Here is a 115343-nt window from a genome sequence, read left to right on the forward strand (position 1 = left end):
GAGGGGAAAACACCGGCCGCGACCGCATGATCCCGAACATCAAGGGCTCAGGTCACGAACCTACCGCCGCATGTCGCGAGTTAACCAGCAGGGTCCCCAGGGCAGCACTGTCCCGGCTTCGTCGGCGATGCGAGCGTCGATGCCGAACACCGTGCGCCCCGCCGACGTACGCAGGTGCGCCTGCTCCTCCTCCGAGCGCGTCCGCTCGTCGCGCCGCAGGGTGCTGACCGGCCCGCTCGCGGAGGTCTCGGTCATCCCCCAGGCGTTCGTGAGCGGAACGCCCGTCGTACGCCGGTAGCCTTCGCTGAGCGCCGTCGGCACCGGGGCGCCCCCGGTCATCACGACCCGCAGCGACGAGGCGTCCCGGCCGGACAGATGGGGCAGCGCCGCGGTCCAGATGGTCGGCACCCCGGCGGTGACGCTCACCTTCTCCTCGACGATCAGGTCGGCCAGCGCCGGACCCGACAGGTCGGCGCCCGGCAGCACGAGCGCGGCGCCCGCGGCGAGCGGGGCGTGGACGAGCCCCCAGGTGTTGGCGTGGAACATGGGGACGACGGGCATCACCACGTCGTCCGCACCGATCCCGATCGAGTCCCGCATCATCAGGGACATCTGCTGGAGGAAGATCGACCGGTGGCTGTACACCACGGCCTTCGGGTTTCCGGTGGTCCCGCTGGTGTAGCACACCGCCGCCGCGTGCCGTTCGTCCACCATGGACAATTCTCCGGCGGGCGCCGGGTCCAGCAACGCGTCGTACGCGTGCACGTCGATCCAGCCCAGGTCACCGATCCCCGGGTCGCCCGGGTGGGGCTCGTCTCCGTCGAAGAGCACGAGGTGCTTGACGCTGGAGGCCGTCGTCAGCGCCGGGACCAGGCGAGGCAGCAGGGCACGGTCGGCGAAGACGACCTCGTCCGATGAGTGGTTCATCAGGTACGCGAGCTCGTCGGCCCCGAGCCGCGGGTTGAGCGCGTGGATCACCCGGCCCGAGCACGGCGCCGCGTAGTACACCTCAAGGTGGCGGGCGGTGTTCGAGCCGAACGTCGCCACCCTCCCCCCGGCGCTGACCCCCAGGGCGTCCAGCACCGAGACGACGCGACGGACCCGGCCGGCCCAGTCCGCGTAGCTGATCCGCTCCCTCGCCTGCCCGACGGCCGTGGTGATCGTCTTGCGTCCGTGGTGCCGTTCCGCGCGCTCGAGGATGGTGACGACGCTGAGCGGCTGTTCCGACATCGTTGTTCTCATGGACCGCCTCCGGCTCACTGTTCGCCGCCGACACTATCCCAAGTGTCAACACATTGGAAGAGATCGCTCGGATACTGCCTGGTATATGGCGAGAAACGACTAGGGATACCGCCATCCGTCTCCTCAAAGAGTTGACACTTGCCTCGCGGCGAGACTAGCTTCTGTGAGGTGAAATTTGGAGTTGTCTCGTATACGACCGACTACACGATCAGCCCGGTGGAGCTCGGCAAGGAGATCATGAGCCGCGGCCTGCAGGCCCTGTTCGTGCCCGAGCACAGCCACATTCCGGTGAAGCGGGAGACTCCGTGGGGCGGGCTCTCGCATGCGGACCAGGCCGCCACCGACGACCCGATGTTCGTGCCGGACTGGTACGAGAACGCGCTCGACCCGTTCATCAGCCTGGCCGCGGCGGCCACGGCCTCACCCGGGCTCGTGGTCGGCACCGGGGTGGCGCTGGCGTCGCAGCGACACGCCATCAGCTTCGCGAAAGCCGTGTCCACCCTGGAGGCGGTGATCGGCCCCAACCGGTTCATCTGCGGCGTGGCGGCGGGGTGGAACGTCGAGGAGATGCGCAATCACGGCGTCGGCGCCAAGCAGCGATGGCTCGCGATGCGCGAGACGATCGAGGCGGCCATCCAGATCTGGACCCACGACGAGGCCGAGTACCACGGCAAAGTGGTGGACTTCGACCCGATCCGCAGCTTCCCCAAGCCCGCGACCCGGCCTTATCCGCCGGTGCTGTTCGGCGGACACTCACAGGCCGCGCTCGACCGCGTCGTCGCGATCGGCGACGGCTGGATTCCGGTGGCAGGCCGAGGAGCCCGCCCCACCATCGACGACATCGAAGCCGGAATCAAGTTCCTCGCGAGGAAGTCCGAAGAGGTCGGCCGCACCTTCATCGTCAACGTCCTCGATGTACGCGTCGACCTGGCCACCATCGAGCGTTACCGGGACATGGGCGTCGAGCGGTTCCTGTTCGGCGGTCCCCCGGTGCCCAGGGACGAGGTGCTCCGCAACCTCGACACCTGGGCCGAGGTCGTAGCACGCCTCGGTTCTTGACCGCTACGACGCCGCGTTAACGCACGAAATTAACGCCACAATCAACGCTACGAAGCCAAGCTCGGGGCGACCGCGATCTCCGCGTTCGCCCCGAGCTCTTTTCATCGGGCTCTTTGTCGTCGGGCTCTTTGTCGTCGGGCCCTATTCGTCAGGAGGCCGGGCGCGAGCCCCCGTCGGCCTGCACGGTCACCGGGACGGACTGAGCGGCCTCGGGCAGCTCGGGCCGCCGGGTCCGGGTCACCGCCAGCACCGCGAGGGCGGCCGCCACCGCCGGGGCGGCGAACAGCACCAGCAGGTTGCCCGCGGTCCACTGCCGGTCGAGCAGCATGCCGGCCAGGAGCGGCGCGAGGATGGCCCCGATCCGGCCGGCGCCGATCGCCCAGCCCACCGCGGTCGCTCGGACCAGCGCCGGGTAGAGGTCCGGGACGATCGCGTAGATCCCGGCCATCGAGGCGTTGAGGCACAGGCCCAGCAGGATGGCCACCATGAGCACGCCGCTGAGGTTCCCGAAGACCACGTTCATCAGCAGCAACGAACCGGCGGCCCCGAACAGCACCACGGTGGTGAGCAGTCTGGTGGTGAGCTTGAGCGCGAACGCGGCGAACAGAAGCGTCGCGATGATGCCGCCGACGTTGAGCAGGATGCCGGACTGCGCGGCCTGCCCCGCGGAGGCACCGCTGGACTGCAGCAGCTTGGGGGTCCAGGAGTTGGCGAAGAAGTACACCGCCTGGGTGCAGAAATAGGCGATCCAGATGAGCAGCGTCTTCGTGATCACCCGGCGGCCGAGCACGGCGGCCCGGATGTTCCCGGCGGACTCGCGGGCGGTCGTTTCGGCGGGCAGCTCGGAAAGCTCCGGCTGTCGGATCCGCGCCAGCAGCCGGTTCGCCTCGGCCAGCGCGTTGCGGGGGCGGCGGGCGAGCAGGAACGCGATCGACTCCGGCAGGCTCGTGACCACGGCCGCGATGCCCGCGAGCGTCAAGACCGCGCCGACGACGAACGGCGAGCGCCAGCCGTATTCGGTGAGCAGATACGCCGAGGCCGCCCCGCCGATCACGCCGCCGAACGAGGGCCCCGCGGCGTACAACGCGATGACCGTCCCTCGGCGCCGCTGCGGCGTGTACTCCGCGAGGATCACGGGCAGGCCCGCGGAGACGCCTCCGACGCCGAGGCCGGTCAGCAGCCGCGCGACGAGCAGGACGCCGTAGGCCGGCGCCGCCACCGCCAGAGCCATCCCGACTCCGCAGAGCACGAGACACCAGATCACGAAGGGCCGCCTGCCCACGCGGTCGGCGAGCGGCGCCAGGAAGAAGGCTCCGATCGCCATGCCCACCGGTGTGGCGCTCAGCAGCGTCCCGAGCTGCGAGCCGGTGAGGCCCCACTCCGTGGTCACACCCGCCGCCGAGAGGGCCATGACGAAGACGTCGAAGCCTTCCACCGCGTTGAGCACGCAGCACAGACCGACGATGAACACCTGCCGTCTCGAGAACGGCGACCGATCGATGGATTCCTGGATCGACATTCTGCGTCTCGCCTCCTTTGGTCGTGACGCCCGGCGACCCCATGCTGAGTGGCCGGCATGGTCGAACACTGATCGCCCCCAAGAGGAAGTTACTACACTTAGACCTTTGTAACCAGATGCTTTGTAGACACTTTTGGTAGGCAGGCGTGAGTAACGTGCATCAAACGGCAGCGAGTGCGACATCAAGGTCGCTCATCTGTTGACACTCTGTACGACGCCAGCGAGAGTAGGGCGTCGGTCCAGCCCTAACGGCACCGGCATCGCGGGCCGTCCGCAAGTTACGGCCTTAAGTGTTGACAATACTTGCGGACACGCTCGCCGTGTCAGCCTCGGCCAGAGCGGCTACGGCCTCGTACGTGACCTGCTCACCGGAGATGACGCGCCAAAACTTCCGACCGCCAAGTGTCTACACATGACTGGCATCGGTCGCCGTGATCGCAGTACCGTGTTCCCTGTGACACCTACCGAACCAGAGCCCGAGCGCTTCGATGTCGCGATCATCGGCACGGGCTCCGGCAACTCCCTGCTGACCCCCGACTACGACCGCCTGAAGGTCGCGATCATCGAACGCGACGTTTTCGGCGGCACCTGCCTGAATCGGGGCTGCATCCCGACGAAGATGTTCGTGTACGCGGCGGACGTGGCCGAAAGCGTCCGGCACGCGTCGCGGTACGGCGTGGACGCGCTGCTCGACGCCGTGCGCTGGAACGACATCGTCGAGCGGGTCTTCGGGCGCGTCGCCCCCATCGCGGCCGGCGGCGAGGACTACCGCAGGAGCCTGGACAACGTCACGGTGTTCACCGGGGAAGCCCGGTTCACCGGCGAACGCACGCTCGGGATCCGTGCCGCGGACGGCTCCTCGCGCCAGATCGTCGCCGACGACATCGTGCTCGCGGCCGGGGCCTCCCCCAACATCCCGCCGATCCCCGGCCTGGCGGAGGTCCCGTACCACACCAGCGACACCATCCTGCGGATCCGCGAGCTGCCACGGTCGCTCATCGTGCTCGGCGGCGGGTTCATCGCGGCGGAGATGGCGCACACCTTCGGCAGCTTCGGCGTCGACGTCACGATCATCACGCGCGGCACGCTGCTGACGCGCGAGGACGAGGACATCAGCCGCGAATTCACGCGGCAGTACAGCGAAAGGTTCACCACATACCTGAACGCCGAAGTCCTCCAAGCGGCTGTCGGCGGCGACGGCTCGATCAGGATCGACGCACGCGTCGCCGGCGAGCGGATCTCCGTTTCCGCACAGGCGCTTCTGGTCGCGACCGGGCGCACCCCGGCCAGCGCGGCCCTCAACCTCGACGTGGCGGGCGTCGAGGTCGACGCGGCGGGCTACGTCGTGACCGACAAGTTCCTGCGTACGACCGCCCCCGGTGTCTGGGCCCTCGGCGACATCACCAACCCCGCGCAACTCAAGCACACCGCCAACGCCGAGGCCCGGATCGTGGCGCACAACCTCGTCCACCCGGGCGACCTGCGGGCGATCGACCTGTGGCCGGTGCCGCACGCGGTGTTCGCCGGCCCTCAGATCGCCTCGGTCGGGCTCACCGAACAGGAGTTGCGCCGCGCGGGAACGCGCCCCTACGTGACCGCCACGCAGTACTACCGCGACGTCGCGTACGGCTGGGCCATGGAGGACACCCGGAACTTCTGCAAGCTCATCGCGGACGCGGAAACCCGGATGCTGCTCGGGGCCCACATCATCGGGCCGTACGCGAGCATGCTGATCCAGCAGCTCATCCAGGGCATGCGGTTCGGCCAGACCGTGGACGAGATGGCCCGCGGGATGCTCTACATCCACCCGGCGCTGAGCGAACTCGTCGAGAACGCGCTGCTCAAGCTCTGAGCCGGGACCGGCCCGCTCCGCCCCCTCGACCGCGGCGGAGCGGGCCGTGGCACGGCCGGTCAGACCGTGAAGGCGAGGTTGTCCAGCACCTTCGTGCCGAGGGCCTGGTCCCCCTCGATCGTGACCTGGGGCTTGGCCACGCGCGGATCGATCCTGCCCCCCACCAGGCGCATGAACAGCGCCGAGGACAGCCGCAGCGTGACCGTCGCCGGCCCGTCGAGCGCCTCCTTGACCTTCGCGCGGCCTTCGACGGCGACGTGGATCCGCTCGGTCACCGGGCCGTCGAGCGCGATCGTGACCGAGGACCCGTCCGGCGCGCCCGCCTGCTTGCCGATGACGAACCCGAGCGCGGCCTTCACCTCCTCCAGGCACTCCTCGGCGACGGGGCCGCCCTCACCGCCCGGCCTGCCGATCGCGTGCCGGATGTCCTGCTCGTGCATCCAGCAGTCGAAGATCCGGATCCGCATGAACCCGCTGTAGGGGCGCTCCCCGCCCGGCGTCCAGCCCACGGCCTCGAACTCCTCGTCGGACATTGCGCGCAGGAACGCGGAGCGGCGAGCGGTGACCGCGCGGAACTCGGCGAGGAGCTCCTCGTGGGTGAGCGGCCGCAGGGCGTCGACCCAGGCCTCGTTGGTCTGGCCGATCACGTTACGCACGTGCGACTTGACGCCTTCGCCGAGCGTCGTGGCGGCCACGCGTTGCCGGATGGACTCCGGGCCCTGCTCCAGCATCCGCTCGGTGCCGATGATGTGCGCGAGCGTGTCGTGCACGTCCCAGCCGGGGAGCACGGGGGTGTCCCACTCACTGGCCGGCAGCGGAGTGAGCAGCCGGTCGAGGTCCGCCCACACGGTGCCGAGCAAATCGGCCATTTCCAGGCGCCTGCTGCTCATCAGTCCTCCTTCTTGCTGTTCTTCGGGTCGTGGACGCCGAAGTCGATGACCTTGCCCCGGTTGATGCTCACCCAGTCCCTGGCCTCCAGGTAGGGGCGGATGGTGGTGGCGATGTACTCGTCGTCGTCCTTGGTCTTCGGGCGCTGTGTCTCGTAGAGGTGGGGGAACTCCAGCCAGGCCGTGAAGGCGTACCAGAGGCGCAGTGCCGCCGCGCCGGTCGGCGGATCCATCACGACCGGCCCGAAGAGCAACTGGTCGCCGAAGAACATCGACGGGACGCCGAAACCGCCGGCGTCGAGCACCCGCTGGTGGTCGGCCTTGATCTCGTCGTGGGTGGTCGGGTCGGCGATCGCCTTGTCGACCACGTCCGCGTCGACGCCGATCCGGGTGAGCAGGTGACGGGCGACCTCCGGGTCGTGGGGCCGGCGACCGTCCACGTGCAGCGCCCAGCCCGCGGTCTCGAACCACTTGTCCACCAGGGACATGTCGATCCGCCGCAGGTAGGCCCCGATGCGCATCATCGACCACCCGTAGGACCACTCGCGCTCCCACGGGTGCTTCTTACCCTCGACGCGGTTGACCTCTTCGAGGCTGAAGAAGCGCCAGTTGATGGTCAGGCCGATCTGCGCACGGACGTTGCGCAGCCATCGCGCGGTCTGGAACGCGAAGGGACACAGCACGTCCATGTGGAAGTCGACCGTCGTCGGCGCCTTGCTCACGAGCTCGGCCATCGCGGCCGTCGCGAGGTCGGTGGGGGTCTCTATCGTGGGGGTCTCAGTTGTGGGGGTCTCAGTTGTGGGGGTCTCTGTGGCTGTGCCGGTCATGCTGCCGCTCCCCTCTTGGCTTCTCCGGCTGTGGCCGATGCTTCGCGGACGCACGTGTTCGTCAGCGTTCCGATGGATTCGACGGACGTGACCACCACGTCCTGCGCTTGGAGCGCCACGGGAGGTTTGCGGGCGTGGCCGACCCCGCTGGGCGTGCCGCCCAGGATCAGGTCCCCGGGCTTGAGCGTGAGGATGTGGCTCAGGTACGACACGACCGCGGCGGGCGAGAACACCATGTCCGAGGTCCGGCCCGACTGCATCACCTCGCCGTTGACGGTGCAGGTGACGGCCAGGTCGTCCGCGTGGTCGACCTCGTCGGGGGTGACGAGCGCGGGGCCGAGCGGGTTCGTGCCCTCGAACGTCTTGCCCTGCAGCCACTGCATGGTGCGGAACTGTACGTCGCGGGCGGTGATGTCGTTCGTGACGGTGTACCCGGCGATCGCGTTTCGTGCCTCCGCCTCCGAGCCGCGCCTGATCTCGGTGCCGATGACGTAGGCGAGCTCGGCTTCCCAGTCCATCGCCTGCGACATCGCGGGCAGGGTGATGTCGTCGTGGGGGCCGATCAGCGATTCGGCGTACTTCGCGAACAGCGTCGGGTAGTCGGGTGGCTCGACCCCCATCTCCGCCAGATGCGCCCGGTAGTTGGCGCCCACGCAGATGATCTTGCCTGGTGTCGTGACGACCGGAGCGAGATCGAGGCCGTTCGCGTCCAGCTCGCCTGTGATGGCGACGTCGCCTCCCCGCGCCCGGAGCCTGATCAGCGTGCCGACATCGGGGGCGTCGAAGAGCTTCACCGCGCCGTCAACGAGTTCGGCGGCCGACGTGGACCCGTCAGGCCGCCTCACAGTCACAAATCGCATGCCTTCGTCCGTTCCGTAAGGCCGCCTGGGCCGCTGACGTACGCGCGGCTTGCTCGGCGGATGGAGTGGAGCCTTGCGGCGAGGTGCATCGGCTAACGCTCCACTTTGGCTTCACCGTATCACGAAGTGTCAACACTTCTGCGGACCGGATCGGATCTTAGGCGGGAAAAGAGCAAGATGAGCGGCCCAAATGACGACAGTAGCGGCCACTCAGGGAGCCACATGGTCCGCGAATTGTCTTACTGGGCTCGCGATGTGTTAGCATCTAGCGGCTGGCGTACCGGCGCGCTGTCGTGAGGACGGCGCTGAAGGGCGTAGCCTCCGAACGGAAAAATGACTGCCGCCAAGCGAGATCGGAGGCCCGACTTGGCCGAAGACCGGTTCCCGCGCTCTGGCGTCACCCAGCAGGCGGCGGACTCGGCTTCTCCCGAGGACGAGCCGACGGACAGCGGGCGTGACGCGAGCACGGTCGCGTACCTCAAGATTCGCAAGGACATCCTCGCCGGCCGCGCGGCGCCCGGCAGCTACCTGAACCAGGTCCACATCGCTCGCGAGCTCGCGATCAGCCGCGGCCCGCTGCGTGAGGCGCTGCGCCGGCTCGAGAACGAGGGCCTCGTGATCTCGGAGAAGAACCGCCGCAGCCGCGTGGCGGAGCTGTCCGCGTCCGACGCCGAGCAGCTCTACGCGCTGCGGTGCGTGAACGAGAGGCTCGCGATCGAGCTCAGCGTTCCGCTGCTGACCGAGGACGACCTGCGGGAGATGGCGGAGGCGTTCGCGGCCATGCAGGCCTCCGACAAGACGGACGAAGACGCCTGGGAAGCGGCGCACGAACGGTTCCACGAACTCGCCCTCGCCCGCGCGCCCGGCCGGATCTACGGGGTGGTGCACGAGCTGCGGGAACACGCCGGACGGTACATCAGGCTTCTGCACATGCGGGGCGTGGGGCACCCGATCGCGCTCCAGGAGCACGAGCAGCTGCTCACCGCGTGCCAGGAAGCCGACGCCGGGCGTGCCGCGCAGATCGTGACGAGCCATTTGGCGCGCACGGCGTTCGGGGTGCTCACCATCGTCGATCCGCTCTACGAACCGGCTGCGCTGAGACAGCTCATGCGCCGGGTGCTGGGCGGCCCGATGGCCTCCGCCTCGGCGAGCTGACCCCGGTTAGCTGACGCCGGTGATCTGACGCTCAGATCAGCGCCGACGTGGCGCCGCCGTCGACGACGATGGTGGCGCCGCTGATGAACGACGCGTCGTCGGCGGAGAGCATGAGTACGGCCGCGGCGACCTCTTCCGGCGTGCCCATTCGCCGCATTCCCGCCATGTGGGTGCGGACCCACTCGTCGCGCATCTCGGCGAACCGTGCCTCGTCGTTCACGGCATCGAAAGCCTTGCGGACCATGGGGGTGTCGATGGTGCCCGGGTTGACCACGTTGACTCGGATGCCCCTCGTCCCGTAGTCGAGGGTCGCCGCACGGGCCAGGCCGTTCAGCGCGAGCTTGCTGGCCGAGTACGCGGCCGTCCTGGGTCGTGACCCGTGCTGGATGATCGACCCGGTCAGCACGATCGACCCGCCACGGTCGAGCAGATGGGGAATCTGGTACTTCATGCTGAGGAACACGCCACGGGTGTTGACGGCGAAGATGTGGTCCCAGTCCTCGACGGGCATCTCGTGAATGGTGGCGTAGCCATTGGCTCCGGCGTTGTTGTGGGTGATGTGCAGTTCGCCGAGGTAATCGACGGCCTGCTCGGTGGCGGTGCGTACCGACTCCGCGTCGCGCACGTCGACCGGGAAGAAGGCGGCCGATCCGCCGGCTGCGCGAATGATGGCGACGGTCTCCTCGCCGCCTGCCGGGTCGATGTCCAGACAGGCGACACGCGCCCCTTCACGCGCGAACGCCACGGCGCTGGCCCGCCCGATTCCCGACGCGGACCCGGACACGATGACGGCCTTGTTCTGAAATCGGTCAGCACTCATGAACGGCTCCCTGCTTGTCGGCTTTCTGTGGAGCTGGTCACCATTTGAGGGACAGCCCGCCATCGACGACGAGGTCGATTCCGGTGACGTACCTGGATTCATCGCTGGCGAGGTACACCGCGGCCCAGGCCACGTCCCAGCCCTCACCCCCGATTCCCATCGGCACGAGCGCGGCGCGTTTGGCCCACATGTCCTCCACGTTCGCGCTGTCCACACCGGAGAACCCGCGTCCCGCTCGACCATCGGGGTCTGCATTGCGCCGGGCGAGATGGCGTTGATCCGCACCCGCTCGCGCGCGTACTCGACGGCGGAGGTGCGGGTGAGGTGCAGCAAGGCGGCCTTCGACGCGTAGTACGCGGCGTAGGACACGCCGAGCCAGCGGGTCCCGGCGACCGAGGCGATGTTGATGATCGACCCGCCGCCGCGGGAGGCCATGTGCGGAATGGTGTGCTTCATGGCCAGCAGCGCCGCTTTGAGGTTGACGTCCATTACGCGGTCCCAGGTCGACAGCTCGATGTCGACGACTCCGCCGACTTCCGCGATCCCGACGTTGTTGTCGAGGATGTCGATCTGCCCCCACTGCTCCAGACAGGCGGCCACCATGTCGCGTGACTGGCGCTCGTCGGTCGCGTCGGCGGCGTACGCGTGGGCACGTCCGCCCTCATCGGTGATGATTTTGGCCGTCTCCTCCGCCGCCGCCGCATCGCGATCGACGCAGAACACGGCGGCGCCCTCGCGGGCGAACGTCACCGCGGTCGCCTTGCCGTTCCCCCACCCCGGGCCGACCGAGCCCGCTCCTACGACGAGCGCGATCTTGCCCGCCAGACGGCCGGCCACCTGACGGTCGTGTTCGGACGACGTTCGGGTCATGGAAGCACCTGCTCTCTGTGGCCTCTCTGCGGCTTGGCCTGGCTGCTGTCACAGCCTGAAACCAACCAGGAGAAATGTCAACACTTTGTGACGGCGAAGTTGCCCGCTCGGTGCAGAGTTCGCACATCATGCCAGTACACTGCGATTAAGTGTCAACACAAGGGGCGGCCATGACTTCACACTTCCCGACCTTCCTCGACGAACTCGAAGCGAGGACCCGGATCCACGACACCTTGCTGCGCTTCTGCAGGGGCATCGACCGGAAGGACTGGGAGCTGCTGCTGTCCTCGTTCCACGAGGACGCCGTGGACGATCACGGCTGGGTGTCCGGCAACCCGCGGCGCGACCTGGTGCCGGGACTTCAGGCTCGGCACGAAACCGTCGAGCACTCCGCGCACGTGCTGACCAACGTCGCCTGCACCTTCCTCTCGCCGACGGAGGCCAGGGTCGAGTCCTACGTGACCGTCGCCCAGCGCGAGCGCCCCGACTCGGCGGGACAGGTGCGGCGGACGCAGGCCCTGGTGCGTTACATCGACCTGTTCCAGCGCCGCGACGACGGCGACTGGCTGATCGCGGACCGGACGCTCGTGTACGGGGACATGATCGTCACCTCCTCGACCGACCGGTTCGATCCGCCGGCCACCTTCACCGTGCAACGCCGCGACGGCAACGATCCGCTGGAGCAGGCGGAAGCGGCGCGGCCTCGCTAGTGTCAACAGTTATTTAGGATCAGAACGGCATCTGCCGACAGAAGGTCCGGCGAAGCATTGACAGCGCGCAAACCAGACATATAGCTTCGCCTCTGCCGCCGGCGCCGCACATCGGGCCCGGCGCGCCCCCTCGCGAAAGGTCTCCAAATGCGATTCCTCGCTGCTCACGGCGGCTGCCACGGAGCATGGGCCTGGGACTTCGTCAAGCCCGAATTGGCAAAACTGGGCCATGAGCTCGTGGCGGTAGAGCTCCCTGGTCACGGCACCCGGCGCGACGAAGTGGCGACACTTGATGGTTACCGCGACGCCGTCCTAGAGCTTCTGCAGCCGGGCGACGTGCTCGTCGGGCATTCGTCCGGGAGCGTGGTCGCCACCATCGCCGCGAACGAGCGGCCCGACCTCGTCGCGCACATCTGCTTCGTGGCCGGCATTCTCCCGGTCGAGGGAATGCCCCTCCCCTACGAAACAACCTCGACGACCCTCGGGGGCAGCTCGGACTCGCCCGTTGACGACGAATCGCCGCTGGACACCTACATCAAGATGACCGAAGGCAACGAGGCGTTCTACTTCGAGCGCCAGGGCGCGGTCATGGCCTTCTACAACGACTGCTCCGACGAGCTCATCGACTGGGCCTACTCCAAGCTCGTCCCGGAACCGTTCGCTCCCTTGACCGTTCCGGTCTTCGTCCCGAACTTCTGGAAGCAGGCCGACCTCTCTCGTAGCTTCATCATGGGCTCACGGGACACAACCTGCTTCCCGGCGCTCGCGCGCCTGCAGGCCAAGCGTCTGGGCGTCGTCCCGCTGGAAATCGACACAGGGCACTCGCCGTGGCTGAGCAGGCCGACCGAGTTCGCCGCCCTGCTGGTCGAGGCGACGAAGACCAAGCCGGTCGGACCGCTCATCCCCACCTCCCTCCATGTCACGCAGGAGGTCACGCAGGAAGCTACGCAGGAACACGCGGGCTGACGGAGTGCAAATCACGCGCCCGGATGAGCACGAGTGAGATCACCACGGCGGCGAGGGCGCCGGCGGCGGCGATCAGGCAGGTGGTGGTGAGCGCTTCGGTGAAGACGGTTTCGGCTGTCGCGCGGAGTTGAGTGGGGACCAGGTCGAAGCGGCCGCCCGCGACGGCCGCCGCCACCGGGTCGGGGAGTTCGGCGTCGATGCGGGCGGTGAAGACCGCGCCGAAGACGGCGACGCCGGTGGCGGTGCCGAGGGGCAGGAACGTGTTCGACAGGCCGGACGCCATGCCCGCCCGTTCCTTGGGCACGACGTCGAGCGTCACGCCGAGGAGTGGAGGGAAGGCGAGCGCGCCGCCGACGCCGAGGAGCACGAAGCCGGGCAGCGCCACGGTCCAGGCGCTGTCGGGGCCGATCCTGAACAGCGCCAGGAAGGCGGCCGTGATCAGCAGGAAGCCCGCCGCCATCAGGCGGGAGGCCGGGATGCGTTGTCCCAGTCGTCCGGCGAGCGGGGCGACGATCAGGATCGGCAGCGTCAGCGCCAGCAGGCGCACGCCGGTCTCCAGCGGCGTGTGGCCGAGCATGCCCTGCAGCCAGAGGATCAGGTACGGCAGGATGCCGAAGCTGGTGATCCGCGCCATGAAGGTCAGCAGTACGGCCCCGCTGAACGACGGGATGCCGAACAGTCGCACGTCCAGCACGGCGTGGGGGATGCGGCGCTCGACGAGAACGAAGACGCCCAGCAGGACGACCCCGGCCACCAGCGTGGCGAGCACCCACGGCGAGCCCCAGCCGTCGTCCGGGCCGGCGATCAGCGCGTAGTTGAGCGTGAACAGCATGACGGTGGCGAGCAGCGCGCCCGTCACGTCGATCCGGCCCGCGGGGGCCTCGCGGGCGGGCTCGCGCAGCCCCAGCAGCGTTCCGGCGATCAGGAGGACGCCGATGGGGATGTTGATGTAGAAGATCCAACGCCAGCCGAGGCCGTCGACGAGCGCGCCGCCGACGAGCGGGCCGAGACCGGCGGCGGCTCCGCCGACGGCGGAGAAGGCGCCGATCGCGCCCTTGCGGGCGGGTCCCGGCGGGTACGCGCCCGCGATCAAGGCCATCGAGGTGCCCATGACCAGCGCGCCGCCGGCGCCCTGAAGCACGCGGAAGACGGCGAGCGAGGCGGGGTTCCAGGCGAATCCGCAGGCGGCCGAGGCGGCGGTGAACAGCGCCACCCCGGCCAGGAAGATGGACCGCCGTCCGACGCGGTCGGAGATGGATCCGGCGGTGAGCAGCAGCGCCGCGAAGGCGAGGGTGTAGCCGTTGATGACCCACTGGAGCCCGTCGAGCCCGGCTCCCAGTTCCGTGGCCATCTTGGGCAGGGCCACGTTGACGATCGTGATGTCCAGGGTGAGCAGGACCGCCGGTCGAGGGCCGCGCCGGGCAGGTAGGACAGGTGGCCGAGGACGAACCACCACAGGGTCGCGTACACCTCGATGCCGTATTCGTCGGTGTGGCCGAGTTCGGCGAAGCGGTCGAGCACCCAGGTGAACAGCGCCCCGGCGCGCGGGGCGAACAGCTCGCCTTGGCGCAGGATCTCCACGACCCACGCGTGCTGCGACAGGTAGGCGTCGAGCATGATGAAGGCCTCGGTGACGCGCTCCTGGGGGGTGCCCTCCTCGCCGGGCAGCGGCGGCAGCCCGGCGGCGACGTCGTCGAGCAGGGCGAGGATCAGCTCACGCTTGTCCTTGACGTGCCGGTACAGGGCCATCGGGGCGGCCCCGAGCTCCGCCGCGACGCGCCGGATCGTCAAACCGGCGACGCCTTCGGTCTCGGCCACGCGACGCCCGGCCGCCACGACCTTGCTCCGGGTCAGGAACTGCCGGCGTCCCCCGGACTGCGCTTGCGTGGCCATGCCCCCAACCATAGGCCCACCGTCGTACGGCCCGGATCCGTCGGTCGCGATCGGTGGCCGCCGTCCCGGGCTTCGGCGGCGGCGCCGAGGCGCTTCCGGCGGCCCGGGTCATGCGGGCCACCGGAAGCGCCGTCGCCGTGCTCCGCCGATCAGCCGGCCACGGTGTCCACCCAGGTGGTCGAGGAGGAGCGGTAGCCGTTCACCCGGGCGTCAACCTGGGCGGGGCTCACCACCTCGTTCTTGGTGTGGTAGAACCAGTCGACCTGCTCGACGTACGACCGCTGGGCCGAGCTGCCGAGCAGGCCGTCGTTGATGAACCACAGGTTGAAGTTCACCGACATGGGCGTCTCGGGGTAGTAGATGCCGCCGTGCTCGGCGAAGAGCGCGCCGTCGATGTAGTAGCGGACGGTGCCGCCCGACACCTGCATGACCAGGGTGTGCCAGCCGTCGTAGCTGGTCACGGTCTCGGTGTGGGTGTTGACGGCGAGCCAGGGGTCGTTGCGGTACGTCTCCCAGGTGGTCGTGTACATGATCGGGCCCTGGGCGCCCCAGCCGCCGTTCGGCAGGTACTCGAAGTCGAGCTCGCCGTAGTCGGGGTCGAGGTCGAAGGCGAGCGGGGTGATCGTGAAGAACGTCTGCACCACGTTGTCGCCGTCGGGTCCGGAGGCCGGGGCGTCGGAGAACTTCACCCGTGCCGCGTAGGTGCCCTCGAAGAACTTGCGCTGGTGGTACAGCTCGGCCTGCTGGGTGCCGCTCGCCGTGCCGTCGGTGACCGCGCGCAGTTGCATCGCCTTGTTGGCGCCGCTGATCGTCGGGAAGGTGACGTTGCCCTTGGGCCAGGACGCGCCGGGGACGCCGGGGCCGCCGACGTACGAGCGGACCGTCCAGTTGTGGGCGGTGATCGCCGGGTCGTTGGAGTCGGTGTAGGAGAAGTCGTCGAAGACGACGCCGTCACCGCCCGGTGTGGTCGGGGTGACCGTCGGGGTGGCGGTGGGCGTCTCGGTGGGATCGCCGCCCGTCGGCGCGGTGCCCCAGACCAGCGTCCCGTTGCGGTAGACGGTCACCTTGGTCCAGTCCCCATAGGAGGTACGGTCCGGCGCGAACGAGTAGTCGTCGCTCTGGTTGATCCTCTGCCAGTCGGCGCGGTAGAAGCGGAGCTGCAGGTCACCGGTCTGCGCCCCCGGTGCGAGGCTCCCCGAGGTGAACCCCACCTCCAGATAGCGGTCCGCGGTGGACGTACCGGGCGAGATCGTGCCGAACGTGCCGGTGACGGTGCTGCAGGACACCACGGCCCAGGAGCAGGCGAAGCGGTACTGCTGCGTCGGCGAGTCCGCCTTGAAGTAGTAGCGGATCTTCACCTCGTTCAGCGGCACCGCGCCGGAGGAGTCGTTGAGCAGGTTGAACCAGGGCTCCACCTGGTCGGCGGTCGCCCCGGTGGCGCTGGTGCGGTACTGCAGGCGCAGCGACTGCTGGGCGCTGGCGGGCACGGCGATCGCGCCGATCGCGCCGATCACGGCCAGGACCAGGGCGCACGCCAGTACGGCCGGCCGACCGTGGTGCGGCCCTACCCTGGGCCGTCGCCGGGGGCGGTGTGGGGGTGTGGGCAGGGAGGTGAGCCAGGGCCATCGTCGAGTGGACATGACGAACTCCGTTCTCCGCGTGTCGGCACCTGGGGGGAGCCGACGAAGTGGGGGGTGGTGAAAGGCGGGTGCGGGGACGGGGGCGTCCCCGGGTGTTATGTCGTTGCCGGGCCCGGCGATTACAGGACTGGTGTCATGGGTTCGTCAGGGGTGTCATCAGGGGATCAGGGCGCCGACGCGGACGCCCTGGGCGGCGAGGCGGGCCAGGTGGGGGTCGAGGCGGCGCAGGAAGTCGGCGTAGTCGCCGGAGGAGCCCCAGGCGACCTCGGCGAAGGCGCACAGCCGGGGGAAGGCCATGTACTCCACCTGTTCGGGGGTGGGCATGTACTCGGTCCAGAGCTGGCATTGGACGCCGAGCACGCCCGGCGCGGGGGCGAAGCCGTACGCGTCGGCGAGGGTGAGCACGCCCGCCTGGGCCGGGGGCTGGCCGGGGGCGTCGGAGGGGTAGTAGTCGAAGAACGTCCGGGTGTGCGGGGTGAGCACGACCTCGACGCCGTCGCGGATCTCGCTTTCCTCGCGCCACAGCATGACCGCCGTGCCCGGAATGGGGTCTCGGTCGGGTTCGTCCCAGCAGATGAGCTTGCGGCCGTGCGCCGCGAGATGCTCGGCCATGCGGCCGATGAACCAGCCGCAGGCGGCCTCGGGTCCGGTGAGGCCGAGTTCGCGCAGCCGCTCCCGCGCCCGGGGGCTGGCCGCCCATTCGGCGGGCGGGCACTCGTCGCCGCCGACGTGGACGTACCGGCTCGGGAACAGCTCGACGACCTCGTCGAGCACCTCCTGGCAGAACCGGATCGTGGACTCCTCCAGGTTGTACACGTGCTCGCTGATCCCCCACCGCGTCCACACCTCAAGCCGCCGCTCGGGATGGTTGCCGAGGTGCGGGTACGCGGCGATGGCGGCCTGGGCGTGGCCGGGCATCTCGATCTCGGGGACGACCGTGACGAATCGCTCCGCCGCGTACGCGACGATGTCCCGGATGTCCTGCCGGGTGTAGTAGCCGCCGCGTCTGCCGCCGACCTCGGTGAGCCGGGGGTGCCGCTTGATCTCCAGCCGCCAGCCCTGGTCGTCGGTGAGATGCAGGTGCAGGACGTTGAGCTTGTGCGCGGCGAGCAGGTCGATCAGCCGCAGCACGAACGACTTCGGCATGAAGTGCCGCGCGACGTCGAGCAGCACGCCGCGCCAGGCGTGGCGGGGGCGGTCCACGATCGTCCCGTACGGCACGGCCGACCCGAACTGGCCCAGCGTCTGCCGCCCGTAGAACCGCCCGGCCGGGCCTCCCGCGGTCAGCTCGATGCCGGACGGCGACACCTGTAGCCGGTATCCCTCCTCTCCGAGGGCGGGGTCGTCCGGCGCGAGCCGTACCGAATCGGGGCGGTCAGGGTGGTACGCGATGGAGCCTGCGGAGACGTCGAACTGGCGTGGCCGAGGAATGATCACGTGTTATCCCTTCACGGCGCCGGCGATCATGCCGGAGGTGACGCGGCGTTGCAGGACGAGGAAGACGAGCAGCACCGGGAGCATGAAGAGCGTGGCGGCGGCCATCGTGGCGCCCCAGTCGGTGCCGAAGACGTTGCCGAAGGAGGAGAGCCAGACCGGGAGCGTGCGGTCGTCCTGGCTCTTGATGATGAGCGCGTTGGCGAAGGCGAACTCGTTCCAGGCGGTGATGAACCCGAACAGGGAGGTGGCCATGAGCCCCGGCGCGAGCAGCGGGAACACCACGCGCCGGAACGCCGCGGCGCGGGTGCAGCCGTCCATCAGGGCCGCCTCTTCGAGTTCGGGCGGGATGGCGGCGATGAATCCGCGCAGCGTGATGATGGTGAACGGCAGGGTGATCATGAAGTAGATGAGCGTGAGCATCGACAGCCGGTCGAGCATGCCGGTGTCGCGGGCGATGATGAACATCGCGACCAGCAGCGCCTCCCAGGGGGCCATCTGGGCGATGAACACCATGAGGATGAACGCCCGCCTGCCCCGCCAGCGCATCCGGGCCACGGCGAACGCGGCCAGCAGCGCCACGACGAGCGCGAGCAGCACCGCGCCCAGGGTGACGGCGAGGCTGTTGCGCCAGAAGAGCCGGAAGCCGTCGGCGCTCATCGCGGTGGCGAAGTGGTCGAGGGTGGGGTGGGCCGGCCAGAAGCCGGGCGTTTCGGACTGGATCTCGGTGGTGGGTTTGAATGCGGTGATCACCATCCAGTAGACGGGGAACACGGACACCGCCAGCACGACGAGCGCGGCCAGGTTGAGCGCGATCCGGCGCAGGCGGGCCGCCGGGCCGAGGCGGGCGGACGCGCGGGGGCTCGCCGGGCGGTTGAGGCGGGCGGCCGGGCCGAGGTTGGTGGGCGGTACGGTCACGGCTGTTCTCCTTCGTAGGCGAACATGCGCCGCAGGTGGGCGACGAGGACGACGAGGAGGATCAGCACGGTGAGCGTGGCGATCGCCGAGCCGAGGTCGTACCGGTGCAGGGATTGGGCGACCTGGAAGGCGTACACGGGCAGGGTGGTGGTCGCCCCGTCCGGCCCGCCCCGGCTGACCGCCCAGATCTGGGCGAAGCACTTGAAGACCCAGATGACCTCCAGCGAGGTGATCAGGCCGAACAGCGGGCGCAGGATCGGGAAGGTCACCTCGCGGAAGACCTGCGTGGGCGAGGCGCCGTCGATGCGGGCTGATTCGCGTAGTTCGCCGGGGATGGTGGTCAGGCCGGCGTACAGGGTGAGCGCGGCGAACGGCACCGACTGCCACACCACGAGCATGACGAGGATGGCGAAGGTGGCGTCGCCGTCGGCGAACCAGGGGTAGTCGCGGTAGGACTCGAAGCCGAGCCGTACGAGCAGCCAGTTGACCACGCCGAACCGGGATTGGAACAGCCACTGGAAGACGGTGGTGGCCGCGATGACCGGCGTCGCCCAGGTGAGCACGAGCCCGAGCATCACGGCCAGCCGCATGCGCCGCCCCAGCCGCTCGATCATGAGCGCGACCAGCGTCGAGATCACCATGATCAGCACGACGTTGATCGCCGTCCACAGGAAGGTGCGGCGCACCACCTCCCAGAACTCGGCGTCCGTCACCACCTGCCGGTAGTTCTCCAGCCCCGCGAACTCGGCGCCGCCCCTGATCAGCTCGCCCAGCCTGAAGTGCTGGAAGGAGATCACCACGCTGCGCAGCACCGGGTAGAGCAGCAGGTAGCAGGCCCCGATCACGGTGGGGGCGACCAGCAGGTACGGCCAGGCCCCCGCGAGCCGGGGGCGTCTGCGGGCCGCCAGGGCGGCGGGCGGCACGGGGTCGCCGCGCCGCGCCCGTGGAGGCCGGCTGGCCGGAGGGGAGGTGACGGACACGATGCTCCTTTTGACGGCTCCTTCTGGGATCGAACCGCCTGTCCGTGAGCGCCCTGCCTCTCGCGGCGGGGCGAGGCGGGTCATTGTCAGGAGGCGGTGTTGAGGATCTCGGTGATGGTGGCGGAGGCCTTGCGCGCCTCGGCGGCGGGGTCGCCGCCGGTGAGGGCCTTGGTCATGTAGTCCTTGATGACGTTCCTGGCCTCGACGGCGGCCCAGTTGGGCGAGTTGGGGGTGGCGTGGCCGACGGCGGCTCCGGCGGCCATGGCGGTGAAGCCCTCGTTGTTCTGGACGGCGCCGGCGAAGGAGACGCGGTTGGGGACGTAGCTCATCTCCTTGGCCATGTCGGTCTGGAACTGCTCCCCGGCGAGCGCCTTGACCACCTCGTAGGCGGCGTCCTGGTTCCGCGACGCCTCCGGGATGATCAGGTCCGAGCCGCCGGTGAAGACCGCGCCCGGTTTGTCGGCGGTCTTGCCGGGGATCGGGAAGAAGCCGATCTTGTCCTTCAGGTCCGGGTTGGCTGTGACGATCGCGGTGGCGTTGCCCGGGGTCGCGATGATCTGCGCGACGTCGCCCTTGGCGAACACGTCGGCCTGCGGCGGGTTGGCCTCGTCGGAGTCCTTGGGGCCCTTGCCGAGGGCCTGGAGCCTGCGGTAGAAGTCCATCCCGGCCAGGGCCTGCGGGGTGTCGAGCACGCCCTTCCAGCGCCCGCCCTCGTTGACGGCGAGGTCGCCGCCCTCGTCCCAGATGAAGCCGGACAGCGTGTACCAGTTCTGGCCGGGCAGGTAGATGCCCTGGTCGCCGCCCTTGTTGAGCTTGGCGGTGGCGGCGAGCCACTCGTCGCGGGTCTTCGGCGGGGTGACGCCGGCCTTCTCGAACAGCTCCTTGTTGTAGATGACCACGCGGTTCGCCGCGTACCAGGGGATGCCGTACTGCCTGCCGTCGATCTTGCCGGGTTCGGCGAGGCCGGGGAGCCAGTCGGCGCCGCCGAGGTCGGCGACCTTGTCGGTGAGGTCCTTGACGCCGCCGCTGGCCGCGTACTCGGCGACCTGGGTGTTGCCCACCTCGATCACGTCGGGGGCGTCGTTGCTGGCCAGGGCGCTGGTGACCTTCTGGCCGATGCCGTTCCACTCCTGGATCTGGATGTCGAGCGTGACGCCCGGGTGGGCGCGCTCGTAGTCGGTGCGGAACCGCTGGACGATCGCGTCGGAGAGGCTGTCCTTCATGAACCAGACGGTCAGCTTCGCCGGGCTCTGCCCGGAGCCCGAGGTGCCGGACGGGCCGGAGGCGTCCGGCGAGGAGCCGCAGGCGGCCAGGACGGCCAGCGCCAGCGCCGCGGCGGCGGCCCGCCATACGCCGCGCCGTACATCACCGGAACCGAGGGGGAACTGCTGCCTAGGGTGACGTCGTCTCACGGGCCCTCCCGGTGGACCACTGGTAAGAAATTGGTAAGTCTCTTCCCCGATGTCCTCCACAGTGGTCTTAACCAGTAAGCTCGTCAAGACCCTTTACGAACCGGAAACAGCCAAATTTGGCCACCACGTCGGCGACGGACCGCGACCGACTGGTAAGTAGCTGGTAAGGTCGAGGATGTGACGCCGAACCTGCGGACCGGGCTGAAACGCGATCGCGTGCGGGACTTCCTCCTCGACCTCGTCTCCGACAAGAAGCCGGGCGAGGCGATCCCCTCCGAACGCGACCTGTGCGCCGAGCTCGGCGTCTCCCGCCCCACCCTGCGCGCCGCCATCGACGACCTCGTCCGCTCCGGCCTGCTCGTCCGCGAACACGGCCGCGGCACCTTCACCGGCCCGCACCGCATCACCCAGGCCCTGTCCGCCACCACCCGCAACTCGTTCTACGTCCCCCCGGCCGAGGGCTTCTGGCTCAGCCAGGTCCTGGAGTTCGGCCCGATGCCGGCCGGCGCCCGCCTCGCCCGCCGCCTCCAGCTCTCCCCCGCCGACCCCGTCCTGCGCGTCGTACGGCTCCGCGTCGTCGACGACGAGCCCATGGCCATCGAGCGTATCCACCTCCCCCACGCCCTCGTCACCGACCTGGCCCCCGCCGACATGGAGTCCGGCTCCTTCTACCACCTGCTGCGCGCCCGCTTCGCCGTCGACGTACGCACCGCCGTGCAGACGATCGAGCCCACCGTCACCGACGAGACCGAGTCCGACCTCCTGCACGTCCCGCTGCACGCCCCCGCCCTCCTCATCGAGCGCACCACGCGCGACGCGACCGGCCGCATCGTCGAGTTCACCCGCTCCATCTACCGGGGCGACCGCTACCGCATCACCTCAGAACTCCACTTCGACGCCGACTCCGGCTGACCGCCCTTTACACCTCGCCGGAGTCCGCGAGCCGGAGGACGGCGCGGGTCACGTGGTGGACCGGGATGTCGATCATGCAGGCGGGGGCGGTTGGGGAGAGCGGGCATTGGGCGCTCCACCAGCAGGGTTGTTCGGTGATCGCGGTGGGGCGGCGGTGTGGGCAGTCCGGGAGGCCCTGCAGGTCGGTGCCGGTGGAGTCGGCGATGCCGTAGCGGAGGGCGGAGGTGGGGCCGAAGAGGCCGATTGTGGGGACGCCCACGGCGGCGGCGAGGCGTAGGGGGCCGGTATCGCCGCCAACGGCAATTCCGGATATTTCTCCTATGGCGGCCAGGAGGGCGGCGAGTTGGCGGAGTGTGCCGCGCGGTAGCGGGGTGACCGGTGCGCCGGGGACGGGGTCGGTGGCCAGCAGGAGGTGGCCCAGGCGGGACAAGGTCTGGGCGAGCAGCCGCCAGCGGGAGAGCGGCCAGTGCTTGACGGGCATTCCGGCCTGCGGGATGAGGACGATCGGGGGGCGGGTGGTGCGAGTCGCGAGGTGGGGGGCGAGCCGGCGACGGGCGCGGGCCAGTTCTGCCGGATGCAGGTGCAGCCGGGGGCGGGTGGTGAGATCGCCGGGGGCGATGAGGCCCTCAGCGTGGAGAATGCGCAGATAGCGGGTCCCGACGAGTTCATCGGGGGGCGGATTGCGCCACAAGTCGGTGACGCACCGGGCGCCCGAGGCGTTGAGCAGGTCCGGGATGCCGTCGTACCGGGTTGTGGTGATGGCCAGGTCAGGGCGCCGCTCGGCGAGCGCCAGCGCCACAGCCTCGCGCTCTGCTCCGGGGCGGCCGTGCGGCGGGGTGCGGATCTCGGTCACGGCGGGGTCGCCGCGGACGAGTTCGGCCCCCGGCTCGTGGGTGAGTACCCGGATCCGAGCGCCCGGATTGTTGCGGGCCAGTCCGTGCACCACGGGCAACACCATGATCAGATCGCCGATCCCGCCAAGAAGATCGACGATAAGGATGTCTCGGTACGACGCGGACCTCACGCCGACCGCCCGGTCCGCCCCGGCGTGCGGCCGATCAGGCGGTCGTAGAGGGCGCGGTGGGCGGCGGCCACGCGTGACCAGGAGTGGCGGGCGGCCAAGGCGCGACCGGCGGCGGCCATGCGGTGGCGGAGGGCGGGGTCGGCGGCGAGTCGCTCGACCGTGCGGGCGATGGCTTCGGCGTCGCGGCGGGCGGGGATGGTGGCCACGCAGTCAGGGCGGTCGGGGCGGTCTGGGCCGTCAGGGCGATCGGTGCAGCCGGAGCGGTCGGGGCCGTCGGGGATGGTGCGGTGGTCGGGGGCGTCCGGGGTGGTGATCGCGGTGGGGAGGCCGTGAGCGAGGGTGGTGAGCAGGGCGCCGCTCTTGGCGGTGACGCCGGCGGTGTAGGGCAGGACGGCTAGGTCGGCGGCGTGCAGCATCCGGGAGGCGGCCGGGGCGGGGAGGTAACCGGTGAAGGTCACCGCGTCGGCTACGCCGTACCGGATGGCGAGATCGTCGAGTTCGGCGCGGAAGGCGCGTGCCTGCGGCTCCGGGAGGGCCTGGGAGGTGAAGCCGCCGATCACGAGCAGACGCGTGCCCGGGCGGGTGACGCGTAGCTTGGCCAGTGCCTCCAGGAGGTAACGGACCCCCTTGACGGGGTGGACGAAGCCGAAGAAGGCCAGCAGAAGGTCGTCGGGGGCGACCCCGAGGCGTTCCCGGAGGATTCGCCGCTGTTTCGGGGAACGGCCGTGGTCGGTCACATTGGGTGCCAGCGGCACCTCGTACGCGTGTCGGCGCATGCGGGTTTCGACCTGCCGCGCGTGCTCCGGGTTGGTGACGATGACCGCGCTGCCCGACGGGACCAGCCGTCCCGTCTCCCGATCCCATGTCCCCGCACGCTCCAGCCGCCGCCACAGCGCGTCCGGGATCCAGGAAGGTGCCGACCACCATCCGTACTCGTGCAATGTGACCACGAGCGGCACAGGTGAGGGCAGCAGCAGCGGCAGGAGACCCGGCATTGCCGAGAACCGGAATGCTGACGGCGCGAAGTGCACGTGCACCAGATCCGGTCGCATCCGCCGGACGTCCAGCGCCGCCCGGAGTGTGGCGGACAGCCATCGCGACGCGGGCGGCCCGCCGCCGGGGCGCATCGGCACGGTCGTGGCCTCCACCCCCACGCCGCCCAGCGCCTGGACGAGCCGCTCGACGTAGTCTCCGACCCCGTCGAGTTCGGGCCCGCCGGGTCCGCACACCATGGATATGCGGATCGGGCGAGCATCGGCCGACGCTTCCCGCACCCTCTGCGCCATATGTCCCATTTGCAGCTGGTTCCCGCCCCGCATCAGGGAAAACTCCGTGGCCATAACGCCGGTGCCGGGCCGCCCGGCAGGGTCGGCGCCTAAACGACCAACCGGCCCGGATGCGGCGGTCATCCGGGCCGGTCGTCACCTGTCCCCACGGCACCTGTCCCCACGTCGCGCGGCCACACCGATCGCGCGGCCACATCGATCAGGTCACTCGAAGTCGTCGGGGTTCAATTCCTTCTGGCGATTGAAGGCGTGTTCGTCCATCAACCGGCTCTCGCCCGCGTCCGACCTGGGAGTGGCTCCCGGGGTGGCACCGGCGGGACGCCGGGACGCCTCCTCCTCGGTGGAGGTCGGCGGCGTGCCCGCGGCCTCCTCGCCGCCGCGCTCGACCGGCCTCTCATGCGGTTGTTTCGTCATGCCCGTCTCCTCACCTGCAGCCGTCCCCCGAACCGGGAGGCAGACCCGACCAAAGCCGACATTTCAGCCCTTCGCCAGCCGCCTACCCCTGCCACCAGGCGCTACACGCCAGGGCCGAACGGGGGAACCGCTCAGCCGGACGGGACGAGGTCGGCGATGGGGACGCGGCGGAAGGTGATCGTTTCGTAGGGGCCGAAGTCTCCGGTTTCGAAGAGCAGGCCGACGGTGGCGGCGTCAAGGGGGAGCAGGTCGGAGTAGGCGGCGGGCAGGCCGGAGACGGTGTGCACGGGCGTCCAGGTGACGCCGCCGTCGAGGCTGGCGCGGATCGTCATCAGCGCGCGGGCGGCGGGGTCGGCGGGGCCGGAGTACAGCAGGACCTCCGGATCGTCCCACTGCAGCACGCTGCCCTCCACCACGGGGCCGACCAGCCCGGCCTGCGGGCGGAACGGCGGTTTGATCGTCTCGCCGCCGTCGGCGGAGTAGGCGTCGGCGCGGGTGCCCGGCGCGGTGGAGTCGGTACGCGTGTTGAAGTAGATCCGGCCGTCGGGCAGTTCGGCCGCGGTGGTCTCGTTGGCGTTGACGTAATCGTTCGGATTGTCGTCGACGTACCCGATGCGCCACGTCTCGCCGCCGTCGTCGCTCAGCAGGCTGTGGCCGCCGTTGTATTTGCCCTCGGTGCCGTCGTCGCCGCCCTTCGGCGGGATCGAGTGGTTGCCGGGCACCACGATGCGCCCCGCGTGCGGGCCGCGCCGCACCTGTACGGCATGGCCGGGCGCGGTGGCGTACCACCGCCATTCCGGCCGCTTGACCTGCGAGGTGATCTCCCGGGGTTTCGACCAGGTGACCCCGTCGTCGTCGCTGAACTGCACGTACACGCGCCGCCCCGCCGACGCCGGCACCTGCCCCCGGCGGATCGCGGCCTCCGTCGCTGAGGCCGCGTTGTGCGTGGTGACCAGGACGATCTGCCCGTCCGACGTCACGACCGGCGCCGGGTTCCCCGCCGTACCGTCGCCGGAGGCCCGGGTCACCACCTGCGTTTTCTCCCAGGTGAGCCCCCCGTCGGTGGAGCGTTTGAGCACCACGTCGATGTGGCCGTGATCGCGGGCCGAGTCGTGCCGCCCCTCGGCGAAGGCGAGCACGGTGCCCGCTCGGGTCACGACTCCGGCGGGGATGCGGAAGGTGTGATAGCCGTCCTCTCCCGCGCGGTACGGCACTGTGGTGGGGTAGCGGCCGGCCCCGTTCGCCATCGGCTCCTCCTCGCGTGCGGTCCCCCCGATCTTGGCCAATCACCCCCACCCCTGCGGGTGACCACAGCGGAACCATTCGGTGAACGCTCGGAAAGCCTTCGCCCTCATCCGGCCTCATCCGGCCTCATCCGGCGCGGACATCGTTCAGTCCGGCCCGCGAAACCCTCCGGGCCGGACTGAACGGGACATACAACCTCGCGCTATCTCCTCGGGCTCCGTACGGCCGCCAGCGCCGCCAGTCCCAGGAGGGTGATGAGGACGCCGACCACCACGTTGCTCCAGATCGAGCCCGTGGTGGACTGGTCGCCCCGGATCACCCAGGGCGCGATGATCGTCCAGATTCCCAGGACGGGCAGCACCCAGGCAAGCCCGTGCGTACGGCCGAAGGCCGAGTGGAAGCCGAGGGCGAGCGCCGCGACGACGAGACCAGTCACCAGGTTGTTGATGGTGATCCCCTGCCGGTCGGTGAATCCGACGATCCATGGCGAGAGCGCCAGATAGAGGCCGCTGAGCAGGGTCAGGCCCTCGGCCACCTGCATGGTTGGCTGCGATGCCGCGAGGTCGTACCGTTCCCGCATCTCGACGATGTCGGGATGCTGTCTCATCGACGTGCCGCCGGTAGGGCCACCGGAACGAGCCATCGATAACACCCCCTTGGTGATGTCGACGGGAAGGGTTTCTCCGCCTAGCTGCGTCCCTGCCCGCTGCCGACGCATCGACACCCATGCCGGTCGATCGCGGCGTGGAATCCACGGCACGGCACGGCGGGGCATGGGCAGGGCAAGGGGCAGGGCATGGGCATGGCAAGGGCAAGACAGCGCAACGGTACGGCTCGCGCCCCCTCCCGCCGGGCGCGAGCCGTACCGGGTCATGGGCGGCGTCGCGTCCGGCGAGCCGCCCGCGCGGGCGTCAGGCCTGCTTGCCCATGGCCTTGCGGATGACGTCGCGGATCCGGTCCATCATCGCGGCGGGCGTGCCCAGCAGGACGTTCTTGGTGGCCGATTCCACGCCCGGGTGCGGATGGGTCGGCGCCATCGCCTCGGCGGCCTTGACCCCGGCGGCCATCGAGCGCCGCTCGGCCTCGCTGGTCCGGGCGCGCAGCTGGAGGAACTCGTAGCGCTCCTCGGCCCGCGCGTGCTCCATCACGTCGAAGCGCAGCCGCTCCAGGTTGGCCATGAAGTTCGGGTCGTCGACGCCGGCCTGGTCCATGTGCTGGAGCAGCTCCTTGGCCTTGTTCTCCTCCTCCAGCCGGTCGTCCACCACCTCGACGCCGCCGGGCAGGACACGCCGGGCGTACGGGTGGACGATCTCCTCCTCGGCCGTCTCGTGGACGGCGAGCAGCCGTACCAGCCGCTGGAAGGCCTCGCGGCGCTCGTCCCCCGAGCTCCTCTCCACCTCGTCGAACATGTCCCTGATCAGGGCGTGCTGGCGCTGGAGGAGGTCGATGACGTCGTTCTCGCCCATCGTCTCCGGCATCGTCCGGGTGGTTCCCATGTGTGTTCTCCCTTCGAGCAGGAGATGAGTACCCCTGTCTCCGGGCTGAAACGTCCCGCGCGGATCCGCTCCCGCGTCCGAGCCGAAGACATCGCCGATCGCCGCATCCGGGCGGCTCCCGGTGGCAACGCGCCGTCACGCCCGTTCCGCGCCGGGCCGGCGCCTATGCCGGTACGGTCGCCGAGGTCGGCGTCAGCCGTTCATCTTGATCGCGAGGCTGACGAGCGCGAGCAGGAGGTCCAGGTCGGTGGTGGTCTCCACCCGCATCGTCACCCAGCCGGCGTCGGTGAGGGAGGCGAGCAAGCCCGAGTCGAGCAGGAAATGCGAAAGGCGCTCGATCACGGGCTGAGTGAGGTGGACCATGCAGAGGCCGTCGTCCACCAGCCGCACGACCGGGGTGCCGTTCGCGGCGAACATCACCTCGTTCTCGCCGACGTACGCCAACGCCACGCCGGGCCATTCACGCAACTGCGCGATGGCTCGCTCGACGTAGAGCGCTCTAGGGTCCCGGGCCACGCTCAGGGATGCCGCCACACCCCCATGGTTAACGTCCACCCACGGTTCTGACGACTACCGTTCTCCAACCGTTATCCGGTCAAAACGCTCCCGCGACCCCCGCCACACGTCATGAGCGCGATGAGGACGGCGAAGGCGGCACGGTCGCCAGGCTCCACACCCGCACGGTCTCGTCCCGGCTGCCGGTGACGGCGACCGGCGTTCCGTCCAGTTCGCCGGTCGCGACCGCCCACACGTGGTCGCCGTGACCGGACAGCGGCGGGCCGAGCCGCTCGCCGGTACGCAGGTCCCACACCCGGACGGCGGCGCCCTCGCCGCCGCTGACCGCGATCGGCACGCCGCCGTCGTCGCCGACCGCCACCGACCACACCGGGCCGGGGTGCCCGCGGAGCGGTTCGCCGCGTTGCCGCCCCGTGGCCAGGTCCCACACCCGGACCGTGCGGTCCTCGCCGCCGGTGACCGCGACGGCCCTGCCGTCGATCCGGCCGAGCGCGACCGAACGCACCCAGCCGTCATGGCCGGTGAGCGGGTCACCGATCTGCCTGCGGGTGCGCAGGTCCCACACCCGCGCGGTCCCGTCGTCGCCGGTGGTCACGGCGACCGGGACGCCGTTCAGTTCGCCGACGGCCACCGCCCACACGCGGCCCCGGTGTCCGGTGAAGGGGTCCCCGATCTGCCTGCGGGTGCGCAGGTCCCACACGCGCGCGGTGCCGTCGGCGCCGGCGGTGACGGCGATCGGCGTACCGTCGAGCCGGCCGAGCGCGACGCCTTTGACGTCCGCGTCGTGCCCGGTGAGGGGGGCGCCGTCCTGTTCACCCGTACGGGGGTTCCAGACGCGGAGGCTGTCGTCGTCGCTCACGGTCACGACGACCGGTTCCCCGTCGACCTCGCCGAAGGCCACCGACCGCACCCACGCCGTGTGTCCGGTGAGCGGGCGCCCGAGCTGCCGTCCCGCCCGGAGGTCCCACACGCGGGCGGTCTCGTCGTCGGAGCCGGTGACCGCGATGGGCGTGCCGTCGAGCCGGCCGAGCGCCACGGAACGCACGTCGTTGCCGTGCTCGGTGAGCGGCGGGTACACGAGGGAGCCGAACGGAACCGGGTCCGGCGTGCCGCTGGACCTGACGAAGGTGCCCACCCCCGGCCCCGCGGGCTCGTTCCGCGGCCACAGGGGGACGGCCAGCGCCACCGCCGCGACCAGGGCCACCCCGATCGCGGCGACCGCGCGCCCCGCGATCCTGCGGCGTACGGGGGAAGCCAGCGGAGCCGTCTCGTCCCGCGACGCGGGTGATCCGTGCTCTTCCGGCGGCACGGGTCCCGGCGGCACGGGGGCGGGGTGCGGCTGGGCCGGCAGGTGGACGGGTGGGAGGGCGACCGGCGGGAGGTGGACGGCGTCGCCGGTGAGGGTGACGAGGAGTTCGGCGGCGGTGGGGCGGACGGCCGGGTCCTTGGCCAGGCAGGCGGACACCACGGCGAGGATCTCGGCGGGGACGCCGGTGAGGTCGGGCTCCCGGTGCACGATGGCGTGCAGCAGGGCCGGGACGGTCTCGGCGCGGAAGGCGCGGTGGCCGGTGGCGGCGAAGATCATCGTGCCCGCCCAGGCGAAGACGTCGGCGGGCTGGCCGCCGACGCCGGTGAACTGCTCCGGGGCCATGTACGCGGGCGTGCCGACCCGGCCGGTCAGGGTGCCGCTGTGATCGAGCGAGCGGGACAGGCCGAAGTCGATCACCACGGGTCCTTCGGGCCCGAGGATCACGTTGCTCGGCTTGAAGTCGCGGTGCACCACACCGGCGCGGTGGATCGCGGCGAGGGCGCTCGCCGTCGCCACCGCCAGGCGCTCCAGCGCCCCGCCGGTGCGCGGGCCCTGCTGCCGCACGACGCGGTCGAGCGACACGCCGGGCACGTACTCGCTGACGATGTAGGGCCGCTCGCCGTACATGCCCACGTCCAGCACCCGCGCCGTACAGAACGGGGCCACCCGGCGCACCACCTCGGACTCGCGCAGGAAGCGGCGGCGGGCGTCCGCGTCGCCGGTCAACTGGGCGTGCAGCACCTTGACGGCGACGTCACGGCCGTCGGGCGCCCGGGCGAGATAGACCATTCCCTGGCCGCCCTCGCCCAGCACCCTGATCAGCCGGTAGTCACCTATCCGCGCCGACTCACCCGGGTCAGGCAGGTGAGAACTCGACAACGCTCGCCCCTTCGCCCTGGGCCGAAGCCGCGCGGGGCGCTTCCCCAGGCACGGCCCCATCCGACGGTAACCGCCTGTTCCGCCGGACCCACGGGAGCGCACGCACTGTTCACGCAGACTTCACTCCCGCGACCGGCCCCACGGGCGGTCAGGCCGCGCCCGCCCCGGCGCACTCGAGGCCCGCTTCCTGCAGAATCCGGCGGATGTGCGCCAGGGCCGAGGGGTCGTCCACGGGCAGCTTCGGCTTGCGCGGGAAGCCGCCGCGCTCGCCGAGGGCGTTCATGGCCGCCTTCAGGGTGGCCTGCATGCCGCCGAAGGCCCAGTTGTAGCCGTCGTGGCGGTCCCCGGCGAGGCCGTCCATGAGCTTCTCGAAACGGCGCGCGATCGCGTGCGCGCGGTCGAGGTCGCCCTTCCAGACCGCTTCGAAGAAGCCGGGCATGTCGGCGCCGAGCAGCATGCCGCTGCCGAAGTGGCCGTCGCCGCCGAAGCCGCTGGTGATCAGGGCGACGCCGACGCGGTTGAGCATGTTGCCGAAGACGCGCAGGGTGCCGCCGACGGCCTCGATGGTCTGGATGAACTCCCACATGCTCGGCACGCTCTGCTTGACCGCGACCACCGTGGGGATCTCGGCGAGGCGGACGATCTCCGCCAGGTCGATGTGGTGCCCGTTGTCCTGCGGGAAGTTGTACAGCCACGCGGGAAGGTCCGCCGCGCCGAACACCTCCCGGTAGTAGCTCTCCAGTTCCCGGAAGGTGGGGCGGGCCAGCGGCGGCGGGGCGGCCATCACCGAGGTCGCGCCGATGCGGGCGGCGTGCTCGGCGAGGGCGGCGGCGTCGTCGACGCGCGAGCAGGTGACGCCGACCACGGTGGGGACGCGCCCGGCGACGGTCTGCACGGCGATCTCGGCCACCCTGCGGCGCTCGTCGAGGGTCTGGCTGAACCACTCGCCCGTGCTGCCGTTCACGCAGACGCCGTGCACCCCCTGCTCGACCGCGCGGTCGATGACGGCCCGCAGCGCGTCCTCGTCCAGCTCGCCCGCGGCGGTGAAGGGCGTGATCGCGGCTGTCCAGTAGCCCGCCCACGCGACGTCGTTCCTGTCCATCTAGGCAGTCCTCCTTGTGAGTACGCCCACGCCGGGGCCCTCCGGGCGTCGGTCGACGGTGATGCGGCCGGACTGCAGGACCGCGTGTACGGCCCGCTCGTCCTGGAGCACGCCGAGGTCCTCGGCGGGCGAGCCGTCCACGACGAGCAGGTCGGCCACGTACCCCTCCCGGACCTGGCCGAGGTCGTCGCCGCGGCCGATGAGCCGGGCGTTGACGGCCGTGGCGGCGCGGATGGCGGCGAGCGGCCCCATCACCCGCGCCTGGAGCTCCAGGGCCAGGGCGCGGTGCGGCTGGTGCCGTCCGAGCACGTCGGAGCCGCAGCCGATGCGGACCCCGGCGTCCATCGCGATGCGCAGCGACGTGTACGCCGAGGCGAGCACCGTGTCGATCTGCCCGACCTGGACGGGGGTCATGCCCATGTCGAGGCCGTCGCGGGACAGCAGCTCGAACGTGGCGATCGTCGGCACCAGGAAGGTCCCCCGGGCGGCCATCAGCGCCGCGGACTCCTCGTCGAGCAGGTTTCCGTGCTCGATCGACCGCACTCCCGCCTCGACGGCGTTGGCGATCGCGTCCGGGTTGTACGCGTGGGCGAGCACGTGCCGGCCTCGCGCCCGCGCCTCGTACACGATCGCGGCGAGCTCCTCGCGGGTGAACTGGGTGTCGGTCACGTCGTCGCCGTGCGAGGCGCAGCCGCCGCTCGCCATCACCTTGATCTGGTCGGCCCCGGCGCGCAGCACCTCCCGCGCCGCCCAGCGGACCCGGTCGACGCCGTCGGCGACGACGCCCGTCCACACCAGCCCGTCGAACATCACGGCCGGCTCCCGCACGTGCCCCCGGCGCAGGTCCGAGTGCCCGCCGGTCTGGCTGAGCGGACCGTTGGAGACCAGCAGCCGGGGCCCCGGCGCCAGGCCGTCCTCGATCGCGATCCGGAAACCGGCGTCGGTGTATCCGGCGTCGCGGATGGTCGTGTAGCCGTGCCCGAGGGTGGACTCGATCTGCCGGAACACGGCCGCCGCGAACCGGGCCCGCGGGCCGTCCAGCAGCCGGTCGAGGTAGTCTACGGCGGCCATGTGGCCGTGGGCGTCGATCAAACCGGGCATGACGGTGCGGCCGGCGCAGTCGATGACGTGCGCGTCGCCGGGCACGACGGCTCCGGTACCGACCCCGGTGATGACCCCGTCGGCGACGCGGATCCACGAGCCGGGGACGGGATCCCGCCCCGTCCCGTCGATCACGGTGGCGTCGATCAGGTAGGTGACGTTCATGATTCTCCAGCCGAACCGGGACGCGTGGCCGCAGCGGATGCCCGCCGCGCGTCGCCTTCGGCCGGGCCCCCTTCGAGATATTCCGATGGTCCGTGGTCGTGGGGCAGGTCGCCGCCCAGGTAGAGCGCGCCCAGCCGGGGGTCGTCGAGCAGCCGCGAGGCGGGGCCTTCGAGCGCGACCCGCCCGGCCTCCAGGACGTAGCAGCGGTCGGAGACGGCGAGGGCGAGCCGGGCGTTCTGCTCGACGACGAGCACGCCGATGCCGCCCTCCTTCAGCCTCGCGACGATCTCGAACACCTGGTTCGCCGCCAGCGGCGACAGCGCCGCCGACGGCTCGTCGAGCAGCAGTACGGCCGGGCGGCGCACCAGGGCCATCGCGAGCGCGAGCAACTGGCGTTCGCCACCGGACAGCAGCGCGGCCGACCGGCCGGACATCTCGGCGAGCTGCGGGAAGTCGCCGAGCAGTTCGCCGACGCGCCGCTCGGCCGTCGCCCGCGACCACTGCCGGGGCGTCATGACCAGGAGGTTCTCCCGTACGGACAGGCTCGGGAAGGTGTTGCGCACCTGGGGGACGTAGCCGAGCGCGGCCCGGCCGCCGTCCGGGGCGCCGCCGGAGGGCACGGGGACGCCGCCGAGCCGTACCTCGCCGCCGGTCCAGGGCAGCAGGCCCATGACGACCTTGAGGCAGGTCGACTTCCCGGCGCCGTTCGGGCCGATGAGGCAGACCATCTCGCCGTCGGCGACCGACAGCGACACGCCGTCGAGCACGCGGGCGTCGCCGTAGCCGGCGACGACGCCGGCCATCTCCAGCGCGGTCACGCGTCTCCTCCCAGGTAGGCCGCGAGGACGCGGGGGTCCCGCCTGACCTCGGCGGGCTCGCCGTGCACGAGCTCGCGGCCCTGGGCCAGCACGTACACGTGGTCGCAGTTGTTCATGACGAACTCCATGTTGTGCTCGATGACGCCGACGGCGACGCCGCGGTCGGCGATGTCCCGCATCCTGGCCGCGATCGTCCTGGTGAGGGCCGGGTGCACGCCCGCCATGGGCTCGTCGAGCAGCAGCACGCGGGGGTCGCGCATGAGCGCCCGGCCGATCTCCAGGAGTTTGCGCTGCCCGCCGGACAGGGCGTCGGAGCGCTGGTCGAGCACCGGGGCGAGCCCCATGAACTCGGCCGTCTCGACGGCCCTCGCGATCAGTTCCCGGGTCTCCGCGGCGTGCGCGCGCCGCCGGAACGCCAGCGCCAGCGAGCGCGGCGCGGACGGGTGGGAGCCGGCGACGACCAGGTTCTCCAGGGTCGTGAGCCGGTTGAACATGCGCGGCGTCTGGAAGGTCCGGGCGATTCCGGCGCGTGCCGCCCCGTGCGGGGTGATTCTCGGCACCTCGCGCCCGTCGACGAGGACGGTGCCGCAGTCGCGGCGGACGAAGCCGGTGACGCAGTCGAACAGGGTGCTTTTGCCCGCCCCGTTGGGGCCGATGACGCCGGTGAGGCGGCCCGGCGGGAGCGTCAGCGTGACGTCGCGGAGCACGTGGAGGCCGCCGAAGCCGACGGAGATGTTGCGTGCCTCAAGCATCGCTGATCGGCACCCCCTTGACGACGGGATCCGGTGTCCGGCTTTTCGCGTCCGCCCGCAGGCGGTGTCGGGGCCGCAGCGGCAGCAGGCCCTCCGGGCGCACCCGCATCGTGACGATGAGGATGAGCCCGATGACGATCCAGCGCAGCGAGGCGAGCTGCGTCTCGGTGAACACGGTGATCCCGAAGTCGCCGAGGAATCGGGTGGCCTCGAAGACGGCGGCGATCGCGGCGGCGCCGAGCCAGGCGCCGGCGTGGCTCGCCCCGCCGATGATGATCCCGGCCCAGATGTAGAACGTCACCCGGGGGTCGAACTGCTCGGCGGTGACGAACCCGATCCAGTGCGCGTAGAACGCCCCGGCGAGGGCGGCGAGCACCGACCCCCAGACGAGCACGAGCGTCTTGTACGCGGCGACGCCGCGCCCGAGCATGGCCGAGGCGGGCTCGTCCTCCCGGATCGCCGCGAGGTTGAGGCCGAGCAGCCCGCCGGTGGCGACCCGTACCAGCGCGTACGTCAGGACGAGCAGGCACGCCGCGAGCACCACCCACACGGCCGAGAACGCGTCCGGCTCCAGTTCGCCGAACGGCCGGGGCACGCCCACGATGCCGCTCGGCCCGCCGGTGACCTCCAGGTTCTGCAGCAGCACCCGCAGCGCCTCGGCGAACGCGATCGTGACGATCGCCAGGTAGTGCGAGGTGAGCCTGGCCGCCACCCAGCCGAGCGGCAGCGCGGCCAGGCCGCCGAGCACGGCGGCGAGCGGGATCGCCAGGGCCAGGCTCACGCCGTTGACGGTCAGCAGGGCGGTGCCGTACGCGCCGACGCCGAAGAACGCCACATGCCCGAAGTTGATCACGCCGGTGCGGCCGACCTGGAGGTTGAGCGACAGGCCGAGCGCGCCGTACAGCAGGGCGATCGTGGCGATCGCGGGCAGGTAGGTGGTCATACGCGCACCGCCCTGCCGAGCAGGCCCTGCGGCCGGACGAGCAGCAGGAGGGTGATCACCACGAAGGCGAAGGCGGGGCGGTAGACCGCCGGGAACGCCAGGGTGAAGACCTCCATGCCGACGCCGACGAGCACGCCGCCGAGCATCGCCCCGGCGAAGTTCCCGGAGCCCCCGAGGCCCCCGAGAATGGCCGCCGCGAACGACGGCAGCAGCAGGTTCCAGCCCATCAGCGGCGTGAGCTGCGCCTTGACGCCGTAGCAGATCCCGGCGATCGCGGCGGCCAGCCCGGCGAGCCCCCAGGTGAGCGCGAGCACGCGGTTCTCCGAGACGCGGGCGACGCGCGCCAGCGACCGGTCGTCGGACAACGCCCGCATCTCGCGGCCGAGCCGGGTGCGGCCGATGACGACGGCGATGACGGCCACCGTGGCGAGGGCGACCAGGCTCGTGTACGCGGCGGCCCTGCTCAGGTGCAGGCCGGCGACGGTGAACTCGCCGGTGACGCCGGAGGAGAAGGTGCGCAGCGAGTTCCCCCAGATGAAGGCGATCGTGTAGTCGAGCACGAACTCCAGCCCGACGGTCACGATGAGCAGCGTCATCAGGGGCGCGGCCCGGAACGGCCGCACCACGACGAGGTAGGCGAGCATCCCGAGGACGAACGAGGTGATCAGTCCGGCGGCGACGGCGACGTACCAGACGCCGGTGACCGCGCCGAAGGCGTAGGTGGCGTACGCGCCGGCGGCGACCAGGCCGCCCTGGCTGACGTTGGGGAAGCGCTGTACGGCGTAGACGAGCGAGATGCCCAGCGCCGTCAGGCCGATCAGCAGGCCGTCGGTGACGCCGTTGAGCAGTGCTTGGAGCAAGGCAGGGACCTCCCTGGAAGGAGCGGGCGAGGGCGGGCCGCTACGCGGTCAGGGCAACTCGAACTTCTTGACCAGCGCGATCTCGCCGCCCTTGACCTGATAGATGCCGTAGCCGGAGAGCTGGTCGCCCTTGGCGTCGAACTCCAGGTCGCTGGAGGCGCCCTGGTAGTCGATGTCGCCGCCGCCGCGCAGCGCCGCGACGCCGTCGGCGTAGCTGCCGACCCGCGTGCCGGGGGCCGTGGTGACCTTCGCCATCGCCGCGGTGAGCTCGGCGCCCTTGGTGCAGTTGCACGCCGTCATCGCGAGCGCGACGCTGATCGCCGAGTCATAGGCGTAGAAGGCGAAGGTGTCGCTGGCGAGCAGCGTCCTGCCGGTGGTGCCCTTGAACGTCGTGCGCAGGCGCTCGAACGCGGGGGTCTCGACGTTGGGGGCGGCGTCGACCGAGTAGAGGCCCTCGGCGACGTCGGCGCCGACCGCGTCGAACAGGCCCTGGTTGACCGACCAGCCGACCGACAGCCAGGTGCCCTTGTCCGGCGAGTTGCGGGCGTCCTTCAGCATCGCGGAGAGCTCGGGGGTGTAGCCGACGTTGACGATGACGTCGGCCTTGCGGTCGATCGCGCGCCGTACCTCGCCGGTGTAGGAGCTCTGGCCGGCCGGGTAGGTGATCGCGTCGACGACCTTGCCGCCGGACTTCTCGAACGCCTCGCGGAAGCTTTTGATGATGGTCAGGCCGCTCGGGTCGTTGCGCGACATCGTCACGACCGTGCGCCAGCCCTGCTCGCGGACGGCCTGGGCGATCGCGGCGCCGGTGTACTTGCCCGGCGGGTAGAAGCGCCAGACCAGGTCTTGGTCCTGCAGGTCGGTGACGCCGGCGGCTCCGGCGGCCGTGGTGAGCAGGGTGCCGCTCTGGATCACCATGGGGGCGATCGCGAGGGTCTCCGCGCTCGACCACACGCCCATGATCGCGGCGGACCGGTTGACGTTGATCAGCTTCTGTACGGCGCGCGTCGCGGCGTCCGGGTCGGTCTGGGAGTCCGCCACGTGCAGCAGGAACGGACGGCCCATCGGCGGGTTCTCGTTGATCTCCTCGACGGCGATCTTCAGTGCGGCCTCGATGTCGGGGCCGTACACCGCGCCGCCGCCGGACAGCGGGACGAGCGCGCCGACGTCGATGCCCTGCGCCGAGCCGCCGGAGCCGCCGCCGGAGCCGCAGGCGGCGGCCACCATGACCGCGCAGGACAGGGCCAGCAGCCTCATCGAGGTCATCGCGGTGCGGATCTTCTCGGTGCCCTTCATCGTTTCCTCCCGCCCGGCTCGTCTCGCCGGCCGCGTCTGAGCCGGGGAATCGCGAGCAGTACGTACTCAGTGGATCTTGGTTGGACGGCGTCGTCAGGTACCCCGATGAGCCCGATGAGAGGTGGTCTGGCCTGTCGCTTAGTGCCGTTATTTCGGGCTTGTCGTGACAGTAGCCGAGGGCTAGAGCGTGAAGAATGCGGGAATGCCGGGGTTCGATGCCCGGAAGGCTATCGATCTGGTCAACGGTCGGCGGGGGATGCCAAGCGGCGCAGCAGGTGGGCCAGGTCGTCGCGGGCGGTGTTGCGCTCGCCGCGCCGGGAGGCCATCAGGATGCTCGACCTGGCCGGGTTGCCGCGCAGCCGTACGAACGCGACGCCGTCGCGCGGGAGTTTGGCGATCTCGCTCGACACCAGGGCCACGCCCTCGCCGGAGGCGACCAGGGCGAGCACCATCAGCGTGCTCTGCACCAGGCGCTGCACCGCGGGCGTGAACCCCGCCGTCGCGCAGCCGCTGAGCATCGCGTTGATCATCCCCTGCCCGATCTTGCCCTCGTACGCGATGAACGGCTCGGCCGCCAGCTCGGCGAGGTCGATCTCCCGCTCGCCCGCGAGCCGATGGCGGATGGGCAGGGCGGCGACGAACACGTCCGTGCACACATGCTCGAAGTCGAGCCAGGGATCGACGTTCGCGGGGGCGCGCAGCAGGCCGCAGTCGATGTCGCCGTTGTGCAGCGCCTCGATCTGGTCCCGCGTGTCCATTTGGAACAGGTCCAGCTCCAGCCGCGCGTGCAGCAGCGCGAACTGGCCGAGCACCCGATGCAGCAACTCGACGGCGAGCGGCTCCACGTACCCGAGGGCGAGCCGCCCGCGCACGCCGCCCGCGGTCGCCTTCGCCAGTTCCTTCGCCCGCTCCAGCCGGGCGACCACGATGTCGATCTCGGCCAGAAACGCCTCCCCCGCCGGGGTCAGCTTCATGTTGCGCGAGTTCCGGCTGAGCAACCGGACGCCGAGGGCCTCCTCCAGCGCCTGAATGTGGCGGGTGAGCGGCGGCTGGGTGGTGTGCAGCCGGGCGGCGGCCCGCCCGAAGTGCAACTCGGTCGCCACGGCCTGGAAGACCCGCAACTGCTGAAGGGTTGGATCCTTAGCCATCCGGGCATTGGACCCGTTAATGACGGTATCCGTCAATCCTGGCACCGGTGAGACAGTGAGCACATGGTCGTCGCCGACGCGGTACACGCACTTCGCGGGGCCCTGGACCCGCCCGGCGTGCTGCTCCCCCCACAAGATCTGTCGAAATACGAGATAAGTCCCAACAACATGAAGGGCCGCGCCGCCGCAGTCATCCGGCCACGCACGGTGGAGGACGTCCGCCAGGTGCTGCGGATCTGCCGCGAGCACCGCGTGCGCCTCGTCCCGCAGGGCGCCAACTCGGGCCTGGTCGGCAGCGGCCTGCCGGACCCGGACGGCACCCAGGCGGTGCTGTCCACCGAGCGCATGCGCGACTGGTTCGACCTGGACACCGGCGGCCGCACGCTCACCGCGTCCGCGGGCTGGACGCTCGACGAGATCAACGCCCGGCTCGCCCCGGCGCGGCTCCGGCTGCCGATCGAGGTCGGGTCGAGCCCGTCGGTCGGCGGCATGGTCTCGACGAACACGGCCGGGTCCAACGTGCTGCGCCACGGCGACGTACGGCGCCGCCTCCTCGGCGTCCAGGCCGTCACCGCCGACGACGACCTCACCGTGATCGACACGCTGGCCCCGCTGCGCAAACGCAACGAGGGCCTCGACGTCACCCAGCTCTTCGTCGGCACCGAGGGACGGTACGGCGTCGTCACCGCGGCCAGTTTCGAGCTGGCGGCCCTGCCGCAGGCGGTGGCGACCGCGTGGCTCGCCGTACCGGATCCCGAGCGGCTGCCGGCCGTGCTGCGCGAGTTCGAGCACCGGGCCGGGGAGTGGCTGACGTCGTTCGAGCTCGTCTCCGCCTCGGCCGTGCGCCTGCTGGAGGCGAACCACGCCGACCTGCTGCCCCGGGTGCCGCCCGGCGACGGCGACAAGGTCCTGGTGGAGATCGGCTCGGCCGACGACTCCGCCGACCGCATCCTGCAGGCGGCGATCGAGACGCTCGCCGACCGGGGCGACGTCGCCGACGCCGTGATCGGGCCGCCGGACCGGCTGTGGGAGATCCGCCACACGATCCCGCTCATCACCGAACGCATGGATCCGGTGACGAGCTTCGACATCTCCGCCCCGCGCAGCGCCCTGACGGCGATGCGCGGCGAGCTGACCTCGCGCCTGGCCCGGCTCTGGCCCGAGATCACGCCCGTCGAGCTGGGCCACTACGGCGACGGCGGCCTCCACCTGATCCTGCCGCTGCCCGCCGCCGTCGCGGCCGCCCCCGAGACGGTCGCGGCGATCCGCCGCCTCGTCTTCGACACCGTCGTGCACGACTTCGGCGGCAGCTTCTCGGCCGAGCACGGCATCGGCCCGAAGAACGCCGACGCCTACGCCCGCTACGTCCCGGCCCCCGTCCGCCACCTCGCCGACGTCCTCGCACGCCACTTCGACCCCCGCGACATCCTCGGCTGGCGCACCCCCTGACCGACCGCCCCCCTGAGGAGGCTCCCGACGGCCGACATCGAACTGTCGGAGGTCCGTCGCCTTCCCCGCGCCGAAACCGCGGGCCGAGGACGTCGTGGCGTCCAGCCGCTGGGACGAACCTGCGACATCGCCGGGACGGGGCCCGTACCCGGCTCGGCGATCGTCGCGGGCGCCCCTTGACCGCCCGGCGCCGCCGCTCAGCCGCGGGGGCGCTCCCACAACCACTCGGCGCCGAGCCGGGTGACCGACGGGCATCCCATCAGGCACATGGTCCGGATGATCTGGGCTCGCAGCAGTTCGAGCATGTGAACGGCCCCGGCTTCGCCCGCGACGGCCAGCCCCCAGACGATCGGCCGGCCAAGCAGCACCGCCTTCGCCCCGAGTGCCAGCGCCTTCACCACGTCGCCGCCGCGGCGGACCCCGCCGTCGAGCAGGATCTCCGCGGCGCCGCCGACCGCGGCCACGACCTCGGGCAGCGCGTCGATCGCGGCCGGTACGCCGTCGAGCTGCCGGCCGCCGTGGTTCGACACCACGACGGCGTCCGCCCCGAGGTCGACGGCCTGCCGGGCGTCGTCGCCGGCCAGGACGCCCTTGACGACGAGCGCGCCGTTCCAGACCTTCCTGACCAGTGCGACGTCGTGCCAGGTGGGTGAGAACGACTCGGCCCCGCTGCGCGCCATCTCGGTGAGCGACATCGCCCTGCCGTCACTGCCGAAGGGGGCCGTGTTGGGCAGTTCGAACGGCATGCCGTCACGCCAGAACCGGAATGCCCAGCCGGGTCGGCGGGCCATCTGCGGCCCGAGGCGAAGGGCGTTTCTCACGTTGATCCTCAGGTCGTATCCGAACCCGTTGCGGAAATCCCGCTCCCGGTTTCCGGCGATGTTGGTGTCGATCGTCATCACCAACGCGTGATAGCCCGCGTCCCGGGCCCGTTCCACGAGCCCCTCCATTCCGGCCCGATTGGAGAACTTGTACAGCTGGAACCAGCGAGGCCCTTCGGCCGACGCGGCGACCTCCTCAAGGGAGTAGCCGCCCCCGGACGGCACGACCGGCGCCACCCCCGCTCGCGCCGCCGCACGCGCGATCGCGAGGTCACCGTCCGGATGAACCAGCCGCATGCCTCCGCATGGGGCGGTCAGGACGGGCATGGACAGCGCGGTGCCGAGGACCTCTGTGCTCAGCTCCGGCACGGGCACCCATTCCCCCGTCCGGGGACGCAGCCGGAGTTCGCCGAAACGCTCCACGTTGTCGCGCATGGTCAGCTCATCGTCCGCGCCGCCGTCGATGTAGTCGAAAAGCAGGCGAGGCAGGACCTTCCATGCGCGACGGCGGGCGTCCGCGTAATTGAGAACTCCGGCGAGACGACGCTGCTGCCGGATCTTCGTGACGTACACATGAACCTCGGAGCGTCAAATGGCGAGGCGGAACAGGGCGATCCTAGGCTCGTCACGACGCGGCACCATTGTCGTTCGGGCATCGATCGATACCGACGGGCTGGACGGGCCCGATCCGGCGCGATTGCGACGAACCCGCGACATCGCGCGGACCCGGCCGGCGATGGTCTCGGTCAGCCGCTGCTGCGTCGCGGCCACCAGCGCGTTGCTCGCCGGGCCCGCGCCGGACCAGGACGCCGTGGCGGCGCCGAGCACGGCCACCAGCACGAACGCGGCCGGCAGCCGGGCGCGCGCTACCGCGCCGCGACCTCCCAGCCCTGCCGGTCGATCGTGTCGCGTACGCGGTCGACGCGCACGCAGTGGTTCTCCCTGATGTCGATCAGGGCGGCCGCCGGAACGTGGACCCGGCGGCCGTCCTCGTAGACCCTGCCGACGACGACCTTGGTGTCGCCGTCGTCGATGACTCCCTCGACCTCGGCCCAGCCGGTGAAATCACTGGTGCACAGGTCCATGCCCGGCCGGAGCGCGGCCAGGAATTCGGTGTCCGACGTGAACGTCTGGACGCCGGGCTTCGGCTCGACGGAGATCGGCTTCGCCCTCTCACACATCTGGACTCCCCTTCGCCGGAGGCCCAAGACGGGACCCGCCATGGGCCAGATCTACGCTAGTAGTCACAATGAGACTACAGCGCCACCCCCGACCCCCCGAGGACCCCCATGAGCATCCTGAAACCAACCGGCCGGGGCGGCGCTGAAGGGCTGCCGCCCCCGGCTGAGGCGGCCTCCGACGACACCGCGATCGACGCACCGTCCGGGCTCGGCCACCTGCGCAAGAGGCCGGGTCGGCTGATCCTCCTCGGCCTCGCCCTCGCCCTTGTCGCGATCGTTTTCTTCTCTTTTCCCTTGGGGCCGTTCTCGGTGGACACCGGCGACGTGCTACGGATTCTGGTGAGCAAGATCACAGGTACGGCGAGCGGCGCCTCGGCGGTCGAGGAGACGGTCGTCGCCCAGGTCCGCTTCCCCCGGATCGCCGGAGCGGTACTCGTCGGCGCCGGGCTCGCGATGGCCGGCGCGGGCTACCAGAGCATGTTCCGCAATCCGCTGGTGTCGCCCGCCATCCTCGGCGTTTCCGCGGGAGCGGGATTCGGCGCCGCTCTCGGCCTCCTCCTGCGGCTTCCGTGGGCGGTGGTCCAGCTCATGGCGTTCGCCCACGGCATCATGGCCGCGCTGCTGGCGATCACGATCGCCCGGCTCCTGGGCCGCAACTCGACGGTCGTGCTCGTGCTGGCCGGAATCGTGGTGTCGACGCTGTTCCAGGCGTTCATCTCGATCACCCAGTTCGTGGCCAACCCGGAGGACACGCTGCCGGCCATCACCTTCTGGCTGATGGGCGGGCTCGGACGGATCCAGATCGGCGACCTGCCGCTGCCGTCGATCATCATGGTCGCGTGCATGGCGCTCCTTTACCTGGTGCGCTGGCCGGTCACCGTGCTGGCCGCGGGCGATGAGGAGGCCGACACCCTCGGCGTGAACCGCGCCCTGGTCTGGACGGTGGTCATCGCCGCCTCCACCCTGATGACCGCCACCGCGGTCAGTCTGGCCGGCATCGTCGGCTGGGTCGGGCTGGTGGTGCCGCATCTGGCCCGCTTCGTCATCGGCCCCTCGTTCGACCGGCTGCTGCCCGCGGCCGCGCTGATCGGGGCGGGTTTCCTGGTCCTCGTCGACGACGTGGCCCGCACGGCGTCGGCCATGGAACTCCCGCTCGGGGTGCTGACCGCGGTGATCGGGGCACCGTTCTTCGTCGTCCTGCTGGCGCGAGCCCGAAAGCAGTGGCTGTGAGCGCGCCGGCGATCGAGGTCCGTGGGCTGGGCTACGCCCACCCGGGCCGCGACCACCGGTTGGTCGACGTGACGGTGGACGTCGGCGAGGGTGAGGTGGTCTGCCTGCTCGGCCCGAACGGCGCCGGCAAGACGACGCTGCTGCGCTGCCTGCTCGGCCTGCTGAAGCCCACGGCGGGCGAGGTCCGGATCGGTGGCGCCGACTTGGCGGGGCTCACGGCCCGTGAACGCGCCCGCCACGTCGCGTACGTCCCGCAGACCACGGCCACCGTGTTCCCGTTCACCGCGCTCGACATCGCGGTGATGGGCCGGACCCCCACCTGCGGATGTCCCGGACGCCGGGTCCCAAGGACCGGCGCCTCGCCTGGGAGGTCCTCGACGATCTCGGCATCGGCCACCTGGCCGACCACTCCTTCGCCTCCCTCTCCGGCGGCGAGAGGGCGCTGACGCTGATCGCCCGGGCTCTCGTCCAAGAGGCCCGGATCCTGGTGCTCGACGAGCCCACCGCCGCGCTCGACCTCGGCAACGCCGTCCGAGTGCTCGGCGTAGTCGCCGAAATGTCCCGGCGCGGGCACACGGTGCTGATGACCACTCACCAGCCGGACCACGCGCTGCGTGGCGCACACCGTGCCGTACTGCTCTGCGACGGCAGGGTCGTCGCCAACGGCAAACCGGCCGAGGTCCTCACCGCTGCCACGCTCAGCGACGTCTACGGCACGCCCATCCAGATCGCGTCGGTCGTCATGCCCGGTCGCCGCGAACCCGTCCTGGCCTGCGTCCCCGAGGTCGGGAACCTCCTTGCCACGCCCCGCGAACCGGCGGAGCCGACCCATCCCCACCACCCGTCCTCCTAAGGAAGACATGCGCATGAGAAAGAAGACAGCCGCATGAGATCGTTCCGTCGCGTCCTCGCCATCGTGGCGGCGGTCGTACTCGTCACCTCCGGCTGTGGCTCGTCCGGCGACGCGACGCCGGCCGCCGAATCGGCCGGCTCCTCCGCGACGCACACCATCACCGACATGGCCGGCCGCAGCGTCAAGCTGCCCACCACGATCGACCGCGTGGTCACCCTCGGCTCGGTTCCGGTGATCAACAGCTTCCTCTTCGCCCTCGGCGAGGGCAAACTCATCGTCAACGGGCTGCCGCCCTTCGCCCGCAACCCCCGGTGGAAGTACCAGTACGTGTTCAACCCGGCCATCGAGCGACAACCGCAGACCCAGACCGCCGACGGCGCGCCCGACATCGAAAGGATCCTGGGGCTCAAGCCCGACGTCGTCCTCGCGATGAGCCCCGACGTCATCAAACCGCTCGACCAGGTCGGGGTGCCCGCGGTCGTGCTCAAATGGCAGAACGCGGAGGACGTCAAGGCCGTCGTCGGCCTGCTGGGCAAGGTGCTCGGGCAGGAGGAGCGCGCGAACGCCTACGCGGCCTACTTCGACAAGGCCCTGGCCCGGGTCGGCGATGTGGTCAAAGCGATTCCGGAGTCCGACCGCCGCACCGCCCTCTACCTGGACCCCGAGGCCATGAGCCGGCCGCACGTCATCGCCGAGTGGTACATCGCCCAGGCCGGCGGGCTCAGCGTCACCCGCGAGGAGACCAGCCAGGAAACCCTGAAGCTGAACATCGAGCAGATCCTCGCCTGGAACCCCGAAGTGATCTTCGTCGACAGTCCCGCCGGCCGTGATCACGTACTGGCCGACCCGCGGTTCGCCAACGTGGCGGCGGTCAAGGACAAGCAGGTGTTCTCGATCCCGATCGCCGCGCACACCTGGGGAAACCGGACCAGCGAACAGCCGCTCACCGTGATGTGGGTGGCGACGAAGCTCTACCCCAAGCAGTTCGCCGACTTCGACCTGAACGCCGAGGTCCACGACTTCTACGCGAACATCTACCGGATCGACCTCGACGACAGCCAGGTCAAGGAAATCGTGGCGGGCCTGTGATGAGCCAGGATGCACGGCTCGGCTTCGGGATCGGTCTGGCCGGGTGCCAGGCCGGTCTCGAGGCCCTGCCCCTCGAAGAGGCGATGCGCACGCTCGCCCGGGCCGAAGCGGCCGGCCTCGACGGGGTCTGGGTGAATGAGGAGCACCTCGCCGGGCGGATGACCGGCCGAGTCTGCTGGGCGACCCTTCCGTTCCTCTCCTACGTGGCCGGTCGGATCCCGCGAATCAGGCTCGGCTCGGCCGCGCTGCTCCTCCCGCTGCACCATCCGTTGCGGCTGGCCGAGGAGATCGGCAGCCTCTGCGAGTTCGCGCCCGGACGGGTGTGCGTCGGCATCGCACCGAACCGGCCAGGGCCGTACGCGGAGGCGTTCGGCGCCCGCACCGCCGACCGGGCCCGCGACTTCGACGACTGTCTCGACGCGCTCGTCCGGCTGCTCAAGGGGGACACGATCGACATCACCACCGAGCACCACCGCGGGCTTGCCGCGAGCTCCATGGTGTCCCCGCGAATCGGGCCCGCCTTCTACCGGGCCGCTTACTCGCCGGGCTCGCTCACGGCCGCGGCCGAGGCCGGAATGCCGCTGATCCAGCACTACATCCAGTCACCGCAGTCGCTTCTGGCCGGCCGAGAGGTGTACCGAAAGGCCGCCGGCGACGCGGCCGCCGACCTTCTCGCCCGATCCCCCGTACACCGCTTCGTCGTCATCGGCCCGACCGACCACGACGCCCAGCGACAGGCCGACGACCAGGCGAGCCGCCTCACCGAACGACTCCGTGCCTTCGGCATCGACAAGCGCGGCTTCATCACCGAGACCAAGTCCCTGGATCCCGCCCGATTCGCCCGCGAGACCGCGATCGCCGGCTCACCCGACACGGTCCTGCGCCGCCTGGCCGACCTCGCGGCGTCCACGGGCACCACGACCTTCAACCTCAACCTCGGCTGGATGGGCGCCGCCACCGCCGATCAGATCCGCACATCGGCGAACCTACTGATCGAGGAGGTACTGCCGTCGTTGTAGGCGTCCGACTCAGCCGCCGGGGTTCCAGGGCTGGGCGTACCCGATCCGGACGCAGGAACCCGTCACCGCATCGCCGGTACCGCCCGGCCAGCCACCCGGTCATCGCCTCGATCTTGGTGAAGGTCGAGGCGATTGCTGAACGCCCTCCGACGCAGATCCTTTCAGCAACACAGAAGCGCCGATCGCCCCTGATCGCCGTCCCCTTCTGGCGACGCTGTACACGGACCGAACCCGCTCGGCATTCTCGGCCATCTCATCCAACCTAGGCTGTTGTGAAAATTCGCGACATCGAGAAACAAGGTGTCTTTTTAGGACTCAACGGGCAAATCGCACCAGCCACCTCCATGCGGTAATCGCCGAATCACAGAAACGGCTTACTCCGTCCCTGCATGCGAGTACGGTAGGGCGTTCTGAAGCAACTACGAAAGAGCATGGAGAATGCCCGAACTCGACTACATGGTCCTCGCCGACTACGTACGGACCGACAACGGCAACCTGCACATCATGGGTGCTGGCATCGACACCATCATCGCCGCCAAACTCCCCGCTGCCCGCAACGTCGGCATCGCCCTGCGACTGACCTTCGACAGCACGGAGAGACCCGGCATCGACCATCGCATTGAATTGATCTTCCAGAGCTCGGACCAGGTCCTTGCCAAGGTCCGCGGCGAATTGAAGACCCCTCCAAAACCTGACGATGTGCCCGTACATTGGAAAACCGGTGTCGTGACCGCACTGCAGATTGGGCTGCCTTTGCCCCAATACGGGGACTACTCCATCGAACTCACCCTCGACGACAAGCACCTCAAGTCCATCGACCTCCGCGTCGTGCCACCTGTCACCGGTTCCTGATCATGCCGAAGCCACGACTGACACAGCATGTCAGAGACCGGATGCGACAGCGCGGCATCTCTGAAGAGGAGATCTGGGCGGCACTCGCCCGGCGCCGAGGTAATCCGCAGGCGACGGCCAGTGGAAGCATCTGGGTCTATGGGTATGTCCCTGGGGGCCGCATACTGAAGGTATTGCTTACCGCCGATGAGACCACGATCATCACCGCCGCCTGGCCAGGGGAGTAGGAAGCCGCTATGAGACTTGACTACGATCTGGATGCCAACGCCCTGTACATCCGCCTCACGGAGATGCCAGTGGCAACGACCGACACCATCGACGATGAGACACTCGTCGACGTCGACGAAACCGGCGCACCCGTCGGCATCGAGATCCTCGGCATCTGCGGGGTGGACGTAGGCGGAGCCCTGCGCGCCGTCCTCGAGCGATATGAGTTCTCGGCCGAGGATGAGCTTCAGTTGCGTGCGCTGTTTCCGGCGGCCACCATCGGCATGCGGCAAGTGAAGATCGAATCGCGGACACCCGCGCCGCTTACCGCCACCCCAGCCTGAATATCACGAAGCTACGGGTCGGTCCCACCATGGGCACAACAGCACCCCGTCGGGGTCGGTGAGAAGGTCGTCGTAGCCGGGGACAGGGGTGGCTCCGGCGTCACGAAGTCGTACTGCGATCTCCCTGGCGCCGTTTTCCGTGTCGTACGCCTCGGCACCGAGGCCGATCGTGCGCAGGCCGACTCGGGGGGTGTCGGGGGTCCAGGGGTTGGGGGTGGTGGGGGCGGTGAAGGTGAAGATTTCCAGTACGGCAGCGCCGGCGCGTAGGTAGTGGATGCGAAGGCCGCGGGGGTCGGTGGGCTGGACGAGGGTGCCGATGAGGCGGTAGCCGAGGCGGTCGCGGTAGAAGGCGAGGGCGCGGTCGAGGTCGGCGACGGTGATCGCGACGTGGTCGAAGGATGGGCCGGCGTCGGGGGCGCGGCGGGCGGCGGCGAGGCGTTCCTGGTCGGCGAGGTCGGGGGAGGCGACGGTGGTGTAGGTGAGGGCGCTGTCGATGATTTCGAGGTTGGCGCCGTCGGGGTCGGGGAAGAAGGCGATCCAGACGTCGCCGGTGACCTTGAGCGGGCCGAGGGTGAACTCGATGCCGGCGTCGGCGAGGCGTTGTGCGTAGGCGGGTACGTTACCGACCTTGAAGCCGACGTGGCGGATGCCGCGTTGCAGGTCGTCGGCGTCCCAGCCCGCCAGGTCGCCGTCGGGGCGCTCGACCAGCCGGAGCGCGGCCGGGCCGGCGTCGAGCCAGGCCACGCCGGGGGGCGTCGGGCCTGGGGGGTCCTGGGCCGGGAGCAAACCGAGCATTCCGCGGTAAAAGTCCAGGGAGGCCGACAGGTTGCGGCAGCCGAGTTCGGCGTATGTGATGCCCAATGGGCACCTCCCAGGGGTTGGGTCGGGTCGGGCGTACGGGGTCGGGAGGCGGATGGTCGGCGTGCCCGCCCCACTGAGATCATCCCTGGGGTTGGCGCACCCGTCATAGGCTCGCCGGGCCGGATCCGGATTTCGACCTGTTTTTCGTCCGGTGGCAGGTCGCCTTTTACGGCGGCCGACAGGTCGCCCGTTTTGCCGGTCGGCGTGCCGTACGGAGGTAAGCGGGGTCGGCCGTGTTGTGGATGGCGTGCGATAGTTGGGCGTTTGCTCTGGTCTGTGACATGGCATAGCAGGTAAAACTTGGCCAGTCGGGAGGGCTGGGGCATGGGATCTCGGGTGGCGGGGTCGGCGCGGTCGGCGTACGGCGGGGCCGTTGTCGCGGCCGGGGTCGGAATGCTGGCCGTCGGGCTGTGGGTCGGGGGCGGCAGGCCGCGAACGGCGATCCCGGGGTTGCCTTCGCCTGGGCCGGTCACGTTGTGGGGGCTGCCGCTGGTGCGGCTCGTCCTGGACGTGTGCGCGGTGATGACCGTGGGGATCCTGGTCACCGCCACCGTGCTGACCATGGGGCGGGATGAGGGGGCGCGGGCGAGGATCACGCGGGGGGCGCGGTGGTGGGCGGCGGCGTGGGCGTTGAGCGCGGCGCTGAACTTCGTGCTGACGCTGTCGGACTTCCTCGGGTTGCCGGTGCAGGAGGCGCTGGCGTCCGAGACGCTGGTCTCGTTCGCCTTCCAGATTCCGCAGGGGCGCGCGTTCCTGCTGGTGGGCGTGCTGGCGGCGGTGGTCGCCGTGGCGTGTGCCGGTCTTGGCCGGGTGCCGTTCGCGGGGTCGATCAGGGTGGTGCTGTCGGCGGTCGCGGTGTTCGCGACGCTGCCGCCCGCGTACGTGGGCCACTCGGCCACGGCCGCCGACCACAATCTCGCCGTCTCCAGCCTCCTGCTGCACATCGCGGCCGTCGCCGTCTGGACGGGCGGCTTGGCCGGTCTGCTGCTCTGCCTGCGCGGATCTCCCGACCTGGGTGAGGCGGTCGGCCGCTTCAGCGCGCTGGCGCTGGGGTGTTTTGTGGCGGTTGGGGTGTCGGGTCTGTACAACGCGTGGATCCGGCTCGGCGCACTGTCCGCGCTGTGGGAATCCCCGTACGGCCTGCTGGTACTGGGCAAACTGGTCGCGCTGGTCGCGCTGGGCTGTTTCGGCGCATGGCATCGCCGCCGTACGATCGCGGCTCTGAACGGCACGCCGATCAGGTCGGCCGTCGACTCCGGGCTCATGTCGCCGCCCGCGCCGGACTCCACGGTGGAAGACATGCCAGGCGCCGCCTCGGATCTCGCGTCGCCGCCCGCGCCGGACTTTACGGTGGATGACACGCCAGGCGCCGCCTCGGATCTCGCGTCGGACGCCGCGAGGAGCCTCGTGCGATCGGAGGCGGCGAAGCGGCGTCCGTTCCTTCGGCTGGCCGCCGGGGAGGTCGTGGTCATGGCGGCCACGATCGGGCTGGCCGTGGCCCTGTCGCGTACGCCGCCGCCCGATACCGAGGTGGTGTACGGGCAGGAGGGGCTGCTCGGGTATGCGGTGCCGCCGATCGACGCCGTGAACCTGCTCACCCAGACGCGGCTGGATCCGCTGCTGCTGCTCCCGCTGGCCTGGGCCGCGCTCGCCTACCTGCTGGGTGTGCGGCGGCTGTCCCGCGCCGGGCGGCGCTGGCCGGTCGGGCGGACCGCGCTCTGGCTGGGCGGGCTGCTCGTGCTGGCGTACGCGCTGGCCGGTGGGGTCGCCGCGTACGCGCCCGCGATGTTCTCCGTCACGGCCGCGCAGTACGCGCTGGCCGGGATCGTGGCTCCGGCGTTGCTGGTGTTCGGCGCGCCGCTCACGCTGGTGTTGGCGGCGACGGCTCCCGGCTCGCCGTTCGGAGCGTTGCCTCGCGTGATCGAAAATGGCCCGGTCGCCCGCGCCGTGGCGCATCCGGCGGCGGCGTTCGCCGTGCACGCCGTGCCGTACTTGCTGCTGTACCCGTTCGGGCTGTTCGGGGTCGTGCAGCCCGAGCACGGGTGGCGGCTGGCGACGTTGGTCGTGCTCGTCGGCACCGGCGTGGTCTTCTTCGCCGTCGTCGCGGGCGTCGATCCGATGCCGCGCCCCGTCCCGCTGCCCACACGGCTACGGCTGCTCGGCACGGCAATCGCATTGCACGCCACGCTCGCCCTTTATGTCATGGCCGGCCCCGCCCTGTCGGCTTCCTGGTACGGCAACCTCGCCTTGGAGTGGGCACCCGTACGCGGCCTGGACCAGGTGCTCGGCGCGATGGTGGGCCTCGCCGGAACCACGGCGACGCTGGTGGCCCTGATCGTGACCCTGCTCGTCTGGCGGTTGACGGCGCGGCGCCGTCTGCGGCGGCCGTCCTCGCGGGTGCCGGTCAGCAGGTGAGCGTCCGTTTTCCAGGGGCGGGCCACAGAACGACGTCGGTGCCGCCGACCATGACGCGTCCGTTATCGGCGAAGGCGTCGTAGTCCGGCGGGCCGGACAGGGATCGGCGAATGTCGCGGGCATGCTTCCGCACGAGGACGACGGCACTCGTAGGCGGCGGCGAGGAGACGGCCAGAGGGCCGAGCGCGACGGCGTACCGGCACCTCTGAAATGCAGGATGCGGAGCGGCCCGGTCGCGCCGAGGACACCGACCGGGTTCCACATTCCCGAGAGGTGGATCTTGCCTTCGCTATAACGTCTGTGTTATGACTTGGGGAGAGGTGGAACTGGAACCAGAGGTCGAGGAGTGGTTCGACACGCTCGATCAGGACGACCAGGAAACGGCGGCGTTCTATGTCGATTTGCTGGCCGAGCGCGGTGTGCTACTCGACGACCCCTATACCCGTCAGCTCTGTGGCAAGCTACGCGAGCTGCGGTTCCACCTCCATCGGGAGGCGGTACGCATCACCTACTGGATCGCCCCAGGAAGGCGGATCATTCTGCTGACGGTGTTTCGCAAACAGCGGATGCGCGAGTCTGCCGAGATCGCGCGTGCGCGGCGGGCCATGCAGCGGTGCATAGCTGAGGTCCATACAGCAGATGAGGAGTGAGCGATATGGGAGAGCGTAGGACCTGGGCCGACAAGAGGGCAGAGATCATGAGCCGTCCCGGCGCGGGAGCGGCGTATGAGGCGGCCAGGATTCGATTCGAACTAGGCGAGGCGGTACGGCTGAGACGAGAACAACTGGGGTTGACCCAGACGGAGTTGGCCGAGCGCGCGGGGTTGAAGCAACCGGCAGTGGCGAGATTCGAGGCGGGGGGAACGATGCCCACCATCCCTATGCTGGAACGGCTCGCGGAGGCTCTGGAGATGCGACTGAGTGTCCAATTCCAGCCACTACGGGACGCGAGCTGATTTCCCCGAAGCCGGGTCCGGCCGCCGACACCGTAACCCGCGCCCACTGGTGGTGGAGGCCAGGGTGGAGGCCGGGCCGTAGCCTCTACACCTGGCACTTTCTCATGGACGGCCAGTCGGCTCTGCACGAATTCACCCGCCGCGTCCACGCCGACCTGCACACGGTGCCGGTGCTGGACCCGATCCCACCGCAATGGCTGCACCTGACCACCCAGGACGTCGGCTTCACCGACGAGATCGGACAGCAGGACCTGGAGACCGTCGGCGCCGCCGTCTCTCGCCGTGTGGCGGGTCTGGGCCCGATTCACGTGCGGTTCGGCCCCTTGGCCGTGGACGCCGAAGGCATCAGCCTGACGGCCCGGCCGGTCCCCGAACTGACCGCCGTCCGCGCGGCCATCCGCGACGTGATCGCCGAAGTTCGGGGAGCCGACCGGGTGCCGGGCGCGGCCGACGGATGGTGGGCGCACGTCTCGCTGGCCTACGCCAACGCCGACGGCGTCTCACAGGCGCCCATCCGCGACATCGTCAACCGGCACCAGGGCCTCGTGCCCGCCACGTTCACCCGCGTATCGCTGATCGAGCTGAATCGGGACGAGGGCATGTACCAGTGGCGGACGGTCATTGCCGCACCCCTGACCGGCTGAGTTCCCTCTCCTATTCCGTTGCCGCCACCACCGAGATGCACGATGCGGAGCGGGCCGGTCGCCGCCCGCTGTTTACTGATCTATAAGGTTAGCCTAGCCTTAGCTTGACCGATGGGACGAGAGGTGGGCAGCGGATGCGGGTGACGGCGATCGTCGGGCTCGCGAACGGCGCGGACGAGGCGGACGAAGCGACCACCGGCCTGCGTCTGGTCGACGTCGAGCAGGCTGTCACAGACGCCTTTGTGGCCGCCAACGCCGTTGACGTTTTGGGCCGTAAGGCCGCCACCATGATGCGGGCGACGACCCGATGACGTTGCTGCGTCCCCGATCCGCGCCTGCGGAGCGCCCTGCCGGGGGCGGAGTCGCGGCGACCAACGCACGCAGGGCGGCCGGGCTGCTGGCGGGCGTCGGGGTGTTGGCCGTGGTGTGCCTGCTCAGCATCGCGGTCGGCACCAAGAACATTTCTCCCGCGACGGTCTGGGACGCCTTTTTTCACTTCGGCGGCACCGAAGATCACACCATCGTGCGCGATCTGCGGGTGCCCCGCACGGTGCTCGGCCTGCTCACCGGCGTGGCGCTCGGCGTGTCCGGCGCGATCATCCAGGCGGTGACGCGCAACCCGCTGGCCGACACGCAGATCCTCGGCATCAACTCCGGCGCGGCCCTCATGGTGGTCTTCGCCATCGGCGTGCTCGGCCTCACCGGCATCTGGTCGTACGTATGGTTCGCCTTCGCCGGGGGCGCCGCCGCGATGGTCCTGGTGTACGCGCTGGGGTCGGCGGGCCGCGGCGGCGCGACGCCGATCCGGCTCACGCTCGCGGGGGTGGCGCTGGGCGCGGTGATGGAGGGCCTGTCCTCGGCGATTCGCCTGCTGCGCCCACGCGCCTTCGACTACCTGCGGTTTTGGGACGCGGGCACGCTCGCCGCACGTCCCTTGCCGATCGCGGCGGCGATCGCGCCGTTCGTCGTGGCCGGGTTGGTGCTCGCGCTGGTCGTCGCCCGCTCACTGAACAGCATCGCTCTCGGCGACGACTTCGCCCGCTCGCTCGGCACGAACGTCGCCCGTACCCGCGTCCTCTCGGTGATCTCGGTGACGCTGCTGGCTGGAGCGGCGACGGCCGCCGCCGGGCCGATCGGCTTCGTCGGTCTGATGGTGCCGCACGCGGTCCGCTGGATCACCGGTCCCGACCAGCGCTGGATCCTCGCCTACACGGTGGTTGGCGGGCCCGTGCTCATGCTCACCGCCGACGTGCTCGGCCGTCTGGTCATCCGGCCGGGAGAGCTTCGGGTGGGGATCGTCACCGCGTTCGTGGGCGCGCCGGTCCTGATCTGGCTGGTCCGCCGCGCTCGGGCGGCGGCGCCATGAGCGGCCGGAAGCGACCCACGACCGGTCCCGGCGACGGCGCTCTCGGCAGTGCCCGCGACGGCGCTCTCGGCGGCGCCCGCGACGGGGTCCTCGACAGGGCTCTGGACGGTGCAGCCGGCGGCACCCGGACGGACGCCGGCACCGGCCGCCGGGAAGGCCAGGGCATCATCGGTGTGACGGACGCCAACGGCACGACGCCCCCTAAACCGGGCGACGGCCGGGCGCGCGGGATCGATTTCGGCCGCCGGATCCTGCTCGTACGGCCCGCCCGCTGGTTGTCGCTGCGCCTCGGCCTGCGTACGACCGTTGTCTGCGGCCTGCTCACCCTGGCCGCGCTCGCGGCGGCCGTGCTCGGACTGAGCACGGGCGAGTTCACGGTCCCGCCCGGCGAGGTGATCGCCGTGCTGACCGGTCAGGGGACCGGCCCGGCCCGGCTGGTGGTGTTCGAGTGGCGGCTCCCCCGCGCGTTGCTGGCCCTGTTCATCGGTGCCGCGCTGGGCCTGAGCGGCGCGATCTTCCAGTCGCTGACCCGCAACCCGCTCGGCAGCCCGGACGTCATCGGCTTCAGCACCGGGGCGTACACGGGGGTGCTCGCCACGATGGTGCTGGTGGGCCGCGGCTACTACGAGACGGCCGGAGGCGCCCTGGTCGGTGGCCTGATCACCGCGATCGTGGTCTACGCGCTGGCGTACCGGCGGGGCGTCCAGGGCTTCCGGCTGATCATCGTCGGCATCGCGATCAGCGCGGTCCTCGCCTCGGTGAACCAGTGGTTCATCATCAAGGTCAACCTGCAGACGGCCGTGGCGGCGGCGCTGTGGGGGCAGGGCAGCCTCAACGACCTGGGCTGGGACCAGGTGCCGCCGGTGACGGTCGCGGTCGCGCTGCTGTGCGTGCCGCTGCTGGCGCTCGGCCCGCGCCTGCCGCTGCTGGAGATGGGCGACGACGCGGCGGCGGCGCTGGGCGTCCGGGTGGAGCGCACCCGGCAGGTCTACCTCGTCGTCGGCGTCGCGCTGGTCGGGGTGGCGACCGCCGCCGCGGGTCCGATCTCGTTCGTGGCGCTCGCCGCGCCGCAGCTCGCCCAGCGTCTCACCCGTACGGCCGGGACCACGCTGACCGCCTCGGCGCTCATGGGCGCGCTGCTCCTGGCCGCGAGCGACTGGGTCGCCCGCTGGGCCTTCGCGCCGAACGAGCTGCCCGTCGGCGTGGTCACGGTCTCGCTGGGCGGCGCGTACTTCGCCTGGTTGCTGTTCCGGCAGGCCCGGCGCGAATGAGGTAATAAGGGTGCCCTAATTTTGGTAAGGCTTGCCTAAGTTATGCTGAGCCTGCCAAGTTGCCGATGAAGGAGGCGTAGTGTCCAGCAATCCCTTCGACGACGAGAACGGCACGTTCTACGTTCTGGTGAACGATGAGGAGCAGCACTCCCTGTGGCCGACCTTCAAGCAGGTGCCCCAGGGCTGGCGCGTGGTCTTCGGCGAGGACGGCCGGACCGGCCGGCAGGACTGCTTGGACTACATCGACAAGAACTGGAGCGACCTGCGCCCGAGAAGCCTGCGCGAGCGCATGGCGGAGGCCGCACGGTCCGTGCCGGCGAGCTGAGAAGCGGCCGGCGTGACCGCGAGTACGGCGGCGCCGCCGCGCTGGACGGGCGGCCGTGTGCTCAGGCGCACGGTCACCCGCAACGCGCGGCGGCTGAGCATGGGAACCGGGCTCATCTCGCTGCACCAGGTGTGCGAGTCCCTCGTTCCGATCTTCATCGGCGTCATCATCGACCAGGCGATCGAACCGGGCGACCCGTACGCGCTGGCCCTGTGGATCGCCGGGCTCGCCCTGCTGTTCACGACGCTGACCATGATGTACCGGTTCGGCGCCCGGCACCTCATGCGCGCCATCGCCGAGGAGGCGCACCTGCTGCGCCTTGAGGTGGCGGGCAAGGCCGCCGACCCGCGCGGCATGCGCACCGACCTGCGTACCGGCGACCTGCTGACGATCGGCGGCAGCGACGCCGACAACACCTCCTACCTGCTCGACTACGTGCCCCGGATCGCGGGCGCGGTGACCGCGACCACAGTGAGCGCCGTCGCGCTGATCGTGATCGACGTGCCGCTCGGGCTGGTCGTGCTCGTCGGCACGCCGCTGGTGCTGCTCGCGCTCCAGCTCGGTACGCCGGGGATCACCAAGCGGGTGGCCGAGCAGCAGGAATTCGCCGGGAAGGCCACCTCGCTCGCCACCGACCTGGTCAGCGGCATGCGCCCGCTGCGCGGCATCGGCGCCGAGGACGCCGCCGCCCGCCGCTACCACGCGGTCAGCCGCGAATCCATGCTCGCCATGATCCGCGCCGCCCGGGCCCAGGGCACGTACCTGGCCGCGGGCACGGCCGGCGGCGCCCTGCTCGCGTGCGGCATCGCGATCCTGGCCGGATGGTTCGCGCTGAACGGCCGCATCTCCATCGGCGAGTTCATCACCGTCATCGGGTTGGCGCAGTTCCTGATGGAGCCGATGGGCCTGCTCGCCATCGTGCCGAGCTGGATCGCCGAGGCACGCGCGTCGGCCGACCGCGTCGCCGCCGTCATCTCCGCCGACCCCCTCCTCCCCGAGGGCACCGAGACACCCGACACCCCGGGCGGACAGGCTCCCCGCCTGGTCCTGCGTTCAGTGCGGTACGGCACGCTCGACGGCGTCGACCTCACCGCGAACCCGGGCGAGTTCGTCGGCATCGTCGCCCACCGCGCCTCCGACGGCGAGGCCCTCGTCAGGATCCTCTCCGGCCAGGTGGCCCCCGACGACTACACCGGCGAGGTCCTCGTCGGCGACGCCGCCCTGCGCCGCGCCCACCACGCCCGCCTCCGCGAGACGCTCCTAGTCGAGCCCCACCACACCGATCTCTTCTCCGGCACGATCAGGGCCAACATCGTCGCGGGCCTGCCGGAGGGCCACGACAAGCCGGACGCCTGGGAGAGCCTAACGGACGGCCTGGGCGGCGGCCCGGCCCGCCGGGCGGGCCACGCGATCGGTGCCGAAACCGGCGGGAACGGCAAGCTGGACCTAATCGACAGTGCGGGCGGCGCGTCCACAAGCCGAAACGGACACGGGGGCGACGCGAGGCCGGGCACCGCCGACGCGAGCGGCGACACGCATCTGGCGGACGTTCTCGCCGCGTCGGCGGCCGACCAGGTCCTGTCCGCGCACCCGGAGGGAATCGAGCACGTGATAGCCGAGCGTGGCGCGGGGCTCTCCGGCGGGCAGCGACAGCGCGTCGCGCTGGCCCGCGCGCTGCTGGCCCGCCCCCCGATCCTCGTCCTCCACGACCCGACCACGGCCGTGGACTCCGTGACCGAGCACACGATCGCCAGAGGCATCCGCGCGCTGCGGCACACCGCCGGCGTCGGCGACGCGCCGTACACGACCGTGGTGGTGACGAGCAGCCCCGCGATGCTGGCGCTGGCGGAACGCGTCATCGTCCTGGACGGCGGTCGCGTGATCGCCGAAGGGCGGCACGACGAACTGGTCGCCACCAATGAGGATTACCAACAGGCGGTGCTGCGATGACCCCTGAGAGGACCCCTGAGAGGACCACTGACTCCGACGCCGACGTACGGGACGAGCACGGCGAGGGGGCCGGGCGGAACGGGCGTGCCGTGCCAGGGGGCGGCGGCCCGGACTCCGGACGTGCCGATCGCGCCGAGGGCCGCGGCGGCGAGGTGTTGCCGATCGCCGACGCGCGGTCGACGTGGGCGTGGCTCTGGGCGGAGTTGCGGACTCGGTGGGCCGAGGTGGTGGTCGCGCTGCTCGTGGGCGTGCTCGGCGCGGCGGCGTCGGTGGTGCCCGTGTACGCGCTCGGCGTCCTCGTCGACCGGATACGCGAGCAGGCCCCCGTGTCGGCGCTCGTGGAGATCGCGGTCGTGATCGTCGTGTCGGCCGTGGTGGGCGGCGTCGCCACGGGCGCCGCGTCCTACCTGGTCGGCAGGCTGGGCGCGCGCATCCTCGCCGCGCTGCGGGAGCGTACGGTGGCCCGTGCCCTGCGCCTGCCCGTCACGACGCTGGAGTGGACCGGCAAGGGCGACCTGCTGTCCCGGGTGGGCTCCGACGCCGCCGCGATCGGCAAGGCGGTCTCCGACGTGATCCCCACGATGATCGCGTCGGTGCTGCTGGGCGCGCTGAGCATCGCGGCGATGGCCGGGATCGACTGGCGGCTGGGCCTGGCGGGCGCGGTCGCGGTGCCGCTGTACGCCATCGCCCTGCGCTGGTATCTGCCCCGCGCCGCGCCCGAGTACGCCCGGCAGCGGCGGGCGATCGCCGAGTCCTCGCAGCGGGTGGTGGAGACCGTGCAGGGCCTGCGCACGGTACGGGCCTACCGTCTGGAGGAGCGCCGCCTGCGGGAGATCGGCGTCTCCTCGGGCCGGGCACGGGACATCTCGGTCTCGGTGTTCGTGCTGTTCACCCGCTTCGTCGGCCGGGTGAACCGGGCGGAGTTCTTCGGCCTGGCCGCGATCCTGACGGCCGGGTTCCTGCTGGTACGCAGCGGATCGGTGACCGTCGGCCAGACGGCCGCGGCGGCGGTCCTGTTCCACCGCCTGTTCAACCCGATCGGCATGCTGCTGTTCACCTTCGACGACGTGCAGGCCGCGGGCGCGAGCCTGGCCCGCCTGGTCGGGATCATCACGCTTCCCCTGGACGACGCGCCGGACTCCGCGGACCGCCCGAAGGACGCCTCACTCGAACTGCGAGACGTCCGCTTCAGCTACGACGGGACGACCGAGGTGGTGCGCGGCGTGAGCATCCGCATCGACCCCGGCACCCGGGTCGCTTTAGTGGGCTCGACGGGCGCGGGCAAGACCACGCTCGCGGCGATCGCGGCCGGGGTCCTGTCCCCCGGCTCGGGCACGGCGCTCGTCGGCGGCGTCCCGACGTCCCGGCTGTCCGCGAAGGCGCTGCGCGCCCATATCGCGATCATCACCCAGGAGACCCACGTGTTCGCGGGCCCGCTCGTGGAGGACCTGCGGCTGGCACGCCCGGACGCGTCCGAGGAGCGGATCGCCGAGGCGCTCGCGACGGTCGGAGCCGACGCCTGGGTACGGGACCTGCCCGACGGCCTCACCACGGTCATCGGCGAGGGCGGCCACGAGCTCACCGCCGCCCAGGCGCAGCAACTCGCCCTGGCCCGCCTGGTCCTGGTGGATCCGCCGATCGCCATCCTCGACGAGGCGACTGCCGAGGCGGGCAGCCTCGGCGCCCGCACGCTGGAGCGGTCCGCCGCCGCGGCGACCCGTGGACGGACAACGCTGGTCGTCGCCCACCGGCTGACCCAGGCGGCCTCCGCCGACCGGATCATCGTCCTGGAGCACGGCCGCATCGTCGAGGAGGGCCCGCACCACGAACTCGTCGCCGCCGGAGGCCGGTACGCCGAGCTGTGGCGCTCCTGGGAGGGCCACCCCACTTCCACAGAAAATAAGGTTAGGCTAACCTAATTAACAGGTGACGGCGGATCCGAGCACCATCCGCCGCCACCTCACTTTCGCGCGCCGTGAGACGTCGGCGTGAGCCTGCCCCTCGTCTTCTCGATTGGCGGAGATGATGACTTCACGGTTCGAGGACGCCCCCATGCCGGAAATCGCCGAGCGGCTGGAGATGTTGCGGCGGTGGAACAACGCGACCACTCCCGCGACGGTCGGCACCGTCGTGGAGATGTTCACCGCGCAGGTGGAGCGCAGCCCCGAGGCGCTCGCGCTGGTCGCCTCCGGCGTCCGGCTGACCTATGCCGAGCTGGGGCGGCGCGTCTACCAGCTCGCCCACCATCTGCTGGGGCGGGGGCTGAGGGCCGAGGAGGTCGTCGCCGTATCCACGCCGCGTTCGGCGGAGATGGTGATCGCGGTGCTCGCAATCATGGTCGCGGGCGGGGCGTTCGTGCCGGTCGATGTGGCGTGGCCGGAGTTGCGGCGGCGTCGGGTGCGTGCCGAGGCGGAGGCGCGGCTGGTCGTCGCCGCGCCGGGCGCGGAGCCGGGGCTCGGCGAGGACGAGCCGGTGGAGGTGAGCCTCGACGCGTGGCGGTACGGCGACGAGCCCGCCGGGCCGCCTCGGGTGACCGTGGAGCCGGGGCGGCTCGCGTACGTGATGTTCACCTCCGGGTCCACCGGCACGCCGAAGGGGGCGATGATTCGCCATGAGGCGATCGGCGAGCGGCTGCGGTGGCAGGTTGAGCACATCCTCGGCTTTGGTCCGGGGGACGCGTCGCTGTTCAAGGCGCCGCTGTCGTTCGACATCTCGGTGAACGAGATCCTGTTGCCGCTCGTCTCCGGCGGGTACGTGGTGGTGGCCGAGCCGGGCGGCGAGCGCGACCCCCAGTACCTGCTTGACCTCATCGCCACCGAGAAGGTCACCTTCGCCTATCTGGTGTCGTCGATGCTCGACATGCTGCTGGAGATGTCGCGGGGCACGACGCTGATGTCCGGGCTCAAACACCTGTGGTGCGGCGGCGAGGTGCTCACTCCCGAGCTGTTCGACCGCTTCCGCGCCCACCTGCCGCACACCACCCTCTATCACGGGTACGGCCCGGCCGAGGCGACGATCGGCGTCTCGCACGTCATCTACCGCGACAGCGCCGAACGCATCGCGACCTCCATCGGCCGCCCGAACCCGCACACCCAGCTTTACGTCCTGGACGACCGGCTCGACCCGCTGCCCGTCGGCGCGGTCGGCGAGCTGTACGCGGCCGGGTTCCTGCTCGGCCGCGGCTACGTCAACGCGCCCGCGCTGACCGCGTCCCGCTTCGTGGCCAACCCGTTCGACGGCGGCGGCACCCGGATGTACCGGACCGGCGACCTCGCCCGCTGGTGCGCCGACGGCACGCTGGAGTTCGTCGGCCGCGCCGACCACCAGGTGAAGATCCGCGGCATGCGACTGGAGCTTGAGGAGGTGGAGGCGGCCCTCGCCGCCCATCCCCGGGTCCGCCAGGCCGTCGTCGTCGTACGGGAGAGCCCCTCGGCCGCCCGGCACCTGGCCGGGTACGTGACCGCGCACGACGACCCCGCCGCCGGGGACGACCTCACGGCCGACGAGCTGCGCCGCTGGTGTGCCGAACGGCTGCCCGAGTACATGGTGCCCGCCGTTGTCATGGTCCTGCCCGCGTTCCCGCTCACGCCCAACGGCAAGGTGGACCGCCGCGCCCTCCCCGACCCCGGCGAGGGCGGCAGGGCGCGCTCACGCGAGCCGCGCACCGCGGTCGAACGCGTCCTCTGCGACATCTTCGCCGAGGTCCTCGGGGTGCCGGAGGTCGGGGCGGAGGACGACTTCTTCGTGCTGGGCGGCGACAGCATCGTGGCGATCGCCGTGGTCCGCCAGGCCCGCCGCGCCGGTCTCACCGTACGGCCCCGCGACCTGCTGGCCCGCCGTACCCCGGCCGCCCTCGCCCCCGCCGTCACCCCGATGACCGCCGAAGCGGACGGCGCGGCCCCCGACGCGGCCGGGCCGCTGCCTGCCACGCCGATCACCGAGTGGCTGCAGGACGTCGGCCCGGCCATGGACGGGTTCATGCAGTCGATGACGGTGCGCACGCCGCCGGAGCTCACCGCCGAGTCGCTTGAGAAGGTCATCGACGCGGTGCTCGCCACCCACGACGTGCTGCGTACCCGCGCCGAGGGGACGCCGCGCTGGACGTTGGCCGTCCAGCCGGCGGGCACGCCCGCCGCCGCACAGGTGATCACGCGGGTGGACGTGACCGGCCACGACGCTACGGCGCTGCGGGCGGCGATCGAGCGGGAGACGACGGCGGCCACCCGGCGGCTCGACCCGGCGGCCGGGCGGATGATCGACGTGGTCTGGCTGGACGCCGGGCCGCGGGCGCAGGGGCGGCTCGTGGTGGTGCTCCACCACGTGATCGTCGACGGCGTCTCGCTGCGGGTCCTGCTGGAGGACCTCGCCCTGGCCTGGGACGCGGTCCGCGACGGCCGCGAGGTCGCCCTGCCGCCGGTGCCGACCTCGTTCCGCCGCTGGGCGGAGCTGCTGCGCGACCACACCCGCGCGGGCGGGTTCGCCGACGACGAGGACCACTGGCGCGAGGTCGCCTCGGCGCCGGATCCGATGCTGGGCGACCGGCCGCTCGACCCGGCCCGCGACGTGGTGGCCGCGGAGGAGTCGCTGCGGGTCGAGCTGCCCGCCGACGTGTCGGCCCGGCTGCTCGGCCCGGTGCCCGCGGCCGTCCACGGCGGCGTCAACGACGTCCTCGCCGCCGCCACGGCCCTCGCCCTGATCCGGTGGCGGGCCGAGCGCGTGCCCGGCGCGGGGTCGGCGGTCCTGCTGGAGATGGAGGGCCACGGCCGCGAGGAGGAGGCGTTCGGCGAGGGCGCGGACGTCGATCTGTCGCGCACGTTCGGCTGGTTCACCACGCTGTTCCCGGTGGTGCTCGACCCCGGGCCGGTGGACTGGGACGAGATCGTCGCGGGCGGGCCCGCGCTCGGCGTGGCCGTCAAGGCCGTCAAGGAACGGCTCCGCCGGGTGCCCCGGAACGGCCTGAGCTACGGCGCCCTGCGCTACCTGGGCGAACGGCCCCGCCCCGACCTCGCCGTCGCCCCCCAGGTGCTGTTCCACTACCTGGGCCGGTTCGCGGCCGGGTCGGACGGGCCGTGGACGGCCGACGCCGGCGGCGAGATCGTGGTCGAGCGCCGCGACCCCCGCATGCCGCTCCCCCGCGTACTGGAGATCAACGCGGTGGCGCTGGACACCGCCGACGGCGTCACGCTTGAGGCGAGGTTCAGCTGGCCGCGCGGCGTGCTCGGGTCCGGCGACGTGCGGGCGCTGGCCGCGCTGTGGACGCGGGTCCTCACCGCGATGGCGACCGCCGAGACGATCGCCGGGCACACGCCCTCGGACTTCCCGCTCGTCCCCCTCTCCCAGGCCGACGTCACCGCCCTCGAACGGCACCTGCCCGACCTGACCGAGATCCTCCCGCTCTCCCCGCTGCAGACCGGCATCTACTTCCACGCCACCTTCGCCCGCGACACCGACCCGTACCTCGTCCAGCAGATCATCGACCTGGACGGCCCGCTCGACCCCGACCGCCTGCGCCGCGCCGCGAACCGGCTCATCGAGCGCCACCCCAATCTGGGCGCGGCGTTCCGGACCGTCGAGGACGGCCGCGTCGTCGCCGTCACCACCACGGGCCGGCCCGTACCCTGGCGCTTCGCCGACCTGTCCGGCCTCGACGCCGACACCGCCGCCCACCGCCTGGACGCGGTCGCCGACGCCGAACGCTCGGCCCGGTTCGACCTGTCCGAGCCGCCCGCCATGCGCTTCGCCCTGGTACGGCTCGGCCCCCGGCGCCACGCGCTGATCCATACGATCCACCACATCCTGGCCGACGGCTGGTCGGTGCCGCTGCTCCTGCGCGACCTGCTCGCCCTCCACCGGGACCCGGCCGCACCGGAGCCGACGGCCCACTACCGGGAGTACCTGCGCGTCCTCGCCGAGCAGGACACCGATGCCGTCGTCGAGACGTGGGCCGCCGCCCTGTCCGACGTGACCGAGCCGACGAGACTCGTCGCCGCCCTGCCCGCGCCCGGCGAGGAGCTCGACGGCTTCGGGCGCGTCGAGCGGACGGTGTCCGCCGACGTCGAGACGCGGCTGCGCGGCTGGGCCCGCGAGCAGGGCGTGACCGTCAGCGCGGTCATCGCCGCGGCGTGGGGGATTCTCGTCGGACGCGTCGCCGGGCGTACCGACGTCGTCTTCGGCTCGACGGTCTCCGGGCGCACCGCCGACGTTCCCGGCATCGAGTCCATGATCGGCCTGCTGATCAACACGATTCCCGCCCGGGTCCGGTACGGCCCCGGCGACCCGCTCGCCGACGTCGTCCGGCGTTTCGCGGACGGCCAGGGCGAGGCGATGGAGCACGAGCACGTCCCGCTGGCCCGTCTGCAGCGCCGCCTCGGCGTGCCCGAGCTGTTCGACACGCTCGTGGTCGTCGAGAACCAGCCCGCCCTCGACACCGGCGACGACGAGCTGCGGATCTCCGGGGTACGCACGATCGAGGCGCCCCACTACCCGGTGACGCTGATGGTCCGCCCGGACGGGCGCATCGCCGTCACGCTCACCCACGACCGCCGCCGGGTGGACGCGGCCACGGCGGAACGCCTGCTGGACCAGTACGAGCTGGTGCTGGCCGCCATCGCCGACGATCCGGCGCGCGCCTGCGGGGCCGTGGAGCTCGTTCCCGGACCGGAGCGCGGGCGGCTGCTCGCCGCCGGGGCCGGCGGCGAGGCGGAGACCGGCATCACCGTCCTGGACATCTTCGCCCTGAACGTCGCCGATCATCCCGATCGCGTCGCCGTCGCCTGCGGCGACACCGCGTTCACGTACGCCGAGCTGGACGACCGCGCCGCCCGGGTGGGCCGGGCGCTGGCGGCGGCGGGGGTGCGGCGCGGCGACGTGGTGGCGGTGGTGACGAGCCGCTCGGCCGACATGGCCACCGCGCTTCTCGGCGTCATGCGGGCCGGGGCCGCGTACCTGCCGATCGATCCCGGCTATCCGAGCGCGCGGATCGAGTACATGCTCGGCGACGCGCGTCCCGCCTGCGTGCTCGCCGACGACGCCGGGCGCAGGGCGCTGCCCCCGCACGATCTTCCTGTCGTCTCCCTCTGGGCGGCGATCCAGGCGGCGGCCGACCCGGGGTGGGTGGGCGTGGGCGTCGGGCCGCTCGACGCGGTCTCGGTCGTCTACACCTCCGGCTCCACGGGACGGCCCAAGGCGGTCGTGGGCACGCACGGGGCGCTGGTCAACCGACTGGCGTGGGCGCGGCGGACCTGGGCCGTGTCCCGTGACGAGGCGTTGGCGGGTGCGGCCGAGCCGGATGTGCGGGTGGCCAAGAGTTCGATGAGCTTCATCGACGGCACGACCGAGCTGCTCGGCGGCCTCGTCGCCGGCGCGACGATGGTCATCGCCGACGACGCCACCGCCGCCGACGGGGCCGCGCTCGCCCGGCTGGTGGAACGCTCGCGGGCCGGGCAGTTGCTCGCCGTACCGAGCCTGGCCTCGGCGCTGGCGGAGACGGCTCCGGAGCGGCTGGCCACGGTGAACCGGTGGATCTGCAGCGGCGAGGCGCTCGACGCGTCGTGCGTGCGGGCGCTGGCGGAGGCGTCGCCGCAGGCGCGGATCTTCAACTCGTACGGCTCAAGCGAGGTGGCCGGGGACGTCCTGGTGACCGAGGTGCGGCCCGGCGAGCCGGTGACGCTCGGCAGGCCCGTGCCCGGCACGCGCGTCTACCTGCTGGACGACGCGATGTGCCTGGTCCCGCCGGGCGCGGTCGGCGAGATCTACGTGGGCGGCGCGCAGCTCGCCCGCGGCTACCTCGGCCAGGGCGGCGCGACGGCGGCCCGTTTCGTCGCCGACCCGTTCGGCTCCGGCACCCGCCTGTACCGGACGGGCGACCTGGGCCGCTGGACGCCCGACGGCCGGATCGAGTTCCTCGGCCGCGCCGACGACCAGGTGAAGATCAACGGCCATCGGGTGGAGCCCGCCGAACTGGAGGCCGCGCTGCGGCGGCGCGTCGGCGTCGCGGACGCCGTCGTCGCCGCGCGTCCCACGGCCGCGGGCGGCCACGCCCTGCACGCGTACGTGACGGCCGAGCCGGGTGAGGACCTCGACCCGAACGCGCTGCGCGTGACGCTCCGCGCCGAGCTGCCCGCGTACCTGATCCCGGCGACGATCACCGTCCTGGAGCGTCTGCCGCTGCTGCCGAACGGCAAGCGGGACCGCCGCGCCCTCCCCGACCCCGAGCCGACCGCCAAGGGCGGCACGCCCCGCACCGCGCGGGAGGCGCTCATCGTCGCCCGCATGGCCGCCGTGCTTGAGACGGACGGCTTCGGCGTCCACGACGACTTCTTCGCCCTGGGCGGCGACAGCGTCCTCGCCATCCGCGTCGTCAACCTGCTCGCCCGCGAGGGCATCGACCTGACCACCCACGATGTCTTCCGCCTGCGTACCCCCGCCGCCATCGCCGCCCACCTCGGCGGCGGCGAGGAACCGCCCGCCGAGGCGGCCGGGCCGTACCCGGGGCGGCTCACGCCCGACGCGCTGACCACCGTCACGCTCACCCAGGAGGAGATCGACGCGGTGACGGCGGCGGCCCCGGCGCCGATCGCCGACATCTGGGCGCTGTCGCCGCTGCAGCAGGGCGTCTACTACCAGGCGACCTTCGAGGACGGCGCCAACACCTACATCGCGCAGAACGTGTTCGACCTCGACCGCCGCGTCGACGTCGAGGCGATGACCGAGGCGTTCGCGGCCCTGCTGCGCCGCCACCCGACGCTGCGCGCCGGCTTCACCGGCGACGGCGTGCCCGGCGTCGTCCAGTACATCGCCGCCGAGGCCCCGGCCGTCGTCGCCGTGACCGACCTGTCCGCCCTTTCGGCGGCCGAGCGGGAGGCGGCGCTCGACGAGCTGATGCGCCGCGACCGCGAGGAGCCGTTCGACCTCACCCGTCCGCCGCTGATCCGCCTGACCGTGGTGCGGCTGCCCGCGGGACGCGACCGGCTGCTGCTCACCGCCCACTTCCTGCTGTGGGACGGCTGGTCACGCGAGCTCGTGCTGCGCGAGCTGTTCACCCTGTACGGCTCCCGCGGCCACCACGGCGCCCTCCCCGACCCCGCCGACGCGGCCGGGGCGTCGTTCACCGACTACCTCACCTGGCTCGCCGGCCGCGACCGCGAAGCCTCCGCGCAGGCGTGGCGGCGTACCCTCGCCGACCTGCCCGAGCCGACCATCCTCGCCCCCGAGGCGATCGGCCGCGAGCCCGTGCTGTCCGAACGCGTGCTCGCCGCCCTCCCCGCCGAGGTCACAACCCGCCTCACCGAGCGGGCCCGGCGCGGCGGCGTCACGCTCAACTCGCTGCTCACGGTCGCCCTCGGCCTCGTGCTCGGCTACCAGACCGGACGCACGGACGTGGTGTTCGGCACCACCGTCGCGGGCCGCCCGACCGAGCTCCCCGGCATCGAGAACGTGATCGGCCTGTTCCTCAACACCGTCCCGGCCCGGGTCACCCCGGCACCCGCGGAGACCGTGCTGGAACTCGCCCGCCGGGTGCAGGCCGACCGCCTCGACCTGGCCCCGCACGAGTACCTCGGCCTCGGCGACATCCAGCGCGCCACCGGCCACGAGCAGCTCTTCGACACCCTGTACGTGCTGCAGAACTTCCTGTCCGACACCACGTTCACCGACCTGGAGCAGGAGCACGGCATCGTCGGCGTCGACTACACCGACACCACGCACTACCCGTTCACCTGGGTGTTCACCCCCGGCGCGAACCTGCGCGTCAAGCTGGAGTATCGGCCGGACGTGGTGTCGGAGGCGGACGCGCGTCGGCAGGTCCGGCGGCTCGTGCGGCTGCTTGAGGCGTTCGCGGACGGCCTCGCCGTACCGGTGGGGCGGCTGGACGCGCTTCTCGACGAGGAGCAGGGCCCCTTGACGGGCCACGAGCAGGCGCTCGGCGACGAGACGATCGCCGACATGCTGGCGGAACGGGCGCGGGCGTGCCCCGGCGAGGTCGCGCTCGTGTTCCACGGCCGCTCGCTCACCTACGCCGAGCTGGACGCGCGGATCAACCGGTTCGCCCGGCTGCTGCTGGCCCGGGGAGCCGGGCCCGGCCGGATCGTCGCGCTCGCACTGCCGCGCGGGATCGACATGGTCGTGGCGCTGTTCGCCGTGCTGCGCACCGGAGGCGCGTACCTGCCGCTGGATCTGGACCATCCGGTGGACCGCCTCGCCACCATGATCGACGACGCGCGGCCGGTGCTCCTGGTCCACACCAGGGCGAGCGCCGAACTGGCCGAGCGCATGCGCACCTCCGGCGACGGCCTGGTGACGATCGACGATCCCGGCGTGCGCGGCGTGCTGGACGTGCTGCCCGGCGAGCCTCTCGGTGATGCCGAACTGGGCGCGTTCGCGCCGGGGACGCCGGGTCGGATGGAACACCCCGCCTATGTGATCTACACCTCCGGGTCTACCGGGCGGCCCAAGGGCGTGGTCACGGCGTACCGGGGGCTCACCAACATGCAGCTCAACCACCGCGCCGAGATCTTCGACCCGGCGGTGGCGCGCGCCCGCGCGACCGGCCGGGAGCGGCTGCGGATCGCCCATACCGTGTCATTCTCGTTCGACATGTCGTGGGAGGAGCTGCTGTGGCTCGTCGAGGGCCACGAGGTGCACATTTGCGACGAGGAGCTGCGGCGCGACGCCACCGCGCTGGTCGCGTACTGCAGGGACCACCGCATCGACGTGATCAACGTGACGCCGACGTACGCGCACGCCCTCTTCGAGGAGGGCCTGCTCGACGGCCCCGGTCACGCGCCGTGCCTGGTGCTGCTCGGCGGCGAGGCGGTCGGCGACGCCGTCTGGAGCCGGCTGAGCCGCCCTGGCGGCCCGCGGGGCTACAACCTGTACGGCCCCACCGAATACACGATCAACACGCTGGGCGCGGGCACCGACGACAGCGCCACCCCGACGGTGGGGCGCCCGATCTGGAACACCCGCGCGTACGTCCTGGACCCCTGGCTCCGCCCCGTCCCCGACGGCGTCCCCGGCGAGCTGTACATCTCGGGCATCGGCCTCGCCCACGGCTACCTGCACGCCCCGGACCTGACGGCCGCCCGGTTCGTCGCCGACCCGTTCGTGCCGGGCGGCCGCATGTACCGCACCGGCGACCTGGTACGGCTCCGCCCCGATGGCAACCTCGATTTCCTCGGCCGTACCGACGACCAGGTGAAGATCCGCGGCTACCGCGTCGAGCTCGGCGAGATCGAATCGGCCCTGACCGTCCTCCCCGGCGTCCGCCAGGCCGCCGTGATCGCCCGCCCCGACGCCACGGTCCCCGGCCTGAACCGCCTGGTGGCCTACATCGTCCCCGCCGCGTCCGAGCCGGATCCCGCCGACCTGCCGGGCAGGCTGCGTGCCGCGCTGGCCGAGAAGCTGCCCGGCTACATGGTCCCGGCCCTGTACGGCGTCGTCCCCGAACTGCCGCTGACCGTCAACGGCAAACTCGACACGGCGGCCCTGCCCGAGCCGACCCCGGTCGGCGACGCGAACCGGCAGGGGCCGCGCGACGAGCGGGAACGCCTGCTGTGCGGCATCTACGCCGACGTGCTCGGCCTGCCCGAGGTCGGCATCGACGACGACTTCTTCGCCATCGGCGGCGACAGCATCTCCTCGATCACCGTCTCCGGCCGGGCACGCCGCGCGGGCCTGCCCGTCACGCCGCGCGATGTCTTCCGCCGCCGTACCGTCCGCGCCCTCGCCGCCGCCTGCGCCGAGGCCGCGCCGCCCACCCCTGCCACGGCCGCCGGGGACGACGGCACCGGGGCGATCGCGCTCACGCCGATGCTCGCCGAAACCGTGCAGGCGCGCACGCCGCTGGACAACTTCTACCAGGCCATGACCTTCCACACCCCGGCCGACCTGGACCTGCCGACGCTGCGGCGGATGCTCCAGGCGCTGGGCGAGCGGCACGACCTGCTGCGGGCCCGCATCGCCCGCGACGGCGATCGCGACCGCGACCGCTGGACCCTCACGGTCCCGCCCGCGACGGAGTTCCGCGCCGACGACCTGGTGCGGCGGATGGACCCGGTCTTCTACGACGCCGTCGGGGAGATCACCCGCAAGGCCGCGGCCCGCCTCGACCCCGAGCGCGGCGTGATGCTCCAAGCGATCTGGTTCGCCTCCGCCGCCTCCGCCGACGCCCCGGTCAGGGGCCGTCTGCTGCTCGTCATCCACCACCTCGTCATCGACGGCGTCTCCTGGCGGGTGATCGCCGACGACCTCGCCCGCGCCTGGGAGCAGACGCGCCGCGGCGAGGAGCCGGTGCTCGACGAGGTCCCCACGTCCTTCCAGACCTGGGCCGAGCTGTTCCGCGACGCCGCCGAGCGCGGCGTGTTTCGCGACGAGCTCGACCACTGGCGGGACGTCCTCGCCACCGACGACCCCCCGCTGGGCCGCCGCCCGCTCGACCCGGCGACCGACACCGCCGCCACCGTACGCTCCCTGACGTTCACGCTCCCGCCCGACGTGAGCGCCGCGCTGCTGTCCAGCGCGCCCGCCGCCATGCACGGCGGCGTCAACGACGTGCTGCTGACCGGCCTGGCCGTCGCGCTCGCCGAGTGGCGCCGCGCCCCGCACCGCCTCGGCGACCGCGCGGGTACGGCGGTGCCGCTCAGCCTGGAGGGCCACGGCCGCGACGCCGACCCCCTGGCCGGGCCGGACCACGCCGTGGACGTCTCCCGCACCATCGGCTGGTTCACCGCCATCCACCCCGTACGCCTCGACCCCGGCCAGCTGCCCTGGACCGACGTCCTCGCGGCGGGCCCCGCCCTGGCCCACGCCGCGAAAACCGTCAAGGAGCAACTGCGGGCCGTACCCCGGCGCGGCATGGGCTACGGCGTCCTCCGCTACCTCGACGACACGATCCCCGCCGACGGCTGGCCCGACCCCCCGCAGATCCTCTTCAACTACCTGGGCCGCTTCCCTGCGGGCACCGACGCCGACTGGTCCCCGGCGAGCCCCCTCACCGAAGGCGTCGATCCCGCCAACCCCGCGATGGGCCTGGAGATCAACGCCCTCGCCCAGGACGGCCCCGGCGCGACAACAACGTTCTCGGCGACCCTGTCGTGGCCGGGCGGCACCATGACCGAGGCCGACGTGTCCGAACTGGCCGACCTGTGGTCGGCGGCCCTCACCGCGCTCACCCGCTGCGCCGACCTGGCGGGCCACACGCCGTCCGACTTCCCCCTGGTCACGCTGTCGCAGCAGGACGTGGACCGGCTCGCGCCCCCCGGCGGCGGCACCCGCGACATCCTCCCGCTGCTCCCGCTGCAGCAGGGCATGTACTTCCACTCGTCCTTCGCCGACCCGGGCGCGGACACGTACGTGGTGCAGCAGATCGCGGAGCTGTCCGGCCCGGTGTCCCCGGCGGCGCTGCGCCGCGCGGTCGCGGCGGCCGTACGGCGGCACGACGCCCTGCGCGCGTGCTTCCGCGAGACGGCCGACGGCCGGGTGGTGCAGGTCATCGCCGACGACGCCGACGTGCCGTGGCGCGAGTTCGACCTGCGCGGCCTGTCCCCCGAGGACGCGGCCGGGCGCCTCGCCGAGATCGGCGCCGCCGAGCTGGCCGAGCCGTTCGACCTCGCCTCCGCCCCCCTCGTCCGGTACGCCCTCGTCACCCTGGGCGACACCGACCACCGCCTGGTGGAGACGATGCACCACATCATCGCCGACGGCTGGTCGTACCCCCTGGTGTTCGCCGACATCGTCGAGGCATACGAACACGAGGCGTACGACCACGAGGCGTACGACCACGAGGCGTACGACCACGAGGCGTACGAACGCGGACGCGTGAACCCGGCGGGCCGCCTCGACCTGCCCGCCCCGGCGGTGACGTTCCGCGACCACGTCGAGGCGGTGACCGGCCGCGACCGGCGGCGCGACCTGGAGGTGTGGCGCGCCGCCCTGACCGGCGTCACCCCCACCCGCCTGATCGACGGCTCCGACCGGCAGCGGGTGTCCCGCCACAAGGCCGTCTCCGTCGCGCTCCCGCCGGAACGGGTGGACGCGCTGTCCCGCGCCGTCCGCGACCGCGGCGTGACGCTCAGCACGTTCGTGCACGGCGCGTGGGGCCTGCTGCTCGGTCTGATGCTCGGCCGCGAGCAGGTGGTCTTCGGCTCCACCGTGTCGGGCCGCGGCGGCGCGCTGCCGGGCGTCGAGTCCATCGTCGGCCTGCTGATCAACACGATTCCGGCGCCGATGGAATGGCGTCCCGGCGACCGTCTGGGCGAGATCCTCGACCGGCTGCAGGAGCGGCAGATCGACCTGCTCGACGCCCAGCACGTGGGCCTGACCGAGCTGGCCCGCCTCGCGGGCGTCCGCGAGTTCTTCGACACGATGGTGGTGGTCGAGAACTTCCCCGCCGTACGCGACTCGGCCGACACCACGCTGCGGGTGCTCGGCTTCACCGGCACCGACGCGCCGCACTACCCGGTGTCCCTGGTGGCGTTCCCCGCCGAGGGACGCCTCACCCTGGAGCTGAAGTACGACGTCGGCCTGGTCGCCGAGGCCGAGGCCCGCCGCCTGCTCGACCGCGTCGTCCACGTCCTCGACCACCTGATCACCTCGCCCGACCTGCCCGTGGCCGACCTGAACCTGCTGACCGGGGACGAACGCGCCATCGCGTTCTCCGGAGCACTGCCCCGCCCCAACGCCCCCGCCCGAAACGGTCGCCTCGCACCGGCGCGGGCCACCACGATCACGGCCCGGCCGGGTGCCCTGCCCGCCGAACCCGCCAGGACCCTCCCGGGCGCGCTCGTCGCCGAGCCCCTCCCGGTGGCGGACGACGCGACGCTCGCCGCCGCCTTCGCCGCGATCGCCCGCAGGCACCCCCGATCCGCCGCCGTCACCTACGAGGGCACCGAACTCACCTACGGGGAGCTGGACGAGGCCGCCAACCGCCTCGCCCGGGCGCTGATCGCCCGCGGGGTCCGGCCGGAGTCACGGGTCGCCGTCGCGCTCCCGCGTTCGGCCGAGCTGATCGTGGCGCTGCTCGCCGTGCTCAAGGCGGGCGGCTGCTACGTCCCGCTGGACGCGGGCGCCCCGGCGGCGCGTCTGCACCACATCCTCCGCGACTCCGCCCCTGTCTGCCTGCTGACCGACCGGTCCTGGATGCGCGACACCCCGCTGGCCGACACGTCCTCGGTGCCGGTCGTGGCGCTGGACGATCCGGAGGTCGCGGGCTTCTCCGGCGCACCGCTCGACGCCGCCGAAACCCAGGCGTCCGCTGGCAACGCCGACAACGCGGCGTACGTCATCTACACCTCCGGCTCGACCGGACAACCCAAGGGCGTGCCGGTCACGCACCGCAACGTACTGTCGCTGTTCGCCGGTGCGGCCGAGCTGTTCGACTTCGGCCCGTCCGACGTGTGGACGATGTTCCACTCCTACGCGTTCGACTTCTCGGTGTGGGAGATGTGGGGCGCGCTGCTGTACGGCGGCCGGCTGGTCGTCGTCGGCCAGGACGTGGCCCGCGACCCGACACGCTTCCGTACGCTGCTGGAACGCGAGCGGGTGACCGTGCTCAACCAGACCCCGTCGGCGTTCTACCCCCTGATCGAGGCCGACCGCACACATCCGGGCGAGTTGGCGCTGCGGTACATCGTCTTCGGCGGCGAGGCCCTCGACCTGGCCCGGCTCGCGCCCTGGTACCGGCGGCACGCCGACACCGCGCCGCTCCTGGTCAACATGTACGGCATCACCGAGACGTGCGTCCACGTGTCGTTCCGCCCGCTGACATCCGGCGAGCCGACCGGCGGCGCACCGAGCGTCATCGGCGGCCCCCTGCCGGGCCTGGGCGTGTACGTTCTCGACCACCGCCTGCGCCCCGTGCCGCCCGGCGTCACCGGTGAGCTGTACGTGGCGGGCGACCAGCTCGCCCGCGGCTACCTCGACCGGCCCGGCCTGACCGCCTCCCGCTTCGTCGCCGACCCGTTCTCCGACAGGCCCGGCGGGCGGCTGTACCGCAGCGGCGACCTGGCCCGGTGGACACCCGAAGGCGACCTCGTCTACCTGGGCCGCTCCGACCGCCAGGTGAAGGTACGCGGCTACCGCATCGAACTCGGCGAGATCGAATCGGCACTGCTGTCCCTGGACGGCGTCGCCAACGCGGCCGTCGACGTACGCGAGGACGAGCCAGGCCGTCGTCGGCTCGTGGCCTATGTGGTCGGCCGCGACGGGGTGACGGTGGACGCCCAGACCGCCCGCGCCCACCTGTCGAAGCTGCTGCCCGGATACATGGTCCCGTCGGCGTTCGTCCCGATGACATCACTGCCACTGACGGTCAACGGCAAACTCGACCGCAACGCGCTACCCGCCCCGCCAACCGCCCGCTCCACCGTCACCGCCGATCCCACCCGCACCGATCGCGCCGATACCGCTCCCGCTAACACTGACCGCGTGGGCACCGGCCGCGCCCACGTCGATCCCGTTCACGCCGACCGCACTGGCGCTGTCTCCGCTTTCGCCGACCACGCCCACCCTGCCAGCACCGATCCAGCTCACGCCGACCGAGCTGACGCCGCCCCCGCCGCGGATTCCGGCCGCACCAACGGTCACCCCGGCATGGCCTCCGCCGAATCGTCGGCGACGGCCGTCCTATGCGAGCTGTACGCGCAGGTCCTGCACCTGGATGTGGTCGGCCCGGACGAGGACTTCTTTGCCCTGGGTGGCGACAGCATCATCGCCATCCAACTGGTCAACCTGGCCAGGCGGAGATCGCTGCGGCTGTCTCCCCGGGAGGTGTTCCTGCACCGCACCCCGGCGGCGATCGTCGCCGCGCTGAACCTCACCGAGGCCGACTACGCCGAGCCGCCGAGCCGCCCCGGAGACTCCGCCACCCAGACCGGGCCCGGAACAGGCTTCCCGGCCGGTCCCCTGACCGGTGCCGCCGGGTCAGGCCGCGAGGCGGTCTCCGACGGCATTGGCGAGGTCATGCTGATGCCGATCGTGCACCGCCTCGCCGAGCTGGGCGGCCGGATCTCCCGCCTGAACCAGGCCGAGCTGCTGCTGACCCCGCCCGGAATCACCGCCGACCAGGTCCGCGCAATGATCAACGCACTGGTGGAGCGCCACGACGCCCTGCGGCTGCGCCTGGACCGACCGTCCCCGCTGCTGTGGTCCCTGCGTACCCAGGCACTCGGCGAGGCCCCGGCCCCCGTGCTGACCAGCGTGAACGCGACCGGTCTCGACGACGACGCCCTTCGCGAGCGGATCGCCGCCGAGTCGGACGCCGCCGCCGACGCCCTCGACCCCGACGAAGGCCACATGCTGCGCGTCGTCTGGTTCGACCGCGGCGACCTGCCGGGCAGGCTCCTGCTGGTCGCCCACCACCTGGTCGTGGACGGTGTCTCGTGGCGCATCCTCGTCGACGATCTCCGCCAGGCGTGGGACGACCTCACCGCGGGCCGCCCGATCCGGCTGGATCCCGTGGGCACCTCCCTGCGGGCGTACGCGCGGACGCTCAACGAGCACGCCGCCCAGGCCGCACGCCTCGCCGAGTTCGACCACTGGGCGACCGCCCTCGCTCCCGGCGGCGAGCTGGATCCGGACGCCCGGACGTTCGGCCTGACCGTGGGCGCGACCCGCGACCACGTGCTGCGCCTGCCTCCCAAGGTGACGGCCCGGCTGCTGACGACCGTCCCGGCCGCCGCCCGCGCCGACGTCACCGAGACCCTCGTCGCCGCACTGCACCTGGCGGTGTCCCGCCGCCGCGCGGCCCGTGGCGGCCCGGCCGACGCGCCGCTTCTCATCGACGTGGAACGGCACGGCCGCGAGCAGATCACCCCGGACGTGGACCTGTCCCGCACCGTCGGCTGGTTCACCGCCATCTCCCCCGTACGGCTCCCGCCCCCGCCCGCCAACCCGCCCGCCAACCCGTCCGCCCTGATCGGCGAGGTGAGCCGCGCCATGCGGGCGGCCCCCGACGGCGGCCTCGGCTTCGGCCTGCTCCGCTACTGCAACCCGCGCAGCGCCCCCGCGCTCGCCCGCCTGGCCGTCCCGCAACTGCTGTTCAACTACCTCGGCAGGTTCCCGACCGGCCGTACCGGCGACTGGGAGGCCGCCCCGGAGGCGGACGCGCTGCGGACATCCCCCGACCCCGACCTCGGCACGCCGTACCTGCTGGAGATCAACGCCGCCTGCCACGACACCCCCGCCGGACCGGAACTGCACGCGGTCCTCACCTATGCCGACGGCGGCCTCGACCGCCGGGAGGTGGAGGCGCTCGCCGACGCCTGGGCCGCCGCCCTCCGCGAACTGGCCGACGGCCCCGCCCCCGGCCCGCTCACCCCCCGCGACCTGCCGCACATCGCCCTCACCCAGGAGGAGATCGACCGCGCGCTCGCCGCGACCGACGTCGCCGTCCACGACATCTGGCCGCTGTCCCCCCTCCAGGAGGGCCTGTTTTTCCAGGCCAGGTACGCGGGCGACGCGGACGTGTACATCGCGCGGAACACGTTCGACTTCGCCGGACGCCTCGACGCCGACGCGCTCGCCCGCGCGTACGGCCGGGTGCTGGAACGGCACGCCGCCATGCGCCTCGGCTTCACCGCCGAGGGCCTGGACCGGCCCGTCGCCCTGGTCGGCGCGGACCTGCGCCACGACATCGAGGTGATCGACCTGTCCGCGTCGGAGGGCGCCGCGTTCGCCGCCCGCCTGGACGAGATCGTCCAGGCGGACCGCCGACGCCCCTTCGCCTTGGCCGAGCCGCCGCTGTGCCGCCTCACCGTGATCCGTCTCCCGGACGGGCGGGACCGGCTCCTGCTCACGTACCACCTCCTGCTGTGGGACGGCTGGTCCCGCGAGCTGGTCCTGCGTGACCTTTTCGGCCGGTACGCGGAGGAACGCGGCCTCCCCCACGGCGAGAGCGCCGAGCCCCGGGCCGAGTTCACCGACTACCTCGACTGGCTCGCCCGCCAGGACGCCGACGCCTCGGCCCGCGCCTGGGCGGACGCCCTCGCCGGCGTCGAGCCGACGGTGCTGTTCCCGGTGCCGGACGGCACCCCGCCGGTCCAGCCCGCCGGCCTCTCCTTCCAGCTCACCGCCGAGCAGACCGAACGCGTCGTCGTCCAGGCACGCCGCTGCGGCGTGACCCTGAACGCCATGCTCAGCACCGCCCTCGGCCTGGTGCTGAGCCACGCCTCCGGCCGCCCCGAGGCCGTGTTCGGCACGACCGTCGCGGGCAGGCCGACCGAGCTGGACGGCATCGACACGGTCGTCGGCGTGTTCCTCAACACCGTCCCCGCCCGGGTGCGTCTGGCCCCAGGCGAGACGGCGCTCGACGTGATGCGGCGCGTCCAGGCCGACCGGGTGGCGATGATGCCGCACGAGTACCTCGGCCTCGGCGACATCCAGCGCGCCGCCGGACGGGGGCAGCTCTTCGACAGCCTGTACGTGCTGCAGAACTTCCTCGACGACGACACCTTCACCGACCTGGAGGAGGAGCACGGTATCGTCGACGTACGGGCCGTCGACGCCACACACTACCCGCTGACGTGGGTGGCCACGCCTGGACGGCGGCTCACCGTACGGCTGGAGCACCGCACGGACGTGGTGCCGCCCGAGCGGGCCGAGGCGCTGCTCGCCCGGCTGCGGCGGGTCCTGCTGCACCTCGCCGAGTCCCCGACGGCCCTCGTCGCCGACGTGCCCGTGACGCTGCCCGAGGAGCAGGCCGCGCTGGCCGCCGAGTGGGACGCGGCCGGCCACCGGATCGGCGAGGCGACGATCGCCGAACTGATGGCGGCCCAGGCGGCCCGCACCCCGGACGCGCCCGCGCTCACGTTCGGCGCGGACACCATCACGTACGCCGAGCTCGACGCCCGGGTGAACCGGCTGGCCCGCCTGCTGCTCGCGCACGGCGCCGGGCCGGAGAAGATCGTCGCGCTGGCGCTGCCCCGGTCCATCGAGATGGTCGTCGCGCTCTTCGCCGTCCTTCGGGCGGGCGCGGCCTACCTGCCCCTCGAACTGGACCACCCCGACGACCGGCTGCTCACCATGATCGCCGACGCCCAGCCGATCATGCTGGTCACGACGGGCGCGGTCGCCCCCCGGCTGCTGCCGACGCCGGCTCCCCGACGGACGGCATCCGCGCACGGCCCGGCCGATCGGACGGCTCCGGACCAGGGGGCACCGGCGACGGTGCTGTGCCTGGACGCCCCCGACGTGGCGGCCCGTCTCCTGGCCATGCGCCCCGACCCGATCGAGGACGGCGAAGTGCCCGCCTTCGCCCCGGGCACGCCGGGACGCCTCGACCTTCCCGCGTACGTGATCTACACCTCCGGTTCCACCGGCAGGCCCAAGGGCGTCGTCACGCCGTACCGGGGGCTGACGAACATGCAGCTCAACCACAGAGAAGCGATCTTCGGCCCGACGATCGCCGCAGCCGGCGGCAGGACGCTCACGATCGCGCACACGGTCTCGTTCTCCTTCGACATGTCGTGGGAAGAGCTGCTATGGCTCGTCGAAGGCCACCACGTGCACATCTGCGACGAGGAACTGCGCCGCGACGCCCCCGCCCTGGTCGCCTACTGCGACCGGCACCGCATCGACGTGGTCAACGTGACGCCGACGTACGCCGGGCATCTGCTCGACCAGGGCCTCCTGTACGGCGAGCGGCACGGCGGCCCGCCCGGCTCGCACCGCCCGGTGCTCGTCCTGCTCGGCGGCGAGGCCGTGCCGCAGGCGCTGTGGACGACGCTACGCGACGCCGACGGGGTGCTCGGCTACAACCTGTACGGCCCGACGGAGTACACGATCAACACGCTGGGCGCGGGCACGACCGACAGCGCCACCACCACGGTCGGCCGCCCGATCTGGAACACCCGCGGCTACGTGCTCGACCCCTGGCTCCGCCCGGTCCCGGTGGGCGTGCCCGGCGAGCTGTACATCAGCGGCGCGGGCCTGGCCCGCGGCTACCTGCGCCGCCCCGCCCTCACCGCCGAGCGTTTCGTCGCCGACCCGTTCGCGCCGGGCGGCCGCATGTACCGCACCGGCGACCTGGTACGGCGTCGCCCCGACGGCAACCTCGACTTCCTCGGCCGCACCGACGACCAGGTGAAGATCCGCGGCTACCGCGTCGAACTCGGCGAGATCGAGACCGCGCTGGCCGCCCTGCCCGAGGTACGCCAGTGCGCGGTGCTCGCCGTACCGGACTCCGGCGGCGGCAAGCGCCTGGTCGCCTACATCGTGCCCTCGCCGGATGTCTCACACCACGCGGACGAGCTGCTCACCCGGGTGCAGCGCGCGCTCAAGGCGGTGCTGCCCGGCTACATGGTGCCGTCGGCGTACGCGCTCGTGGACACACTGCCGCTGACGATCAACGGCAAGCTGGACGTGGCCGCGCTGCCGACGCCGCGCCCGGTGGTGTCGCGGTCGCGTCCGCCCGCCGACGAGCGGGAGCGGCGGCTGTGCGAGTTGTTCGCCGAGGCGCTCGACCTCGGCGAGGGCGAGACGGTCGGCGGGGACGACGACTTCTTCGACCTCGGCGGGCACTCGCTGATCGCGATCCGGCTGCTCAGCCTGATCCGCACGACCCTGGACGCCGAGCTGTCGCTGCGGGACCTGTTCGACGCCCGCACGCCCGCGCGGCTCGCGGCACGTCTGGCGATCGGCGGCGAACCGGTGCGGCCGAAGCTCACCCGGCGGGAACGGCCTGGGGGGCACCCGCCGCTGTCGGCGGCGCAGGAGCGGCTGTGGCTGCTGCACCAGCTCGACCCCGGCTCGACCGCGTACAACTATCCGCTGCTCGCCCGCCTCCATGGCCGGGTGGACGCGGACGCGCTGCGAGCCGCGCTCGACGACGTCGTGGCCAGGCACGAAGTGCTGCGCACAGTGATCACGGTCGTCGGCGACGTACCGACCCGCGCGGAAGGCTCACACCTGGCCACCGCCGAGCATGGCGACCCCGCCGAGGCCGGTCTCCCGCCCGCAGACGGGCCGACCATCGGCCACGTACCGGTCCAGCGGGTGCTTCCGCCGCCCGCGATCCACCCCACGGTGGTGCGCTGCCCCGCCGAACGGACGGCCGACATCGTCGCCGAGGCCGTCGCGCGGCCGTTCGACCTGTCGCAGGACGTGCCGCTGCGGGTCACCGTCGTGGAGGAGACCGACACCGGCGACACCGTGCTCGCGCTCGTCCTGCACCACATCGCGATGGACGAGTGGTCCGACGGGCCGCTGCTGCGCGACCTCGACACCGCGTACGCCGCCCGGCTCGCCGGTCGCGCACCCGAGTGGGAGCCGCTGCCCGTCCAGTACGCCGACTACGCCCACTGGCAGGGCGAACTACTCGGCGACCCCGGCGATCCGGGCAGCCGGGCGGCGATCGAGCAGGAGTACTGGCTGCGCACCCTGCACGGCCTCCCCGACGAGATCGCCCTCCCGGCCGACCGCCCGCGCCCGCTGCACGGCTCGCGCCGCGCCGGGCAGGTGGACCTGCAACTGCCGCCGGAACTGATCGACCCGCTGCGGCGGCTCGCCCAGGCCGAGTCGGCGAGCCTGTTCATGGCGCTGCACGCCGCACTCGCCACCCTGCTGTCGCGGCTCGGCGCCGGAACCGACGTACCGATCGGCGCCCCCGCCTCGGGCCGCGCCGACGCGGCCCTCGCCGACCTCGTCGGCTTCTTCGTCAACACCGTCGTGCTACGCACCGACCTGTCGGGTTCGCCGAGCTTCACGGAACTGCTTCAACGCGTCCGGGAGAACGACCTGGCCGCGTTCGAGCACGCCACCCTGCCGTTCCAGCAGGTGGTGGAGGCGGTCAACCCGGCCCGAGCGCAGGGCCGCAACCCGCTGTTCCAGGTGATGCTCGGCTTTTTGCAGCGCCCCGGCGGCCGGGACACGCTGCTGGGCCTCCCCGTGGGCGAGGCGCCGTCGTTCCCTGCCGACGCCAAGGTGGACCTGAACTTCACCTTCGTGGACGCCGGTCCCGGCGAGCCGGTCGCGCTCAACCTGGAGTACGACACGGACCGATTCGACCACGGCACCGCGCGGCGGCTGACCGACCGCCTCGCCGTACTGCTCGGGGAGATCACGCTGCACCCGGAGCGGCGCGTCGACGAGTTCACGCCGCTGTCCGCGCAGGACCTCGACGACCTGGCCCGCTGGCAGTCCGGCGGCCCCCTGCACGCCGACGGGACGCCCTGGCATATCCGCTTCTCCGAGTGGGCCCGGCGTACCCCGGACGCCGACGCGTGCGTGTTCGACGGCCGGACGCTGAGCTACGCCGCCCTCGACGCGGCCGCAACGGAATTCGCCGCCCGGCTGACGCGTCTGGGTGCGGGACCGGGCGACCTCGTCGGGCTCGCGCTGCCCCGCTCGGCCGGCCTGCTGATCGCCGTACTCGGCGTCGCGAAGTCCGGGGCCGCCTACCTGCCTCTCGACCCGGACTTCCCGCCCGAACGGCTGCGGTTCATGGTGGCGGACGCCCACCCCGAGGTCATCGTGGTCGAATACCGCACCCGCGACCTGTTCCGCGACCACGCCACGCAGGCAAGGCTGATCGACCTCTCCCGGCCCGGCACGGGTCTGGGGGCAGCGCCCGACTTCGATACCGATGACATGCGGTACGGCGCGGCGGAGCTCACAAGACCCCTGGCGGACACGGCCGCCAAGGCGGGTGTGAGTACCCGAGATTCCACGAACACCGAGGCGGGCAAGGACGCCGGAATGCCCACCGGCATCGCCCCCGCCACAGAGCCACGAAAAGTCGCGGACACAACCCGCCACGAACCGGACGCACCGGCCTACGTCATCTACACCTCCGGCTCCACAGGACGCCCAAAGGGCGTCGTGGTGGCCCGGCACGAACTGGAGACCTTCCTCTCCGCCGTGCAGACGGCGGCACCCATCGGCGAGCACGACCGCCTGCTCGCCGTGACCACCCTGTCCTTCGACATCTCGGTGCTCGAACTCATGGCCCCGCTACGCGCCGGCGGCTGCGTGATCCTCGCCTCCGAACGGCAGGTACGCGACCCCTGGCAACTCGCCCACCTCATCCAGGCCGAACGCGCCACCGTCATGCAGGCGACCCCGTCGCTGTGGGCGGCCCTGCTGGAATCCACCGACGCCGACCTCAGCGACGTCCGGGCCCTCGTCGGCGGCGAGGCACTCCCGTTGACGCTGGCCAGGGACCTTGCCGCCCGCGCCCGCTCGGTGACGAACCTGTACGGCCCCACCGAGGTCACCGTCTGGGCGACGGCCGCCACCATCGACCCCGCCCTGACCGCGCAACCGTCGATCGGCCGCCCGTTCCCCGGCACCACCGCGTACGTGCTCGACGAGAAGCTGCGCCCGACGCCGCCCGGCGTCCCAGGCGAGCTGTACCTGGGCGGAGCCCAGGTCACCCAGGGCTACCTGGACCGCCCAGGCCTTACCGCATCCCGTTTCCTCCCCAACCCGTTCGCGACCGCCGGGCAGGGAACTCGCATGTACCGCACCGGAGACCTCGCCCGCTGGCGCGCCGAAGGCACGCTGGAGTTCCTCGGCCGGGCCGACCACCAGGTGAAGGTACGTGGCTTCCGCATCGAGCCGGGCGAGATCGAGACGGTCGCGGAGGCCCACCCGGAGATCGCCCGGGCGGTCGTGGTCGTCCGCCGCGACGAGCGCGGCGACGGCCACATCCTCGGCTACGTGACCACGACGAACGGGGAGGCCACCGTGCCCGCGTCGCTCGCCCCGCACCTCGCCGAGCGGCTCCCCGCGTACATGATCCCGGCCGCGGTCACCGCCCTGGAGGCGCTGCCGCTCACCCCGAACGGCAAGGTGGACCGCGCCACCCTGCCCGACGTCGAATTCGGCGGCATGACGGGCCGGGCCGAGCCGCGCACCCGCACCGAGGCCGCCGTCTGCGCCGTCATGGCCCAGGTCCTCGGCCTCGACACGGTCGGCGTGGACGACGACTTCTTCGCCCTCGGCGGCCACTCCTTGCTGCTGGTACGGCTCGCGGCCCTGCTGCGCCGCGAACTCGGCGCCGCGCTCTCGATCGCCGACCTGTTCACCACGCCGACCCCGGCCGCCGTCGCCCGCCGCCTCACCGAGGAGGCCCCCTCCGCCGAGGTCGCGATGGCCACGCTGCTGCCGCTGCGCACCGGCGGCGACCGCCCGCCGCTGTTCTGCTTCGCCCCCGCCAGCGGCCTGGGCTGGCAGTTCGCCGGGCTCAAGCGCCACCTGCCGGACGACATCCCGCTGTACGCGCTGCAGTCGCCACGGCTCAGCCGTACCGAGAACCTGCCGACGACGATGGCCGACCTCGCCGCCGAATACGCCGACCTGATCGACCAGGTCGCCCCGGACGGCCCGGTCACCCTGCTCGGCTGGTCGTTCGGCGGCGCGGTCGCCCACATGACGGCGGTCCGCCTCGCCGCCGAGGGCCGCGAGGTGCCGTTCCTCGGCATGCTCGACACCCGCGCCGAGTTCCCCGAACGCGCCCCCGGCGAATGGGACGGCCCGGCCGCCCTGGTCGCCCTGCTCACCGAAATGGGCTACCGCGTCCCCGACGACAGCCGCGACAGCCGCGACACCCTCTCCCTCGCCGACGCGGTCACCATCGTCCGCGACGGCGGCGGCGCCGTCGCCGGCCTGGACGACGCCCAGATCGCCCGGGTGGTGGAGAACTACCTGGCGAGCGACCACATGATGGAGCACGCCGAGTACGCCGTCTTCCCCGGCGACGCCCTCGTCGTCGACGCCGCCGTCCCCGAACAGGGCTTCACCGGCACCGCCTCCGACCAGTGGCGCGACCACATCGCGGGCACCCTGCACGTCCACGCCATCGACTGCGCCCACTCCGAACTGCTGGACGTACGAACCCTGGAAACCCTCGGCCCCCTGCTCGCCCGATACCTGACGAACCTGACGAGCAGGCGAAGCCATGCGAATTAGAGGTGCACGATCAACACGGTGAGCCACTACCTCCTCGGCTTTCCTCGGCTTCGCCCTGCGGGAACAGAGCACGCCTCCGGCAGGTCACACCTCACTCGACCCGCTGATCGCGCTCCTGCCCAGGGGCGCCGAGGCACCGCTGGTGACGGCGTTGCGCGAGAGCCGACCCGCATCCCGGGGGTTCGAGCACGGTCCCCAGACCAGCATCTCCGGCACCACCCCATCCGGCGCTCCGGCGAGTACGCCCGCCGATCCGGCAGGGAGTTGACCGGGCACGACGCTCAGGGCCACGCGGCCAGCGCGATTTTCGTGACGCGTTCGAGTTCGGCCCTGGGCACCCCGTCACGGGCGGCCTGCGCCATTCCGCTCAACACCGACATCGTGTAGCGGGCCAACGCCTCCGCGTCGGTGTCGGCGGGCAGCTCACCGGCGGCGATGTCGGCCCGGATCTTGTCGGTGAACGCGGCGAACTTGGCCTGGCGAATGCGCCGTACCGCCGCCAGGACCTCCTCATCGGCCGTGCCGACGTCCCCGGTGACGATCAGACATCCGGCGGGCAGCCCACGACGCGTGTAGCAGGCGGGGGCCTCGGCGAACGCGCGAGCGGCCGCCTGCTTGGCGGTGGGCTCCTCGGCGAGGGCGGCATCGATGAACCCGCCGTACTCCTGGTCGTACACGCTGATGGCCTCGGCGAACAGCCGCCGCTTGTCGCCGAAGGCGTTGTAGAGGCTCGGAGCGCCGATGCCGAGCTCCTCGGTGAGGTCCCGCACCGAGGTGGCCTCGTAGCCGTTGCGCCAGAACAGCCGGATCGCCTTGTCCAGCACCGCGTCCCGGTCGAAGGAGCGGGGACGTCCCCGCGTCGTCGAGGCCACGAAAACATTTTAGAGCGGTCGTTAGACATTGTGCTATCGTCCATTTTTGTAACGATCGCTCAAGAATGGATGTCGACGATGAGCCCATTGGCAGGCAAGACGGCGCTGGTGACCGGTGCGGGACGAGGGATCGGCCGCGCGATCGCGCTTCGGCTGGCCCGCGACGGCGCCCGGGTCGGTGTGCACTACGGCAGCAGCGCCGAGGCCGCCGAGCAGACCGTCAAGACGATCATCAACGACGGCGGCCAGGCCTTCGCCCTCCAGGCCCGGCTCGGCGTCCCCGGCGACGCCGACGCGGTGTGGACGGCGTTCGACGAGCACGCCGACGGCCTGGACATTTTGGTCAACAACGCCGGCGTACTGGGCGGCCGCATCCCCTTCGCCGAGGTCACCGAGGCGACCTACGACGAGGTCTTCACCATCAACACCAAGGCGCCGTTCTTCATCGTCCAGCGCGGCCTGTCCCGCCTCCGCGACGGCGGCCGGATCATCAACATCTCCACCCGGTTCACCCACGGCTCACGCATCCCCGAGCTGATGGCGTACGCGATGTCAAAGGCCGCGCTCGACTCGCTGACCGCCACCCTCGCCAAGGAACTCGGCCCGCGCGGCATCACGGTCAACGCCGTCGGCCCCGGCCCGACCAACACCGACATGAACGCCTCGCGCCTCGCCACCGAGGAGGGCCGCGCCGCGATCGCCGCCCTGTCCCCGCTGAACCGGGTCGCCCAACCGGAAGACATCGCGGACATCGTCGCCTTCCTCGCCTCCGACGACGCGCGATGGGTGTCCGGCCACTGGATCGACGCGAGCGGCGGTTCCATGCTCTGACGCCGATCCCGGCCCACATCATCGGCTTCGCGATCTTCACCCAGGGTACGAGCGAGGAGCGCGCCAGAGGCGGCTCGGCGTGACAACGGCGTGTTCTGGGCGCGGCAGGCCGCCGCCCTTGCCGCCGTTTCGGAGCCGGAGCGAGTGGTCCAGATCGCGTCCGCCACGGCGGCGGTCGTCACCGACACGGGGTCGGCCCGGGTGCGCCGCGCGCTGAGGGCTGTGGCCAAGCAGGCGGCCACATGGGGCAAAAGCGCAACGGCACCGCGAACTGGATGAGATCCTTACGGCGATTGTCTGATCAACCATCCGAGAGGCGTACATGTCTCCTCAGCCGTTGACCGACGACGAAATCACCGACCGCCTCGCCGCCCTGCCGGGGTGGGAGCGGGACCGAGACGCGATCACGCGGACGTTCACGCACACCTACCACGAGTGCGTGCACCTGGCGATGTACGTGGCGGCCAAAGCCCGCGAGGTCGGCCACCACCCTGATATGCACATCACCTGGCAGCGGATCCGGTTCGTGATCACTACCCACGACGCCGGGCACCGGATCACGGTGAAGGACTTCGAGCTCGCGAGGCATATCGACGCGATCGCGGCCGGTCATGGAGCCACGCCTGTTGCGGGGTGACCGTCGAGGCCGCCGGTTCGCCAGGGCGTCCTGGTTCAGCACTTCCACGACGGGGCTGACCCGGCGTAGCCGCAGGGTCAGCCCCGGTAGGCCCATACTGACGCCGCCGCGCCTCCGGGTCGACGCGGTGGCCGACGTCAGCGTTCGCGCGTACGGCGGAACCGGAACGGGCAGGTGGACCCACCCGTGCCGATCGTGGCCGGACGTTCGAAGGTGAACCCGTGCCGATCCGGCTCAATGCCGTTGATCCAGTTGGCGTCGAAGTCACACATGATCGGCATGAGATGCGCGGCGCCGTTCGCCACCAACACATCGTTGTAGAAGCACCGCTGCACCAGCGCGGTGTAGCGATCCTGCTCGTCCTCCGGATGCGTGAACACGAAGGCGGCACCGAAGAAGTCCCGCTCGCGCCGCCTGCTGATGTCCACCATCGTGGCGAAGGGGTCCGGCGACGCGTCCAGCGCGGCCCTGGTGGCGTCCGTGATCATCGGGCCGAACGGCTCGATGAAGGCGGTCCGGATCAGCGGAAGCGACTCGTCGTCGCCCATCAGGGCGGCCAACTCCCGATAGGCGGCGAGGACCGCGAGGGTCAGCGCGAGATTGTGCCGGGACGCCTCATCGACGAACCAATGCCCCTGCTCCGCCACCAAACGCTCATGCCGCGCCCGGATTCGGGAAATCAGGCCGTCATCCTGCGGCAGCGCGTCGGCCAAGGCGGTGAAGAACGCCTCGATGAGAGCCTGATTCTCGGCCTCCGGATCCGGCCGATACTCCCCGAGGTCGGCGAAGCCGTACTGGTCACCCATGGTTCTCTCCTGGTCGAGTCGGGTCCCGGCACGAACCCACGACGACGCAGAACCCACGGCGGAACGCGGCCGGGCCCATGCCAGGACGGGCTCGGCCAGCGCGCTCCACCAACCACCATGGCGCTGACCTGACGTATGCAATTGACCCCGCCATGATCGGTCAAACCGACCAACCGGGTCAAGCCCGCTATAGGTCCACACTTCACTGCACAATGCCAACAACGACCTCGTACAGCTCGGAGTCGGCACTGCCAAAGAGCTGCTTACCTACCCAAAAGGTTGGTTCGCTCCCTGCGGCAGCTCCAGTTGGAACCAGACGACCGTGCTGCCGGTCGTCTCCCGGTGAAAACCCCACCGGGTGGCCAGCATGTTGACCAGATCCAGCCCTCGCCCGCCCGACTCGTCGTCGGCCGCGTTTCGCCGACGCGGAATCTTCGTTGAACCGTGGTCCCGCACGGCGACCAGCACCCCGCCGTCGAAAAGAAGCACCGAGACGCAGAACTCGCGCTCCACCGCATGCCGCACCACGTTCCCGGCCAGTTCACTCGTGAGCAGGACCGCGTCGTCCACACGGGGATGCCCGTCCCCGAGCAGTTCTGCGACGAACGCTCGGGCGGGCTTCACCTGCGCCGCCACCGCCTTGAACCGCCGCGTGAACATGGGCGCGGCCGAGAGCACGTCCAGCGCGAACAACTGCCACCGCGGGTCCGACTCCTGCGCCTGCCTGGTCTTGCCGTGACGGAACAGCCCGGCGATGCCTCCGAAGACGACCGTCAATGCCCGCGAAACCATCACGATCACGATCCGCCCCTTCCGTTTGCGTCTGATTCGGCCGTCCCGCACCGGTGGCTGGTCGCTACAGCAGCGCAGCTACCGAGACAGGAGCCCATATCGGAATAAGTTCGACAAACTAGACACTAAGAGTGTCCGCTTGACTTCAATGAGTAGCAGAAGTCATGCAATCTCGCATGGCGTTCTTATGAACAGTGCGTGGCAGCACAGACAGCGAGGGCGATAGGCTATGGCATCATCGTGACGAGGTGATTACTTTGAGTGCGAAACGAGGTATGACTCTTCGCGCCCAGTGGCTCGGGCGAGAGCTGAGACGACTCCGAGAGGCCAACGGACTGCGACTGAAAGAGGTGGGCGAGTACCTTCAGCGCGACGGAGCCACGGTGGGACGCTTCGAGGTCGGCCTCTATCCCGCGCGAACGCAAGACGTGCGTGCCCTGCTGGACCTCTATGGCGTAGACGATGAACGACGGCGTGCGACGTTGATCAAAATCGCGGGCGAAGTGTGGCAAACCGACTGGTGGGACTCATATTCGGATGACCTGGACAAGCGGGTTATCGACTATGCGTGGGTCGAGTCACGTGCTCGACGGATCAGTTCCTATGACGCTTTGGTCGTACCGGGCTTGCTGCAGACCGTCGGATACATGGAGGCGCTGATACAAGACGAGGAAAGAAGCGGAAGCGCATCCACCAGCGGCGCGGAGTTCCGGCTGCGACGCCAGGAAATTTTGCTCGGGCCGGAACCTCCCCACATTGAGGCACTCATAGATGAAGGGCTGCTTCAGCGGGCTCCTGGTGGGCGGGCTGTGCTGCGTGAACAGCTTGAACACTTGGTCAAGCTCGCGCACCGCCCCACCATCGACCTCCGCGTTCTGCCTTTTTCCGCCACCGGAAGCGCCAGCCTGTACGGGTCGTTCCGCATCTTCGAGATGTCGGAGCCCTATCCGGATGTGGGATACGTGGAGACCCCGGTCGGAGGGCTATATGTCGAAACGGATGGTGTTGAGCGTCTTAAGATGAAGTTTAATCGTATACGCCGGGGCTCATGTGACTCGGCTGAGTCGATAGAACTGATCGAGGCAGCCCTGAGCAGACTGGGTTGACCGCGCAGAGAGGCCGGGAGAGCAGTGTCTGAAGAGAGGGAGCGGTCTCCACTCGCCGCATGGCACATCAGCAGCTTCAGCCCCGACGTAGGCAGCAACTGCGTGGAGGCCGGCCCGCTTCTCGATGGTTCGGACCGCATCGCCGTACGGCACAGCCGCCATCCCGACGGCCCGTTGATCATTTACACGCGGGCTGAGTGGGACGCCTTCCTGGCCGGGGTCCGCAACGACGAGTTTGACTTCCGCGATTGAGCGCACCACTCCGAATTCCGCTGAAGCACGGTTGCCACGCTCAGTTCCGCGTACCGCCGACCATTCACCTCGGCATGTGACGCGGCGTCCTCCGGCCGGCTAAGGGGTGCCTGTACGTCGGGCTTCCGGTGTTCAGTCGGCACCCGGGCGATCCGACGAAGCCGTCGCGGACCCCCACACCGTAGATGCGGCTCGGCGGCGGGAATACGTGCCCCCACGATGTCTTCGGTGGAGGATGCCACCGCGCCGACGTACCAGGTCGGCCCAGGTCGGTGTGGCGGTGTGTGGGTCGAAGGCGCGCAGGGGCGGCGCTCGCCGGATTGTCAGGGTTGGGAAGGCGGGGAGCGTACGCCGTCCACCTGCGCGTGGCGACGGTGCGCAGGTGGACGGTCCCCCGAAGCGGCGTACGCGAGAGTGGCCTGCGGGGCGGTCAGGTGATGTTGGAGAGGTCGGCGACCTTGGTGGTGGGGTCGTTGTCGGCGGCGTTGGCCAACTGCGGGACGAGGACGTCGAGGGCGTACAGGAGGGCGTTGGGGCCGCTGTAGGAGAGGGCGCCGCCGAGGGGGGTGGAGAAGCTGGTGTAGATGGTGCGGTCGGACTTGACGACGTCGAGGCGGGAGAAGACGGGGGATTTGAGCATGGCGTCCTTGGTGGCGCCGTTGACGAAGAGGATGTCGCGGTCGAGGAGGTCGAGGCGTTCCTCGCTGATGGCGTCCTTCTCCTCCTGGGCCGCGAAGCCGAGGGCGTCGAACAGGGCGCGGCGGGGGTCCTTGGCCGGGATGAGCCAGTGTTCGCCGTTCTCGGGGCCGTAGTCGACGACGAGGACCTTGTCGGCGAACGCGGGGTTGGCCTTCTTCGCCTCCTCGATGCGGTTGTTGACCTTGTCGACGAGGGCCTGCGCCTCGGCGGACTTGCCGAGGGCCTTGCCGGTGAGGAGGGTCTGCTGGTCCCAGGGGGTTTGCTCGTCGGGGTACGCGGCGGGCTGCACGACCGTGGGGGCGATCTGGGAGAGCTTGTCGTAGGTCTCCTTGTTGATCGTTTCGTAGATCGCGAGGATCAGGTCGGGCCGCTGCTTGATGATGGCCTCGTAGTTGATCTCGGCCGAGAAGGTGGGCAGCGGCTTGCCGCCGGTGGCCTGCTTGACCCACGGGAAGGTGTTGTACTCGTCGAACCACTGGCGGGTGGCGACCGGCACGACGCCGAGGGCCAGGACGAAGTCCTGGTCGTTCCAGCCGACGGTGACGACGCGGGTGGGGGCGGACGGGATCGTGGTGGTGCCGTGCTTGTGTTCGATGGTGACGGGGAAGGCCGCGTCGGCGGTCTTCGCCTGCGTCGCCTGGGTGGCCGGGGTCTCGGCGGTGGACGAGCAGGCGGCGGAGACCGCGAGCAGGATGCCGGCCGCGACCAGCGCCGCCACGCGTCCTACCAGCGACGATGTTCTTAATGGACGGGCCGGGTCGGGACGGGACATAGGTGCTCCTTAGTCGTTGGGGTCTCGGGGGGCTGCCGTATGCTTCGAGATGGATACGGATGGTTGGTTAGGTTTGCCTAACTTGTGCTGGAAGAGGTGGATCTCCGACAGGAAGGCAAGTTAGGTTAGCCTTACTTTACTTGGCCATGCCGGTACGGCCAGGCCCGGGGCGGCGGTCCGATGCCGGCGAGTGCGTCGACAACTCCCATGGAGGTCATGACATGCAGCGCGCCCTGCTCGGCGGCAAGATCCATCGGGCCACCGTGACCCAGGCGGACCTGCACTACGTGGGCTCGATCACCATCGACCGGACCCTCCTGGAAGCCGCCGACATCGTCGAGAACGAACTGGTTCACGTCGTGGACATCGACAACGGCGCGCGGTTGACCACCTACGTGATCGAGGGCGAGGCGGGCTCGGGCGTCATCGGCATCAACGGGGCCGCCGCCCGCCTCGTGTCGCCGGGCGACAAGATCATCATCATGTCCTTCAGGCAGGTGGACGAGAGCGACGTGAAGTCGCACGTGCCGCGCGTGGTGCATGTCGATGACCGCAATCGCATCGTCGAACTCGGGACCGATTCGGCCGCTCCCGTTCCCGGGGCCGCGGATCAGCGGCCGGGCCGTACGGTGGAGGGCCGCACAGGGGAAGACCGCGCAGAGGAGGGCCGTGCCGTGGAGGCGGAGGGCGGGCTGCAGGCCCTGGTGGAGAACCCGGCCTGACCGGCGCGTTCGGGCTTCGCCGCCGGGTCGGGCGGCGTCACCGCGCCCACCCTCCCGCCTCGCCCCTCGGGGCGTCGTCGGCGGGCGGGCGCGGAGGCCCGAGGTACAGACGAAGGTCGATCGCCTGCCCGCGGCAGTCGGTGATGAGGTAATCGACCGGAATGTCCGTGCCGTCGGCGCGCGGATCGGCGCCGGAGGGCTCGCTTGCGTGGGCCATGTCGCCGTGAACTCCTGTCATGGTCGGAGACGGGCATCAGGGAAATCGGGTGCCGGACGGGGACGAGATGCCGGGGAAGGCGGGGCGTGGCCGCGCTCAGGGATGCCGGGTGAGGTAGCCGCCCATCACGCGGAAGTAGTCGGTCGCGGCGTGCTCGGCTCCGTCGTCGGTGCGCACCCGCTTCACGAGCAGGCCGTGCCGCCGCCCGCTGCGCGCGTCCGCGCCCGCCACCACGACCACGCCGTCGTCCTCGCGGATGAAGATCCGCCCCGGCGTGCCGCCGTACCGGCCCCGAGACACCGCCGCCTCGATGATCCGCACCCGTTCGCCCCGGTGGTACGTGAACGCGTTGGGGTACGGATCCGACTGCGCCCGCACCAGCCGCTCCAGGTCCTCGGCCGGCCAGGCCCAGTCGATCCGGCTGTCCTCGATCGAGCGCTTGTGGAAGAAGCTGGCCCGGGAGCGATCCTGCGGGATCCACCGCGCCCGGCCGGACGCGATCAGGTCCAGCGACTCGCGCACGATCGGCTCGATCAGATCGACGGTCCGGTGGAACAGGTCGGTCGCCGTGTCCCGCGGCCCCACCGGCACGGCCCGCTGCACGAGGATGTCGCCCGCGTCCAGCTCGGCGTTCATGCGATGCGCGGTCACGCCCACGTGCCGCTCGCCGTTGATGAGGGCCCAGATCAGCGGGGAGAAGCCCGCGTACGCCGGGAGCAGCGAGTCGTGCACGTTGAGCGTGCCGTGCGGCGGCAGGTCGAAGATCTCCGGTGGCAGCCAGGTGCGCCAGTTGTTCGCGACGATGATGTCGGGGGCGGTCCCCCGCAACGCCGCGCGCAGCTCGGGATCGTCCGGGCGGTTGCGCAGCAGCACGGGCACGTCGTGCTTCTCGGCCAGGTCGGCGACCGAATCGTCCCAAATCTTCTCGTACGCGTGATCGCTCTTGGGATGAGTGACCACGAGGACCACCTCATGGCCGGAGTCCAGCAGGGCCTGCAGGGTGCGATGCCCCCAGGTCTGATAGCCGAACATGGCGACCCGCATAGGGATCCTCCTCGCGTACAGGGTCATTCCAAGAGGCGTTGCAAGGTTAGGCTAACCTTATTTAGGGTATCCTGAATAGAGGAGGGCGATGCCGCGGTGAACACCCTGCGCAACGGGCCGGACCGGATTCACGACGTACTGGGGATCGGCTTCGGGCCGTCGAATCTCGCGCTGGCGATTGCCATTGAGGAGCACAACCGGGCCGTTCCCGACGCCGAACGGCTCAGCGTCTGTTTTCTAGAGAAACAACCGCGCTTCGGCTGGCACCGGGGAATGCTGATCGACAACGCGACCATGCAGGTGTCCTTCGCCAAGGATCTGGTCACCCTGCGTAATCCGGCCAGCGACTTCAGCTTTCTGTGTTATTTGCAGGACCGCGGCCGGCTGGTGGACTTCCTGAATCAAAAGACGTTGTTCCCGCTGCGCGTCGAGTTCCACGACTACTTCGAATGGGCCGCCGACCGCATGCGGCACCTGGTGGAGTACTCCGCCGAGGTGATCGCCGTCGAGCCGGTGACCGACGAGGACGGCGTCGTGATCATGTTCGACGTGATCGCCCGCGACCCGCACGACCCCTCGCGCACCCTCGTACGGCGCGCCCGCAACCTGTCGGTCGCCGTCGGCCTGGAACCCCACCTGCCGCCGGACACCATCGTGTCCGACCGCGTCTGGCACAACAGCGAGCTCATCCCGCGCATCGCCGAGCTGACCGCGGGCGGCGAGCGGGTGCGCCGCGCGGTCGTGCTCGGCGCCGGGCAGAGCGCCGCGGAGGCCGCCGAGTACCTCCACCGCACCTTCGCCGACGCCGAGATCTGCGCGGTCTTCGCCAAGTACGGCTACACCCCGGCCGACGACAGCCCGTTCGCCAACAGGATCTTCGACCCGGACGCGGTGGACCTCTACTACAACGCCCCGCCCCACGTGAAGCGGTCGCTGATGGACTACCACCGCGGCACCAACTACTCCGCCGTCGACATCGACCTGATCGAATCGCTCTACTCCACCAGGTACCGAGAGCTCGTCGAGGGCCGCGAGCGGCTGCGCCTGATGAACGCCTCCCACATCACCGACGTACGGGACGGCGAGGACCACGTCGAGGTGTCCGTGGAGCACCAGCCGACCGGGCGGCGGGAGGTCCTCGACGCCGACCTGCTCGTGTACGCCACCGGCTACCGCCCAATCGACGTCGGCATGCTGCTCGGCGAGGCGGCCAAGCTCTGCCTGCGCGACGAGGAGGACGCCATCCGCGTCGGCCGCGATCACCGCGTCGAGACGGTCCCCCAGGTCACCGCGGGCATCTACCTGCAGGGCGCGACCGAGCACAGCCACGGCCTCAGCTCGACGCTGCTGTCCACCACGGCCATCCGCGCCGGCGAGATCCGCGACTCCCTGCTCGCCCGTCTCCACGAACCCGCGCGGGCTACCCGGGCGCGTACGTGAGGCACTCCGCCGCATCATGCCGCGGACCGACCTCGATGCCCCGAGCCTCGTACTCGAACCGGGCTGCTACGCCTGCTGCGCCAGATGGGCGGCGAGGACCTGACGGGAGAGGCGGTCGGAGCGGCGGGTGGTCTCCGGCAGGCGATAGTCAGGAGACAGGCGGAGCGCGAGCGCGGTCGCCGCGTCGAGGGACATGCGGTGGCCGACCGAGACGAACACGGGCTTGACCCCGGTCTGGGTACGCACGGCCCTGCCGACGACCTCGCCGCCGTCGCGCACCGGGGTCCAGGAGCCGCGCGGCCGTTCGGGCTCGGCGTACTCCCCGACCAGCGACTGCTTGGCGATCCCGATCGCCGGGAGATCGGTCAGCACGCCCAGATGGCAGGCGAGCCCGAACCGGCGGGGGTGCGCGATGCCCTGCCCATCGCAAACGAGCAGGTCGGGGTCGGTGGTGAGGCGTTCGAGCGCGGTGACGAGCGTGGGCAGCTCACGGAACGCGAACAGGCCGGGAATATACGGAAACGCGGCCCGCCCGACCGCCGACACGCTCTCCACGACCGCGAGGGTGTCGGCGTCGAGCACGACCACGGCCGCCGCGAGCCGGTCGTCGTCCTTGGCGTACGCGACGTCCAGCCCGGCGATCAGCCGAAGCGGCGGCGCGGGCGACCCGTCGGCCTCCACCCGCACCAGCGGCCGAAGCCGATCCTGAACGGCCTCGGCCTCCTCCCGACCGCTCGGCCAGGCGTGCGGCACGCTCACCCGCATCCCGAGCCCTCCCTGCCTCCTCGGAGAACGATCGCTCCGATTCTGCCGACGTCCCGACCCCACCGCATCGCCATTACACGCGGGGCCGGGCCGCCGAACCCCGGTTAACGGATGCGCATCGCCTGACGTGGCGAGACGCCGAAATCAAGCCAGGAGGCCCTCACCGATCCAACCGTCCTCGCCGCACCCGGGCGGAATGGCGAAGACGGCCGAGCCGATGGGAGTGGTCCACTCATTGAGCAAATCGGCCTCCGCCAGACTCCGCTGGATGGGGAGGAACTGGCGGGTGACGTCGGCCTGGTAGGAGGCGAAGATCAGGCCGCTGTCGGCGTGGCCCTTCTCCGACAGGCCGTCGTCATAGTTGTACGGCCGCCGCAGAATGCGCATCCCCGGATCCTTGATGTGTGCCCGGCGGATGTGGGCGTACTCGCCGATGACCAGCAGGCCGGACGCGTTCGTCTTGTCGAAGTCGGGTTCGTCATGCTCGGCGTCGCCGGTCAGCGGCGCCCCGTCGGACAGCCGACGGCCGATCGTGAACTCCCTGGCCACCGGATCGACCTGGTCCCAAATCTCCATCTCGATCCGGATCCGGCGTACGACCAGGGTGGTGCCACCGCGAAACCATTCCGGCCCGTCGGCCGCCCAGACCGCGCGCTCGAAGTCGGCCGAGCCCGGCTGCGGGTTGACGGTGCCGTCGAGCTGGCCCATCAGGTTGCGCTGGGTCAGCGTCGCCGCCTGGACGTGCGGCGGGCGGCGGAACCCCCGCTGGATCCAGCGGACCTTGCCGAACGTGCGGGCGTCCTTCACCGTCATGCGCAGGGCATGGGCGAGGGTCACCGCGTCGTCGCAGCAGAGCTGGATCAGCAGGTCACCGCCGCTCCACCGGTCCTGAAGGCGGTCGATCCGAAAGGCGGGCAGGTCCGCCACGGAGTCGGGCCGATCCTTCTCCTTCCCCGCCGCCTTGAACAGGCCGGGGCCGAAGCCGAAGGTGACCGTCAGCCGGGCCGGGAACTCGGCCAGGTGCGGCTCGGTGTCGGCGAGCGCGCCCGCGCCCGAGGTGAGCCGCCGGGCATCGTCGGTGAGCAGCCGCATCATGCGGGCGACGGCGTCGCGTTTGATCCCGGAGTTCAGGTCAAACGCGACGAAGGCCGCGTACGTCTGCGGCAGCGTCGCCACTCCGGCCTGGTGCGGGCCGTGGAACGGCTCCACGGCCTTGCCGGAGGGGATGTCGGCCGGGGTCGCCGCGCCTTTCGCGGAGGTCGGGGCCGCCTCGGCGGGCGCGCTCGCCGCCTTGCCAGGCGTACAGGCGGCAAGCGCGCCGACGGCCGTGACGGCGCCACCGGTGAGCAGGCTCCGCCGGCTCAGCCGGGAGGTGGGCTCAGCCATCACTCAGCCCTCGTGCCCCGCGGGCTTCTCGTCGCCCTTCATGTCGTCCTTCGCCTTGTCGTCGCCCTTGTCGTCGCCCGAGTACTCCTCATTGGCACCGGCGAACGCCTTGACGACCGCGGTGAACGTCATGGTCCCGCCGTCGGCGAAAGTGAGCGTGAAGGGCACCTCGTCGCCGGGCTGTACCTTGTCGGTGACGCCCATCAGCATCAGGTGGTCGCCTCCGGGCTCAAGCCGATGGCTGCCCCTGGCCGGGATGACGAAGCCCCCCTCCTTCTGACGCATGACCATCTTGCCGTCCTGGTCCGCCATCTCATGCAGCTCGACCTTGGGCGCGGCGGACGAGGTGGCCGAGACGATGGTGAGGTCCTTGTCGGAGTTGTTGACCAGCGTCCCGAAGGCCGCGGTCATGCCCTTGTCGGCGGCCTTGACCCACGGGTCGGTCACCGTCAGCGCGGCGGCCGGGGCGGTGTCCGTCTTGAGGGTCGACGTGGCCGTCGGTTGCTCGGCGACCGGGCTCGCGGACACGGTCGTCGAGCCGGCCGAGCCGCATGCGGCCAGGGCGAAGGGAAGCAGGCTGAGAGCGAGTACGCCGGAAACGGCGCTACGACGAGAGATCATGATGCCGCCTTTGGGTTGTCACGGACAGGGGAATGGCCCGGCGCACACGCCGGTGACCCGCCGCGCCCTCATGCGCGAAGCGGGTGACATTCCGCCACCTCAGTGGTGATCGCAGTGCTCGGGACGGATCCCCCGGAACGACCGGTCGATGGCACGCCGACATCCGGAAACGTCGTCCGGATGCCTTCGGCGACGCCCTCGATGCCACCCGATGCGCCTGATGCGCCTATGCCGACCGATGCGATCGGTGCCGCTCAGTGCCGGATGCCGATCGTGCCTGATCGAGAACCGCTCAACGTCGGCTCGGGCGACGGCATGCCGCTCAGCGCGTCCGACGGGAACGCGTGGACAGATCGGTCAAGGCGATCAGAAGAACAGCGATCAGGAGAACAGCGATCAGGAGAATGCGGTCACGCGACAGAGGTGACAGGGACAGTCGACGGCGGCCCGCGCCTGCTGATCGCATGACGCGGCGTCGCCGAGCGAAGCGGCCGCTCCCGGTCCGCCCGCACCATGACCGGCGGCGCGTACCCGGGCGTCTGCGGCCCCGCCAGCAGCCGGACCAGCCGTACGGCCAGCCCGCGCACCAGCCGCCACAACGCGGCCTCGCCCCTGGCCAGCCAGATCGCGGTCAGCCCCGCCGCCCACGCATGGGCGATCAGCATGCCGAGGCTCGGAGTCAGCCCGCCGTACGACACGTGCCCGGCGTGGGCATGGGAGACCATGGCGGCGGGCCCCATCGAGAACAGCAGATGCAGCGCGACCTGCACCCCACCGAGCAGCGGAAGGATCGTCCGCAGCGTGCGTTCCCGCCCGGACAGCGGCGCCGCGGCGGCGAACGCCACCGCCAGCCCCAACCCCACGCTCCGCCCGGAGAGCATGCCTCCGGCGAGAACGTGCGCACCCGTACTCAGCCCGAGGCAGACCACGGCGAACGCGGCGGCCCGGACCACACGGAACGGCAAGGCGGCGGAAGTCATCGCACCGCCATCATGACACGCACCCCCCGCGGTCCCCGGCCCGACCGTACTTATTGATCAGAACGGACGGCGCGGCTCGCGCGTCGGCGGTCCATGCGGCCGATCACCTTCCGTGAGACCGTCCCGTGACCGTTCCGATGCCTCATTGGTCGCTTATCACGACAGGGCGGGGCAAATGCCGAGGTGAGCGACGGATCGCCGCAGTGACGAGCCCGTCTCCTTACGTCATTTTCACAGGAACTCTGGGTAATATCGGCACACATGAGCTGGAAACGCAAGGTCAACCACGCTCTCGTCGAGTTCACCGGGCTTCGCATCACCCGCGAGGCGCCGGCGCGATCGTCCGAGGGCCGGTCGCGCTCCGCCGAGAGCCGCCCGGCGCCGGCTCCGACCGCGCCTGCCGAGCAGGTCCGGCCGCCCGCCGACCCGGAGAACGACCGGCTGCTCAAGGCTCCGATCTTCATCATGTCCCCGGTGCGATCCGGCTCCACGCTGCTGCGTTCGCTGCTGAACGCGCACTCGATGCTGCACGCCCCGCACGAGTTGCACGTCCGCCGCCTGACGGTGCAGTTCGGCACGAGCCTGGCCGAAAAGGCGATGGACGCCCTCGGCCACAACCAGGCCGACCTGGAGCACCTGCTGTGGGACCGGGTGTTGCACCGGGAACTCGTGCGCAGCGGCAAGAGGTATTTCGTCGACAAGACCCCGGCCAACGCCTTCGCCTTCCAGCGCATCGCCACCTGCTGGCCCGACGCCCGGTACATCTTCCTGCTGCGCCACCCCGCGTCCATCGCCCAATCCTGGTACGAGGCGAGCCCGGACAAACGCACCCCGCAGGAGGCCACCGAGGACGCGCTGCGCTACATGCGCGCGGTGAACAAGGCGCGCAAGGCGTTACCCGGCCACACCGTTCGCTACGAGGACCTGACCGCCGACCCCGAGGGGCAGGCGAAGCTCATCTGCGACTTCCTCGGCATCCCCTTCGAGCCCGGCATGCTCGAGTACGGCCGGCCGGAGGTGCTGACCAAGGGCCTCGGCGACTGGAAGGACAAGATCGCCTCAGGCAGGGTTCAGGCCGGGCGGGACCTGCCCGCGGCCGACGAGGTGCCCGAGGTGCTCCGCTCGATGTGCGTGAGCTGGGGTTACCTCTCCAAGGACGAGACCAAGCGACAAACGCGGACCTAACACGCCCCCCGGCGACTCGCGAGCCGGAAACGTCCGCAGAGAGTGCGAAACGGTGAAAATCCGCTACTTCCTCCTGCACGCCTATGGCATGGGCGGAACGATCCGCACGGTGTTCAACCAGGCCAACGCGATGGCGGCGGCCGGGCACGACGTGGAGATCCTCAGCGCGGTGCGGCGCCGTACGAAGCCGCAGTTCCCCCTGGACGAACGCATCCGGCTCCGCGCGGTGGTCGACCAGCGCTCCGGATACGGCCCGGACACGCTGGTCCGCCGGATCCGGCGCAAGATCCGGGGCCGGGTGGTGCCGAGCGACGAGTTCGCGGCCCGCTACTTCACCGAACGGGTGGAGCGAGGCGTCATCGACGCCGTCTCCGAACTGGACGGCGGCGTCCTGGTCACCACCCGACCGGCGCTGAACATCATCGCCGCCCGGTACGCCCCGCGCGACGTCGTACACGTGGCACAGGAACACATGAACCTGGGCACCCACAAACCCGACACCAAACGACAGATCCTCCGGCACTATTCGCGCTGCGACGCCGTCGTCGTCCTCACCGAGACCGACCGCCGGGACTACGCCGAGGTCCTGCCCGGTACCCGGATCGAGCGCATCCCCAACTCCACGGTCATCTCCGGGCGCGAGCCCTGCGACCCTGACAGCAAGCTCGTCATCGCGGCCGGGCGGCTGTACTACCAGAAGGGCTTCGACCTGCTGATCCCGGCCTTCGCGCAGGTCGTGGCCGTACACCCGGACTGGCGGCTGCGCATCTTCGGCACCGGCCCCAAGCAGGAGCGGCTGCAGGCCCAGATCGACGAGCTGGGGTTGTCGGAGCACGTCCGGCTGATGGGCCGCAGCGACACCTTCGACCAGGAACTGCGCGCCTCATCGGTGTACGCGCTCAGTTCCCGCTTCGAAGGTCTGCCCATGGTGATGATCGAGGCGATGGCGCACTGCCTGCCCGTCGTCAGCTTCGACTGCCCCACCGGCCCCGGCGACGTGATCACCGACGGAGAGGACGGCCTGCTCGTCCCCGCCGAGGACGTCAACGCCCTCGCGCAGACGCTGATCCGCGTCATCGACGACCCCGAGCTGCGCAAACGACTCGGCCTCGCGGCTCGGGAGACGGTGCGCTCCTATGCGCCCGAGGTGGTCATGCCCCAGTGGGAGGCCCTTTTCTCCAGTCTCCTCGCCGCGCACGGCGGAAAGTCCATAAGACGCTGAGATCCGCCGGTCCGCTACCTCCACGAAAAGGTCCGGACGTATCTCTGTGGCAAGGAACATATGACCTGGCCACGCCTGCGCCGCCGTCCTCGTGGCGTCGCCGTTCTTGATCTGAGTTCGCCGATAATCCTGCCGTGCGCGGCGGTTACGGCAGAAGGGCGCTGCTCCGGCTGGGGACGGTCGCTGCGGCGGGGGCGCTGGTCGGGGCGGACGCTGCTCGGGCGGCGGGGGGTTCGCCGGAGTGGGTGCGGCTGCTTGGGGTGCTACGGCGCCGGTGGTTCGAGGTGACGACCGGGGTGACGGCCGGCTTGGGGGCCGACCTGGAGGCGGAGCCGTACCGGAGTGGGCTGGCGCGGATGGGGGCGGAGGCCGCGCGGCATCGGGATGGCATGGCGGCGGGGGTCGGGGGGCTTTGGGAGGATTTGGCGCTTCCCTCCTACAACGCGGTTCCGCTGCGGCTGCTGGGGATGGCGCGGGCCTACGCGCTGCCCGGCACGGGGGTGACCGGCGATCCGGCGCTGGGGGCGGCCGTGGCCGAGGGGATCGACCGGTATCGGCGGCTGGTGTACGCGGCGGGGGCCGAGCCGGTGGGGAACTGGTGGCACTGGCAGATCGGGGTGCCGTTGCGGCTGCTGGACGCCGCGTTGCTGGTCGAGACGCATCTGGGGGAGGCGCGGCGGCGGGGGCTGCTGGAGGCGGTGGATCACTTCGTGCCCGAGAGCGTTGTCGGCGCTTACAGCGGGACCAGCACCGGGGCGAATCGGGTGGATTTGTGCACGGTGTTGCTGTTACGGGCCATGCTCGCCGCCGATCAGGCGGGGGCGGCGCGGGCGGTGTCGGCCTTGTCGCCTGTGTTTGGGTATGTGAGGGACGGCGACGGCTTTTATCGGGACGGATCATTCATCCAGCACACGACCGTTCCCTATCAGGGCACGTACGGCGTGGCATTACTGACCGGCCTGGCCAGGCTGCTGGTGGTGCTGCGGGGTACGCCGTGGGAGATCGACGACGTGCGGCGCAGGTTCGTGTTCGGTCTGGTGGAGCGGGCGTTCGCGCCGGTCGTCCATGACGGGTTCTGCATGGACATGGTCGCGGGACGGGCGGTCGGCAGGCGGGCGTACGGGGATCATGCGCGGGGGCGGCGGATCGCCGCCGCGATCCTGCTGCTGGCCGAGTCGGCGCCCGCCGCCGAGCGGATCCGATGGCAGGGCATGGTGAAAGGCTGGGCGCTGCGGGACGTCTCGGTGCCGATGGTGCGGGCGGCCGAACGTGAGGACCTGGGGTTTCATGCCCGGCTCGCCGCCGTGCTCCGGGACGAGGGCGTGGCGGCGGTGGGCGAGCCGTACGGGCATCGGCTGATGGCGATGAGCGCCCGTGCGGTGCATCGGCGGCCCGGATGGTGTGCGGGGCTGAGCATGGCCTCGGATCGGGTCGGCCACTACGAGCACGGCAACGGGGAGAACCGGCGGGGGTGGCACACCGGGTCGGGGATGCTCTACTGGTGGGGCGTCGGGCACGGCGACCAGTACTCCGACGGCTTCTGGAGCACCGTCGATCCGTATCGGCTGCCCGGCACGACCGTGTCCACCAAGCGGCTCTCCGACGGCGCGGGGGGCGAGTGGGGGGAGACGTGCCCGCCGGCGCGGTGGGTCGGCGGGGCGACCGACGGCGAGTACGCGGCTGTCGGTCAGCACCTGTACGGCCTGGCGAGCACGCTGGAGGCGTTCAAGTCCTGGTTCTTCCTCGACGACGCGATCGTCTGCCTCGGGGCGGGGATTCGTTGCGCGGACGGGGTGCCGGTGGAGACGATCGTGGACAACCGGCGGACGGATGCTCGGCTGGTCGTGGACGAGGCGGCGGGTTGGGCGCATCTGGCGGGTCATGGCGGTTATGTCCTGCCCGGGCGTCCCCCTCTGCGGACCCTGCGCGAGCGGCGGGCCGAGGGGTCGCGGAAGGGGACTCGGCGAAGGGTCGCCTCCTCCGGTAAGACGCATGACTACGTGACGTTGTGGCTCGATCACGGCGTTGATCCCCGTGACTCCGGCTACTTCTACGTGCTCATGCCGGGGGCGGATCCGGATCAGACCCGTGCCCGCGCCGCGGCGCCCTCCTGGGTGGAGGTCGTGGCCAACACCGCGCACCGGCAGGGCATCCGGGTGCCCTCCCTCGGCCTGACCGCCGTGAACTTCTGGCTGCCCGGCTCGGCCGCCGGGCTGACCGCCTCCGGTCCCTGCTCGGTTCTGGTACGGGCCCACGCCGACGGCACCGCCACGATCTCCGTCGCCGATCCCCGCCGTGACCTGCGCGAACTCACGGTCGTCTGGGATCGCCCGGTGGCCCGGGTCCTGCGGCGCGATCCGCGTCTGTCCGCCGTCGCGGTCGGCGTACGCCTCGGGCTCACCTTCACCGGGCTCACCTTCACTGGGCTCGGCGACGCGGAAGGCGCCTCCGCGCGGGTCACCGTACGACTCGGCTGAGGCCCTCCCGGTCCGCCATTGCGTCTTGCAACCATCTCCCCCGCCTGTTTGGCTGATCTCATGGCCTCCCCTCGCCCGGCCCTGCGATCCGCGGCGGCTTTGATCGCGCTCGTTCTTCTCCTGGGCACCGGTCTGGCGGCACTCGCCTACTGGCTGCTGAAGAACCTGCTGCGGCTGAGCGTATGGCAGCTTCTAGCGCTGATGCTCCCGGACTGACCGGCTCGTACGGCACCGCCGCGTCTGAAACGTTCGCATTTCCCAACGGCGTTCTCAGGTAACGCCAATTGTTACGTACAGATCACTTGACGGTCAGAAGCGCTGCAAGGACGCTGATGCGAGAGCGCTCTCTTCAAGATCCTTCGTCATGAACCCGGGAGGGTCCATGGGTAGATCGCATTTCCTGGGGGGTACTTCCGCGCACCGTCACCGCGCCCGCTCCCCCCTCCGCCGGAACTTATTGGCGACGCTCGCCGGGGTCGCGCTGCTGGGCGGCACCGTCGCCACGACCCCCGCCGCGGCCTCCGCCTCCGGCGCGCGGCAGGCATCGGCAGTTGCCGGGACCGGCGCGGCGACCACCACGATCGGCCACCCGTCGTGGGACGACGACCGCTGCACCCCCATCCCCAAGCACCTGCCCACCCTCAAGGACTGGCCCAGAATCGAGAGCCGGTTCCGCAAGAACCCGGCGGACGAGAAGCGCATCAACAAGATCCTCTCCGGCATGACGCTGGCGGAGAAGGTCGGCCAGATGACCCAGCCGGAAATCACCGCGATCACCCCGGACGAGGTCAAGCAGTACTTCATCGGCTCGGTGCTCAACGGCGGCGGCGCCTGGCCGAACCGCGACAAGCACGCCACGCCGCAGGACTGGCTCGCCCTCGCCGACGCGTACTGGCAGGCGTCCGTCAGCACCCGTACGAAGATCCCCATCATCTGGGGCATCGACGCGGTGCACGGCAACAACAACGTCTTCGGCGCGACGCTCTTCCCGCACAACATCGCCCTGGGCGCGGCGCACGACCCCTGCCTGGTGCGTGAGGTCACCGCCGCGACCGCCCGGCAGGTGCGCGTGACGGGCCAGGACTGGGCGTTCGCCCCGACGCTCGCCGTCCCCCGCGACGACCGGTGGGGCCGCACCTACGAGGGCTACTCCGAGGACCCGCGCATCACCCGCGCGTACGCCGCCGAAGCGGTGCGGGGCCTGCAGGGCGACGGCACCCGCCGCCTCGACCGGGGACACGTGCTCGCGACCGCCAAGCACTTCATCGGCGACGGCGGCACCCAGCGAGGCGTCGACCAGGGCGTGAACCCCTCCTCCGAGGCCGACATGATCAACATCCACGGCCAGGGCTACTACGGCGCGCTCGGCGCCGGAGCCCAGACCGTGATGGCCTCGTTCAACAGCTGGACCAACGAGGAACTCGGCATCACCGAGGGCAAGCTGCACGGCAGCGAGAAAGCGCTCACCGGCATCCTCAAGCAGAAAATGGGCTTCGACGGCCTGATCGTCTCCGACTGGAACGGCATCGGCCAGGTCACCGGCTGCACCAACGCGAGCTGCCCACAGGCCATCAAGGCGGGCATCGACATCGTCATGGTGCCGAACGACTGGAAGGCGTTCATCTCCAACACGATCACCCAGGTCGAATCCGGCGAGATCCCGATGTCGCGCATCGACGACGCCGTCCGCCGCATCCTGCGCGTCAAGCTCCGCGCCGGCGTCTTCGACTCCCCCAAGCCGTCCGCCCGGTACGCCGCCGGCAGGGCCGACCTGCTTGAGGCCCGCAAGCTCGCCCGCGAGGCCGTACGCAAATCCCAGGTCCTGCTGAAGAACAACAACCGGGTGCTGCCGCTGTCGCCGCGATCCAAGGTCCTCGTCGTCGGCAAGAGCGCCGACAGCCTGCAGAACCAGACCGGCGGCTGGTCGCTCACCTGGCAGGGCACCGGCAACACCAACGCCGACTTCCCGAACGGCACGACGATCCTCGGCGGCCTGCGCGAGGCGCTCGGCGAGTCGCGGGTCACCTTCAGCGAGACCGCCGACAACGTGGACGTCTCCGCGTACGACGCCGTCATCGCCGTCATCGGCGAGACCCCGTACGCCGAGGGCGTCGGCGACCTGGCCCGCCGCACCCTGGAGGCGGCCAAGCTCTACCCGAACGACCTCGCCGTCCTGGACAAGGTGAGCGGCAAGGGCAAGCCCGTCATCACCGTCTTCGTCACCGGCCGCCCGCTGTACACCAACAAGGAACTCAACCGCTCCGACGCGTTCGTGGTCGCCTGGCTGCCCGGCACCGAAGGCGGCGGCGTCGCCGACCTGCTGGTCCGCGGCCGCAACAGCGGCCAGGGCTACACCGGCACGCTGTCATACTCCTGGCCGAAGGGCCCCTGCCAAACCCCGCTCAACCCCGGCGAGGAGGGCTACGACCCGCTCTTCCCGCTCGGGTACGGCCTGCGCTACGGCCAGACCGGCAACGTCGGCACCCTCGACGAGACCTCGCAGGACCTCCCGTGCGGCTCCACGGGCGGCGGCGGCACCGCCACCGAGGACCTGGAAATCTTCAACCGCACCGACGTCGCCCCGTACAAGAGCTTCATCGGCTCCCCGGAGAACTGGGGCGGCACCGAGATCGGCCCCGACGGCACCGCCTCCCACGCCGAGATCAACGTCGTGCCCAGCGACGTCAACGTCCAGCAGGACGGCCTCCGCGTCACCTGGACCGGCACCGGCCCGGGCCAGATCTACCTGCAAAACCCATCCGGCGGCACCGACCTGCGCGGCTACCTGAACGCCAACGCGGCACTGGTCTTCGACACGATCGTCCACCAGCCCCCGGCCGCCCGCACAGTGATCAGCGTGCACTGCGTCTGGCCCTGCGGCGCCGAGGTGGTCGCCACATCCCTCTTCCAGAACCTCCCGCTGAACACCAAGTCCACCGTCAAGATCCCGGTCTCCTGCTTCGCCGCACTCGGCGTAGACATGGAGAACGTCAACACCCCATTCCTCGTCTACACCGAGGGCGCCTTCTCCGCGTCCTTCGCCAACGTCCGCTGGGTCCCCCAGGCGGCAAACGACCCCGACGCCAGAACCTGCGACAGCCTCACCTGATCACTGCGTGACAAGGCCCCCGACACCCACTGTGGTTTCGGGGGCCTTGAGGTAAACCATTGGCCAGGGGCGGCTGTCTTCTGTGTGACTTGTGCTGACGGTGTGGTCTCACTGCTCCCGGAGGACCTCGATGGCCGAGTATCGGTTCAACTCGCCCCCCGGCTGGCCGGTCCCGCCTCCCGGTTGGCGTCCCCCGGAGGGCTGGCAGCCGGACCCGTCCTGGCCAGCGGCACCGCCCGGCTGGGAGTTCTGGGTACTCGACCCGGCTGTGGCACCATCCCCGCCGCCGCCCGCCCCCGCGCCTGTGCTGCCTGAGCACCGCGGCGGCGGGTTGTTCGGCGGCAAGAAGAAGCTGGAGGCCGAGAACGCGCAGTTGCGCGCGTGGGTCGAGCGGCTCGGCGGCATGGAGGCGATGCAGATCTCGGCGATGACCCAGGCCCTGCATGCCGAGCACGGCCGGCTACAGGCGGCCGTCGAGGAGGCGGCCCGGCGTTTGGGCGAGATCGAGCGGCAGATCGTACGGACCGAGGAGACCGCCCTGCTGCAGGAAGCCGGGATCTACGAGTACCGGCATCCGCTCAGCGACGCGGTGGCCTACAAGGACCGACTGGCCGAGGTGAAGGCCAGGATCAAGAGCATGGCCAGGGACGGGCAGGCGGTGCTGGGCGCCACCAACTGGCAGGTGAACGGATCGGCCGCCGAGGGCCGCAAGATGGTGCGGGACTTCTCCAAGCTGATGCTGCGCGCCTACAACGCTGAGGCTGACAACTGCGTGCGCACGATGCGTCCCTACAAGCTGCAGTCGGCGATCGACCGGTTGGAGAAGGCCGTGGAGATGATCGTCAAGCTGGGCAGGACGATGGACATCCACGTTAGCGGCGACTACCACCGGCTGCGTGTCTATGAGCTGGAACTGACGGCCGATTACCTGGCCAAGCAGGAAGAGGAGAAGGAAGCCGTCCGTGCCCAGCGCGAGCGGCAGCGTGAGGAGGAGGCCGCCCGCCGGGAGTTCGAGCGGGAGAAGGCCCGGCTGCGCAAGGAGGAGGCGCACTACCGCTCGGCCCTGGCCAAGCTGCTCGCCAAGGGGGACACCGCGGCCGCCGAAGAGCTGAAGGCGAAGCTGGAGGAGATCGGCGCGGCGGTCGCCGACGTCGAGGCACGCGAGGCCAACATCCGGGCCGGGTATGTGTACGTGATCTCCAATGTGGGCGCCTTCGGGGAGAACGTCGTCAAGATCGGGATGACGCGGCGGCTCGAACCGGAGGACCGGGTACGGGAACTGGGCGATGCCTCGGTGCCGTTCAAGTTCGACACCCATGCGCTGATCTTCAGCGACGACGCCGTCGGCCTGGAGGGACGGCTGCACCAGGAACTGCATGACCGCAGGGTCAATCGGGTCAATCCACGGCGGGAGTTCTTCTACGCCACCCCGGCGGAGGTACGCGACCTGCTGCAAAAGATCGCCGGCCAGCATCTGCTGGAGTACCGGGAGACCCCCGAGGCGTTGGAGTGGCGCCAATCGGCCCGAACCCAGGCGACCGCGAACTAACGCGGCCGACGAATCGGTCAACGGCCATGGCCAGAGTGTTATCCGCTGAGCCCGAACGCGCAGCCGGGTTCCCTCCGTAGCAGCCCGCCGATCACCGGGCCTATCTCAGATTGGCTAGGTCGCGTACGGTCGCCGAGCCCGACCGGATGACGTAGATCCCACTGCCTTGCGGAGTCTCCTCCGAGCGAGCCTTGAGATCTTCGACGTCCACGTCTTCGGGCCACAGCGTCCCTCGCTCGGACCAGCGCACGCCGGTGAGGTCAACACCGGTCAGGACAACGGTACGAAGATCGGAGGTGGTGAAATCGTCCAGGAACTCCCACAACACCCACTCGTCAAGTACTGGTACATCTCGGCCTAGCACTACACCGACGGACTTCCAAATCCGGTGCCGGCAAACCTCAATGAGGTCGTGTGCGAGGGCAAGCTCACAGTCCACTTTGTAGGCGAGGAGGCTGGTGTCATCGAGGTGCAGGTGCCGGATCAGATTGTGGACGATGTCGCGGGCGAGGTCACAATCACGGCCGCGGTCGAGATCGAAGGCGAGTTCACGGGCGAGGTCGCGGGCGAGGTCGAGGCTGATAGACAGATCCCTGGCGAGACTAGGGTTGTGACCCCGGGCGAGCTCGCGGGCCGGACTGGAGCCGGGCACCCTGCCGAGCCTGCGGGCAAGATGGAGAGCACAGTCGAGAACGCCAGCGAGGTCCCAGGCGCGGGTGAGGCTCTGGGATGCTGCTTCGACGTCGGGGTGGCCGCGTAGCATCAGGCGATCTTGTGGGCTGACCGACTGGAGGAATTGCTCGGCGGTTGACTGGTCCTGCACCGTTGTGTCTGGTCTCGGCTGGGCAATCGGTGCGGGTGGGACCGGGGCGGGCAGGATGGCGGCCAGGCCAGCGTCGACGTCCAAGATAGCGCCAAGGTCGTCGACCAGGGCGGTGTGACGGGACTGGAGCAGGATCTCGCGCAGGCCTGCGTCGATATCCAGGACAGCCCCGAGGTCGTCGACCAGACCGCTCTGGTGCTCATCGAGCCGACGGCCGATAGTGCTGTGGTCGTGGTGAGGCCGGTGGTGGGTGGTCACTGCTCCTGCCCTCCTGCCTCGTCGCTGGTGAGATATCCGATGGTCGTGAGGTACTTTGCGGCGGCGCGGCGGGCCTTCTTCAGGCTGGCGCTGACCGCATTGGGGGTCATCCGCAGCAGTTCGGGCGATCTCGGCGGGGGTGAAGCCGTTGAGTGTCCAGGCCAGGACCTGGCGCTGCCGGGGCGGCAGGCTGCGTAGCAGCGGCAGCATGTCGTGCCGCAGCTCCCAACCTGCGGCGGCGTCCGGGCAGGGCAGCAGCGCGGTCGGCTCGGGTGTCTGTTCGGCTGGTTCCTCGCGGACGTCGGCGACTTTGCGGACCAGCGCGCGGGAGGCCACGGTGTGCACATAAGCCCGTGGATGGCCTATCTCCATCCAGCGCCGATACGCCTCGATCATCGCGTCCTGAGCGATGTCGACGGCCAGGGGTAGTGCGGCACCCTGGTTGAGCAGGAAGGCGATCAGCTGGCGGATGGTGGAGCGATAAAACGACGCGAACTCCTCGTCCACCTTCATTTGTGCGGCGCTGCGCCGTCCGCCGAGCACGCCTTGGCGGACGAAGCCAATGTCGGCCTCAGGGGAACTGGCGTCGGACCGGTCAAGATCACTCATGCCGCACTGTCCTTCATCCCCGCCGGGGCTCGGGTAATCCTCACTTGGAGGCGATGTCCTCGGCTTCGCTGTTCGTCCCATTCCAACCGGCCGCCGCCTTGGGCGAGTGCCTCGGCCACACGGATGAGGGGCGCGCCTTTGGCCTGTTCCTGGCGTACTCGCCAGCGCAGCCACAGTCCCAGCGCCGCGCACCCTTTGGCTGTGGCGATCGAGACAATGACGACCACCACGGTGGCCATGTCCATGGCCATGTCCATGTCTGTCCCTCTCCGGTAATCGCGGGCCCGGGATGAGCCCATCGTCGTAAAGGAGGAGTCTGGACAAGCCCCTGTTATGAACTCCCGGACCAAGATTTCTTGGTGGCGGCGGGATCCCGGCAGGTTTTACCTGGGCGGACGGCCGCAGCGGACACAGACCAGCTGGGTCAACATGTGCGGACCCGCAAACGAACCGGCGCTTGCTCGGCGGCGAGGACGAGGGTCGTTTGCCGTAGAGATGGCTGTGCCCCGGAGCCCGCTCGAAAGCGATTCTGGGGAGCGTGCCCTTCTTGCCGTAGGTGCTGAAGCTGACGAAGGAGTAGGCGGTGAGCCCGAACTCCTCCTTGTGCTTCGCCATTCGGCGTGGCTTGGGCTCGCCTACGTACGGGCGGATGATCTCGATCGGGCGATCGAGGCAAGCCGGATCGCACTGAACTTGCTTCCCGCAGTCACCTCAGGGCGATACGTGAAGCTGGTCAACCGGCAGCCGGGGCGGGCAGCCGGACCGGCGTGTGTAGCGGTACCGGTCGGTGGCCAGGGCCTCGTCCGGCGTCCTCGCCGCGTTGCTGGGGGGTGGGGGGTGTTGCCCCCTGGGTTGTCATAGGGGGTAGCGGTCGGGGCGGACGGTGTGGGTGCGTTTGGCGGGGGTTTCCCACACCAGGGTGCCAGGGCTGGGCTGGGTGAGTTTCCACCCATCGGTCACTTTCAAGCGGTGGTGCCGGCGGCACAACGCGGCGAGGTTGCATGGGCAGGTGGGGCCCTTTTCGTCGTAGGGCAGGGTGTGATCGAGATCGCAGCCGGTGGCGGGGCGGCGGCAGGTGGGGAAGCGGCAGGTCTGGTCGCGGGCCTGGACCAGCCGCCGCATGACCTCGCCGGGGCGGTAGCGCATCTGGCCGTGGTGGACGGCCTCCCCGGTGCTGTCGGTGACGGTCCAGCACACCTTGACGCCGGTGGCGATCTGCTTGTCGGCGATCTGGCGGGCGATCCCGGCGACCAGGGGTGCGTAGGGGCCGAGCCGGGCGGGGGCCTGGCTGAGGCGCACCAGGGTGGCCAGGCTGACCGTCAGGTGCGGCGCGCCCAGATGCTCGGTGGCGGCACGCGTCAGCCACGGTGGGACCGGGGCCCCGTCCTGCTCGTCCCAATCCTCCCAGCCATCGTCCCAGGAGTCGTCGTCCCAGCCGTCGTCGTCCCAGGGGCCGTCGTCTTGGCGGCCGTGCAGAGGATCGCGGGTGGGGTGAGAGGTCTCGGCCGGGGTATCCGAGCAGCCTGCCGAGCGGCCGGGACCGGGAACACCGGGATGCGCGGCACCGGGATGCGCGGCACCGGGGTGAGCGGTGCCGGGGCCGGGAACACCGGGATGCGCGGCACCGGGATGCGCGGCACCGGGGTGAGCGGTGCCGGGGCCGGGAACACCGGGATGCGCGGCACCGGGATGCGCGGCACCGGGGTGAGCGGTGCCGGGGCCGGGGACGTCGGGGTGGGTGGCGTCGGGGGTGATATCGGCGTAGGCGGCCTCGGGCGCCCACTCCCGCGAGGGCGTCTGCGGCCACGACTCATCGATCATGACGCGGCGGCAACCGGCCGGTTCTCCCGCAGCCCGCGCGGCGGCGTCCCGTCGCGGCCTGCGGAAGAGCCGGGCCGCAAGCCGCGCGGCGGCGTCCCGTCGCGCGGACCGGTTGTCCGGGGCGGGCTCGTGCTCGGGGGCGGGCCGACGCGGCGCGGGCTCGCGATCCGCCGCAGACTCCTGACCATGGGCGGGCTGATGCGGGCCGCGGTTGTGATCCGGCCCCGCGGCCTTGGACCCCTCAGCCTCGGACCCCTCAGCCTCGGGCTGGGCGGTGGTGGACGGATCAGCCTCGGGCGAGGCGGCCTCGGGCAGGGCCGTCTCCGGCACAGAAGCCTCACGGGAGGCGCAGCCGGAGCCCCCGGGCTCAGGTCCGGCCCCCCGCGGCACACCCGGATGCGGCGCGGACGGGTGCGCAACGCGCGGGCGCGGCGTGGAGGGTTCCGGCCCATTCGGTTCCGGCATGCCGGGTTCCGGCGTGGCCGGGTGTGGCGCGGACGGTTCCGGCCGAACCGGTTCCGGCATGTCCGCTTGAGGCATGTCCGATTGCGGCGTGGCCGGTTCCGGCACGGGCGGGTTCGGGACACCAGGGCGCGGCGTGGACGGTTCCGATCCGTCCGGTTGTGGCGTGTCCGGTCGCCGCACCGACGGGTTTGACGCGGCCGAGTCAGGCGCGGACGGGTGCGGGACACCCGGGTGCGGTGCGGACGGGTGCGCGACGCGCGGGTGTGGGACGCGCGGGCGCGGCGTGGACGGTTCCGGCCCATCCGGTTTCGATCCATCCGGTTCTGGCGTGTCCGGTTGTGGCGTGTCCGGTCGCCGCGCCGACGGGTCCGGGGCGGCCGGGGCCGGTGCGCCGCCGCCGGGCGAAGAGGCCGGGGCACCAGGGCCACCAGGGGTGGCGGGGGCGGCGGAGTCGGTGACGGGGGTGGGGGTGGGGCTGTTACGGCCGGGGATCAGGCCCAGCATGCACATCAGCAGCACGTCGGCGCGCAGCTGGTCCATGGTGCGCGGGTCGCCGTTGTTCTTGAACGCCCTGGCCAGCGCGGTGATCCGGTTGGCGGCGGCGACGGTGGCGATCAGCGGCAGGTTCACCCCCAGCAGCGTGGCGGTGCCCTGCTCGTCCTCACGCACCTCCATGCGCCGGTCCTTCTGCGCCGCCCTGGCCTTGGCCGCCACCTCCTCGGGGGCCAGCTCGGCGATCTTGTCGGCGACCAGCGCGCGGAGCCGGCCGGTGGTCATGGACGGGGCGTGCGGGAGAACGGCGGCCTCGACCCTGCGCATCGCCGCCACCGACAGGCCGGTCAGCCCGGTGACGATCACCTTGGCGCGGGGCAGGTCGATCGCGGCGGTCTTCAGCAGCGCGCCGGTGGCGGGCAGGTCGTGGGTCAGGGCGTAGGCCAGGCCCTGCAGCACACCGGCCGAATACTCGGTGAGGGTGAGCGCCAGGGAGATCTCGCTGCAGACGCCCTCGCTGACGTCGCTGGAGCAGATCACCCCGTCACGGGTGTAGCGGGCCTGGTCACGCGCCTCCAGCTCGGCGATCGCCTCCAGCTCGGCGGCCTGCGCCCAGGAGGTCAGCCGCCGCCAGCCGATCATCACCGAGATCAGCTCATGGTTCTTCAGCGTGCCCATCGCGGCGCCGGTCCCGGCCAGACGCTCCAGCAGCACCGCCAGCCCCGCACCCGGCGACATGAACTCGGCATCCTCCGGGGCAAGGCCCGCCGCGTCCCCGCAGGCATCCTCCGAGACGGCCGCGCAGGCATCGCCTGCGGCATCCTCGCGGGCATCGCTCGAGGCGGCCGCGCGGGCGTCCCCGCAGGGATCCTCCGAGGTGGCCGCGCGGGCCTCCGCGCAGGCATCGTCCGTGGTGGCCGTGGTGGCCCCGGCGGCTGCGGTGGCTGCATGAGCCGGGTGGGCCGAGTGGGCGGCAGGGGCCGGGGCGGCAGAGGGGCCGGCTTCCTCCGGACGGGTGCGGGCCGGGGCGGCATCGGGGCGCGTGGGTTGCGAGGCGGTCTGGGCGTTGGTATCGCGGGGGCGGACCGTTTGATCGGGCGGCCGGATGGAAAGCGCGCTCGGAATGCGGGACGGGGCAGGGGCGGAGCCCGGCGCCGAAGAGCCCGGTGATGTGGAGCGAGGGGAAGGGGGGCCCGGTGAGGTGGAGTGTGGTGAGGTGGGGTGCGACGGGGAGCGGGGGGAAGGGGTGGCGGGGCCGGTGGCGGCGGCCATGGGTCACCTTCCTTTCGCTTCTTGTCGGCTGACCGGCTTCTATTCTCTCGCGTTCATGTCGAACATGCGAACTAAGCATTTGCGACATAGGTGGAAATGGAGAAGCAGATCGGAAGGCTTAAGGGAAGATTTTTTCGAATGGATGAGGTCTGAGTCAGCAGAAAGCCTTGCCGCACCCGCAGCCGATGGCCCTCGAACGGCGTACGGATGCCGCCGACCGCGCCTTGACCGCCATCACCGGCAGGAAATGATCACCCGGGTGAGGGTCAACACGTCGATAAGGCCGGTGACACACGCCACGGTCAAACCGTGCGCGGAACCGGGCAACGCCGGCCAGGCCCACGGCATATCCGAGCTGCCGGCGAACATGCCGCCGCACCCCCGAAAGCCTGGAAGGTACCGGTCAAGTTGCGCTGTTGCCCTGCCGCGCACCGCGCCGGTTCAGGCCATCTTCGTCCTGCAGGCCATCCAGGAAGATCGCTAACCCAGGATGAAAGGCCGCACCGGTCCGGCAACTATCGCAAAACAGCAATTTCAGCTGATCGTCTGCGTCGATCTCTCCGGCTTGGCCTGGGGCGGGAGGGCGGCGATGGCTCCCGCTTGGCTTCTCACAAATGTCTCCCACTCAGCCTTACTGAAGGTCAGGACTGAGTTGTTCGGGTCTTTCGAGTCGCGGATGGCGACGCGTTCGCCGAAGGCCGCTATCTCGACGCATTGATTGCCTTGGGTGTTGGAGTAGCTGGATCGGCGCCAGACCAAGGCGGCGTATTCGGGCTGGGCATTCGGGTGGGTCATGGTGCGGTCCTCCCTGCGGCCACCTTCCTGATCAGCGCGATTGTCGCTTGAGGGCTGAGGGCCGCCGCACGCAGGTGGTCAAATACGACGTTATAACGGTCGATCGCCTCGCCCGACGGGCCCGAAACCCTGCGGTGGTTTCGGGGCCCTTCGTTTCAGTTGGTGCGGTAGCGGGTGGCGAGTTCGGTGCTCTGGCCGCCGAAGGCGGCCAGTTCGGCGGCGAAGACGCGGTCGAGCAGGGTGGGGTCCTCGACGCCGGGGGCGCAGACGACCTCGCCGAGTTCCAGGCCGCGTAGGGACGCGGTGACGACGTCGGGGGCGCTCATTCGGGGCAGGAAGCTCAAGTCGAGGCCCTGGCGCTCGTGGAACTCGGTGGCGACCACACCCGGGCAGACGACCTGCACCCGTACGCCTGTGCCTTCGAGTTCGGCGCTGAGTGTCTGGGACATGGTGACCAGGTAGGCGAGGGTGCCGCCGTAAACGACTCGGCGGGGCATTACCTCGCTCGGCGCGGGGCCGCTGAAGGCGATCATGCCCGCTACGTTGACGATCGTGCCCTGGTGCCGCTCCAGCATGCCCGGTACGGCGGCGCGAGTGATCATCGTCGGGGCGAGGACCTTGACCTTGACGATTTCACGTGCCTTCTCGGCGGGCAGGTCGGCGAGCGGCATGTAGTGAGCCACCCCCGCGTTGTTCACCAGCATCGTCAGCGGCTCGGTCGCGCAGATCTCCGCGACCTCGTCGATGCCCGCGTCGGTGGACAGGTCGGCCACGACGGGCCGGACCTTGACCTCGGGGTGGGCGGCGACGAACTCGTCGAGCCGCTCCCGCCGCCGGCCGGTGATGATCAGGTCGTATCCGTCCGCGGCTAGGCGCTCGGCGAACGCCCGGCCGATGCCGGAGGTGGCCCCCGTGACAAGTGCGAGATCGCTCATATCGACTGTTCCTTTCGATGACCGGCCGCAGCGGCCGGGATGCCGTGCGTACGTGCCCCCGCTGTTCCCGGCTCACGCGAGACCTCTTCGGCTCCCGGCCGTGGTGACCCGAATGGGGTCGCTGCCATGCCTTCATCATGGGGACGGCGCACAGGAGCAGGTAGTGGTCCCGTCTTCATAGGACTCGCAGTGCCACGTACGGCTCGGGGCATATGAGCCACACTGGTCGTATGGCAGGGACAGAACTCGGCGCGGCCCTGCGGCGCTGGCGTGACCAGGTCTCACCGGAGTCCGCGGGCCTCCGCGCGGGCGGCCGCCGGCGCGCACCCGGGCTGCGGCGCGAGGAACTGGCCCAGTTGGCCGGGATCTCCGTCGACTACGTCACCCGGCTCGAACAGGGACGGGCCGCCAACCCCTCCGCGCAGGTCATCGAGGCCCTTGCCCGCGCGCTGCGGCTCACCGGCGGCGAACGCGCCCACCTTTACCAGCTCGCCGGACTTGTTCCCCCGGGCCCCAAGACGGTTCCGACGTACATCACGCCCAGCGTTCACCGGATGCTGGACCGGCTCACCGGCACCCCCGTCGCGGTCTTCGACGCCACCTGGACCCTGCTGCTCGCCAATCCCCTGTACAGGGCGCTGATGGGCGAATGGCACGGCGACGACCTCAACGCCGTGTGGCGCAACTTCGTCGGCGTCGGCACCCGCGTATGCCACACCCCCGAATCCCTGGGCGCCCTACGCGCCGCACAGGTCGCCGACCTGCGCAGAACGGCGAGCCTCTACCCGGCCGACCAGCGGCTGCGACGCCTCATCTCCCGACTGCGCGCCGCCAGCGCCGAGTTCGCCGACCTCTGGGACTCCGGCGCCGTCGGCCGCCACGAGGCCGCCCGCAAGACCATCGACCACCCCCACGTCGGCGCCCTCACCCTGGACTGCGATGTACTCGTCGCCGCCGACAACGACCTGCGCATCATGATCTACACGGCCGAACCCGGCAGCGAGGACGCCGAACGCCTCGCCCTCCTCGCCGTCATCGGCACCCAGACGCTCACCGGATAGCCGGCGCCGCAACGGCAATCGACTCACAACGACATCAGGTCGGGATGGCACGACGTCAGGAAGGCGAACATGCCGGTGCCCTCCTTGCTTCGGAAGAAGTCGACCATGGAACTGTTGAATTCCAGGCGACGGCTGGCGGGGACGCTGATGGCGTCGATGCCGTGGGACATCAGGTGTCCGTTCATCATGTTCCGGGCGGTCCGCTTGTTGCCGTCGAAGTAGAACTGCTGCAGGGCGGCGAACAGGAAGTAGGCGATGGCCTGCTCGAACGGATCGTCGACCTC

General features: G+C 70.9%; 88 protein-coding genes and 5 pseudogenes (1 of these 93 running past the window's edge). 40 read left to right on the plus strand and 53 right to left on the minus strand.

Annotation, left to right across the window (positions count from 1 at the left end; genetic code table 11):
• Positions 1 to 60 precede the first annotated feature (60 nt).
• Complete coding sequence (locus AB0K60_RS25265) at positions 61 to 1230, minus strand: AMP-binding protein (protein ID WP_364059777.1); 1170 nt, start codon at positions 1228 to 1230, stop codon at positions 61 to 63.
• A 180-nt stretch (positions 1231 to 1410) separates the two neighbouring features.
• On the opposite strand from AB0K60_RS25265, the gene AB0K60_RS25270 reads away from it, so the two are divergent.
• The gene (locus tag AB0K60_RS25270) at positions 1411 to 2301 is read left to right on the plus strand and encodes a TIGR03619 family F420-dependent LLM class oxidoreductase (protein ID WP_364059780.1); all 891 of its coding nucleotides are present in this window, start codon (positions 1411 to 1413) and stop codon (positions 2299 to 2301) included.
• 148 nt (positions 2302 to 2449) lie between these two features.
• Here AB0K60_RS25270 and AB0K60_RS25275 read toward each other — a convergent pair whose 3' ends face one another.
• The gene (locus tag AB0K60_RS25275) at positions 2450 to 4003 is read right to left on the minus strand and encodes an MFS transporter (protein WP_364059783.1); all 1554 of its coding nucleotides are present in this window, start codon (positions 4001 to 4003) and stop codon (positions 2450 to 2452) included.
• A gap of 271 nt (positions 4004 to 4274) precedes the next feature.
• Here AB0K60_RS25275 and AB0K60_RS25280 point away from each other — a divergent pair, with 271 nt between their 5' ends.
• Complete coding sequence (locus tag AB0K60_RS25280) at positions 4275 to 5672, plus strand: mycothione reductase (protein ID WP_364059786.1); 1398 nt, start codon at positions 4275 to 4277, stop codon at positions 5670 to 5672.
• Positions 5673 to 5731: 59 nt separating this feature from the next.
• On the opposite strand, the gene AB0K60_RS25285 is transcribed toward AB0K60_RS25280, so the two are convergent.
• The 3 genes from AB0K60_RS25285 to AB0K60_RS25295 are packed head-to-tail and all read right to left on the minus strand — an operon-like array spanning position 5732 to position 8231.
• Positions 5732 to 6562: a maleylpyruvate isomerase family mycothiol-dependent enzyme gene (locus tag AB0K60_RS25285; protein WP_364059789.1), complete on the minus strand. Its 831-nt coding sequence runs from the start codon at positions 6560 to 6562 to the stop codon at positions 5732 to 5734.
• Positions 6562 to 7386 carry a DsbA family protein gene (locus AB0K60_RS25290; protein WP_364059792.1) on the minus strand — a complete coding sequence of 275 codons (825 nt, stop codon included), beginning with the start codon at positions 7384 to 7386 and terminating at the stop codon, positions 6562 to 6564. The genes AB0K60_RS25285 and AB0K60_RS25290 overlap by 1 nt, the downstream gene beginning before the upstream one ends.
• Complete coding sequence (locus AB0K60_RS25295; protein WP_364059795.1) at positions 7383 to 8231, minus strand: fumarylacetoacetate hydrolase family protein; 849 nt, start codon at positions 8229 to 8231, stop codon at positions 7383 to 7385. The genes AB0K60_RS25290 and AB0K60_RS25295 overlap by 4 nt, the downstream gene beginning before the upstream one ends.
• Positions 8232 to 8612: 381 nt before the next feature.
• On the opposite strand from AB0K60_RS25295, the gene AB0K60_RS25300 reads away from it, so the two are divergent.
• Positions 8613 to 9401, plus strand: a complete 789-nt coding sequence (locus tag AB0K60_RS25300; RefSeq protein WP_364059798.1) for a GntR family transcriptional regulator — start codon at positions 8613 to 8615, stop codon at positions 9399 to 9401.
• 31 nt (positions 9402 to 9432) lie between these two features.
• Here the strand turns inward: AB0K60_RS25300 and AB0K60_RS25305 are convergent, their stop codons facing one another.
• The 3 genes and pseudogenes from AB0K60_RS25305 to AB0K60_RS25315 form a co-directional block, all read right to left on the minus strand.
• Positions 9433 to 10323: an SDR family oxidoreductase gene (locus tag AB0K60_RS25305; RefSeq protein ID WP_364060296.1), complete on the minus strand. Its 891-nt coding sequence runs from the start codon at positions 10321 to 10323 to the stop codon at positions 9433 to 9435.
• Positions 10259 to 10411, minus strand: a complete 153-nt coding sequence (locus AB0K60_RS25310) for an SDR family oxidoreductase (protein WP_364060299.1) — start codon at positions 10409 to 10411, stop codon at positions 10259 to 10261. The genes AB0K60_RS25305 and AB0K60_RS25310 overlap by 65 nt, the downstream gene beginning before the upstream one ends.
• A 47-nt stretch (positions 10412 to 10458) precedes the next feature.
• A pseudogene (locus AB0K60_RS25315) lies at positions 10459 to 11091 on the minus strand (SDR family NAD(P)-dependent oxidoreductase); the annotation flags it as partial.
• A gap of 170 nt (positions 11092 to 11261) precedes the next feature.
• On the opposite strand from AB0K60_RS25315, the gene AB0K60_RS25320 reads away from it, so the two are divergent.
• Together AB0K60_RS25320 and AB0K60_RS25325 are read left to right on the plus strand one after the other, a co-directional pair.
• Complete coding sequence (locus AB0K60_RS25320; RefSeq protein WP_364059801.1) at positions 11262 to 11801, plus strand: nuclear transport factor 2 family protein; 540 nt, start codon at positions 11262 to 11264, stop codon at positions 11799 to 11801.
• 147 nt (positions 11802 to 11948) lie between these two features.
• Positions 11949 to 12767 (plus strand): alpha/beta hydrolase, encoded by an 819-nt coding sequence (locus AB0K60_RS25325; protein WP_364059804.1) that lies wholly within the window; start codon positions 11949 to 11951, stop codon positions 12765 to 12767.
• On the opposite strand, the gene AB0K60_RS25330 is transcribed toward AB0K60_RS25325, so the two are convergent.
• From AB0K60_RS25330 to AB0K60_RS25360, 7 genes and pseudogenes are all read right to left on the minus strand, one after another.
• Complete coding sequence (locus tag AB0K60_RS25330; protein ID WP_364059807.1) at positions 12745 to 14355, minus strand: MFS transporter; 1611 nt, start codon at positions 14353 to 14355, stop codon at positions 12745 to 12747. The two genes, AB0K60_RS25325 and AB0K60_RS25330, sit on opposite strands and share 23 nt — an antisense overlap.
• Positions 14356 to 14525: 170 nt before the next feature.
• Positions 14526 to 14672: pseudogene (locus AB0K60_RS25335) on the minus strand (TetR/AcrR family transcriptional regulator); the annotation flags it as partial.
• Positions 14673 to 14809: 137 nt separating this feature from the next.
• Positions 14810 to 16300 carry a cellulose binding domain-containing protein gene (locus AB0K60_RS25340; RefSeq protein WP_364059810.1) on the minus strand — a complete coding sequence of 497 codons (1491 nt, stop codon included), beginning with the start codon at positions 16298 to 16300 and terminating at the stop codon, positions 14810 to 14812.
• A 156-nt stretch (positions 16301 to 16456) separates the two neighbouring features.
• Positions 16457 to 17737 (minus strand): beta-N-acetylhexosaminidase, encoded by a 1281-nt coding sequence (locus AB0K60_RS25345; RefSeq protein WP_364059813.1) that lies wholly within the window; start codon positions 17735 to 17737, stop codon positions 16457 to 16459.
• Positions 17738 to 17740: 3 nt separating this feature from the next.
• Complete coding sequence (locus tag AB0K60_RS25350; RefSeq protein WP_364059816.1) at positions 17741 to 18652, minus strand: carbohydrate ABC transporter permease; 912 nt, start codon at positions 18650 to 18652, stop codon at positions 17741 to 17743.
• The gene (locus AB0K60_RS25355) at positions 18649 to 19632 is read right to left on the minus strand and encodes a sugar ABC transporter permease (RefSeq protein WP_364059819.1); all 984 of its coding nucleotides are present in this window, start codon (positions 19630 to 19632) and stop codon (positions 18649 to 18651) included. Before AB0K60_RS25355 ends, AB0K60_RS25350 begins: the two co-directional genes overlap by 4 nt.
• An 86-nt stretch (positions 19633 to 19718) precedes the next feature.
• Positions 19719 to 21044 carry a sugar ABC transporter substrate-binding protein gene (locus tag AB0K60_RS25360; protein WP_364059822.1) on the minus strand — a complete coding sequence of 442 codons (1326 nt, stop codon included), beginning with the start codon at positions 21042 to 21044 and terminating at the stop codon, positions 19719 to 19721.
• A 177-nt stretch (positions 21045 to 21221) separates the two neighbouring features.
• On the opposite strand from AB0K60_RS25360, the gene AB0K60_RS25365 reads away from it, so the two are divergent.
• A complete protein-coding gene (locus AB0K60_RS25365) occupies positions 21222 to 21956 on the plus strand; it encodes a GntR family transcriptional regulator (RefSeq protein ID WP_364059825.1) in 735 nt (244 codons plus the stop codon).
• 7 nt (positions 21957 to 21963) lie between these two features.
• Here AB0K60_RS25365 and AB0K60_RS25370 read toward each other — a convergent pair whose 3' ends face one another.
• The 16 genes from AB0K60_RS25370 to AB0K60_RS25445 all read right to left on the minus strand — a co-directional run bounded on the left by AB0K60_RS25370 (position 21964) and on the right by AB0K60_RS25445 (position 38310).
• On the minus strand, positions 21964 to 22902 hold the full coding sequence (locus AB0K60_RS25370; protein ID WP_364059828.1) for a glycosyltransferase family 9 protein: 939 nt from the start codon (positions 22900 to 22902) through the stop codon (positions 21964 to 21966).
• Positions 22903 to 22976: 74 nt separating this feature from the next.
• Positions 22977 to 24212: a glycosyltransferase family 4 protein gene (locus AB0K60_RS25375; protein ID WP_364059831.1), complete on the minus strand. Its 1236-nt coding sequence runs from the start codon at positions 24210 to 24212 to the stop codon at positions 22977 to 22979.
• A gap of 258 nt (positions 24213 to 24470) precedes the next feature.
• On the minus strand, positions 24471 to 24680 hold the full coding sequence (locus AB0K60_RS25380; RefSeq protein ID WP_364059834.1) for a hypothetical protein: 210 nt from the start codon (positions 24678 to 24680) through the stop codon (positions 24471 to 24473).
• Positions 24681 to 24811: 131 nt separating this feature from the next.
• Positions 24812 to 25927: a sialidase family protein gene (locus tag AB0K60_RS25385; protein WP_364059837.1), complete on the minus strand. Its 1116-nt coding sequence runs from the start codon at positions 25925 to 25927 to the stop codon at positions 24812 to 24814.
• 200 nt (positions 25928 to 26127) lie between these two features.
• Positions 26128 to 26532 (minus strand): SPW repeat protein, encoded by a 405-nt coding sequence (locus AB0K60_RS25390; protein WP_364059840.1) that lies wholly within the window; start codon positions 26530 to 26532, stop codon positions 26128 to 26130.
• A 304-nt stretch (positions 26533 to 26836) separates the two neighbouring features.
• The gene (locus tag AB0K60_RS25395; RefSeq protein ID WP_364059843.1) at positions 26837 to 27421 is read right to left on the minus strand and encodes a hemerythrin domain-containing protein; all 585 of its coding nucleotides are present in this window, start codon (positions 27419 to 27421) and stop codon (positions 26837 to 26839) included.
• Between the two features lie 192 nt (positions 27422 to 27613).
• The gene (locus AB0K60_RS25400) at positions 27614 to 27955 is read right to left on the minus strand and encodes a luciferase family protein (protein WP_364059846.1); all 342 of its coding nucleotides are present in this window, start codon (positions 27953 to 27955) and stop codon (positions 27614 to 27616) included.
• Between the two features lie 91 nt (positions 27956 to 28046).
• On the minus strand, positions 28047 to 30125 hold the full coding sequence (locus AB0K60_RS25405) for a serine/threonine-protein kinase (protein WP_364059849.1): 2079 nt from the start codon (positions 30123 to 30125) through the stop codon (positions 28047 to 28049).
• A gap of 148 nt (positions 30126 to 30273) precedes the next feature.
• On the minus strand, positions 30274 to 31227 hold the full coding sequence (locus AB0K60_RS25410; RefSeq protein ID WP_364059852.1) for a dihydrodipicolinate synthase family protein: 954 nt from the start codon (positions 31225 to 31227) through the stop codon (positions 30274 to 30276).
• The gene (locus AB0K60_RS25415; protein ID WP_364059855.1) at positions 31228 to 32493 is read right to left on the minus strand and encodes an amidohydrolase family protein; all 1266 of its coding nucleotides are present in this window, start codon (positions 32491 to 32493) and stop codon (positions 31228 to 31230) included. It lies immediately after the preceding gene.
• Positions 32490 to 33311: an ABC transporter ATP-binding protein gene (locus tag AB0K60_RS25420; protein WP_364059858.1), complete on the minus strand. Its 822-nt coding sequence runs from the start codon at positions 33309 to 33311 to the stop codon at positions 32490 to 32492. Before AB0K60_RS25420 ends, AB0K60_RS25415 begins: the two co-directional genes overlap by 4 nt.
• A complete protein-coding gene (locus AB0K60_RS25425) occupies positions 33308 to 34063 on the minus strand; it encodes an ABC transporter ATP-binding protein (protein ID WP_364059861.1) in 756 nt (251 codons plus the stop codon). Before AB0K60_RS25425 ends, AB0K60_RS25420 begins: the two co-directional genes overlap by 4 nt.
• On the minus strand, positions 34056 to 35006 hold the full coding sequence (locus tag AB0K60_RS25430) for a branched-chain amino acid ABC transporter permease (RefSeq protein WP_364059864.1): 951 nt from the start codon (positions 35004 to 35006) through the stop codon (positions 34056 to 34058). The genes AB0K60_RS25425 and AB0K60_RS25430 overlap by 8 nt, the downstream gene beginning before the upstream one ends.
• Entirely contained in the window at positions 35003 to 35866 is an 864-nt protein-coding gene (locus AB0K60_RS25435; RefSeq protein ID WP_364059867.1) for a branched-chain amino acid ABC transporter permease, read from the minus strand. The genes AB0K60_RS25430 and AB0K60_RS25435 overlap by 4 nt, the downstream gene beginning before the upstream one ends.
• Before the next feature lie 48 nt (positions 35867 to 35914).
• The gene (locus tag AB0K60_RS25440) at positions 35915 to 37162 is read right to left on the minus strand and encodes an ABC transporter substrate-binding protein (RefSeq protein WP_364059870.1); all 1248 of its coding nucleotides are present in this window, start codon (positions 37160 to 37162) and stop codon (positions 35915 to 35917) included.
• Between the two features lie 239 nt (positions 37163 to 37401).
• Positions 37402 to 38310 carry a LysR family transcriptional regulator gene (locus AB0K60_RS25445; RefSeq protein WP_364059873.1) on the minus strand — a complete coding sequence of 303 codons (909 nt, stop codon included), beginning with the start codon at positions 38308 to 38310 and terminating at the stop codon, positions 37402 to 37404.
• 63 nt (positions 38311 to 38373) lie between these two features.
• Between AB0K60_RS25445 and AB0K60_RS25450 the strand changes: the two genes are divergently transcribed.
• Positions 38374 to 39759: an FAD-binding oxidoreductase gene (locus tag AB0K60_RS25450; RefSeq protein ID WP_364059876.1), complete on the plus strand. Its 1386-nt coding sequence runs from the start codon at positions 38374 to 38376 to the stop codon at positions 39757 to 39759.
• Positions 39760 to 39956: 197 nt separating this feature from the next.
• On the opposite strand, the gene AB0K60_RS25455 is transcribed toward AB0K60_RS25450, so the two are convergent.
• Genes AB0K60_RS25455 through AB0K60_RS25465 form a run of 3 tightly spaced genes read right to left on the minus strand, consistent with a single transcriptional unit; the run spans position 39957 to position 41761 of the window.
• Positions 39957 to 41153, minus strand: a complete 1197-nt coding sequence (locus tag AB0K60_RS25455) for an alpha-hydroxy acid oxidase (RefSeq protein WP_364059879.1) — start codon at positions 41151 to 41153, stop codon at positions 39957 to 39959.
• Between the two features lie 15 nt (positions 41154 to 41168).
• Positions 41169 to 41420 (minus strand): hypothetical protein, encoded by a 252-nt coding sequence (locus AB0K60_RS25460; protein ID WP_364059882.1) that lies wholly within the window; start codon positions 41418 to 41420, stop codon positions 41169 to 41171.
• Between the two features lie 26 nt (positions 41421 to 41446).
• Positions 41447 to 41761, minus strand: coding sequence for a hypothetical protein (locus tag AB0K60_RS25465; protein ID WP_364059885.1), 315 nt, complete (start codon positions 41759 to 41761; stop codon positions 41447 to 41449).
• A 108-nt stretch (positions 41762 to 41869) separates the two neighbouring features.
• On the opposite strand from AB0K60_RS25465, the gene AB0K60_RS25470 reads away from it, so the two are divergent.
• From AB0K60_RS25470 to AB0K60_RS25505, 8 genes and pseudogenes are all read left to right on the plus strand, one after another.
• Positions 41870 to 42991 carry an iron ABC transporter permease gene (locus tag AB0K60_RS25470; protein WP_364059888.1) on the plus strand — a complete coding sequence of 374 codons (1122 nt, stop codon included), beginning with the start codon at positions 41870 to 41872 and terminating at the stop codon, positions 42989 to 42991.
• Between the two features lie 74 nt (positions 42992 to 43065).
• Positions 43066 to 43251: pseudogene (locus AB0K60_RS25475) on the plus strand (ATP-binding cassette domain-containing protein); the annotation flags it as partial.
• Between the two features lie 65 nt (positions 43252 to 43316).
• Positions 43317 to 43844 carry an ABC transporter ATP-binding protein gene (locus AB0K60_RS25480; RefSeq protein WP_364059891.1) on the plus strand — a complete coding sequence of 176 codons (528 nt, stop codon included), beginning with the start codon at positions 43317 to 43319 and terminating at the stop codon, positions 43842 to 43844.
• Positions 43845 to 43877: 33 nt separating this feature from the next.
• Positions 43878 to 44933 (plus strand): ABC transporter substrate-binding protein, encoded by a 1056-nt coding sequence (locus AB0K60_RS25485; RefSeq protein WP_364059894.1) that lies wholly within the window; start codon positions 43878 to 43880, stop codon positions 44931 to 44933.
• Positions 44933 to 45952: an LLM class flavin-dependent oxidoreductase gene (locus AB0K60_RS25490; protein WP_364059897.1), complete on the plus strand. Its 1020-nt coding sequence runs from the start codon at positions 44933 to 44935 to the stop codon at positions 45950 to 45952. The genes AB0K60_RS25485 and AB0K60_RS25490 overlap by 1 nt, the downstream gene beginning before the upstream one ends.
• 438 nt (positions 45953 to 46390) lie before the next feature.
• Positions 46391 to 46804, plus strand: a complete 414-nt coding sequence (locus AB0K60_RS25495) for a hypothetical protein (RefSeq protein ID WP_364059900.1) — start codon at positions 46391 to 46393, stop codon at positions 46802 to 46804.
• A gap of 2 nt (positions 46805 to 46806) precedes the next feature.
• Complete coding sequence (locus AB0K60_RS25500; RefSeq protein ID WP_364059903.1) at positions 46807 to 47031, plus strand: DUF4258 domain-containing protein; 225 nt, start codon at positions 46807 to 46809, stop codon at positions 47029 to 47031.
• 9 nt (positions 47032 to 47040) lie between these two features.
• Positions 47041 to 47355 (plus strand): DUF2283 domain-containing protein, encoded by a 315-nt coding sequence (locus AB0K60_RS25505; protein WP_364059906.1) that lies wholly within the window; start codon positions 47041 to 47043, stop codon positions 47353 to 47355.
• A 3-nt stretch (positions 47356 to 47358) separates the two neighbouring features.
• On the opposite strand, the gene AB0K60_RS25510 is transcribed toward AB0K60_RS25505, so the two are convergent.
• Positions 47359 to 48216, minus strand: a complete 858-nt coding sequence (locus AB0K60_RS25510) for a VOC family protein (RefSeq protein ID WP_364059909.1) — start codon at positions 48214 to 48216, stop codon at positions 47359 to 47361.
• 324 nt (positions 48217 to 48540) lie between these two features.
• On the opposite strand from AB0K60_RS25510, the gene AB0K60_RS25515 reads away from it, so the two are divergent.
• Complete coding sequence (locus AB0K60_RS25515; RefSeq protein ID WP_364059912.1) at positions 48541 to 50631, plus strand: bifunctional copper resistance protein CopD/cytochrome c oxidase assembly protein; 2091 nt, start codon at positions 48541 to 48543, stop codon at positions 50629 to 50631.
• On the opposite strand, the gene AB0K60_RS25520 is transcribed toward AB0K60_RS25515, so the two are convergent.
• Positions 50621 to 50764, minus strand: a complete 144-nt coding sequence (locus AB0K60_RS25520; protein WP_364059915.1) for a hypothetical protein — start codon at positions 50762 to 50764, stop codon at positions 50621 to 50623. The genes AB0K60_RS25515 and AB0K60_RS25520 overlap by 11 nt on opposite strands.
• Before the next feature lie 172 nt (positions 50765 to 50936).
• Here AB0K60_RS25520 and AB0K60_RS25525 point away from each other — a divergent pair, with 172 nt between their 5' ends.
• The 10 genes from AB0K60_RS25525 to AB0K60_RS25570 all read left to right on the plus strand — a co-directional run bounded on the left by AB0K60_RS25525 (position 50937) and on the right by AB0K60_RS25570 (position 83044).
• A complete protein-coding gene (locus AB0K60_RS25525) occupies positions 50937 to 51281 on the plus strand; it encodes a type II toxin-antitoxin system RelE/ParE family toxin (RefSeq protein WP_364059918.1) in 345 nt (114 codons plus the stop codon).
• A gap of 5 nt (positions 51282 to 51286) precedes the next feature.
• Positions 51287 to 51586, plus strand: coding sequence for a helix-turn-helix transcriptional regulator (locus tag AB0K60_RS25530; RefSeq protein ID WP_364059921.1), 300 nt, complete (start codon positions 51287 to 51289; stop codon positions 51584 to 51586).
• Positions 51587 to 51690: 104 nt separating this feature from the next.
• Positions 51691 to 52230, plus strand: coding sequence for a 2'-5' RNA ligase family protein (locus AB0K60_RS25535; protein WP_364059924.1), 540 nt, complete (start codon positions 51691 to 51693; stop codon positions 52228 to 52230).
• A 134-nt stretch (positions 52231 to 52364) separates the two neighbouring features.
• Positions 52365 to 52541, plus strand: coding sequence for a hypothetical protein (locus AB0K60_RS25540; RefSeq protein WP_364059927.1), 177 nt, complete (start codon positions 52365 to 52367; stop codon positions 52539 to 52541).
• On the plus strand, positions 52538 to 53596 hold the full coding sequence (locus tag AB0K60_RS25545) for an iron chelate uptake ABC transporter family permease subunit (RefSeq protein WP_364059930.1): 1059 nt from the start codon (positions 52538 to 52540) through the stop codon (positions 53594 to 53596). Before AB0K60_RS25540 ends, AB0K60_RS25545 begins: the two co-directional genes overlap by 4 nt.
• On the plus strand, positions 53593 to 54867 hold the full coding sequence (locus AB0K60_RS25550) for an iron chelate uptake ABC transporter family permease subunit (RefSeq protein WP_364059932.1): 1275 nt from the start codon (positions 53593 to 53595) through the stop codon (positions 54865 to 54867). The genes AB0K60_RS25545 and AB0K60_RS25550 overlap by 4 nt, the downstream gene beginning before the upstream one ends.
• A gap of 79 nt (positions 54868 to 54946) precedes the next feature.
• Positions 54947 to 55192, plus strand: coding sequence for an MbtH family protein (locus tag AB0K60_RS25555; protein WP_364059935.1), 246 nt, complete (start codon positions 54947 to 54949; stop codon positions 55190 to 55192).
• Between the two features lie 12 nt (positions 55193 to 55204).
• Positions 55205 to 57142 carry an ABC transporter ATP-binding protein gene (locus AB0K60_RS25560; RefSeq protein ID WP_364059938.1) on the plus strand — a complete coding sequence of 646 codons (1938 nt, stop codon included), beginning with the start codon at positions 55205 to 55207 and terminating at the stop codon, positions 57140 to 57142.
• A complete protein-coding gene (locus AB0K60_RS25565) occupies positions 57139 to 59061 on the plus strand; it encodes an ABC transporter ATP-binding protein (protein ID WP_364059941.1) in 1923 nt (640 codons plus the stop codon). Before AB0K60_RS25560 ends, AB0K60_RS25565 begins: the two co-directional genes overlap by 4 nt.
• 133 nt (positions 59062 to 59194) lie before the next feature.
• The gene (locus AB0K60_RS25570; RefSeq protein ID WP_364059944.1) at positions 59195 to 83044 is read left to right on the plus strand and encodes a non-ribosomal peptide synthase/polyketide synthase; all 23850 of its coding nucleotides are present in this window, start codon (positions 59195 to 59197) and stop codon (positions 83042 to 83044) included.
• A 281-nt stretch (positions 83045 to 83325) separates the two neighbouring features.
• Here AB0K60_RS25570 and AB0K60_RS25575 read toward each other — a convergent pair whose 3' ends face one another.
• Positions 83326 to 83916, minus strand: coding sequence for a TetR/AcrR family transcriptional regulator (locus AB0K60_RS25575; protein WP_364059947.1), 591 nt, complete (start codon positions 83914 to 83916; stop codon positions 83326 to 83328).
• 78 nt (positions 83917 to 83994) lie between these two features.
• Between AB0K60_RS25575 and AB0K60_RS25580 the strand changes: the two genes are divergently transcribed.
• On the plus strand, positions 83995 to 84747 hold the full coding sequence (locus AB0K60_RS25580; RefSeq protein ID WP_364059950.1) for an SDR family oxidoreductase: 753 nt from the start codon (positions 83995 to 83997) through the stop codon (positions 84745 to 84747).
• 337 nt (positions 84748 to 85084) lie between these two features.
• Complete coding sequence (locus AB0K60_RS25585) at positions 85085 to 85384, plus strand: 4a-hydroxytetrahydrobiopterin dehydratase (protein ID WP_364059953.1); 300 nt, start codon at positions 85085 to 85087, stop codon at positions 85382 to 85384.
• Between the two features lie 137 nt (positions 85385 to 85521).
• Here the strand turns inward: AB0K60_RS25585 and AB0K60_RS25590 are convergent, their stop codons facing one another.
• Together AB0K60_RS25590 and AB0K60_RS25595 are read right to left on the minus strand one after the other, a co-directional pair.
• The gene (locus tag AB0K60_RS25590) at positions 85522 to 86190 is read right to left on the minus strand and encodes an L-2-amino-thiazoline-4-carboxylic acid hydrolase (protein WP_364059956.1); all 669 of its coding nucleotides are present in this window, start codon (positions 86188 to 86190) and stop codon (positions 85522 to 85524) included.
• Positions 86191 to 86457: 267 nt separating this feature from the next.
• Complete coding sequence (locus AB0K60_RS25595) at positions 86458 to 86982, minus strand: ATP-binding protein (RefSeq protein WP_364060303.1); 525 nt, start codon at positions 86980 to 86982, stop codon at positions 86458 to 86460.
• Positions 86983 to 87257: 275 nt separating this feature from the next.
• On the opposite strand from AB0K60_RS25595, the gene AB0K60_RS25600 reads away from it, so the two are divergent.
• Complete coding sequence (locus AB0K60_RS25600) at positions 87258 to 88088, plus strand: helix-turn-helix transcriptional regulator (RefSeq protein ID WP_364059959.1); 831 nt, start codon at positions 87258 to 87260, stop codon at positions 88086 to 88088.
• A 24-nt stretch (positions 88089 to 88112) separates the two neighbouring features.
• Positions 88113 to 88340 (plus strand): DUF397 domain-containing protein, encoded by a 228-nt coding sequence (locus tag AB0K60_RS25605; protein WP_364059962.1) that lies wholly within the window; start codon positions 88113 to 88115, stop codon positions 88338 to 88340.
• A gap of 430 nt (positions 88341 to 88770) precedes the next feature.
• On the opposite strand, the gene AB0K60_RS25610 is transcribed toward AB0K60_RS25605, so the two are convergent.
• Positions 88771 to 89757, minus strand: coding sequence for an ABC transporter substrate-binding protein (locus AB0K60_RS25610; RefSeq protein ID WP_364059965.1), 987 nt, complete (start codon positions 89755 to 89757; stop codon positions 88771 to 88773).
• A 275-nt stretch (positions 89758 to 90032) separates the two neighbouring features.
• On the opposite strand from AB0K60_RS25610, the pseudogene panD reads away from it, so the two are divergent.
• A pseudogene (panD, locus tag AB0K60_RS25615) lies at positions 90033 to 90419 on the plus strand (aspartate 1-decarboxylase); the annotation flags it as partial.
• A gap of 151 nt (positions 90420 to 90570) precedes the next feature.
• On the opposite strand, the gene AB0K60_RS25620 reads toward panD, so the two are convergent.
• Both AB0K60_RS25620 and AB0K60_RS25625 read right to left on the minus strand, forming a co-directional pair.
• Positions 90571 to 90750, minus strand: coding sequence for a hypothetical protein (locus tag AB0K60_RS25620; protein WP_364059968.1), 180 nt, complete (start codon positions 90748 to 90750; stop codon positions 90571 to 90573).
• 96 nt (positions 90751 to 90846) lie between these two features.
• Positions 90847 to 91794, minus strand: coding sequence for a methionyl-tRNA formyltransferase (locus AB0K60_RS25625; RefSeq protein ID WP_364059971.1), 948 nt, complete (start codon positions 91792 to 91794; stop codon positions 90847 to 90849).
• Between the two features lie 96 nt (positions 91795 to 91890).
• On the opposite strand from AB0K60_RS25625, the gene AB0K60_RS25630 reads away from it, so the two are divergent.
• A complete protein-coding gene (locus AB0K60_RS25630) occupies positions 91891 to 93234 on the plus strand; it encodes a SidA/IucD/PvdA family monooxygenase (RefSeq protein WP_364059974.1) in 1344 nt (447 codons plus the stop codon).
• A 66-nt stretch (positions 93235 to 93300) separates the two neighbouring features.
• On the opposite strand, the gene nfi is transcribed toward AB0K60_RS25630, so the two are convergent.
• The 4 genes from nfi to AB0K60_RS25650 all read right to left on the minus strand — a co-directional run bounded on the left by nfi (position 93301) and on the right by AB0K60_RS25650 (position 96986).
• A complete protein-coding gene (gene nfi, locus AB0K60_RS25635; RefSeq protein WP_364059977.1) occupies positions 93301 to 93999 on the minus strand; it encodes a deoxyribonuclease V in 699 nt (232 codons plus the stop codon).
• A 144-nt stretch (positions 94000 to 94143) separates the two neighbouring features.
• A complete protein-coding gene (locus AB0K60_RS25640; RefSeq protein ID WP_364059980.1) occupies positions 94144 to 95385 on the minus strand; it encodes a Dyp-type peroxidase in 1242 nt (413 codons plus the stop codon).
• Positions 95386 to 95388: 3 nt separating this feature from the next.
• Entirely contained in the window at positions 95389 to 96006 is a 618-nt protein-coding gene (locus tag AB0K60_RS25645) for a copper chaperone PCu(A)C (protein ID WP_364059983.1), read from the minus strand.
• A 410-nt stretch (positions 96007 to 96416) separates the two neighbouring features.
• Entirely contained in the window at positions 96417 to 96986 is a 570-nt protein-coding gene (locus AB0K60_RS25650) for an MFS transporter (protein ID WP_364059986.1), read from the minus strand.
• Between the two features lie 261 nt (positions 96987 to 97247).
• Between AB0K60_RS25650 and AB0K60_RS25655 the strand changes: the two genes are divergently transcribed.
• From AB0K60_RS25655 to AB0K60_RS25680, 6 genes are all read left to right on the plus strand, one after another.
• Positions 97248 to 98171 (plus strand): sulfotransferase, encoded by a 924-nt coding sequence (locus tag AB0K60_RS25655; protein WP_364059989.1) that lies wholly within the window; start codon positions 97248 to 97250, stop codon positions 98169 to 98171.
• A 52-nt stretch (positions 98172 to 98223) separates the two neighbouring features.
• The gene (locus tag AB0K60_RS25660) at positions 98224 to 99393 is read left to right on the plus strand and encodes a glycosyltransferase family 4 protein (RefSeq protein WP_364059992.1); all 1170 of its coding nucleotides are present in this window, start codon (positions 98224 to 98226) and stop codon (positions 99391 to 99393) included.
• Positions 99394 to 99527: 134 nt separating this feature from the next.
• On the plus strand, positions 99528 to 101870 hold the full coding sequence (locus AB0K60_RS25665) for a polysaccharide lyase 8 family protein (protein WP_364059995.1): 2343 nt from the start codon (positions 99528 to 99530) through the stop codon (positions 101868 to 101870).
• A 60-nt stretch (positions 101871 to 101930) separates the two neighbouring features.
• The gene (locus tag AB0K60_RS25670; RefSeq protein WP_364059998.1) at positions 101931 to 102086 is read left to right on the plus strand and encodes a hypothetical protein; all 156 of its coding nucleotides are present in this window, start codon (positions 101931 to 101933) and stop codon (positions 102084 to 102086) included.
• Positions 102087 to 102252: 166 nt separating this feature from the next.
• The gene (locus AB0K60_RS25675; RefSeq protein ID WP_364060001.1) at positions 102253 to 104979 is read left to right on the plus strand and encodes an exo 1,3/1,4-beta-D-glucan glucohydrolase; all 2727 of its coding nucleotides are present in this window, start codon (positions 102253 to 102255) and stop codon (positions 104977 to 104979) included.
• A 130-nt stretch (positions 104980 to 105109) separates the two neighbouring features.
• Complete coding sequence (locus AB0K60_RS25680) at positions 105110 to 106528, plus strand: DUF4041 domain-containing protein (RefSeq protein WP_364060004.1); 1419 nt, start codon at positions 105110 to 105112, stop codon at positions 106526 to 106528.
• A gap of 100 nt (positions 106529 to 106628) precedes the next feature.
• Here the strand turns inward: AB0K60_RS25680 and AB0K60_RS25685 are convergent, their stop codons facing one another.
• From AB0K60_RS25685 to AB0K60_RS25700, 4 genes are all read right to left on the minus strand, one after another.
• A complete protein-coding gene (locus AB0K60_RS25685) occupies positions 106629 to 108218 on the minus strand; it encodes a sigma-70 family RNA polymerase sigma factor (protein ID WP_364060007.1) in 1590 nt (529 codons plus the stop codon).
• Positions 108215 to 108475, minus strand: coding sequence for a hypothetical protein (locus AB0K60_RS25690; RefSeq protein WP_364060010.1), 261 nt, complete (start codon positions 108473 to 108475; stop codon positions 108215 to 108217). The genes AB0K60_RS25685 and AB0K60_RS25690 overlap by 4 nt, the downstream gene beginning before the upstream one ends.
• A 598-nt stretch (positions 108476 to 109073) precedes the next feature.
• The gene (locus AB0K60_RS25695) at positions 109074 to 111734 is read right to left on the minus strand and encodes a DUF222 domain-containing protein (RefSeq protein ID WP_364060013.1); all 2661 of its coding nucleotides are present in this window, start codon (positions 111732 to 111734) and stop codon (positions 109074 to 109076) included.
• A gap of 768 nt (positions 111735 to 112502) precedes the next feature.
• The gene (locus tag AB0K60_RS25700) at positions 112503 to 112637 is read right to left on the minus strand and encodes a hypothetical protein (RefSeq protein WP_364060309.1); all 135 of its coding nucleotides are present in this window, start codon (positions 112635 to 112637) and stop codon (positions 112503 to 112505) included.
• On the opposite strand from AB0K60_RS25700, the pseudogene AB0K60_RS25705 reads away from it, so the two are divergent.
• Positions 112617 to 112752 (plus strand): annotated as a pseudogene (locus AB0K60_RS25705) (IS5/IS1182 family transposase); the annotation flags it as partial. The gene AB0K60_RS25700 and the pseudogene AB0K60_RS25705 sit on opposite strands and share 21 nt — an antisense overlap.
• A gap of 50 nt (positions 112753 to 112802) precedes the next feature.
• On the opposite strand, the gene AB0K60_RS25710 reads toward AB0K60_RS25705, so the two are convergent.
• Both AB0K60_RS25710 and AB0K60_RS25715 read right to left on the minus strand, forming a co-directional pair.
• Positions 112803 to 113063, minus strand: coding sequence for a DUF397 domain-containing protein (locus AB0K60_RS25710; RefSeq protein ID WP_364060016.1), 261 nt, complete (start codon positions 113061 to 113063; stop codon positions 112803 to 112805).
• 155 nt (positions 113064 to 113218) lie between these two features.
• Positions 113219 to 113998 (minus strand): SDR family NAD(P)-dependent oxidoreductase, encoded by a 780-nt coding sequence (locus AB0K60_RS25715; RefSeq protein WP_364060019.1) that lies wholly within the window; start codon positions 113996 to 113998, stop codon positions 113219 to 113221.
• A 230-nt stretch (positions 113999 to 114228) separates the two neighbouring features.
• Between AB0K60_RS25715 and AB0K60_RS25720 the strand changes: the two genes are divergently transcribed.
• Positions 114229 to 115059, plus strand: a complete 831-nt coding sequence (locus AB0K60_RS25720) for a helix-turn-helix transcriptional regulator (RefSeq protein WP_364060022.1) — start codon at positions 114229 to 114231, stop codon at positions 115057 to 115059.
• A 23-nt stretch (positions 115060 to 115082) separates the two neighbouring features.
• On the opposite strand, the gene AB0K60_RS25725 is transcribed toward AB0K60_RS25720, so the two are convergent.
• On the minus strand, positions 115083 to 115343 hold the 3' end of the coding sequence (locus tag AB0K60_RS25725) for a hypothetical protein (protein ID WP_364060025.1). Its footprint extends 561 nt past the window's final position; the window shows 261 of its 822 coding nt (coding positions 562–822); the start codon falls outside the window, past its right edge; the stop codon is at positions 115083 to 115085.

Source organism: Thermopolyspora sp. NPDC052614 (assembly GCF_040678635.1).
Taxonomy (GTDB): Bacteria; Actinomycetota; Actinomycetes; order Streptosporangiales; family Streptosporangiaceae; genus Thermopolyspora.

Bases quoted from the DNA above. Each gene is read 5' to 3' on its own strand.
- AB0K60_RS25395 (WP_364059843.1), bottom strand. From the start codon at position 27,421: ATGGGAACCACCCGGACGATGCCGGAGACGATGGGCGAGAACGACGTC.
- AB0K60_RS25550 (WP_364059932.1), top strand. From the start codon at position 53,593: ATGAGCGGCCGGAAGCGACCCACGACCGGTCCCGGCGACGGCGCTCTC.
- AB0K60_RS25515 (WP_364059912.1), top strand. From the start codon at position 48,541: ATGGGATCTCGGGTGGCGGGGTCGGCGCGGTCGGCGTACGGCGGGGCC.
- AB0K60_RS25430 (WP_364059864.1), bottom strand. From the start codon at position 35,006: ATGACCACCTACCTGCCCGCGATCGCCACGATCGCCCTGCTGTACGGC.
- AB0K60_RS25305 (WP_364060296.1), bottom strand. From the start codon at position 10,323: ATGAATCCAGGTACGTCACCGGAATCGACCTCGTCGTCGATGGCGGGC.
- AB0K60_RS25500 (WP_364059903.1), top strand. From the start codon at position 46,807: ATGCCGAAGCCACGACTGACACAGCATGTCAGAGACCGGATGCGACAG.
- AB0K60_RS25465 (WP_364059885.1), bottom strand. From the start codon at position 41,761: ATGTGTGAGAGGGCGAAGCCGATCTCCGTCGAGCCGAAGCCCGGCGTC.
- AB0K60_RS25265 (WP_364059777.1), bottom strand. From the start codon at position 1,230: ATGTCGGAACAGCCGCTCAGCGTCGTCACCATCCTCGAGCGCGCGGAA.
- nfi (WP_364059977.1), bottom strand. From the start codon at position 93,999: ATGCGGGTGAGCGTGCCGCACGCCTGGCCGAGCGGTCGGGAGGAGGCC.
- AB0K60_RS25530 (WP_364059921.1), top strand. From the start codon at position 51,287: ATGGGAGAGCGTAGGACCTGGGCCGACAAGAGGGCAGAGATCATGAGC.
- AB0K60_RS25645 (WP_364059983.1), bottom strand. From the start codon at position 96,006: ATGATCTCTCGTCGTAGCGCCGTTTCCGGCGTACTCGCTCTCAGCCTG.
- AB0K60_RS25580 (WP_364059950.1), top strand. From the start codon at position 83,995: ATGAGCCCATTGGCAGGCAAGACGGCGCTGGTGACCGGTGCGGGACGA.
- AB0K60_RS25325 (WP_364059804.1), top strand. From the start codon at position 11,949: ATGCGATTCCTCGCTGCTCACGGCGGCTGCCACGGAGCATGGGCCTGG.
- AB0K60_RS25670 (WP_364059998.1), top strand. From the start codon at position 101,931: ATGGCCTCCCCTCGCCCGGCCCTGCGATCCGCGGCGGCTTTGATCGCG.
- AB0K60_RS25655 (WP_364059989.1), top strand. From the start codon at position 97,248: ATGAGCTGGAAACGCAAGGTCAACCACGCTCTCGTCGAGTTCACCGGG.
- AB0K60_RS25710 (WP_364060016.1), bottom strand. From the start codon at position 113,063: ATGACCCACCCGAATGCCCAGCCCGAATACGCCGCCTTGGTCTGGCGC.
- AB0K60_RS25525 (WP_364059918.1), top strand. From the start codon at position 50,937: ATGACTTGGGGAGAGGTGGAACTGGAACCAGAGGTCGAGGAGTGGTTC.
- AB0K60_RS25440 (WP_364059870.1), bottom strand. From the start codon at position 37,162: ATGAAGGGCACCGAGAAGATCCGCACCGCGATGACCTCGATGAGGCTG.
- AB0K60_RS25620 (WP_364059968.1), bottom strand. From the start codon at position 90,750: ATGGCCCACGCAAGCGAGCCCTCCGGCGCCGATCCGCGCGCCGACGGC.
- AB0K60_RS25375 (WP_364059831.1), bottom strand. From the start codon at position 24,212: ATGGTGTGCGGACCCGGCGGGCCCGAACTCGACGGGGTCGGAGACTAC.
- AB0K60_RS25715 (WP_364060019.1), bottom strand. From the start codon at position 113,998: ATGAGCGATCTCGCACTTGTCACGGGGGCCACCTCCGGCATCGGCCGG.
- AB0K60_RS25720 (WP_364060022.1), top strand. From the start codon at position 114,229: ATGGCAGGGACAGAACTCGGCGCGGCCCTGCGGCGCTGGCGTGACCAG.
- AB0K60_RS25535 (WP_364059924.1), top strand. From the start codon at position 51,691: ATGGACGGCCAGTCGGCTCTGCACGAATTCACCCGCCGCGTCCACGCC.
- AB0K60_RS25640 (WP_364059980.1), bottom strand. From the start codon at position 95,385: ATGGCTGAGCCCACCTCCCGGCTGAGCCGGCGGAGCCTGCTCACCGGT.
- AB0K60_RS25425 (WP_364059861.1), bottom strand. From the start codon at position 34,063: ATGCTTGAGGCACGCAACATCTCCGTCGGCTTCGGCGGCCTCCACGTG.
- AB0K60_RS25445 (WP_364059873.1), bottom strand. From the start codon at position 38,310: ATGGCTAAGGATCCAACCCTTCAGCAGTTGCGGGTCTTCCAGGCCGTG.
- AB0K60_RS25320 (WP_364059801.1), top strand. From the start codon at position 11,262: ATGACTTCACACTTCCCGACCTTCCTCGACGAACTCGAAGCGAGGACC.
- AB0K60_RS25390 (WP_364059840.1), bottom strand. From the start codon at position 26,532: ATGAGACAGCATCCCGACATCGTCGAGATGCGGGAACGGTACGACCTC.
- AB0K60_RS25675 (WP_364060001.1), top strand. From the start codon at position 102,253: ATGGGTAGATCGCATTTCCTGGGGGGTACTTCCGCGCACCGTCACCGC.
- AB0K60_RS25600 (WP_364059959.1), top strand. From the start codon at position 87,258: ATGACTCTTCGCGCCCAGTGGCTCGGGCGAGAGCTGAGACGACTCCGA.
- AB0K60_RS25595 (WP_364060303.1), bottom strand. From the start codon at position 86,982: ATGGTTTCGCGGGCATTGACGGTCGTCTTCGGAGGCATCGCCGGGCTG.
- AB0K60_RS25485 (WP_364059894.1), top strand. From the start codon at position 43,878: ATGAGATCGTTCCGTCGCGTCCTCGCCATCGTGGCGGCGGTCGTACTC.
- AB0K60_RS25290 (WP_364059792.1), bottom strand. From the start codon at position 7,386: ATGACCGGCACAGCCACAGAGACCCCCACAACTGAGACCCCCACAACT.
- AB0K60_RS25690 (WP_364060010.1), bottom strand. From the start codon at position 108,475: ATGGACATGGCCATGGACATGGCCACCGTGGTGGTCGTCATTGTCTCG.
- AB0K60_RS25590 (WP_364059956.1), bottom strand. From the start codon at position 86,190: ATGGGTGACCAGTACGGCTTCGCCGACCTCGGGGAGTATCGGCCGGAT.
- AB0K60_RS25565 (WP_364059941.1), top strand. From the start codon at position 57,139: ATGACCCCTGAGAGGACCCCTGAGAGGACCACTGACTCCGACGCCGAC.
- AB0K60_RS25340 (WP_364059810.1), bottom strand. From the start codon at position 16,300: ATGTCCACTCGACGATGGCCCTGGCTCACCTCCCTGCCCACACCCCCA.
- AB0K60_RS25545 (WP_364059930.1), top strand. From the start codon at position 52,538: ATGACGTTGCTGCGTCCCCGATCCGCGCCTGCGGAGCGCCCTGCCGGG.
- AB0K60_RS25570 (WP_364059944.1), top strand. From the start codon at position 59,195: ATGCCGGAAATCGCCGAGCGGCTGGAGATGTTGCGGCGGTGGAACAAC.
- AB0K60_RS25700 (WP_364060309.1), bottom strand. From the start codon at position 112,637: ATGTTCGCCGGCAGCTCGGATATGCCGTGGGCCTGGCCGGCGTTGCCC.
- AB0K60_RS25495 (WP_364059900.1), top strand. From the start codon at position 46,391: ATGCCCGAACTCGACTACATGGTCCTCGCCGACTACGTACGGACCGAC.
- AB0K60_RS25685 (WP_364060007.1), bottom strand. From the start codon at position 108,218: ATGAGTGATCTTGACCGGTCCGACGCCAGTTCCCCTGAGGCCGACATT.
- AB0K60_RS25625 (WP_364059971.1), bottom strand. From the start codon at position 91,794: ATGCGGGTCGCCATGTTCGGCTATCAGACCTGGGGGCATCGCACCCTG.
- AB0K60_RS25540 (WP_364059927.1), top strand. From the start codon at position 52,365: ATGCGGGTGACGGCGATCGTCGGGCTCGCGAACGGCGCGGACGAGGCG.
- AB0K60_RS25385 (WP_364059837.1), bottom strand. From the start codon at position 25,927: ATGGCGAACGGGGCCGGCCGCTACCCCACCACAGTGCCGTACCGCGCG.
- AB0K60_RS25470 (WP_364059888.1), top strand. From the start codon at position 41,870: ATGAGCATCCTGAAACCAACCGGCCGGGGCGGCGCTGAAGGGCTGCCG.
- AB0K60_RS25490 (WP_364059897.1), top strand. From the start codon at position 44,933: ATGAGCCAGGATGCACGGCTCGGCTTCGGGATCGGTCTGGCCGGGTGC.
- AB0K60_RS25680 (WP_364060004.1), top strand. From the start codon at position 105,110: ATGGCCGAGTATCGGTTCAACTCGCCCCCCGGCTGGCCGGTCCCGCCT.
- AB0K60_RS25695 (WP_364060013.1), bottom strand. From the start codon at position 111,734: ATGTCGCCGGGTGCGGGGCTGGCGGTGCTGCTGGAGCGTCTGGCCGGG.
- AB0K60_RS25380 (WP_364059834.1), bottom strand. From the start codon at position 24,680: ATGACGAAACAACCGCATGAGAGGCCGGTCGAGCGCGGCGGCGAGGAG.
- AB0K60_RS25410 (WP_364059852.1), bottom strand. From the start codon at position 31,227: ATGGACAGGAACGACGTCGCGTGGGCGGGCTACTGGACAGCCGCGATC.
- AB0K60_RS25275 (WP_364059783.1), bottom strand. From the start codon at position 4,003: ATGTCGCACTCGCTGCCGTTTGATGCACGTTACTCACGCCTGCCTACC.
- AB0K60_RS25650 (WP_364059986.1), bottom strand. From the start codon at position 96,986: ATGACTTCCGCCGCCTTGCCGTTCCGTGTGGTCCGGGCCGCCGCGTTC.
- AB0K60_RS25310 (WP_364060299.1), bottom strand. From the start codon at position 10,411: ATGTGGGCCAAACGCGCCGCGCTCGTGCCGATGGGAATCGGGGGTGAG.
- AB0K60_RS25450 (WP_364059876.1), top strand. From the start codon at position 38,374: ATGGTCGTCGCCGACGCGGTACACGCACTTCGCGGGGCCCTGGACCCG.
- AB0K60_RS25415 (WP_364059855.1), bottom strand. From the start codon at position 32,493: ATGAACGTCACCTACCTGATCGACGCCACCGTGATCGACGGGACGGGG.
- AB0K60_RS25480 (WP_364059891.1), top strand. From the start codon at position 43,317: ATGTCCCGGACGCCGGGTCCCAAGGACCGGCGCCTCGCCTGGGAGGTC.
- AB0K60_RS25285 (WP_364059789.1), bottom strand. From the start codon at position 6,562: ATGAGCAGCAGGCGCCTGGAAATGGCCGATTTGCTCGGCACCGTGTGG.
- AB0K60_RS25505 (WP_364059906.1), top strand. From the start codon at position 47,041: ATGAGACTTGACTACGATCTGGATGCCAACGCCCTGTACATCCGCCTC.